Origin of the sequence: Citrobacter meridianamericanus, from assembly GCF_041320245.1 — a bacterium.
In the GTDB taxonomy this organism is placed as follows: Bacteria; Pseudomonadota; Gammaproteobacteria; order Enterobacterales; family Enterobacteriaceae; genus Citrobacter; species Citrobacter meridianamericanus.
Genome location: NZ_CP101036.1, coordinates 2,644,165 through 2,756,431, shown reverse-complemented (window position 1 = coordinate 2,756,431; position 112,267 = coordinate 2,644,165). Strand labels below are relative to the sequence as shown.

Below are 112,267 nucleotides of genomic sequence, written 5' to 3'. Positions count from 1 at the left end.
GGCGAATTTATAATAAGGCTCTGGAACTTGGTCTTGATTTAATCTGGAATCGTTCTGAGGCTGAATTAAAAGATGTTTCTGTTGATATTCTGCTTGATATTCGGGGGTATTTTACGGGGCTTTGTGATTATGCAGCCCAGCTTAATCCGGCTGAACCCCGCAAAATAAATCCGTTCCGTCCGTCGCTGTCTGACACACGTAAGGCTTTGAGTTCCTTTGATTCAGAGGTGAAATGGCTTCGTACTCAGTGTTCAAAAAGCTCGCTGCCGTTCTGCATGTTCTGGGCGGCAACGTGGACGTATTTATCAAAACCGTAATAAGAGGTGAGCATATTGACGATGACAGTATAAGAATGCCGATAAATGAAAGTTATGAATATATAGTCCGTGACCAGTTTTTAAAAAGCAGCCCGATACCGTTCTGATAAAGGCTTAGTGTAAGTGGCTTACTTATTGTTCTGGTCAGTCTGAATTTTATGTAATTAAATTAAAGGTGATTGATATGTCTGATTTTTCTGATGCTATTATTTGTATTGGTGCTGATGTTATTCCCTGGACTGACAAAAAAACGGGTGAATCTCGTTTAATGTGTCGTGTGAATACGCTTACAGATTATGAAAGCAATGACCGTTCCACAGGTTATGGCTTTATTGCTGAAGAGGTTCCGGAGGATGATTGCGGCAAACTGACACTTTATCTTCAAAGTGAATATAAGCTGGCACGCTCTAAGGGCTATGATTTTATTTATATCATCCCCCGATTTAAACGTTCTGCCCGTGGTCGTGGTGATGGTAAAAGTGTTCTTGGCGGTTTTGAACTTGCTGGCTATGGTAATTTCAGCCGTGTTCCGCTTGATGCCAAACCCTCTGCTATTGAAAAGCAGTCTGTTAAATCCTGATTTGTTCGGCCCTTCGGGGCCTCTTCTGACGTGGGGTAATTGTGATGATTAAGTCATATCCCGGTATTTCTGACCCGCTGGATTATGCGCGCTTCTGCGATATTAATTCGTTTGATCCGGATTCGCCGTTTATCCGTAAATATTATAAAAAGTCTGTCGCTGAACTGGCAGGGCATCAGCAGCGGTCTGAACTGCGCCGTTCTGCCTGCCGTCCGGCTCCGGTTTTCGCCATTGGCCTGACGTCTGCCATAGAGCTGGCTGTTAGCCATCTGACGGATAATACGGGTTATTCGCGTCCGGTTAAGTATCGCTGCGTTGCCTGTAATATTGAGTTTTCAGGTCAGCGCATTTGTCCCCGTTGTGGTAATCATGTTTATTGCGTTGGGGTTGACTATGAATCATGAAAATGATTTATTTCGCCAGTTAATTGCTTATGCATCCAGTAATGGATATCAGGTTTTTGTTTATTCTTTCTATGCAAGGATTAATATTGACGCTGGTTTTGTATTTTTATCACCATATTCTATTCATAATAAAGTTTGTATTACTAAACATTCGATATACAGAAATATTAAAGCAGTAGAGATTTCTGTCGATGATTTCAGGGTGATGTTTGTCAAAGGGAAGTAAATTATGGCTAATGAACTGACGGGAACAATTTGTAATGTGGCTGATAAAGTCTGCCAGACCGTATCTGTTGATGTGGCAAGTATTCCTGTCAGTCTGTCATTGTCAGCGCCTGATTATGCTGACTCAGCGCCTTATTTTATTCTTTCCTTTTCCACGGTCATGTCGTTATGGCTTGTCTCCCATTGTGCGGGGGTTATTATTAAATTAATCAAGGAGGGGTAAACTGTAAGTGTTATTGTTCTTTCTGTTTCTTTTAATTTAAGTCAAAGAGGATTTTATTATGTCTAAATATTTTGTTGCGATTTTGTTTTCCATCCTGTCGGCTCAGGCTTTTGCGGCGGGAACCACGGTTGATTTTACGCCTATTTCAGGATCCGTTGATTATGCTTCGGTCATTGCTGCAATTATGGCTGTGGGTGGCGTGGTTGCGGGGCTGTATGTTGTTGTCAATGGTGTTAAAAAACTGATTAGTTTCCTCAAAGCGGCTTAATTATTAACAGGAGCGGGGAAGGGGCAACCTTTCCCCTTTTATTTATGGGTGATATCTGGCACGTGCTTTTTTTCTGTGGGGGCTGTTATGCGCTTACGTCGTTATTATTGGCCTGAAAGGGTAGCGGTTTATTTTCTTATTATCTTTCTGCTGACGTTTTCCTTTCCACGGCCTTCTCATGCCATTTTACCTTTCCTTCTTGCTGCCGTTCCGCTTGCCACATCTTCTGTTGTCGAGGTCATGGCGGTCTCTACTGCGGCGTCGGTTGCAACGGGCGTTATCACCACGGTTGTTCTGGGTGAGACTATTCGCGGAATGAATAACGAATTAGACAGGGTAACTTTTGCGGAAACTGTGGGTAATAACCTGCGTGCTGAGGGGCGTATTCCTGCGGTGGGTGCCACGGCTGTGGCGATGGGGGTTATAAATCCTTCGGCGTTTAATGTGGAAACGTATCAGGGGAAAATTGTGAATGTTACATCTCCGGCAGAACTGGCTGCATTATCCCCGAAAATTTCAGGTGCTGAGGCTCTCTATGGTGCGCCGTCCAGGGTAAATCCTGTTCCTGTCTTAATACCGCCGTTGAGTCCGGCTTACTATCCGACCGTATCCACTGATGCGGTAATGTCTCCGGCTCCCACCGGAGTTTATAATATTTCTTCATCGGGTTTTGATAACAGCTTTAATCCCAATAAATACGGCTATGCCACGGCAAACACGGCTGACAACTTACTTGATTTATACATCGCGGGACGTGCGGAAACCATTAATCAGGTCCATGCGCGGGCGGTCAGTGATTATGCGTATTTTCTTCGCGTGTGTGCACATTGCGTTACGGGTGGTGAACGTTATCCCGCCAGTAATATAAAGGAAATCTACACTCCCTTGCACGTCGATGATTTTTATTTTCCTGATTTGTTTAAGTCTGTTACTCATTCTGACGCGAGAGGTCAGTATAATATTAACGGTTCGATTGTGTCCCTGCCTTATGTTTCATCTCTTTCTGTTTCCATTCCGCCACTTATTTTTAATAATAAATACAGGGTTGATACTTATTATCGTGATAAAAATAATGAATATATTTTACAGTCGTCAGTAATAAAAAATAATAAACAGGAATCACCTGGCTATTTTTTTACGTCGCAGGACGTTTCCCCTTCATCGTCGCTTGCGGTAAAGGAGAACACGACAGGCATGGGGGCGGTGGTGACGTCACCGCTGCATACACAACCCCAGGTCATGGCAGAACTGGCGCGCGCCCCTTTAACGGCGGCTCAGGTGGCCTCAATGCTTAACACTGCATGGGCGGCGGCGTCTTTACGTCCAGGCTATGCCGGACTCCCTTACAGCCCGTCAGTGGCGATTTCATCGGCAACGGTTGCTGAGGTGATGACCGCCAGAAATCTTAATTTATCCGTGGCTGACCTGCTGGAGCCTGTGAGTAAAACGGGTTACTGGGATATGCCTGTCTACAATATTACGCTTAATCAGTATGTGTCTAACACGTATATTGAGCAGGTGCCCGAACTGGATTTCGGGACTGACCCCAATATACAGCCCCCGTTTTACCTGCGCCGCTGCCGATGGATGTTATTCTTGCACCGATAACAAATATCCTCCCGTTTATGCATGATATAAGCCTGCGCTCACGCGCGGCACAGTGTCCGGTTTTTGAGGTTAATATTGAATACCTGGGTAAACGTTTTATTCTGGAAAATCACTGCAAAATAATGAATAACATCGCGCCGCTCATATCCTTATTTTTCATGACAGGATGGTCGATGCTGGCGCTTTTTATTGTCGTCAGGCGAAGGGGGTAAAAGTGGACAGGACATTCATGCCGTTTGTTTTTTCTTTTTCTTTCAGGCAGGGATAAAACACGGGGTAAAAATCATTTCCTTGCCAGGCGGTTTTTTCTTTCCGGCTCCGGTGCTGTCTGGCCTCCTTTTTTAAGGCAATTACGCAACATTAAATTACGCGTGAGAATGCAACGCTCGCCGCAGTTCACGTCCCGAGCGACGCGAGTTAGTGAACGAGGAAGCGTAAGTGTACTGAGGGTGAGAGTGGCACTTACGCGTTTAAGGTCAGTTCTGGCCTGTTCTTTCCGGCCTGACACACGGACGGTAAATAAAATGCTGCCAGCAAATGAAAATGTTCAGGGCGCGGGTGTTGTCCTGGCCTTTATCTTTTGGGGGTTAAAGTGAACAGACTGTATGCGGTTATCCCGCTGTGCCTGACGTTTTCGGCGACAGCAGAGCCATTACTGAATGGAAATATACTGGATTCGTCCGGCGTGATAGATGAATTATTGTCAGTGTCATTTTCCGTTTCCCTTACCCAGGCTGTGAAATATTACCAGGGTAAAGAGGACACTGTGCTCGCGCCTGATGCGTATGCCCAAACGATAAAACGGGCGTCCGAAAAGTTATCCCTGAACCTGAATCCCTCCCGATATTCCCGCCTGAACGGGGTGTCATATGCAAACTTATTCCTGAATGCCAGGGTGGTGAATATAAATATGTTTAATGCGGATGATTTAAGCTCTGAGTATTCAAAATATCCGGCGTCAGTAACATGGGTTTCCTCGCTGCCTGACGGAACGTATTATGAGGGTGAATACGGGGAGGCGTCATCGCTTAATCCTTTACCGTTATTCAGTATGAAAATCGTTTCTGACACGTTTGAAAGTAAGGGCGTGGCCCGCATAGCAGAAAGTGCGGGCGCGGATGTTTATTCCCTCCGTTATAAAAACGGGTATATCGTTGCCGATACGGCACAGGGCGTGGTTGATTTTTATTCCGGCCTGTATGCTGATGCGGCGTATAAGATTATTTATCAGCGCCATGCTGAGTATGAAAACATTATGATGAATACCTATGACAGTGACGGGACGCCGAAATATTCGGGGTGTACGCTGACGCTGGATAACACTAAAACCCTGACGCCGAAAGGAAGATACAGTGATTACAGTGTTAATGGTGAGTCTGTTTATCTGAACAGTTCTTATGAGTTTGAGGCGGGTTATACCGGAAAGAGTGTCTGTACTGTTTCCGGTTCGTCCCTGACTGACGAAAGGTCTTTTGGATTTTCCCCTTATCGGGAAAGCAGACTGTCAGTATTAATGCCCCTTTATATTTTCCTGCTGAGGTGCGTCATGTTGTCCGCTCTCCCTTTGAGGGGGACGCCACGTTATTAATGTCTTACTCTGCGTCAATGCGGCGTACTGCTCTGCTGGCCTCTGCGTTTTCATTACTGCTCAATAACGCATGGGCGGCTGCGGCGGCGGATGAGGGTTACAGCGGCGTACCTTACACATCGTCTTTGTCTGTCACGTCTGCGGTGGTTTCACAGGTGATGAATGAGCGTTCCCTGAACCCGACCGCAGCGGATTTATTCACGCCTGTAAAGGGGATGCCATTCATTTAATGCAGTGGGATGACACGCAGAACGCCTATATCAGTCATGAAATGGCCTCTAAACAGGAATCGGTCAAAGTGGATTTTGGTCCTGATCCTGGCATCCAGTCGCCGGACCTTGATGATGGCGGGACTATCGATAAAATTCTTTCCCCGATTACGTCAGTGATGCCGTTTTTACAGAAATTTGAGTTAACGACTCATGCCGTCCAGTGTCCGGTAATTAATATCCCGTTTTACGATAAAAGTTATTCGATGGATTCATTCTGTATCCTGGCTGAGAACAATAAAAAGTTAATTGCCCTGTTCTTTGTTATTTGCTGGACCATGCTGGGCCTCATTATTCTGGTCCGATAAGGAGTGTTTTATGTACCGTATTCTTGTTTCTGCAATTAATTATCTGCTGGGCTGGGTGTTAAAACAGGCCACCATGAAGGCCATTATCTTTGGAGCGTTAACCTTCCTGATATCTGAAATTATGGGCGTGGTGAGTAAGCTGCTGCCGGAGTCCACAAACCTGATTTCACTCTTTGACCAGTTACCGGATACTGCCTGGTATTTTATCAACCTCTCACAATTACCGTTTGGCTTATCCGTGGTGTTTTCCGCCCTGGTGACACGCTTCATTATTGGGATGATACCCGTTGTCGGGCATTAAGGGGGCGTTATGGCAATTTCTGGTTATATCGGCATACCGGGTTCCGGCAAGTCGTATGAGTGTGTCGCTAACGTGCTGTTGCCTGCCGTTCTGTCGGGGCGGCGGGTCATTACGAACATTATCGGTGTCGTGCCTGACGTTGTGTATGATTATTGCGTGGATGTACTCAGGGCTGACCGTGACGCGCTTGGGATACTGATTGTTGTTGATGATGATGCCATGAAAAAGCGGGATTTTTCCCGTATAAAGGCCGTGATGGTTTAGCTGTGGCTGACACGTTCTGTAAGCCAGGTGATTTAATTATCGCCGATGAAATACACCGTTTATGGGATAAAGATTCGGCTATCTGTAATGAACATCGTTCGTTTTTTGCAGAGCATCGTCATTTTACTGACGCTGAAACGGGGATTTCCTGTGACTTTGTTTTTATGAATCAGTCACTGGCGACGGTGGCTCGTTTTATTAAGGACCGTACATCCAAGACGTTCAGAATGACAAAACTCACGGCGCTGGGGTTATCAAAGCGTTATCGGGTTGATGTGTTTGAAGGGGTCAGGCTGACAAAATCAAGCCGTATTCAGTCCTATCAGTGCAGTTATAAAAAGGAGATATTCCCGCTTTATAAATCCTATGATGGCGTGAACGGTAATGAACAAACGGTTGATAAGCGGGAATCCGTATTACAACCTAAATTTGTTTTTCTCTATATTTTATTACCGCTGGCCTTTATATGCTTTGGTGTTTATTACACCATTAAATTCTTTTCGCTGGCATCTTCACCATCAGAAACGGCTGATGCTGCTGTCACCCAGACAACAGCGGCTGCGGGCGGGGTTTCGCAGGTGCCACCCACGCCGCCACCGCCTCCGCGCCCTGTGGTTTCAGCTGACTGGCGTATCGGCGGGCGGTTAGTGAAAAATAATATTGGCTTTATTGTGCTGATTAATACTGACGGGAGAGTCAGAACGGAACCGCTTACTTCATTCACGTTTAACGGGCTGTTTATGTCCGGTGAAATAGATAACGAAAAAATAACGGTGTGGTCTGGTCAGATAACAAAAGGGGCATCAAAATGAAAGGGATTATATTTTCAGCGCTTTTACTGATTTCCGGTAGTCTGCATGCAGCCGGTGTTTCACTGGAACTTAACAGGGTGGCATTGCCTGAAGCCATTAACCTGATTTACAGCGAAGTATTCAGCCGTCCGTATATGCTCGCGCCGGAACTGGCGAATGATCCGCGTCTTGTTTCGCTTCGCATCACGCCGGAAATTGATGAACGGGCATTTATTGAACGTTATTTTGGCAACCTGAATATTAAAATCCATTCTAAAAACGGGACTGATTATGTTGCGCCAGTGAAAGCGGCTGCGGCGGCTGAACCACGGCGGGAGGTCTTTGTGTATCAGCCCCGTTTTCGCAGTGTGTCTTATTTGTCTGAGATCCTGAGAACGTTTGTGGAGGGGAATTTCAGCGCTAAACAGGGCGTTGGCGACTTTGATATTTCGCCGGATAAGATTAAGCCGGATACCGCCTCGGATAATCTCAACAGAGCAGGGGACGTGCTTGTTTTTTACGGTACGCGGGAAAACATACGCCGTATGGAGCAGGTTTTGCCGTCAATCGATACGGCTGGCGATGAGGTTTATGTTGCGGGCTATGTGTTTGAAGTGCAGACCAATGAGCGGAACGGCTCCGGCCTCGCGCTTGCCGCCAAACTGCTTAACGGGAAAGTGACCATCAGTACCGGTAATCTGACGGGCGGTTATGAAAACTTTATTCGTATCGGTAGTTCGTCGCTTGATGCGCTGTATGAGTTGTTCCGCACTGACAGCCGTTTTCACGTGGTCAGTTCGCCACGGCTGCGGGTGAAGTCCGGCTATTCGGCGCAATTTTCTGTCGGTCAGGAAGTGCCTGTCCTCGGCGGTGTCGATCGCAATCAGAACTCGTCTTATCAGTCGATTGAGTATCGTAATGCGGGTGTGATCCTCGATGTTAAACCGGACGTGCGCGGCGCGGTGACGGATATCAAAATCAGTCAGCAACTGAGCAACTTTGTGAAAACGGATACGGGCGTGAATGATTCACCAACATTGCTCAAGCGCGAAGTGTCCACGTTCGTGTCGGTTAAGTCGGGCGACATTATCGTATTAGGCGGCCTGGCAGAGACAAAAGACAGCGACGCGAAAACGGGTTTTTCGTTCCTGCCGAAAGCGTTTATGTCGTCGTCAGATGAGAAGTCAAAAACCGATATTCTGATTGTGTTGCAGGTTCACACGACAAAAGCGTAAGGGGGTTAATATGATTAAGAAAGCAGAGATTTTAGATTCTCTTTTATGGCTTGGTTTTATTGAGATTCTGGTTCTTTCATTTTGGGGGCTTATCATGCTGATTTTGCAATCATGGTTAGTGGGTGATGTGATGCTGTCCTATTGTTTTGTTGCTATTACACTGGTGTTTCTTCTGACGGTTTGCTATCTGCTTTCTTTCTGGTTTCATTGTCTCCAGTGCGCGGCGTTCGTCGGTGGTGGCCTGTGCGGTTACGTGAAAAAATGACGTAACAGGCGGGATAATACGTAAAAATTTTAACGTAACTCAAGGAGAGTGAATGATGGGGTTCGAAGCGTTTTGTTGGATAGCGTGTATCGTTTTGGTTTTATATATGCTGATACTTATTTTTCGTCCGTGGTGGCTTGAGCCTGGCGCAGATCCTTTGTCGTGCTGGATAAGGCAAAGACGGTTTGAAAGGTACGGAAAGAAATATAAGTGATGTAAAATGAGATTCAGTTTTTTTGTGCAACTGGCGTTAAAAATTTCGTGGACAACTGCGCTGCAGCTGAATCACCGGCGCGGCGCCATTTCATGAATATCATCAACTTAGCGAAAACGGGCTGCAAAATCGTCCGTTGAAAATTTCTGAACAAAAATGAGCGTCGGAACCTGATTTTATTCACGAGGGGTGGATTTGTTGACCAGAATGACCGGCGCTCATTTTTCCCATATCAGGCATACATAAGCCGTGGTGCGCATAATGTGGATGCAGCTTATGTTGAATCTGCGCAGCCGAGCGACCGCGTCGGCTAAGGCGCCCGCGCCGATTTAGCATAGGCTGCATTGTGCGCACCTCGGCTGGCTGTTTTGAAATGTCCGCTTCACCGCTAAATTCAAATGTCCCCTCGATCCATTTAGATCTTCCACCTGCTGATGCCCGTCAGGGCATGGGAGCGCCAGCGATACCCACCGCGCAGTATTGCGCGGGGTTTTGCTGTTCGGCTCGGTGGCACACTGGTGCTGTATTTCCCGTTCAATGATGCTGGCCATGTACGGCAGTTCGCGCCCCTCTCTGCAAAGCGGGTTTTGTCATCGCTGCCGGAATGACAGAAAAGGAGGCGAGCGCGCAGCGCTCCCCCGCAAGTATGAGGAGGGGACGCTGCCGCTTGCTCTCCTGGATAACCCGATAATGACGGCGCGATGAAAACCCCCGCTATGTAATACGGGGGTTAATTCAACGGAACAATGCGGATCCGTCCGCAATTGCTCGTTTTTTGGTCAGGTTTTCAGGGGATAAAACGACTGGATTTAGCTGTGTGCATGAGGCGGGTCATTCATCGTTACTACTCAAACGTATTGTGATGCACTTCACATTATGCGTTTTTTGTTATCTGGTTTTAATACCAGTTGCCCATCTTCATTTATATCTATGTTTTTTAATGTGTTTTCTATTGCAAAGTGAACTATATCTGATTCTGTATGCACAATGTGCTTTCCGCTCATTATTGCCTTTCTGGTTAATGCATAGGCTTTGTCTTTAAGCTCTATAGCTTCTTGTTTTTTAAGTCTAACCGTTGCCTTTATTGATTCACTCATAAGTAAACTCCTGACGTTTCGTTTTAGCGCTTAGTCTAACGGTCAATTCGCTTCCCCGTCTGCTACTGGTTGACATGTTACATATTATTTGTGTATGTTTGCCGCAAATGTTTCATGTTGCATGTTTCATGTTTTGAGGGTGGCTATGAAGAATGAAAAGGATCTCAACATCAGTGCGGTAGCTGTGGATCGTTCTGATGATCGTCCCGTCAATATCGACTGGCTGGCGTTTGTCCTGCATTCCTCGGCGGTAAAAGATTTTGTGACCTTTCCTGATCAGGCAGAATGGCGCAAGTTCGGTATTCTCCCGTCCTACCGTAGTCATGTTCTGGCGCGTGATACTTTTTTACTGACGTTATAGATCCGAAAACCCGTATGTGGTGCCCTCTGAGTAACCGTGACATTGAAGAATCATTTGACGAGTTTGTAGATGGTTATACATTCCCTAATGAAGATTTTGGCGGTGATTTTCGTCAGGCTCGCAAGGCTCTTGATGCCCAACTTCAAAACTATAATCGTATGGTTTTGGATGCCCGGATTGAAATGATTAGGCGCTGGCTGGCTGCTGAGTTCGGTTTACATCTCGGTGTATTTCGTGGATATGGCCTTTATAATTATAAGGATCATGCGCCGTTATATGCCTATAACGACACTAATCGCCAGGAATTAGGATGTCTTTATGTTGGTGGCAATGAAGGGACTGTATTTATACAGATTAACGGGAAGGGGTGTCAGCATGTATTTTCTGGTACATCACCTGAACACCTTCATAAATGGTTTACTCATATTGGTGTGGTGAAGCTGGCTCGTCTTGATTTATGTGTGGATGATTTCGATGGTGTATTCACGGTAGAACATGCTTACAGTGACTTTAAAAATGATGCGTTCTATCGTGGAAGGGGTCGCCGTATAGACAGTAAAAAAGGCTATAAATACACAATAGGTGATGAAGAATCACTAAAGATAGGTAGTCGTAAATCATTGCTTTACTGGCGAATTTATAATAAGGCTCTGGAACTTGGTCTTGATTTAATCTGGAATCGTTCTGAGGCTGAATTAAAAGATGTTTCTGTTGATATTCTGCTTGATATTCGGGGGTATTTTACGGGGCTTTGTGATTATGCAGCCCAGCTTAATCCGGCTGAACCCCGCAAAATAAATCCGTTCCGTCCGTCGCTGTCTGACACACGTAAGGCTTTGAGTTCCTTTGATTCAGAGGTGAAATGGCTTCGTACTCAGTGTTCAAAAAGCTCGCTGCCGTTCTGCATGTTCTGGGCGGCAACGTGGACGTATTTATCAAAACCGTAATAAGAGGTGAGCATATTGACGATGACAGTATAAGAATGCCGATAAATGAAAGTTATGAATATATAGTCCGTGACCAGTTTTTAAAAAGCAGCCCGATACCGTTCTGATAAAGGCTTAGTGTAAGTGGCTTACTTATTGTTCTGGTCAGTCTGAATTTTATGTAATTAAATTAAAGGTGATTGATATGTCTGATTTTTCTGATGCTATTATTTGTATTGGTGCTGATGTTATTCCCTGGACTGACAAAAAAACGGGTGAATCTCGTTTAATGTGTCGTGTGAATACGCTTACAGATTATGAAAGCAATGACCGTTCCACAGGTTATGGCTTTATTGCTGAAGAGGTTCCGGAGGATGATTGCGGCAAACTGACACTTTATCTTCAAAGTGAATATAAGCTGGCACGCTCTAAGGGCTATGATTTTATTTATATCATCCCCCGATTTAAACGTTCTGCCCGTGGTCGTGGTGATGGTAAAAGTGTTCTTGGCGGTTTTGAACTTGCTGGCTATGGTAATTTCAGCCGTGTTCCGCTTGATGCCAAACCCTCTGCTATTGAAAAGCAGTCTGTTAAATCCTGATTTGTTCGGCCCTTCGGGGCCTCTTCTGACGTGGGGTAATTGTGATGATTAAGTCATATCCCGGTATTTCTGACCCGCTGGATTATGCGCGCTTCTGCGATATTAATTCGTTTGATCCGGATTCGCCGTTTATCCGTAAATATTATAAAAAGTCTGTCGCTGAACTGGCAGGGCATCAGCAGCGGTCTGAACTGCGCCGTTCTGCCTGCCGTCCGGCTCCGGTTTTCGCCATTGGCCTGACGTCTGCCATAGAGCTGGCTGTTAGCCATCTGACGGATAATACGGGTTATTCGCGTCCGGTTAAGTATCGCTGCGTTGCCTGTAATATTGAGTTTTCAGGTCAGCGCATTTGTCCCCGTTGTGGTAATCATGTTTATTGCGTTGGGGTTGACTATGAATCATGAAAATGATTTATTTCGCCAGTTAATTGCTTATGCATCCAGTAATGGATATCAGGTTTTTGTTTATTCTTTCTATGCAAGGATTAATATTGACGCTGGTTTTGTATTTTTATCACCATATTCTATTCATAATAAAGTTTGTATTACTAAACATTCGATATACAGAAATATTAAAGCAGTAGAGATTTCTGTCGATGATTTCAGGGTGATGTTTGTCAAAGGGAAGTAAATTATGGCTAATGAACTGACGGGAACAATTTGTAATGTGGCTGATAAAGTCTGCCAGACCGTATCTGTTGATGTGGCAAGTATTCCTGTCAGTCTGTCATTGTCAGCGCCTGATTATGCTGACTCAGCGCCTTATTTTATTCTTTCCTTTTCCACGGTCATGTCGTTATGGCTTGTCTCCCATTGTGCGGGGGTTATTATTAAATTAATCAAGGAGGGGTAAACTGTAAGTGTTATTGTTCTTTCTGTTTCTTTTAATTTAAGTCAAAGAGGATTTTATTATGTCTAAATATTTTGTTGCGATTTTGTTTTCCATCCTGTCGGCTCAGGCTTTTGCGGCGGGAACCACGGTTGATTTTACGCCTATTTCAGGATCCGTTGATTATGCTTCGGTCATTGCTGCAATTATGGCTGTGGGTGGCGTGGTTGCGGGGCTGTATGTTGTTGTCAATGGTGTTAAAAAACTGATTAGTTTCCTCAAAGCGGCTTAATTATTAACAGGAGCGGGGAAGGGGCAACCTTTCCCCTTTTATTTATGGGTGATATCTGGCACGTGCTTTTTTTCTGTGGGGGCTGTTATGCGCTTACGTCGTTATTATTGGCCTGAAAGGGTAGCGGTTTATTTTCTTATTATCTTTCTGCTGACGTTTTCCTTTCCACGGCCTTCTCATGCCATTTTACCTTTCCTTCTTGCTGCCGTTCCGCTTGCCACATCTTCTGTTGTCGAGGTCATGGCGGTCTCTACTGCGGCGTCGGTTGCAACGGGCGTTATCACCACGGTTGTTCTGGGTGAGACTATTCGCGGAATGAATAACGAATTAGACAGGGTAACTTTTGCGGAAACTGTGGGTAATAACCTGCGTGCTGAGGGGCGTATTCCTGCGGTGGGTGCCACGGCTGTGGCGATGGGGGTTATAAATCCTTCGGCGTTTAATGTGGAAACGTATCAGGGGAAAATTGTGAATGTTACATCTCCGGCAGAACTGGCTGCATTATCCCCGAAAATTTCAGGTGCTGAGGCTCTCTATGGTGCGCCGTCCAGGGTAAATCCTGTTCCTGTCTTAATACCGCCGTTGAGTCCGGCTTACTATCCGACCGTATCCACTGATGCGGTAATGTCTCCGGCTCCCACCGGAGTTTATAATATTTCTTCATCGGGTTTTGATAACAGCTTTAATCCCAATAAATACGGCTATGCCACGGCAAACACGGCTGACAACTTACTTGATTTATACATCGCGGGACGTGCGGAAACCATTAATCAGGTCCATGCGCGGGCGGTCAGTGATTATGCGTATTTTCTTCGCGTGTGTGCACATTGCGTTACGGGTGGTGAACGTTATCCCGCCAGTAATATAAAGGAAATCTACACTCCCTTGCACGTCGATGATTTTTATTTTCCTGATTTGTTTAAGTCTGTTACTCATTCTGACGCGAGAGGTCAGTATAATATTAACGGTTCGATTGTGTCCCTGCCTTATGTTTCATCTCTTTCTGTTTCCATTCCGCCACTTATTTTTAATAATAAATACAGGGTTGATACTTATTATCGTGATAAAAATAATGAATATATTTTACAGTCGTCAGTAATAAAAAATAATAAACAGGAATCACCTGGCTATTTTTTTACGTCGCAGGACGTTTCCCCTTCATCGTCGCTTGCGGTAAAGGAGAACACGACAGGCATGGGGGCGGTGGTGACGTCACCGCTGCATACACAACCCCAGGTCATGGCAGAACTGGCGCGCGCCCCTTTAACGGCGGCTCAGGTGGCCTCAATGCTTAACACTGCATGGGCGGCGGCGTCTTTACGTCCAGGCTATGCCGGACTCCCTTACAGCCCGTCAGTGGCGATTTCATCGGCAACGGTTGCTGAGGTGATGACCGCCAGAAATCTTAATTTATCCGTGGCTGACCTGCTGGAGCCTGTGAGTAAAACGGGTTACTGGGATATGCCTGTCTACAATATTACGCTTAATCAGTATGTGTCTAACACGTATATTGAGCAGGTGCCCGAACTGGATTTCGGGACTGACCCCAATATACAGCCCCCGTTTTACCTGCGCCGCTGCCGATGGATGTTATTCTTGCACCGATAACAAATATCCTCCCGTTTATGCATGATATAAGCCTGCGCTCACGCGCGGCACAGTGTCCGGTTTTTGAGGTTAATATTGAATACCTGGGTAAACGTTTTATTCTGGAAAATCACTGCAAAATAATGAATAACATCGCGCCGCTCATATCCTTATTTTTCATGACAGGATGGTCGATGCTGGCGCTTTTTATTGTCGTCAGGCGAAGGGGGTAAAAGTGGACAGGACATTCATGCCGTTTGTTTTTTCTTTTTCTTTCAGGCAGGGATAAAACACGGGGTAAAAATCATTTCCTTGCCAGGCGGTTTTTTCTTTCCGGCTCCGGTGCTGTCTGGCCTCCTTTTTTAAGGCAATTACGCAACATTAAATTACGCGTGAGAATGCAACGCTCGCCGCAGTTCACGTCCCGAGCGACGCGAGTTAGTGAACGAGGAAGCGTAAGTGTACTGAGGGTGAGAGTGGCACTTACGCGTTTAAGGTCAGTTCTGGCCTGTTCTTTCCGGCCTGACACACGGACGGTAAATAAAATGCTGCCAGCAAATGAAAATGTTCAGGGCGCGGGTGTTGTCCTGGCCTTTATCTTTTGGGGGTTAAAGTGAACAGACTGTATGCGGTTATCCCGCTGTGCCTGACGTTTTCGGCGACAGCAGAGCCATTACTGAATGGAAATATACTGGATTCGTCCGGCGTGATAGATGAATTATTGTCAGTGTCATTTTCCGTTTCCCTTACCCAGGCTGTGAAATATTACCAGGGTAAAGAGGACACTGTGCTCGCGCCTGATGCGTATGCCCAAACGATAAAACGGGCGTCCGAAAAGTTATCCCTGAACCTGAATCCCTCCCGATATTCCCGCCTGAACGGGGTGTCATATGCAAACTTATTCCTGAATGCCAGGGTGGTGAATATAAATATGTTTAATGCGGATGATTTAAGCTCTGAGTATTCAAAATATCCGGCGTCAGTAACATGGGTTTCCTCGCTGCCTGACGGAACGTATTATGAGGGTGAATACGGGGAGGCGTCATCGCTTAATCCTTTACCGTTATTCAGTATGAAAATCGTTTCTGACACGTTTGAAAGTAAGGGCGTGGCCCGCATAGCAGAAAGTGCGGGCGCGGATGTTTATTCCCTCCGTTATAAAAACGGGTATATCGTTGCCGATACGGCACAGGGCGTGGTTGATTTTTATTCCGGCCTGTATGCTGATGCGGCGTATAAGATTATTTATCAGCGCCATGCTGAGTATGAAAACATTATGATGAATACCTATGACAGTGACGGGACGCCGAAATATTCGGGGTGTACGCTGACGCTGGATAACACTAAAACCCTGACGCCGAAAGGAAGATACAGTGATTACAGTGTTAATGGTGAGTCTGTTTATCTGAACAGTTCTTATGAGTTTGAGGCGGGTTATACCGGAAAGAGTGTCTGTACTGTTTCCGGTTCGTCCCTGACTGACGAAAGGTCTTTTGGATTTTCCCCTTATCGGGAAAGCAGACTGTCAGTATTAATGCCCCTTTATATTTTCCTGCTGAGGTGCGTCATGTTGTCCGCTCTCCCTTTGAGGGGGACGCCACGTTATTAATGTCTTACTCTGCGTCAATGCGGCGTACTGCTCTGCTGGCCTCTGCGTTTTCATTACTGCTCAATAACGCATGGGCGGCTGCGGCGGCGGATGAGGGTTACAGCGGCGTACCTTACACATCGTCTTTGTCTGTCACGTCTGCGGTGGTTTCACAGGTGATGAATGAGCGTTCCCTGAACCCGACCGCAGCGGATTTATTCACGCCTGTAAAGGGGATGCCATTCATTTAATGCAGTGGGATGACACGCAGAACGCCTATATCAGTCATGAAATGGCCTCTAAACAGGAATCGGTCAAAGTGGATTTTGGTCCTGATCCTGGCATCCAGTCGCCGGACCTTGATGATGGCGGGACTATCGATAAAATTCTTTCCCCGATTACGTCAGTGATGCCGTTTTTACAGAAATTTGAGTTAACGACTCATGCCGTCCAGTGTCCGGTAATTAATATCCCGTTTTACGATAAAAGTTATTCGATGGATTCATTCTGTATCCTGGCTGAGAACAATAAAAAGTTAATTGCCCTGTTCTTTGTTATTTGCTGGACCATGCTGGGCCTCATTATTCTGGTCCGATAAGGAGTGTTTTATGTACCGTATTCTTGTTTCTGCAATTAATTATCTGCTGGGCTGGGTGTTAAAACAGGCCACCATGAAGGCCATTATCTTTGGAGCGTTAACCTTCCTGATATCTGAAATTATGGGCGTGGTGAGTAAGCTGCTGCCGGAGTCCACAAACCTGATTTCACTCTTTGACCAGTTACCGGATACTGCCTGGTATTTTATCAACCTCTCACAATTACCGTTTGGCTTATCCGTGGTGTTTTCCGCCCTGGTGACACGCTTCATTATTGGGATGATACCCGTTGTCGGGCATTAAGGGGGCGTTATGGCAATTTCTGGTTATATCGGCATACCGGGTTCCGGCAAGTCGTATGAGTGTGTCGCTAACGTGCTGTTGCCTGCCGTTCTGTCGGGGCGGCGGGTCATTACGAACATTATCGGTGTCGTGCCTGACGTTGTGTATGATTATTGCGTGGATGTACTCAGGGCTGACCGTGACGCGCTTGGGATACTGATTGTTGTTGATGATGATGCCATGAAAAAGCGGGATTTTTCCCGTATAAAGGCCGTGATGGTTTAGCTGTGGCTGACACGTTCTGTAAGCCAGGTGATTTAATTATCGCCGATGAAATACACCGTTTATGGGATAAAGATTCGGCTATCTGTAATGAACATCGTTCGTTTTTTGCAGAGCATCGTCATTTTACTGACGCTGAAACGGGGATTTCCTGTGACTTTGTTTTTATGAATCAGTCACTGGCGACGGTGGCTCGTTTTATTAAGGACCGTACATCCAAGACGTTCAGAATGACAAAACTCACGGCGCTGGGGTTATCAAAGCGTTATCGGGTTGATGTGTTTGAAGGGGTCAGGCTGACAAAATCAAGCCGTATTCAGTCCTATCAGTGCAGTTATAAAAAGGAGATATTCCCGCTTTATAAATCCTATGATGGCGTGAACGGTAATGAACAAACGGTTGATAAGCGGGAATCCGTATTACAACCTAAATTTGTTTTTCTCTATATTTTATTACCGCTGGCCTTTATATGCTTTGGTGTTTATTACACCATTAAATTCTTTTCGCTGGCATCTTCACCATCAGAAACGGCTGATGCTGCTGTCACCCAGACAACAGCGGCTGCGGGCGGGGTTTCGCAGGTGCCACCCACGCCGCCACCGCCTCCGCGCCCTGTGGTTTCAGCTGACTGGCGTATCGGCGGGCGGTTAGTGAAAAATAATATTGGCTTTATTGTGCTGATTAATACTGACGGGAGAGTCAGAACGGAACCGCTTACTTCATTCACGTTTAACGGGCTGTTTATGTCCGGTGAAATAGATAACGAAAAAATAACGGTGTGGTCTGGTCAGATAACAAAAGGGGCATCAAAATGAAAGGGATTATATTTTCAGCGCTTTTACTGATTTCCGGTAGTCTGCATGCAGCCGGTGTTTCACTGGAACTTAACAGGGTGGCATTGCCTGAAGCCATTAACCTGATTTACAGCGAAGTATTCAGCCGTCCGTATATGCTCGCGCCGGAACTGGCGAATGATCCGCGTCTTGTTTCGCTTCGCATCACGCCGGAAATTGATGAACGGGCATTTATTGAACGTTATTTTGGCAACCTGAATATTAAAATCCATTCTAAAAACGGGACTGATTATGTTGCGCCAGTGAAAGCGGCTGCGGCGGCTGAACCACGGCGGGAGGTCTTTGTGTATCAGCCCCGTTTTCGCAGTGTGTCTTATTTGTCTGAGATCCTGAGAACGTTTGTGGAGGGGAATTTCAGCGCTAAACAGGGCGTTGGCGACTTTGATATTTCGCCGGATAAGATTAAGCCGGATACCGCCTCGGATAATCTCAACAGAGCAGGGGACGTGCTTGTTTTTTACGGTACGCGGGAAAACATACGCCGTATGGAGCAGGTTTTGCCGTCAATCGATACGGCTGGCGATGAGGTTTATGTTGCGGGCTATGTGTTTGAAGTGCAGACCAATGAGCGGAACGGCTCCGGCCTCGCGCTTGCCGCCAAACTGCTTAACGGGAAAGTGACCATCAGTACCGGTAATCTGACGGGCGGTTATGAAAACTTTATTCGTATCGGTAGTTCGTCGCTTGATGCGCTGTATGAGTTGTTCCGCACTGACAGCCGTTTTCACGTGGTCAGTTCGCCACGGCTGCGGGTGAAGTCCGGCTATTCGGCGCAATTTTCTGTCGGTCAGGAAGTGCCTGTCCTCGGCGGTGTCGATCGCAATCAGAACTCGTCTTATCAGTCGATTGAGTATCGTAATGCGGGTGTGATCCTCGATGTTAAACCGGACGTGCGCGGCGCGGTGACGGATATCAAAATCAGTCAGCAACTGAGCAACTTTGTGAAAACGGATACGGGCGTGAATGATTCACCAACATTGCTCAAGCGCGAAGTGTCCACGTTCGTGTCGGTTAAGTCGGGCGACATTATCGTATTAGGCGGCCTGGCAGAGACAAAAGACAGCGACGCGAAAACGGGTTTTTCGTTCCTGCCGAAAGCGTTTATGTCGTCGTCAGATGAGAAGTCAAAAACCGATATTCTGATTGTGTTGCAGGTTCACACGACAAAAGCGTAAGGGGGTTAATATGATTAAGAAAGCAGAGATTTTAGATTCTCTTTTATGGCTTGGTTTTATTGAGATTCTGGTTCTTTCATTTTGGGGGCTTATCATGCTGATTTTGCAATCATGGTTAGTGGGTGATGTGATGCTGTCCTATTGTTTTGTTGCTATTACACTGGTGTTTCTTCTGACGGTTTGCTATCTGCTTTCTTTCTGGTTTCATTGTCTCCAGTGCGCGGCGTTCGTCGGTGGTGGCCTGTGCGGTTACGTGAAAAAATGACGTAACAGGCGGGATAATACGTAAAAATTTTAACGTAACTCAAGGAGAGTGAATGATGGGGTTCGAAGCGTTTTGTTGGATAGCGTGTATCGTTTTGGTTTTATATATGCTGATACTTATTTTTCGTCCGTGGTGGCTTGAGCCTGGCGCAGATCCTTTGTCGTGCTGGATAAGGCAAAGACGGTTTGAAAGGTACGGAAAGAAATATAAGTGATGTAAAATGAGATTCAGTTTTTTGTGCAACTGGCGTTAAAAATTTCGTGGACAACTGCGCTGCAGCTGAATCACCGGCGCGGCGCCATTTCATGAATATCATCAACTTAGCGAAAACGGGCTGCAAAATCGTCCGTTGAAAATTTCTGAACAAAAATGAGCGTCGGAACCTGATTTTATTCACGAGGGGTGGATTTGTTGACCAGAATGACCGGCGCTCATTTTTCCCATATCAGGCATACATAAGCCGTGGTGCGCATAATGTGGATGCAGCTTATGTTGAATCTGCGCAGCCGAGCGACCGCGTCGGCTAAGGCGCCCGCGCCGATTTAGCATAGGCTGCATTGTGCGCACCTCGGCTGGCTGTTTTGAAATGTCCGCTTCACCGCTAAATTCAAATGTCCCCTCGATCCATTTAGATCTTCCACCTGCTGATGCCCGTCAGGGCATGGGAGCGCCAGCGATACCCACCGCGCAGTATTGCGCGGGGTTTTGCTGTTCGGCTCGGTGGCACACTGGTGCTGTATTTCCCGTTCAATGATGCTGGCCATGTACGGCAGTTCGCGCCCCTCTCTGCAAAGCGGGTTTTGTCATCGCTGCCGGAATGACAGAAAAGGAGGCGAGCGCGCAGCGCTCCCCCGCAAGTATGAGGAGGGGACGCTGCCGCTTGCTCTCCTGGATAACCCGATAATGACGGCGCGATGAAAACCCCCGCTATGTAATACGGGGGTTAATTCAACGGAACAATGCGGATCCGTCCGCAATTGCTCGTTTTTTGGTCAGGTTTTCAGGGGGATAAAACGACTGGATTTAGCTGTGTGCATGAGGCGGGTCATTCATCGTTACTACTCAAACGTATTGTGATGCACTTCACATTATGCGTTTTTTTTGTTATCTGGTTTTAATACCAGTTGCCCATCTTCATTTATATCTATGTTTTTTAATGTGTTTTCTATTGCAAAGTGAACTATATCTGATTCTGTATGCACAATGTGCTTTCCGCTCATTATTGCCTTTCTGGTTAATGCATAGGCTTTGTCTTTAAGCTCTATAGCTTCTTGTTTTTTAAGTCTAACCGTTGCCTTTATTGATTCACTCATAAGTAAACTCCTGACGTTTCGTTTTAGCGCTTAGTCTAACGGTCAATTCGCTTCCCCGTCTGCTACTGGTTGACATGTTACATATTATTTGTGTATGTTTGCCGCAAATGTTTCATGTTGCATGTTTCATGTTTTGAGGGTGGCTATGAAGAATGAAAAGGATCTCAACATCAGTGCGGTAGCTGTGGATCGTTCTGATGATCGTCCCGTCAATATCGACTGGCTGGCGTTTGTCCTGCATTCCTCGGCGGTAAAAGATTTTGTGACCTTTCCTGATCAGGCAGAATGGCGCAAGTTCGGTATTCTCCCGTCCTACCGTAGTCATGTTCTGGCGCGTGATACTTTTTTACTGACGTTATAGATCCGAAAACCCGTATGTGGTGCCCTCTGAGTAACCGTGACATTGAAGAATCATTTGACGAGTTTGTAGATGGTTATACATTCCCTAATGAAGATTTTGGCGGTGATTTTCGTCAGGCTCGCAAGGCTCTTGATGCCCAACTTCAAAACTATAATCGTATGGTTTTGGATGCCCGGATTGAAATGATTAGGCGCTGGCTGGCTGCTGAGTTCGGTTTACATCTCGGTGTATTTCGTGGATATGGCCTTTATAATTATAAGGATCATGCGCCGTTATATGCCTATAACGACACTAATCGCCAGGAATTAGGATGTCTTTATGTTGGTGGCAATGAAGGGACTGTATTTATACAGATTAACGGGAAGGGGTGTCAGCATGTATTTTCTGGTACATCACCTGAACACCTTCATAAATGGTTTACTCATATTGGTGTGGTGAAGCTGGCTCGTCTTGATTTATGTGTGGATGATTTCGATGGTGTATTCACGGTAGAACATGCTTACAGTGACTTTAAAAATGATGCGTTCTATCGTGGAAGGGGTCGCCGTATAGACAGTAAAAAAGGCTATAAATACACAATAGGTGATGAAGAATCACTAAAGATAGGTAGTCGTAAATCATTGCTTTACTGGCGAATTTATAATAAGGCTCTGGAACTTGGTCTTGATTTAATCTGGAATCGTTCTGAGGCTGAATTAAAAGATGTTTCTGTTGATATTCTGCTTGATATTCGGGGGTATTTTACGGGGCTTTGTGATTATGCAGCCCAGCTTAATCCGGCTGAACCCCGCAAAATAAATCCGTTCCGTCCGTCGCTGTCTGACACACGTAAGGCTTTGAGTTCCTTTGATTCAGAGGTGAAATGGCTTCGTACTCAGTGTTCAAAAAGCTCGCTGCCGTTCTGCATGTTCTGGGCGGCAACGTGGACGTATTTATCAAAACCGTAATAAGAGGTGAGCATATTGACGATGACAGTATAAGAATGCCGATAAATGAAAGTTATGAATATATAGTCCGTGACCAGTTTTTAAAAAGCAGCCCGATACCGTTCTGATAAAGGCTTAGTGTAAGTGGCTTACTTATTGTTCTGGTCAGTCTGAATTTTATGTAATTAAATTAAAGGTGATTGATATGTCTGATTTTTCTGATGCTATTATTTGTATTGGTGCTGATGTTATTCCCTGGACTGACAAAAAACGGGTGAATCTCGTTTAATGTGTCGTGTGAATACGCTTACAGATTATGAAAGCAATGACCGTTCCACAGGTTATGGCTTTATTGCTGAAGAGGTTCCGGAGGATGATTGCGGCAAACTGACACTTTATCTTCAAAGTGAATATAAGCTGGCACGCTCTAAGGGCTATGATTTTATTTATATCATCCCCCGATTTAAACGTTCTGCCCGTGGTCGTGGTGATGGTAAAAGTGTTCTTGGCGGTTTTGAACTTGCTGGCTATGGTAATTTCAGCCGTGTTCCGCTTGATGCCAAACCCTCTGCTATTGAAAAGCAGTCTGTTAAATCCTGATTTGTTCGGCCCTTCGGGGCCTCTTCTGACGTGGGGTAATTGTGATGATTAAGTCATATCCCGGTATTTCTGACCCGCTGGATTATGCGCGCTTCTGCGATATTAATTCGTTTGATCCGGATTCGCCGTTTATCCGTAAATATTATAAAAAGTCTGTCGCTGAACTGGCAGGGCATCAGCAGCGGTCTGAACTGCGCCGTTCTGCCTGCCGTCCGGCTCCGGTTTTCGCCATTGGCCTGACGTCTGCCATAGAGCTGGCTGTTAGCCATCTGACGGATAATACGGGTTATTCGCGTCCGGTTAAGTATCGCTGCGTTGCCTGTAATATTGAGTTTTCAGGTCAGCGCATTTGTCCCCGTTGTGGTAATCATGTTTATTGCGTTGGGGTTGACTATGAATCATGAAAATGATTTATTTCGCCAGTTAATTGCTTATGCATCCAGTAATGGATATCAGGTTTTTGTTTATTCTTTCTATGCAAGGATTAATATTGACGCTGGTTTTGTATTTTTATCACCATATTCTATTCATAATAAAGTTTGTATTACTAAACATTCGATATACAGAAATATTAAAGCAGTAGAGATTTCTGTCGATGATTTCAGGGTGATGTTTGTCAAAGGGAAGTAAATTATGGCTAATGAACTGACGGGAACAATTTGTAATGTGGCTGATAAAGTCTGCCAGACCGTATCTGTTGATGTGGCAAGTATTCCTGTCAGTCTGTCATTGTCAGCGCCTGATTATGCTGACTCAGCGCCTTATTTTATTCTTTCCTTTTCCACGGTCATGTCGTTATGGCTTGTCTCCCATTGTGCGGGGGTTATTATTAAATTAATCAAGGAGGGGTAAACTGTAAGTGTTATTGTTCTTTCTGTTTCTTTTAATTTAAGTCAAAGAGGATTTTATTATGTCTAAATATTTTGTTGCGATTTTGTTTTCCATCCTGTCGGCTCAGGCTTTTGCGGCGGGAACCACGGTTGATTTTACGCCTATTTCAGGATCCGTTGATTATGCTTCGGTCATTGCTGCAATTATGGCTGTGGGTGGCGTGGTTGCGGGGCTGTATGTTGTTGTCAATGGTGTTAAAAAACTGATTAGTTTCCTCAAAGCGGCTTAATTATTAACAGGAGCGGGGAAGGGGCAACCTTTCCCCTTTTATTTATGGGTGATATCTGGCACGTGCTTTTTTTCTGTGGGGGCTGTTATGCGCTTACGTCGTTATTATTGGCCTGAAAGGGTAGCGGTTTATTTTCTTATTATCTTTCTGCTGACGTTTTCCTTTCCACGGCCTTCTCATGCCATTTTACCTTTCCTTCTTGCTGCCGTTCCGCTTGCCACATCTTCTGTTGTCGAGGTCATGGCGGTCTCTACTGCGGCGTCGGTTGCAACGGGCGTTATCACCACGGTTGTTCTGGGTGAGACTATTCGCGGAATGAATAACGAATTAGACAGGGTAACTTTTGCGGAAACTGTGGGTAATAACCTGCGTGCTGAGGGGCGTATTCCTGCGGTGGGTGCCACGGCTGTGGCGATGGGGGTTATAAATCCTTCGGCGTTTAATGTGGAAACGTATCAGGGGAAAATTGTGAATGTTACATCTCCGGCAGAACTGGCTGCATTATCCCCGAAAATTTCAGGTGCTGAGGCTCTCTATGGTGCGCCGTCCAGGGTAAATCCTGTTCCTGTCTTAATACCGCCGTTGAGTCCGGCTTACTATCCGACCGTATCCACTGATGCGGTAATGTCTCCGGCTCCCACCGGAGTTTATAATATTTCTTCATCGGGTTTTGATAACAGCTTTAATCCCAATAAATACGGCTATGCCACGGCAAACACGGCTGACAACTTACTTGATTTATACATCGCGGGACGTGCGGAAACCATTAATCAGGTCCATGCGCGGGCGGTCAGTGATTATGCGTATTTTCTTCGCGTGTGTGCACATTGCGTTACGGGTGGTGAACGTTATCCCGCCAGTAATATAAAGGAAATCTACACTCCCTTGCACGTCGATGATTTTTATTTTCCTGATTTGTTTAAGTCTGTTACTCATTCTGACGCGAGAGGTCAGTATAATATTAACGGTTCGATTGTGTCCCTGCCTTATGTTTCATCTCTTTCTGTTTCCATTCCGCCACTTATTTTTAATAATAAATACAGGGTTGATACTTATTATCGTGATAAAAATAATGAATATATTTTACAGTCGTCAGTAATAAAAAATAATAAACAGGAATCACCTGGCTATTTTTTTACGTCGCAGGACGTTTCCCCTTCATCGTCGCTTGCGGTAAAGGAGAACACGACAGGCATGGGGGCGGTGGTGACGTCACCGCTGCATACACAACCCCAGGTCATGGCAGAACTGGCGCGCGCCCCTTTAACGGCGGCTCAGGTGGCCTCAATGCTTAACACTGCATGGGCGGCGGCGTCTTTACGTCCAGGCTATGCCGGACTCCCTTACAGCCCGTCAGTGGCGATTTCATCGGCAACGGTTGCTGAGGTGATGACCGCCAGAAATCTTAATTTATCCGTGGCTGACCTGCTGGAGCCTGTGAGTAAAACGGGTTACTGGGATATGCCTGTCTACAATATTACGCTTAATCAGTATGTGTCTAACACGTATATTGAGCAGGTGCCCGAACTGGATTTCGGGACTGACCCCAATATACAGCCCCCGTTTTACCTGCGCCGCTGCCGATGGATGTTATTCTTGCACCGATAACAAATATCCTCCCGTTTATGCATGATATAAGCCTGCGCTCACGCGCGGCACAGTGTCCGGTTTTTGAGGTTAATATTGAATACCTGGGTAAACGTTTTATTCTGGAAAATCACTGCAAAATAATGAATAACATCGCGCCGCTCATATCCTTATTTTTCATGACAGGATGGTCGATGCTGGCGCTTTTTATTGTCGTCAGGCGAAGGGGGTAAAAGTGGACAGGACATTCATGCCGTTTGTTTTTCTTTTTCTTTCAGGCAGGGATAAAACACGGGGTAAAAATCATTTCCTTGCCAGGCGGTTTTTTCTTTCCGGCTCCGGTGCTGTCTGGCCTCCTTTTTTAAGGCAATTACGCAACATTAAATTACGCGTGAGAATGCAACGCTCGCCGCAGTTCACGTCCCGAGCGACGCGAGTTAGTGAACGAGGAAGCGTAAGTGTACTGAGGGTGAGAGTGGCACTTACGCGTTTAAGGTCAGTTCTGGCCTGTTCTTTCCGGCCTGACACACGGACGGTAAATAAAATGCTGCCAGCAAATGAAAATGTTCAGGGCGCGGGTGTTGTCCTGGCCTTTATCTTTGGGGGTTAAAGTGAACAGACTGTATGCGGTTATCCCGCTGTGCCTGACGTTTTCGGCGACAGCAGAGCCATTACTGAATGGAAATATACTGGATTCGTCCGGCGTGATAGATGAATTATTGTCAGTGTCATTTTCCGTTTCCCTTACCCAGGCTGTGAAATATTACCAGGGTAAAGAGGACACTGTGCTCGCGCCTGATGCGTATGCCCAAACGATAAAACGGGCGTCCGAAAAGTTATCCCTGAACCTGAATCCCTCCCGATATTCCCGCCTGAACGGGGTGTCATATGCAAACTTATTCCTGAATGCCAGGGTGGTGAATATAAATATGTTTAATGCGGATGATTTAAGCTCTGAGTATTCAAAATATCCGGCGTCAGTAACATGGGTTTCCTCGCTGCCTGACGGAACGTATTATGAGGGTGAATACGGGGAGGCGTCATCGCTTAATCCTTTACCGTTATTCAGTATGAAAATCGTTTCTGACACGTTTGAAAGTAAGGGCGTGGCCCGCATAGCAGAAAGTGCGGGCGCGGATGTTTATTCCCTCCGTTATAAAAACGGGTATATCGTTGCCGATACGGCACAGGGCGTGGTTGATTTTTATTCCGGCCTGTATGCTGATGCGGCGTATAAGATTATTTATCAGCGCCATGCTGAGTATGAAAACATTATGATGAATACCTATGACAGTGACGGGACGCCGAAATATTCGGGGTGTACGCTGACGCTGGATAACACTAAAACCCTGACGCCGAAAGGAAGATACAGTGATTACAGTGTTAATGGTGAGTCTGTTTATCTGAACAGTTCTTATGAGTTTGAGGCGGGTTATACCGGAAAGAGTGTCTGTACTGTTTCCGGTTCGTCCCTGACTGACGAAAGGTCTTTTGGATTTTCCCCTTATCGGGAAAGCAGACTGTCAGTATTAATGCCCCTTTATATTTTCCTGCTGAGGTGCGTCATGTTGTCCGCTCTCCCTTTGAGGGGGACGCCACGTTATTAATGTCTTACTCTGCGTCAATGCGGCGTACTGCTCTGCTGGCCTCTGCGTTTTCATTACTGCTCAATAACGCATGGGCGGCTGCGGCGGCGGATGAGGGTTACAGCGGCGTACCTTACACATCGTCTTTGTCTGTCACGTCTGCGGTGGTTTCACAGGTGATGAATGAGCGTTCCCTGAACCCGACCGCAGCGGATTTATTCACGCCTGTAAAGGGGATGCCATTCATTTAATGCAGTGGGATGACACGCAGAACGCCTATATCAGTCATGAAATGGCCTCTAAACAGGAATCGGTCAAAGTGGATTTTGGTCCTGATCCTGGCATCCAGTCGCCGGACCTTGATGATGGCGGGACTATCGATAAAATTCTTTCCCCGATTACGTCAGTGATGCCGTTTTTACAGAAATTTGAGTTAACGACTCATGCCGTCCAGTGTCCGGTAATTAATATCCCGTTTTACGATAAAAGTTATTCGATGGATTCATTCTGTATCCTGGCTGAGAACAATAAAAAGTTAATTGCCCTGTTCTTTGTTATTTGCTGGACCATGCTGGGCCTCATTATTCTGGTCCGATAAGGAGTGTTTTATGTACCGTATTCTTGTTTCTGCAATTAATTATCTGCTGGGCTGGGTGTTAAAACAGGCCACCATGAAGGCCATTATCTTTGGAGCGTTAACCTTCCTGATATCTGAAATTATGGGCGTGGTGAGTAAGCTGCTGCCGGAGTCCACAAACCTGATTTCACTCTTTGACCAGTTACCGGATACTGCCTGGTATTTTATCAACCTCTCACAATTACCGTTTGGCTTATCCGTGGTGTTTTCCGCCCTGGTGACACGCTTCATTATTGGGATGATACCCGTTGTCGGGCATTAAGGGGGCGTTATGGCAATTTCTGGTTATATCGGCATACCGGGTTCCGGCAAGTCGTATGAGTGTGTCGCTAACGTGCTGTTGCCTGCCGTTCTGTCGGGGCGGCGGGTCATTACGAACATTATCGGTGTCGTGCCTGACGTTGTGTATGATTATTGCGTGGATGTACTCAGGGCTGACCGTGACGCGCTTGGGATACTGATTGTTGTTGATGATGATGCCATGAAAAAGCGGGATTTTTCCCGTATAAAGGCCGTGATGGTTTAGCTGTGGCTGACACGTTCTGTAAGCCAGGTGATTTAATTATCGCCGATGAAATACACCGTTTATGGGATAAAGATTCGGCTATCTGTAATGAACATCGTTCGTTTTTTGCAGAGCATCGTCATTTTACTGACGCTGAAACGGGGATTTCCTGTGACTTTGTTTTTATGAATCAGTCACTGGCGACGGTGGCTCGTTTTATTAAGGACCGTACATCCAAGACGTTCAGAATGACAAAACTCACGGCGCTGGGGTTATCAAAGCGTTATCGGGTTGATGTGTTTGAAGGGGTCAGGCTGACAAAATCAAGCCGTATTCAGTCCTATCAGTGCAGTTATAAAAAGGAGATATTCCCGCTTTATAAATCCTATGATGGCGTGAACGGTAATGAACAAACGGTTGATAAGCGGGAATCCGTATTACAACCTAAATTTGTTTTTCTCTATATTTTATTACCGCTGGCCTTTATATGCTTTGGTGTTTATTACACCATTAAATTCTTTTCGCTGGCATCTTCACCATCAGAAACGGCTGATGCTGCTGTCACCCAGACAACAGCGGCTGCGGGCGGGGTTTCGCAGGTGCCACCCACGCCGCCACCGCCTCCGCGCCCTGTGGTTTCAGCTGACTGGCGTATCGGCGGGCGGTTAGTGAAAAATAATATTGGCTTTATTGTGCTGATTAATACTGACGGGAGAGTCAGAACGGAACCGCTTACTTCATTCACGTTTAACGGGCTGTTTATGTCCGGTGAAATAGATAACGAAAAAATAACGGTGTGGTCTGGTCAGATAACAAAAGGGGCATCAAAATGAAAGGGATTATATTTTCAGCGCTTTTACTGATTTCCGGTAGTCTGCATGCAGCCGGTGTTTCACTGGAACTTAACAGGGTGGCATTGCCTGAAGCCATTAACCTGATTTACAGCGAAGTATTCAGCCGTCCGTATATGCTCGCGCCGGAACTGGCGAATGATCCGCGTCTTGTTTCGCTTCGCATCACGCCGGAAATTGATGAACGGGCATTTATTGAACGTTATTTTGGCAACCTGAATATTAAAATCCATTCTAAAAACGGGACTGATTATGTTGCGCCAGTGAAAGCGGCTGCGGCGGCTGAACCACGGCGGGAGGTCTTTGTGTATCAGCCCCGTTTTCGCAGTGTGTCTTATTTGTCTGAGATCCTGAGAACGTTTGTGGAGGGGAATTTCAGCGCTAAACAGGGCGTTGGCGACTTTGATATTTCGCCGGATAAGATTAAGCCGGATACCGCCTCGGATAATCTCAACAGAGCAGGGGACGTGCTTGTTTTTTACGGTACGCGGGAAAACATACGCCGTATGGAGCAGGTTTTGCCGTCAATCGATACGGCTGGCGATGAGGTTTATGTTGCGGGCTATGTGTTTGAAGTGCAGACCAATGAGCGGAACGGCTCCGGCCTCGCGCTTGCCGCCAAACTGCTTAACGGGAAAGTGACCATCAGTACCGGTAATCTGACGGGCGGTTATGAAAACTTTATTCGTATCGGTAGTTCGTCGCTTGATGCGCTGTATGAGTTGTTCCGCACTGACAGCCGTTTTCACGTGGTCAGTTCGCCACGGCTGCGGGTGAAGTCCGGCTATTCGGCGCAATTTTCTGTCGGTCAGGAAGTGCCTGTCCTCGGCGGTGTCGATCGCAATCAGAACTCGTCTTATCAGTCGATTGAGTATCGTAATGCGGGTGTGATCCTCGATGTTAAACCGGACGTGCGCGGCGCGGTGACGGATATCAAAATCAGTCAGCAACTGAGCAACTTTGTGAAAACGGATACGGGCGTGAATGATTCACCAACATTGCTCAAGCGCGAAGTGTCCACGTTCGTGTCGGTTAAGTCGGGCGACATTATCGTATTAGGCGGCCTGGCAGAGACAAAAGACAGCGACGCGAAAACGGGTTTTTCGTTCCTGCCGAAAGCGTTTATGTCGTCGTCAGATGAGAAGTCAAAAACCGATATTCTGATTGTGTTGCAGGTTCACACGACAAAAGCGTAAGGGGGTTAATATGATTAAGAAAGCAGAGATTTTAGATTCTCTTTTATGGCTTGGTTTTATTGAGATTCTGGTTCTTTCATTTTGGGGGCTTATCATGCTGATTTTGCAATCATGGTTAGTGGGTGATGTGATGCTGTCCTATTGTTTTGTTGCTATTACACTGGTGTTTCTTCTGACGGTTTGCTATCTGCTTTCTTTCTGGTTTCATTGTCTCCAGTGCGCGGCGTTCGTCGGTGGTGGCCTGTGCGGTTACGTGAAAAAATGACGTAACAGGCGGGATAATACGTAAAAATTTTAACGTAACTCAAGGAGAGTGAATGATGGGGTTCGAAGCGTTTTGTTGGATAGCGTGTATCGTTTTGGTTTTATATATGCTGATACTTATTTTTCGTCCGTGGTGGCTTGAGCCTGGCGCAGATCCTTTGTCGTGCTGGATAAGGCAAAGACGGTTTGAAAGGTACGGAAAGAAATATAAGTGATGTAAAATGAGATTCAGTTTTTTTGTGCAACTGGCGTTAAAAATTTCGTGGACAACTGCGCTGCAGCTGAATCACCGGCGCGGCGCCATTTCATGAATATCATCAACTTAGCGAAAACGGGCTGCAAAATCGTCCGTTGAAAATTTCTGAACAAAAATGAGCGTCGGAACCTGATTTTATTCACGAGGGGTGGATTTGTTGACCAGAATGACCGGCGCTCATTTTTCCCATATCAGGCATACATAAGCCGTGGTGCGCATAATGTGGATGCAGCTTATGTTGAATCTGCGCAGCCGAGCGACCGCGTCGGCTAAGGCGCCCGCGCCGATTTAGCATAGGCTGCATTGTGCGCACCTCGGCTGGCTGTTTTGAAATGTCCGCTTCACCGCTAAATTCAAATGTCCCCTCGATCCATTTAGATCTTCCACCTGCTGATGCCCGTCAGGGCATGGGAGCGCCAGCGATACCCACCGCGCAGTATTGCGCGGGGTTTTGCTGTTCGGCTCGGTGGCACACTGGTGCTGTATTTCCCGTTCAATGATGCTGGCCATGTACGGCAGTTCGCGCCCCTCTCTGCAAAGCGGGTTTTGTCATCGCTGCCGGAATGACAGAAAAGGAGGCGAGCGCGCAGCGCTCCCCCGCAAGTATGAGGAGGGGACGCTGCCGCTTGCTCTCCTGGATAACCCGATAATGACGGCGCGATGAAAACCCCCGCTATGTAATACGGGGGTTAATTCAACGGAACAATGCGGATCCGTCCGCAATTGCTCGTTTTTTGGTCAGGTTTTCAGGGGGATAAAACGACTGGATTTAGCTGTGTGCATGAGGCGGGTCATTCATCGTTACTACTCAAACGTATTGTGATGCACTTCACATTATGCGTTTTTTTTGTTATCTGGTTTTAATACCAGTTGCCCATCTTCATTTATATCTATGTTTTTTAATGTGTTTTCTATTGCAAAGTGAACTATATCTGATTCTGTATGCACAATGTGCTTTCCGCTCATTATTGCCTTTCTGGTTAATGCATAGGCTTTGTCTTTAAGCTCTATAGCTTCTTGTTTTTTAAGTCTAACCGTTGCCTTTATTGATTCACTCATAAGTAAACTCCTGACGTTTCGTTTTAGCGCTTAGTCTAACGGTCAATTCGCTTCCCCGTCTGCTACTGGTTGACATGTTACATATTATTTGTGTATGTTTGCCGCAAATGTTTCATGTTGCATGTTTCATGTTTTGAGGGTGGCTATGAAGAATGAAAAGGATCTCAACATCAGTGCGGTAGCTGTGGATCGTTCTGATGATCGTCCCGTCAATATCGACTGGCTGGCGTTTGTCCTGCATTCCTCGGCGGTAAAAGATTTTGTGACCTTTCCTGATCAGGCAGAATGGCGCAAGTTCGGTATTCTCCCGTCCTACCGTAGTCATGTTCTGGCGCGTGATACTTTTTTACTGACGTTATAGATCCGAAAACCCGTATGTGGTGCCCTCTGAGTAACCGTGACATTGAAGAATCATTTGACGAGTTTGTAGATGGTTATACATTCCCTAATGAAGATTTTGGCGGTGATTTTCGTCAGGCTCGCAAGGCTCTTGATGCCCAACTTCAAAACTATAATCGTATGGTTTTGGATGCCCGGATTGAAATGATTAGGCGCTGGCTGGCTGCTGAGTTCGGTTTACATCTCGGTGTATTTCGTGGATATGGCCTTTATAATTATAAGGATCATGCGCCGTTATATGCCTATAACGACACTAATCGCCAGGAATTAGGATGTCTTTATGTTGGTGGCAATGAAGGGACTGTATTTATACAGATTAACGGGAAGGGGTGTCAGCATGTATTTTCTGGTACATCACCTGAACACCTTCATAAATGGTTTACTCATATTGGTGTGGTGAAGCTGGCTCGTCTTGATTTATGTGTGGATGATTTCGATGGTGTATTCACGGTAGAACATGCTTACAGTGACTTTAAAAATGATGCGTTCTATCGTGGAAGGGGTCGCCGTATAGACAGTAAAAAAGGCTATAAATACACAATAGGTGATGAAGAATCACTAAAGATAGGTAGTCGTAAATCATTGCTTTACTGGCGAATTTATAATAAGGCTCTGGAACTTGGTCTTGATTTAATCTGGAATCGTTCTGAGGCTGAATTAAAAGATGTTTCTGTTGATATTCTGCTTGATATTCGGGGGTATTTTACGGGGCTTTGTGATTATGCAGCCCAGCTTAATCCGGCTGAACCCCGCAAAATAAATCCGTTCCGTCCGTCGCTGTCTGACACACGTAAGGCTTTGAGTTCCTTTGATTCAGAGGTGAAATGGCTTCGTACTCAGTGTTCAAAAAGCTCGCTGCCGTTCTGCATGTTCTGGGCGGCAACGTGGACGTATTTATCAAAACCGTAATAAGAGGTGAGCATATTGACGATGACAGTATAAGAATGCCGATAAATGAAAGTTATGAATATATAGTCCGTGACCAGTTTTTAAAAAGCAGCCCGATACCGTTCTGATAAAGGCTTAGTGTAAGTGGCTTACTTATTGTTCTGGTCAGTCTGAATTTTATGTAATTAAATTAAAGGTGATTGATATGTCTGATTTTTCTGATGCTATTATTTGTATTGGTGCTGATGTTATTCCCTGGACTGACAAAAAAACGGGTGAATCTCGTTTAATGTGTCGTGTGAATACGCTTACAGATTATGAAAGCAATGACCGTTCCACAGGTTATGGCTTTATTGCTGAAGAGGTTCCGGAGGATGATTGCGGCAAACTGACACTTTATCTTCAAAGTGAATATAAGCTGGCACGCTCTAAGGGCTATGATTTTATTTATATCATCCCCCGATTTAAACGTTCTGCCCGTGGTCGTGGTGATGGTAAAAGTGTTCTTGGCGGTTTTGAACTTGCTGGCTATGGTAATTTCAGCCGTGTTCCGCTTGATGCCAAACCCTCTGCTATTGAAAAGCAGTCTGTTAAATCCTGATTTGTTCGGCCCTTCGGGGCCTCTTCTGACGTGGGGTAATTGTGATGATTAAGTCATATCCCGGTATTTCTGACCCGCTGGATTATGCGCGCTTCTGCGATATTAATTCGTTTGATCCGGATTCGCCGTTTATCCGTAAATATTATAAAAAGTCTGTCGCTGAACTGGCAGGGCATCAGCAGCGGTCTGAACTGCGCCGTTCTGCCTGCCGTCCGGCTCCGGTTTTCGCCATTGGCCTGACGTCTGCCATAGAGCTGGCTGTTAGCCATCTGACGGATAATACGGGTTATTCGCGTCCGGTTAAGTATCGCTGCGTTGCCTGTAATATTGAGTTTTCAGGTCAGCGCATTTGTCCCCGTTGTGGTAATCATGTTTATTGCGTTGGGGTTGACTATGAATCATGAAAATGATTTATTTCGCCAGTTAATTGCTTATGCATCCAGTAATGGATATCAGGTTTTTGTTTATTCTTTCTATGCAAGGATTAATATTGACGCTGGTTTTGTATTTTTATCACCATATTCTATTCATAATAAAGTTTGTATTACTAAACATTCGATATACAGAAATATTAAAGCAGTAGAGATTTCTGTCGATGATTTCAGGGTGATGTTTGTCAAAGGGAAGTAAATTATGGCTAATGAACTGACGGGAACAATTTGTAATGTGGCTGATAAAGTCTGCCAGACCGTATCTGTTGATGTGGCAAGTATTCCTGTCAGTCTGTCATTGTCAGCGCCTGATTATGCTGACTCAGCGCCTTATTTTATTCTTTCCTTTTCCACGGTCATGTCGTTATGGCTTGTCTCCCATTGTGCGGGGGTTATTATTAAATTAATCAAGGAGGGGTAAACTGTAAGTGTTATTGTTCTTTCTGTTTCTTTTAATTTAAGTCAAAGAGGATTTTATTATGTCTAAATATTTTGTTGCGATTTTGTTTTCCATCCTGTCGGCTCAGGCTTTTGCGGCGGGAACCACGGTTGATTTTACGCCTATTTCAGGATCCGTTGATTATGCTTCGGTCATTGCTGCAATTATGGCTGTGGGTGGCGTGGTTGCGGGGCTGTATGTTGTTGTCAATGGTGTTAAAAAACTGATTAGTTTCCTCAAAGCGGCTTAATTATTAACAGGAGCGGGGAAGGGGCAACCTTTCCCCTTTTATTTATGGGTGATATCTGGCACGTGCTTTTTTCTGTGGGGGCTGTTATGCGCTTACGTCGTTATTATTGGCCTGAAAGGGTAGCGGTTTATTTTCTTATTATCTTTCTGCTGACGTTTTCCTTTCCACGGCCTTCTCATGCCATTTTACCTTTCCTTCTTGCTGCCGTTCCGCTTGCCACATCTTCTGTTGTCGAGGTCATGGCGGTCTCTACTGCGGCGTCGGTTGCAACGGGCGTTATCACCACGGTTGTTCTGGGTGAGACTATTCGCGGAATGAATAACGAATTAGACAGGGTAACTTTTGCGGAAACTGTGGGTAATAACCTGCGTGCTGAGGGGCGTATTCCTGCGGTGGGTGCCACGGCTGTGGCGATGGGGGTTATAAATCCTTCGGCGTTTAATGTGGAAACGTATCAGGGGAAAATTGTGAATGTTACATCTCCGGCAGAACTGGCTGCATTATCCCCGAAAATTTCAGGTGCTGAGGCTCTCTATGGTGCGCCGTCCAGGGTAAATCCTGTTCCTGTCTTAATACCGCCGTTGAGTCCGGCTTACTATCCGACCGTATCCACTGATGCGGTAATGTCTCCGGCTCCCACCGGAGTTTATAATATTTCTTCATCGGGTTTTGATAACAGCTTTAATCCCAATAAATACGGCTATGCCACGGCAAACACGGCTGACAACTTACTTGATTTATACATCGCGGGACGTGCGGAAACCATTAATCAGGTCCATGCGCGGGCGGTCAGTGATTATGCGTATTTTCTTCGCGTGTGTGCACATTGCGTTACGGGTGGTGAACGTTATCCCGCCAGTAATATAAAGGAAATCTACACTCCCTTGCACGTCGATGATTTTTATTTTCCTGATTTGTTTAAGTCTGTTACTCATTCTGACGCGAGAGGTCAGTATAATATTAACGGTTCGATTGTGTCCCTGCCTTATGTTTCATCTCTTTCTGTTTCCATTCCGCCACTTATTTTTAATAATAAATACAGGGTTGATACTTATTATCGTGATAAAAATAATGAATATATTTTACAGTCGTCAGTAATAAAAAATAATAAACAGGAATCACCTGGCTATTTTTTTACGTCGCAGGACGTTTCCCTTCATCGTCGCTTGCGGTAAAGGAGAACACGACAGGCATGGGGGCGGTGGTGACGTCACCGCTGCATACACAACCCCAGGTCATGGCAGAACTGGCGCGCGCCCCTTTAACGGCGGCTCAGGTGGCCTCAATGCTTAACACTGCATGGGCGGCGGCGTCTTTACGTCCAGGCTATGCCGGACTCCCTTACAGCCCGTCAGTGGCGATTTCATCGGCAACGGTTGCTGAGGTGATGACCGCCAGAAATCTTAATTTATCCGTGGCTGACCTGCTGGAGCCTGTGAGTAAAACGGGTTACTGGGATATGCCTGTCTACAATATTACGCTTAATCAGTATGTGTCTAACACGTATATTGAGCAGGTGCCCGAACTGGATTTCGGGACTGACCCCAATATACAGCCCCCGTTTTACCTGCGCCGCTGCCGATGGATGTTATTCTTGCACCGATAACAAATATCCTCCCGTTTATGCATGATATAAGCCTGCGCTCACGCGCGGCACAGTGTCCGGTTTTTGAGGTTAATATTGAATACCTGGGTAAACGTTTTATTCTGGAAAATCACTGCAAAATAATGAATAACATCGCGCCGCTCATATCCTTATTTTTCATGACAGGATGGTCGATGCTGGCGCTTTTTATTGTCGTCAGGCGAAGGGGGTAAAAGTGGACAGGACATTCATGCCGTTTGTTTTTTCTTTTTCTTTCAGGCAGGGATAAAACACGGGGTAAAAATCATTTCCTTGCCAGGCGGTTTTTTCTTTCCGGCTCCGGTGCTGTCTGGCCTCCTTTTTTAAGGCAATTACGCAACATTAAATTACGCGTGAGAATGCAACGCTCGCCGCAGTTCACGTCCCGAGCGACGCGAGTTAGTGAACGAGGAAGCGTAAGTGTACTGAGGGTGAGAGTGGCACTTACGCGTTTAAGGTCAGTTCTGGCCTGTTCTTTCCGGCCTGACACACGGACGGTAAATAAAATGCTGCCAGCAAATGAAAATGTTCAGGGCGCGGGTGTTGTCCTGGCCTTTATCTTTTGGGGGTTAAAGTGAACAGACTGTATGCGGTTATCCCGCTGTGCCTGACGTTTTCGGCGACAGCAGAGCCATTACTGAATGGAAATATACTGGATTCGTCCGGCGTGATAGATGAATTATTGTCAGTGTCATTTTCCGTTTCCCTTACCCAGGCTGTGAAATATTACCAGGGTAAAGAGGACACTGTGCTCGCGCCTGATGCGTATGCCCAAACGATAAAACGGGCGTCCGAAAAGTTATCCCTGAACCTGAATCCCTCCCGATATTCCCGCCTGAACGGGGTGTCATATGCAAACTTATTCCTGAATGCCAGGGTGGTGAATATAAATATGTTTAATGCGGATGATTTAAGCTCTGAGTATTCAAAATATCCGGCGTCAGTAACATGGGTTTCCTCGCTGCCTGACGGAACGTATTATGAGGGTGAATACGGGGAGGCGTCATCGCTTAATCCTTTACCGTTATTCAGTATGAAAATCGTTTCTGACACGTTTGAAAGTAAGGGCGTGGCCCGCATAGCAGAAAGTGCGGGCGCGGATGTTTATTCCCTCCGTTATAAAAACGGGTATATCGTTGCCGATACGGCACAGGGCGTGGTTGATTTTTATTCCGGCCTGTATGCTGATGCGGCGTATAAGATTATTTATCAGCGCCATGCTGAGTATGAAAACATTATGATGAATACCTATGACAGTGACGGGACGCCGAAATATTCGGGGTGTACGCTGACGCTGGATAACACTAAAACCCTGACGCCGAAAGGAAGATACAGTGATTACAGTGTTAATGGTGAGTCTGTTTATCTGAACAGTTCTTATGAGTTTGAGGCGGGTTATACCGGAAAGAGTGTCTGTACTGTTTCCGGTTCGTCCCTGACTGACGAAAGGTCTTTTGGATTTTCCCCTTATCGGGAAAGCAGACTGTCAGTATTAATGCCCCTTTATATTTTCCTGCTGAGGTGCGTCATGTTGTCCGCTCTCCCTTTGAGGGGGACGCCACGTTATTAATGTCTTACTCTGCGTCAATGCGGCGTACTGCTCTGCTGGCCTCTGCGTTTTCATTACTGCTCAATAACGCATGGGCGGCTGCGGCGGCGGATGAGGGTTACAGCGGCGTACCTTACACATCGTCTTTGTCTGTCACGTCTGCGGTGGTTTCACAGGTGATGAATGAGCGTTCCCTGAACCCGACCGCAGCGGATTTATTCACGCCTGTAAAGGGGATGCCATTCATTTAATGCAGTGGGATGACACGCAGAACGCCTATATCAGTCATGAAATGGCCTCTAAACAGGAATCGGTCAAAGTGGATTTTGGTCCTGATCCTGGCATCCAGTCGCCGGACCTTGATGATGGCGGGACTATCGATAAAATTCTTTCCCCGATTACGTCAGTGATGCCGTTTTTACAGAAATTTGAGTTAACGACTCATGCCGTCCAGTGTCCGGTAATTAATATCCCGTTTTACGATAAAAGTTATTCGATGGATTCATTCTGTATCCTGGCTGAGAACAATAAAAAGTTAATTGCCCTGTTCTTTGTTATTTGCTGGACCATGCTGGGCCTCATTATTCTGGTCCGATAAGGAGTGTTTTATGTACCGTATTCTTGTTTCTGCAATTAATTATCTGCTGGGCTGGGTGTTAAAACAGGCCACCATGAAGGCCATTATCTTTGGAGCGTTAACCTTCCTGATATCTGAAATTATGGGCGTGGTGAGTAAGCTGCTGCCGGAGTCCACAAACCTGATTTCACTCTTTGACCAGTTACCGGATACTGCCTGGTATTTTATCAACCTCTCACAATTACCGTTTGGCTTATCCGTGGTGTTTTCCGCCCTGGTGACACGCTTCATTATTGGGATGATACCCGTTGTCGGGCATTAAGGGGGCGTTATGGCAATTTCTGGTTATATCGGCATACCGGGTTCCGGCAAGTCGTATGAGTGTGTCGCTAACGTGCTGTTGCCTGCCGTTCTGTCGGGGCGGCGGGTCATTACGAACATTATCGGTGTCGTGCCTGACGTTGTGTATGATTATTGCGTGGATGTACTCAGGGCTGACCGTGACGCGCTTGGGATACTGATTGTTGTTGATGATGATGCCATGAAAAAGCGGGATTTTTTCCCGTATAAAGGCCGTGATGGTTTAGCTGTGGCTGACACGTTCTGTAAGCCAGGTGATTTAATTATCGCCGATGAAATACACCGTTTATGGGATAAAGATTCGGCTATCTGTAATGAACATCGTTCGTTTTTTGCAGAGCATCGTCATTTTACTGACGCTGAAACGGGGATTTCCTGTGACTTTGTTTTTATGAATCAGTCACTGGCGACGGTGGCTCGTTTTATTAAGGACCGTACATCCAAGACGTTCAGAATGACAAAACTCACGGCGCTGGGGTTATCAAAGCGTTATCGGGTTGATGTGTTTGAAGGGGTCAGGCTGACAAAATCAAGCCGTATTCAGTCCTATCAGTGCAGTTATAAAAAGGAGATATTCCCGCTTTATAAATCCTATGATGGCGTGAACGGTAATGAACAAACGGTTGATAAGCGGGAATCCGTATTACAACCTAAATTTGTTTTTCTCTATATTTTATTACCGCTGGCCTTTATATGCTTTGGTGTTTATTACACCATTAAATTCTTTTCGCTGGCATCTTCACCATCAGAAACGGCTGATGCTGCTGTCACCCAGACAACAGCGGCTGCGGGCGGGGTTTCGCAGGTGCCACCCACGCCGCCACCGCCTCCGCGCCCTGTGGTTTCAGCTGACTGGCGTATCGGCGGGCGGTTAGTGAAAAATAATATTGGCTTTATTGTGCTGATTAATACTGACGGGAGAGTCAGAACGGAACCGCTTACTTCATTCACGTTTAACGGGCTGTTTATGTCCGGTGAAATAGATAACGAAAAAATAACGGTGTGGTCTGGTCAGATAACAAAAGGGGCATCAAAATGAAAGGGATTATATTTTCAGCGCTTTTACTGATTTCCGGTAGTCTGCATGCAGCCGGTGTTTCACTGGAACTTAACAGGGTGGCATTGCCTGAAGCCATTAACCTGATTTACAGCGAAGTATTCAGCCGTCCGTATATGCTCGCGCCGGAACTGGCGAATGATCCGCGTCTTGTTTCGCTTCGCATCACGCCGGAAATTGATGAACGGGCATTTATTGAACGTTATTTTGGCAACCTGAATATTAAAATCCATTCTAAAAACGGGACTGATTATGTTGCGCCAGTGAAAGCGGCTGCGGCGGCTGAACCACGGCGGGAGGTCTTTGTGTATCAGCCCCGTTTTCGCAGTGTGTCTTATTTGTCTGAGATCCTGAGAACGTTTGTGGAGGGGAATTTCAGCGCTAAACAGGGCGTTGGCGACTTTGATATTTCGCCGGATAAGATTAAGCCGGATACCGCCTCGGATAATCTCAACAGAGCAGGGGACGTGCTTGTTTTTTACGGTACGCGGGAAAACATACGCCGTATGGAGCAGGTTTTGCCGTCAATCGATACGGCTGGCGATGAGGTTTATGTTGCGGGCTATGTGTTTGAAGTGCAGACCAATGAGCGGAACGGCTCCGGCCTCGCGCTTGCCGCCAAACTGCTTAACGGGAAAGTGACCATCAGTACCGGTAATCTGACGGGCGGTTATGAAAACTTTATTCGTATCGGTAGTTCGTCGCTTGATGCGCTGTATGAGTTGTTCCGCACTGACAGCCGTTTTCACGTGGTCAGTTCGCCACGGCTGCGGGTGAAGTCCGGCTATTCGGCGCAATTTTCTGTCGGTCAGGAAGTGCCTGTCCTCGGCGGTGTCGATCGCAATCAGAACTCGTCTTATCAGTCGATTGAGTATCGTAATGCGGGTGTGATCCTCGATGTTAAACCGGACGTGCGCGGCGCGGTGACGGATATCAAAATCAGTCAGCAACTGAGCAACTTTGTGAAAACGGATACGGGCGTGAATGATTCACCAACATTGCTCAAGCGCGAAGTGTCCACGTTCGTGTCGGTTAAGTCGGGCGACATTATCGTATTAGGCGGCCTGGCAGAGACAAAAGACAGCGACGCGAAAACGGGTTTTTCGTTCCTGCCGAAAGCGTTTATGTCGTCGTCAGATGAGAAGTCAAAAACCGATATTCTGATTGTGTTGCAGGTTCACACGACAAAAGCGTAAGGGGGTTAATATGATTAAGAAAGCAGAGATTTTAGATTCTCTTTTATGGCTTGGTTTTATTGAGATTCTGGTTCTTTCATTTTGGGGGCTTATCATGCTGATTTTGCAATCATGGTTAGTGGGTGATGTGATGCTGTCCTATTGTTTTGTTGCTATTACACTGGTGTTTCTTCTGACGGTTTGCTATCTGCTTTCTTTCTGGTTTCATTGTCTCCAGTGCGCGGCGTTCGTCGGTGGTGGCCTGTGCGGTTACGTGAAAAAATGACGTAACAGGCGGGATAATACGTAAAAATTTTAACGTAACTCAAGGAGAGTGAATGATGGGGTTCGAAGCGTTTTGTTGGATAGCGTGTATCGTTTTGGTTTTATATATGCTGATACTTATTTTTCGTCCGTGGTGGCTTGAGCCTGGCGCAGATCCTTTGTCGTGCTGGATAAGGCAAAGACGGTTTGAAAGGTACGGAAAGAAATATAAGTGATGTAAAATGAGATTCAGTTTTTTTGTGCAACTGGCGTTAAAAATTTCGTGGACAACTGCGCTGCAGCTGAATCACCGGCGCGGCGCCATTTCATGAATATCATCAACTTAGCGAAAACGGGCTGCAAAATCGTCCGTTGAAAATTTCTGAACAAAAATGAGCGTCGGAACCTGATTTTATTCACGAGGGGTGGATTTGTTGACCAGAATGACCGGCGCTCATTTTTCCCATATCAGGCATACATAAGCCGTGGTGCGCATAATGTATATTATGTTAAATCATGTTGATTGTTAACTTACTTCATGAACTTAGATGGCTCGCATAAAATCATAGGGTTAAGCCCCCTCTTAATCTTTAGTTTGCTGGCATTATGTTTAAGAGCTATTTTCTTCATATCCACGAACCTCTCTGAGGATGTCTCAGATGTATGTACTTGACCAGTTGAGCGTTGCTCCTAACCGGCGACTTTGGACATTGGTTGACACCACTACTAACTTACCGCTTCTGTTTCCACTTCTCTTTCTCATTGATCGCTTAGCTTCACGTTCCGAATCCACGCAGTCATCTACGCTACAGGCTCTAAAGTTTTTTTATGAGTACTGGTATCAAAAACATAGTGTCACTTTCTGTTTGAGCTTCCAATTGTCTGGATACAATCCTTCGATTGCGGTTAGTGAGCTTGAAGCATTTCTTCATTATCTTGAATCAGGAAAGCTTATGTTGCCTACACTCGGATATGCAGTAATTAGCAAGCACAATACGACTATAAATCATGTACATGCAGTCTGCCGTTTTATAAACTATCTGATCAATACTTACGTTTCTCCTCGTTATATGGATGGCACCCCAAAAGAGCTTTCTCGTTATGCTTTACAATTATCCAAGCGTTTGTCGACCTATCGTTCTGATTTTCGACCCAGCAAGCAAAAGCATTCACACAAACATTTTAATAGCCTTACAGCAGACATGGTCAGGAGATTTTATGAGATTATTAGACCAGAATCGTCTTTCAAGCCAAATCCTCTTAATCCCTTCCCTGCTGGAGAAGTTCAATTCAGAAATTATTTAATCTGTCGTCTTCTTTTGAATTATGGTTTGCGAGTAAGTGAATTGCTCCTGTTAGAAAAACACTCAATTAAACCTAACATCCAAGGCGGACAATTCAGTATCATAGTGACCTCTGTAGATGATGATGTCAGAGATCCAAGAAAACGATTGCCGTCATTAAAAAACTCATGGGCGCATCGAGTTTTAGCGTTAGACATAAATGATTACAACCACTTGAAAATATACATTGATAAAATAAGTAAAAATACCTCTCATAACTTCATATTCACATCAACAAAAAGTAACTTGCCTCCTCTATCATATCACTCTATATATGATATTTTCTCAAAAATTGATTGTGTATTTAAAAAAGAGTACCCGCAATTCAGCGATGAAAAAAGTATTGATTCTGTAGTTAGCATAACCCCACACGTAACTCGCCATACATGGGCTTATTTGATCTTAAAGAGAATTTATGCTGCTAAATATCAGTCTGTTATGAGAAATTGCAAGCTTGCCGGAGTTGATTTCGCTATTGCAGGTCTGATGAGTGAAGCTAAAGATGAGCTTCGTCTTTTAGGTGGATGGAGTCATAATAGCCGCATGCCAGAATTCTATGCCCGGCGTTTTCTTTCTGAGCGAGCTAATTTTTCCAATGTCAGACGTATTGCCGCTGACTCCTCAGAGGATGAATTTTTTTCATTGATACATCAAGCGTTTAGGGAGGTTATCAAATGAATAAAATCCCAGTAATAGAAAGCGAAGATAAGCATGTCTTTTTTTCACGTGAACAAATGATACAAATAAAAAGTCTCTACATCCCTTCAAAAATCCACTTAAGGTCAGCTGATGTTTTTGATGACAAGAATATATTTGCAGAGACTAATGATTGGGTGTTCCATTACTCAGGTAGCCAGTCACACATTAATTTCAAAACGGATGATTACACGACTAAACTAATTAAGTATATATTATACCGTTATGCATCATCAAAATCTCCTGGGACTATTTATCGTGTGCATCGCGCATGGCTAGACGCAATTGAATATGCTTCGAAGCAAGGAATGTTTAACTTTAAATTGTTAAGTTCTTTCCTTGAAAATGAAAACTTATTGCCGACTTATTTTTTTTGTATTGTTTTTGGTCTGAAAATTCTTTGTGTAGATGAATTTCCGGGTTTTACTTTAGATGACTACGAAGACCTTGAATTGATCCCTCGCCCTAATTCAAATGATTGGAATGTATATCAAAACATAGATAATATTCTTGACCCATTTGAAAAGAACATGATCAGCAAAGGCCATTTTTGAAATGGCTGCCGCTATCTCACGAGGCAGAAAATACAATCTGGTGGACCTTCGCAATGCCACTGTTCTGGGGCTAAGTTATGTCACAGGTAGTCGTCCGGTTCAGTTAGCTAAATTGGCTGCTGGTGACTTTCGAATCGATACTTGCAATACGACAACAGGGTTGGTTCGTTATAGCGTACTTTTACCTTATGCTAAACAAAGGCACGTCACTACGGATCGGTTGATTCTGGCGCTCCCGCCAGAAATAGGTGCACTGGTTAAGCATTATATAGATGAAGCCAGATTATTACCTACCGATAAAATGTTTAATATGGGGGGATCAGCGCCTAAATTTGTTTCTCAGTCGATTAGCCAAACGATTCTATCCTTTAGCCCACAAGATTACCAGTTTGCCGTATCGTGCGGTGAAGCCGCCCTACCTTCAATAACATCAACTGATTTGCGCCACAACGTTGGTCACTCACTTGCAATGCAGGGCGCTAGTGCAGAGGAAATTGCTCACATTCTCGGCCATTCATCTCTGGTTGTAGCAAAGCACTACATCCGTGCGACCCCAGCCTTGGCATTGATCCGTGCTAAAGCACTCGGTTCTAACCCTGTGTGGCAAAACATGGTGGCTATGATGCATACTGGGAAACTAGTTCCTTCAAAAGAATGGGAAGGTCGACGCGTGGTTGGTATGGTTGGTGATCGATTACACTATGAGATCGGTGGCTGTGCGAGAACCGATGATGAATGCCCCTTCTGTGAAGTTCGTTGCTGCTATGGTTGCTTATATTACCGCCCTTTCCTTGATGGCCATCACCAGGGCGTATTGAATAGCGTCTCTAAAGAAGTCGATGAGCTGATAGCAGTATCAGATAGTGTTGGTAATGCTCTCAATCCACTAATTTCTATCCACGAGACGACGCAAATAGAAATCAAGTCAGTGATTGCCCGTTGTCATTTGCATAACGTCAGAGGTTGTGGGAAATGAAAAAAAATATAGCGAACTTTGAGACTTTTATCATAGAACAGAAAGCTTGGTTCGAAGAGAATCTGGCAGCAGATTTTGCAGAATCATGGGATAGCTTTGTCTGGATATGTGGGATCAAAGGCTCCGGCTGGTTACGTGGCAATGGGGCTAATTTATTACGTTTTGATGAGGTTAACCGGCTCAAAGGGATCGATGATCGCCATACAGTATCCGAGCCTTATCAGTTATTCATGAAAGCGATGCTGGTACTCGTCTATCGAGGGAGAAATCGCAGTATTTCCTCTGCGGTTGCTGTCGCAACGCTGATTATTTTGAAACGATGGTACTGCGCTCTCATTAAGTTAACTGGGCAAACACATCCCATCTATCTGACTACAGATGTCGTACGTAGCGCAATGGATACTCTGAGTGCAGCATCCCGGCCAGGTGATACCAACCTAGCCAACTACAAGGGGCGTTGTGTTAAGATTCAGAAATTAGTAAACCATCACGCCTTCACATTAGTAACATTGCAATATGTTTCCGATGATTGTTATACCAATCAGACTAATTTGACCCGGAAAGCCCGGGAAACAATCTCACTAAAAGAAAAAGACAAACTGGATGATACTTCCACTGATGGTGAAGATACACTGATTACCATTAAAGGTTTCCTCAATATCGTGTCGTTAATCCAGCGAGTTGAAAGCGGTACTGAAAAGATTGCCCTCAATTGTCTTCTGTTACTGATCGTCACTGGATTCCGTTCTGTTGAGGCATTCAATCTCAGACAGGATGCCTTGGTCAAACGACATATAGATAACTCTGACCTCAGCAAACGTCTGCGGAATAAAGGATTGCCAGATTATTTTCTTGGCATACGCTATGTTGGTGTTAAGGGGGCTGGCGAACGAACGCATTGGGTCGAGCCTTTAGCTGTACCTCTGGTCGAAAATATATTTAAGTCGGTGAGGTTACTAACAGCTGAGTTTCGCAAACATATCGAATATTTACGATCAAAAAAATTTTCTGATTATTTACCAAAGCCAATCAGTGATATTACCAGTGAACTCGTTGAGCTTGATGATATTGTAAAATACATAGTCCAATCCTCATCAGAGCTTCGGGGGCGTGCAGGCTTACGTGATAAAGCTTCGAAAGCATTAGAGAAACGTGGCTTTATACCGGCAAAAGTCATCCTTAAATCAGGTAATGAAAAAGAAAAATATTTTACAAAGTCTGATCTTAGTCATTTTCTTAAAAGTGAATTCGGTGATAACAGTGCAAATACTCCCTGTACTCATGCATGGGCAGAAAATGGCAAAAGATATGAGATTAAATATGAAGAGCTATTGTTCCTTTTCCCCAAAGGATCACTGACTCTCAAGAGAGTATTGCAACTAAAAGCCACGCCACTACCTCTAAATAATAACGGCCTAAACAAATTTCTAGGTAACGTTGCTGGCTATGTATCTGTTTTCAGCAAATACAGGTTGCTTGAAGATGACGGCCGCCCTACTCAGCTCCGAACGCATATCCCTCGACACAATATTAATACTTTTCTCGCAATTGCAGAGATCTCAGACCACTTACAAGCGATGTTGATGGGGCGTGTTGATATTACTCAAAATCAGCATTATCAGCACCTGGCTCTCAAGGAACGGCGAAAAGCAGCTTCTCTAACCCCTTTAGTTCGAACCGTACCGGAGCAGTCAGCATTTACTGCTGTTAACGTTGATTCACCTCTCGATATGGTAAAGCAAAGCGATTTAATGACGTTTAATAGTACCCAAACTCTGGAAACCAACATAAAGGCAAACCTGCATACCTTTGATGATCGTAACGATGTTGCTGGTTTCATTGAAGCGTCGTCAGGGGATGGATTATTCGAAGACATAGCCGCTGCGTTCGAGGAAATCAGTAAAAATGAAGGGCCATTACAAGCGTCAGAGATGGTACAAAGGCATGCGGTATTGCATCCATTAAAACTGGGCTCCTGCATGAGAGACGTTAACTTGTGGGGATGCCCTTATCGAATGAAGTGCCAAGCATTGAAACCCTGTGAGCATTTCACGTTGACAGGTCGTATTGATGAATACTCAACTATTGCAGTAAAAGGTCGGGCATTAAACGAGGCTTCGCTCGCTTTTGAACAGTATATCGCGGCCCTTCCAGACAACCAGTTAATACAAGGCAATATCGAAGAAAATCTAACTCACCTGGATGCCTTAAGCGAGCAATTACGCAGGCGCTCAAACTTGTTACAAGTTCTCTCTGCTCGAGAGATTCTGTCTGGAGAGATAAAAGTGGAAGGTGAAATTCGTACATTAGCTCAATTATTTGCCCTTGAGCACCATAAAAACAAAGAGGAAGAAAACTAATGCGTGGTAAAGAATTGGATACTCAGATAGAGCATGAACTCCAGTTGATGTTGATTGAAGGGTTTGATAAATCGCCTATTTCAGCTAAAAACTTACATGCCAGACTTAAATCAAAAGGAATCATTAATGGTGGCTTAAGTACATTAAGTAACATTGAACGAAGGCGTCTTATTGCAGCCTATGTCGATCAACAACTATCGCCTCTGAATCTTCGTCCCAAAGAAAAACAGCAGTATGTGAACCGTAAGACTCGGCAGGCCTTGCTTGGTCGTAATCAGCAGTTACAGGAAGAGAATAAAGAGCTTCGCGAACAACTAGCTCAGAATACCTTGTCATTGATTGAAATTGTCAAAGCGGTAAAAGTCAATACGGTTATACCGGTAGAAAGCCTTCTTGCTCCGCATTTGATCATGGAATTACACAAAAGGAAAAAAGATCAATGATAGATATAGCGGTATATTCGCACTACGAACTCATGAATAAACACCTTGCTCTATTCGAAAGATGAGCATTGCAACTTTCAACGCCCACTCATTAGAGTCCATTTTCTCAGAGGCGTCTACTACTGTAATGCCCTGCTTGGTTTATTGCACTGCACTTTTGTTACCTTCAAAAAGTTTAGCAGGCGTTTGTACAACATCATTTTTTGTCAGCAGTGTTGTCACCTGAAGACGTTTTGAGTGCTTCGATAAGTTTACTTCGCTCTTCCTCTGTCATTCGGGATATGAGTAATGCAAGTTCTGCTGTCGTCTGATCATCACAAAAAAAGTAGTTCAACGGCACGTTTAACTCTGCCGCCATCCGTCGAAGCGTATCAATGTCGGGGACATGGCGCCCTTTCTCATAGTGATTCATACGACTACTAGCCGATGCGGGATCAAAGCCAATAAGTAGCCCCAGAGAGCGCTGTGATAGTCCCGCCCTGCATCTCGCTTCTTTAAGTCGTTCTGGTATCGGTTTTTTTTCTGACACTGAATCATCTTCATCGGCCTCGGATGCTTAGATTGTCTAAGTATCTGTCATTGTTGTATACTTAGCAATCCTAAGTTAACAGCCTTTTTTTAGTGATATGAATAGTAGAGTAACCAACCCTGAGTCGTACATATTTTCTGCAATCATCTATATTGGCAAAGATAACTTCACCAGTAACGAAGTAGCGAAAATTCTTATCGAGCGATTTTCGCTTCCGAAAAATTATTTAAAGGCAAAAGCTTTTGCTTATAACCAAATTCAAGGTCTGGTTAGAAAGGGATTGTTAAATAAAGTAAGAAAATTAGGTGCGTATCAATATTTATACTCAGCTACATCTGAATTCAATGTCGTAAAAGAAAACGTAGAGTTAATTGAGGCACCCAAAAAAAGCCCCTGTCAATTTATTTCAAGTGCTACCAGTCATGAACATAGCAATGTAAACATTCAAATAAGAACTCTTATTGAAAAATACAGCAGCGAGTTGGAAAAAGTATCAGGAGCAAAGGAGATTTATGAAGAATTGATAATTGCCGTGCCGAGCAGGGAAAATGAATTCAGGAAACTTTCTCTCGAACAAGAGAAAAAGCAAATTAAGATAAATGAAAAAATAAACACATTGATTGGGATTTTTAATAAAACCATTGCAATAAAGCAATGACTTTAAAAAAACATTTAAAGTTAAATAAGTTCATGAAAGAGAGAGGGCGAAGCAGAGTCCGCCCTCTCCCTTCATACCCTGATCAGCCTCATTACAATGAGGTTAACAGCGTACACCACTATATGCTAGTCCTTAATAAATATAATCCCAGCCAGAGCGAGATGCAACCTTTAAAATTCAAGCAGTACTAGTTAAACAACGAGTTCATCCTTACACCTTTTAAACTGTAAAGTAATAAAACACCTTACAGGCTGTTTTTTACGAGGATTGAATTTATTATGAAGACATCGATATGGCCACGTACTTATGGATACTATTTTTCCCGTTAGACTTCTAAGCCAGTTACGTCCACTTTTAATTGGTTTTCGTAAATCAAAAGGATTAACTCAAAGAGAATTATCTGCCATGTTGGGTGTAACTCAGCAGACTTATGCTCGCCTTGAAGCAAATCCTTCAAAAGCAAGTTTTGAGCGTCTATACAAAGTGTTAAATATTTTAGGGGTGGAGATTTCGCTCAGTTCTGCACCTCTTTCAACTTATACAAAGCCTACGAATTTTGTAGAAAAGGAGTTTGATTCACCGGCAAGGCGTGAGGAATGGTGATAGGAGCAAGCCTATTTGATAGGTCTAGACATCAGGCACCGCCTCTAAGCATTTGATCTGTATCCCCATTGATCAACTCAGACTGTTTAGCCACGACCGATTCTGGCTCGGTGCGGATAAATTGACCAGTTTAAATGTCCGCTGTGAGCGAAAAGCGGACTTAATATAACATGAAGGCACGTTGACTATCCTGCGCCTGGTGCCGAGATATGGACATCATCTTTTTACTAAATTTTTAATTTTTCAGCAAAGTTCTGCATATATAACATATGTGTTGATATTTTTAGGGGCGCATTGATATTTGTGAGCTACTCTGTTTTTTAATGCTTGACTTTCAGAAATAAATTTTAACGTAGCCCCTTTTGCGAACAAAACCTCCAACTCATGACCATGCCCGGCTAATTCTTTATCATAGACAAATGCCTTTGTTTTAGTTGCATTCGTTTTTATAACAATGAGATCCAGCCTGTTAGCATCCCATGCTTTTCCCCTCCATTCTCCATTATTTAGAGCAACCTTTGGGCAAAATGATGTAGACAGGACTCTATCAGTTACAAACGTGGAGGAAGGATTACCATGCTTATCACTCGGCCATAGCCCGCCGTGAAATAAGAATTGTCCATCTGGGAGTAATATCCCATATGTCTTGACTGCTTGATCAATAATATTAAAGTCATTTGGCGGGTATGAATCTTGATAATCTAGCAATTCAATAGGCACAAAGGATGGCATTAGGCTTAACCATTTCGAGTACTCATCACTTGTATCAAGAAATTTTGCAACAAACCTATCAAGCCTTGATTCATGTTGGTTTGCAGCTAGAAACTCTGCCGCATCCATTGGATGGCAAATAGTTTTATCAATCTGTACGTTGATACTCACACAAGGTTTCCATATACCTTGCTTTATCATTTCCAAACTTTCTTCATTAGTAGGTTCGCGTGTTTTCCATATGTCATGTGGAACACCGAATGGATTGATACTTTTAATATTCATAACAAACCAAATTTAGCTTAAGGTTAACTACATGAATAGTTGATATTATTGAATAACTTTTCTAGAGTCAAATGTATGTACTTGACCTGCCCCCTGGATTAGATACAACCCTCAGTTAGTAATGTCGGTTGGTTTTTCTTCATATTTCCCGTTTCGCCAGCCCGCTGCAAATTCCGCTGGCGTCTGGTAATTCAGCGATGAATGTGGTCGGCACTCGTTATAATCCTGTCGCCAGTCATTAATCGTTTTCCTGGCATAAGCAATATCGCTGAACCAGTGCTCATTCAGACATTCATCGCGAAATCGTCCGTTAAAGCTCTCAATAAATCCGTTCTGCGTTGGCTTGCCCGGCTGGATTAAGCGTAACTCGACACCATGCTCAAAGGCCCATTGATCGAGTGCGCGGCAGGTAAATTCCGGGCCCTGATCGGTTCTTATTGTCGCCGGATAGCCCCGAAACAGCGCGATACTGTCCAGAATACGCGTAACCTGAACGCCTGAAATACCGAAAGCGGCGGTGATCGTCAGACACTCCTTCGTGAAATCATCCACACAGGTCAGGCACTTGATCCTCCGACCGTTGGCCAGTGCGTCCATAACGAAATCCATCGACCAGGTCAGGTTCGGCGCATCTGGGCGCAGAAGCGGAAACCGTTCGGTCGCCAGCCCTTTACGACGTCGTCTGCGCTTTACGCTCAGTCCATTAAGGCGGTAAATGCGGTATACCCGCTTGTGATTGACGTGATGGCCTTCCCGACGCAGTAGTTGCCAGATCCGCCGATAACCAAAACGTCTGCGTTCAAGCGCCAGCTCAGTGATACGCCCTGATAAATGAGCATCAGCAGATGGACGCTGAGCGTCATAACGGCAGGTCGACAGGGACAAACCGGCCAGTCTGCAGGCACGACGTTGCGACAGACCGGTCGCATCACACATCAACACTACGGCTTCCCGCTTCTGGTCTGTCGTCAGTACTTTCGCCCAAGAGCCACCTGAAGCGCCTCCTTATCCAGCATGGCTTCGGCAAGCAACTTCTTGAGTCGGGCGTTCTCCTCTTCAAGCGATTTAAGCCGCTTCACCTCAGGGACTTCCATGCCGCCAAACTTCTTACGCCAGGAGTAAAAGGTGGCGTCTGAAATGGCGTGCTTACGGCAGAGCTCACGTGCAGAAACTCCGGCTTCCGCTTCACGGAGGATACTGATGATCTGTTCGTCGGAAAAACGCTTCTTCATGGGGATGTCCTCATGTGGCTTATGAAGACATTACTAACATCGGGGTGTGTTAATCAACGGGGAGCAGGTCAGCTCGGCTAGGCGATCCCAACATAGCCAACTACAAGGGGCGTAGCGTTAAGATTCAAAATTTAGTAAACCATCATGCTTTCAGATTAGTAGCACTACTATATGTATCCGATGATCGTTATACCAATCAGACTAATTTGACCCGGAAAGACCGGGAAACAATCGCTTTAAAACAAAAAGATAAGCTGGATGATAAGGCCACTGATGATAAATATGCGCTGATTACCATAAGGAGGTTCCTCAAAATCGTGTCATTAATCCAGCGAGTCGAAAGTAGTACTGAAAAGATTCTGAGCTGTCTTTATCATTTGCGCTTCGCCTTGTCGTAATTGCCGAACAGATCTGCTTGCGAAATTACGTACGGTGAGCTCACCAAACAGAGTCTGGACTTGTATCAAGCCTGCTTTGGAAAGCGTCAGATAGCAACCTTCCCCCCATATATAATCATCATCAATATCAACTGGTCCGGCGTCTCGCCAATTCACTAATCTTGCTACGACTTTTGAATTCTGGTCGGTATAAATATTAGGCATCTCGCTGCATTCATGCCATCCCAGATGCATCTGGATATTAGGGCATAATGCAATGGCATATCCCGGCGAAGACATTGTCCCGATGGAACTGACTACACGTCTGACTATTGTCGGTGCGAGGTCTTCGTCGAGTGGGATCATTTGACCCAGCCAAACGACTGCGGGCAAACTTTGATACCATGCCATGAATTTGGCATCAGAAATATGAATTTGAGGTGCGCTAATTCGATAGACCTGGTATTCAGCTCGCCGGGTATCATGCATTTTGAATTGTGAAACCTCGGCTATTACGAATTCATCGGCACGATCTCTCCAGGGTTTTACATCCTCTTCAACCAAATTTGTCCACATTTCTTCAGCTTCACTCCACGGGGCATCCTTGACTTTCAGCGGTCGCCTAATGCCAGTTGGTCGGATTTGCATTTCAGGGCGAGGTGCTGGCGGAAGTGCTGCATCCAATTGTTCCAGTAGCGATGGTTTATCCCTTGGTGAAAGCAAGCCTGCCAAGCTCAGCTCTCCAGCGACATGACGAAGTGCCAGTATGCCAATGTAAGCATGGGGCTTAAGATAGGAGATTTGCATTGAGAGTGTGCGTAACTGAGATTCGGTCTTTTTTGTTGCTCCAGGGCCAAAGGCTGCCAGCCCTCCCCATTGCTGGATAAACGTTGCGGCACGCTGGCGTATGTTCATTTCCTCACAATCAGCCAGCTCTGCAAGTCTCCTTGCAACGGGACGAAGCATTTGCGTCCATCCTAAGTCGACTTCAATACGCATCGCCCCACTCACAGGATCTAACAGAGCATGTTCATGATCAGGGTCTCCGTCGAGTGCCAATCGATATGTCAACGGCAACGGATGAAAATCAATCGATATAGGTAGCTGCCAATATTGTGCTAGCAAGCACGCAGCTTCAGCAACAGCTATATCACGATGATTCGTAAGGCCAGAGACTAAATCACCAATTTCAGCTGCAAAGTGGTTCTGTTTTAGCAAAAGCAAAACTTGCAATGCCTGGAGTGGTTCATCAAGGGGGCCAGTCAGGAGTCGTGTGATAGTGTGCTCAAATACGATTTGCCCTCCTGTTGAATGTTCCGCCAGAATTAGTGCAGTTTTCTCTGCATGTTGTCGAGCTTCGGTGATAGGCAATCGTAATGAAAAATGGAGCAATTCCGCGAGTAACTCTTCGTCGGTTATATTTTCATTCTCAAATTCGAAAATTTCACCAATACGGTGTTCGCGAGTGAAAGACATCTGCTCTGCTAAGATAGACCAAACGGCGGGCCAGTCTGGCGACTCACAGATCACAGGAAGAATGTCGGCCATATCTGTTAGCAACGACATGGTGCTTTCTTTCCCCGCCACAATTGAACTGATGAAGTCTTCATATGCTTCATGATGAATTGCTGCGCCATCGAGTAGCTTACGCGCGCGGAAGAGACGGAATCGATTTCCTCCTAACCATTGGCTCCATGACATCTCCCGGTCACTACTGGTATCGTAATCATCAACTAATTTTCTGGCTAACGTAGTGTCCCCCGCATTAACTAGCCGCTCTGCAACCAAAAAACGACAACGTGCATCCGACTGCAGGCAATGCCAGCGCTCATACATTTTCACCACCTTGTCTAATGCGGCGGACTTTGCAAGCTCACAAAAACGATAAGGCGCATGATATTCAGGTTCTGAATCATTTGATTCAAATGCCTGTTGAAGTTCGTCAAGGGTTGAAGCCTCGTCGTACTTTTGTGGCGTGTAGGAGCGGCGGGCTTCGGGGGCCTCTGAAGTCCATCGAGTAATGGCATTATCAAGTTGGTTATCGGTATAACCGTGTCTCAATGCCGCCTTGCTCAGGCGATTTAATAGTGTGAGTCGCTCGTGAGCTCGACTATGAACCTGGATTGCCGGTAATAGAATTGATACCAGTTTGGCAATCGATGAAGGCCCCGCTGCATTTGCAGCAACGTCAATATAATTGCCTACATGTGTAGGGTCACGATAATAGGGTTCAATGTAGAATGGAAGGCATAGCCCGCACCAAATTGGTGTACAGAGAAACACCATTTCAGGACGGCGTTCTAGCATACCAATTACCAGTTCATTTACCTGATTTGGCCATGGAATCAGCCCCCAGTTGCTGAGTTTCTGTGCCACGGTATAACCACTGTGCGCATTCATACGCATTGCTTCATTGATTAACACTTCTGTCAAACGATATGCGGCAGATGCTCCCTCGGTTTCCTTCATACCATCAACCTGTCGTATCAACTGACCTATTCGTTGAGCACGGTGTTCTGGGTCTGCCGCATTGGCCAAAATCAATATGTCTTTCCAGACAGAGTATAAAGGGTCCTTACGCGCTGCCAGAGCGTAGCCTAAACAGTGGTCATGTATCGAAGCAAGTAAGTTTAGTGCCCGGTCAACATCACCAATTGCAGCAAAGCTGTTTGCCAGAACTGACAGGGTCTCGAGTTGTTCGCTAGGTGTATTTTCTACCAACTCGTTTACCATATGCTCAAGTCTGGCGGCCGCCCTTTCACGGTCACCGTCAGCCTGATACATTGCCAATGCTATTTCACGCCGGAGTAGTGTATTGCCTTTTAATATTAAAGCAGGCATTACATTATCAATTTCATTTAGTACTGAATTATATTCGACCTTACCACGCAGCGCAGAAATTTTAATTAATGTACAAATCAGTGGTGATGTAGCTGTCAATGCCAATTGAGCCTGATAGGTATCGTTTCCAGAATGGCTATTGAGTTGCATTACATATCTCATCACCATGCGACAGACCATTTGAATATTTCCAGAAGGAATGCATGATGCATTTATTATGGACAGCCCCAACAAGCGTCCCGTTTCTGAAGCATGTGTCTGCAGCGGTCGTAAGATAGCGTGTGTGGAGGTGACTACGTCGGGCAGGGATTTGCCGAGCAAAACGCAAAGTTGCGCATGTTCCATGGCTGCAAGAGTCAGTGCTTTTGTTGATTCTAATTCATTGTCTCCCATCGAAATTGCAGGTGCAAAAAGGTTTTCGAATAATATTGAAGCCAGATCGGTGCAACCCGAGGTGGCATAAAATAATGCAATCGATCTTCGCCCGCCATTAGAAACATCATTAAAATCAGACAATGCCATGGCAGTCTTAAATAATTCCAATGCTAAGATATTATTTCCTCTGTCTCTAGCAGTAAATCCAGCCTGAGTCATCAAAACCGGTATCTCTTGCTCATGAATGCCATACTGATTGCAGGTATCCTGAATATTAACGTCTGCTTGCCAGTTAACAATTGCCTCGACCACTGTCCACTTTAACTGTTCGCGAATAGAGGTAATATTTTCATCTGTTGATACACTTGTGGCGTGTTTTAACCCCTCAACGGTCAAATAGTCTATTGCCTGCTTAATTTGCTCAGAGTCGCGGAAGTGAAAAACTCGTTTTGCCCATTTTTTGAATTCTTGTAGATTATGCGAGTCCCCATAGTGCTCGAATCTGGGGGTATGCAAGTGAGACAATGGCTCAAGGTGCTCAAACAGTTCTTTCGCGCGGTCAAAATCACCCTGTTCCAAAAGCAGGTCAACAACTTCATAGCCCGCATTGGGAAAGTCCTGGACGAAAGAGATCGCCGCATCAATATCGCCAACTTTTAACATCGCGCGCGGAAGTTCATTAGCATACTCCAGTGCTTGAGTTCGTCTGGATATCTCTTCACGGCAAAGTAGCAACCGTGTGGCAATTACACCATCATACGTGGAACGTGCAGCAATCAGAGCCAAGTGGATGTCCGAATCAATCTCTGAACAGGAACGTCCATGTGCAAACTGGTGTCGAAAATATGCTGGCGTTGCGAGCACCAGAAGTTCATCACGCTCTCCTGACCGGGCGAGATAGCGCAGTGTTAGCCAGGACTGTAATGAATGCTCTGGTGCATGACGAGATAGTTCAGCTAATTCACGATAAATATGTTGTGAATAGGTTTCATCTATACTGCCCAGTGTTATCTTTGGTTTGGAGAGCACAAATAGACGGAAGCTGTTATGGAATACAGTCCACCCCTTTGAGGTTTCCTTGAGTAAATGCCGGACGGTCTTTAAGGTACGCTCGGCTTTGTTGAATAAATCGAACTTTTGCTGAGTTGAAGGATCAGATCACGCATCTTCCCGACAACGCAGACCGTTCCGTGGCAAAGCAAAAGTTCAAAATCACCAACTGGCCCACCTACAATAAAGCCCTCATCAACCGTGGCTCCATAACTTTCTGGCTGGATGATGAAGCTATTCAGGCCTGGTATGAGTCAGCAACACCTTCTTCACGAGGCAGACCTCAGCGCTATTCTGACCTTGCCATCACGACTGTGCTGGTCATTAAACGCGTATTCAGGCTGACCCTGCGCGCTGCGCAGGGCTTTATTGATTCCATTTTTTCTCTGATGAACGTTCCGCTACGCTGCCCGGATTACAGCTGTGTCAGCAGGCGGGCAAAGTCGGTTAACGTCAGTTTCAAAACGGCTTTGTTGAATAAATCGAACTTTTGCTGAGTTGAAGGATCAGATCACGTATCTTCCCGACAACGCAGACCGTTCCGTGGCAAAGCAAAAGTTCAAAATCACCAACTGGCCCACCTACAATAAAGCCCTCATCAACCGTGGCTCCATAACTTTCTGGCTGGATGATGAAGCTATTCAGGCCTGGTATGAGTCAGCAACACCTTCTTCACGAGGCAGACCTCAGCGCTATTCTGACCTTGCCATCACGACTGTGCTGGTCATTAAACGCGTGTTCAGGCTGACCCTGCGCGCTGCGCAGGGCTTTATTGATTCCATTTTTTCTCTGATGAACGTTCCGCTACGCTGCCCGGATTACAGCTGTGTCAGCAGGCGGGCAAAGTCGGTTAATGTCAGTTTCAAAACGCCCACCCGGGGTGAAATCGCGCATCTGGTGATTGATTCCACCGGGCTGAAGGTCTTCGGTGAAGGCGAGTGGAAAGTCAAAAAGCATGGCCAGGAACGCCGCCGTATCTGGCGTAAGCTGCATCTCGCCGTTGACAGTAAAACACATGAAATCATCTGTGCAGACCTGTCGCTGAACAATGTGACGGACTCAGAAGCCTTCCCGGGTCTTATCCGGCAGACTCACAGAAAAATCAGGGCAGCATCGGCAGACGGCGCTTACGACACCCGGCTCTGTCACGATGAACTGCGGCGTAAGAAAATCAGCGCGCTTATCCCGCCCCGAAAAGGCGCGGGTTACTGGCCCGGTGAATATGCAGACCGTAACCGTGCAGTGGCTAATCAGCGAATGACCGGGAGTAATGCGCGGTGGAAATGGACAACAGATTACAACCGTCGCTCGATAGCGGAAACGGCGATGTACCGGGTAAAACAGCTGTTCGGGGGTTCACTGACGCTGCGTGACTACGATGGTCAGGTTGCGGAGGCTATGGCCCTGGTACGAGCGCTGAACAAAATGACGAAAGCAGGTATGCCTGAAAGCGTGCGTATTGCCTGAAAACACAACCCGCTACGGGGGAGACTTACCCGAAATCTGATTTATTCAACAAAGCCGCTTGAATGTAAAACCCATTCTTCTTTGTTGGGCACTTTGCGGGTTTTTATTTTTCCATCTGCAAATCGGGAAAGAGCGCGGTAAAAGCCAGCCCTCACACCAATAGAGAACGCTTCAAGAATAAGTGCGTCAATATCATCACCGCCATTTGTCGCTTTGCGTTTCAGTTGAGCAATCAGGCTCTCTAATTTTTCCGTTGGGATCATGCCTTCGGCTTTGACATCAAACTCGCCTTCAAACCGGTTCACAACTTTATTTATGGATTGTGAGTGTGCTTCTATTTTGATCTTGTTGTACATGGATTTTCCGCTAATTAATCGAGTGGTTGCTGTATGTTTGTTTACTTTGGCTGCTTTTAAGAGGAAATTAGATAGAGGTTGAATGACTCATTAAGCCAGATGTTTTTTTGAGACAACGGAGTAACGGGCGAAATAATTTTTTAGAGTCAATTAGCATCTGTTCGCTTTTGGGCTTGAACGATTTCCCAGTATCTCGTATTAACACTGATTTCGCAACGCGAAGGTATGTCAGACGGGGACCTGGAGCGTGTGACAAATGCCTCGATTACATTTCCCCCTTCATCAGACACTTTAGTATCAGGTAATCTGTTAAGAGTCTCGTTTAATATTTTAGTGGCTCCATCTCTCATCTTAACTGATTCAGTTTCTCCGAGAAGTTCATCACACATCCTTGAAACAGCTGTTGCGTGTCCCCAGACAGGTACTGGATCACTTTTTTTATACTGTTTTTCACTGGCATGAACAGGAAATACCAGTGATATTACTCCTGCCAATACGATGTTTTTAATTTTCATATCTTTTTCCGTGACTATCACCAAGTTTAAAACATAAGTTTTATACCACGACATTTTCTGAACAATAAAAAGCTCTTTGTAGCTGGGGTGAATAATTATTTCATCCCGGCGTTCAACTGATACCGGGAACAGAAACCGTCCAGAATTTTAAGGCATAGATAAATTGTTATCACGCCAATATTGATGCATCGCTGCAATACATAGTTTCGAGATTTCCGACAACGTCTATGCTAGATCACACATACGTTCAGGTGTGAATATCCGGACCGACTCCCCCATACCGCCACTCACTGTAATGATGTACTCCAAAATGTTCCCGTGACATAAATTGTGCCGAACCCTCACAATTTTCGCAAAGGGTAGTTTCGGGGCGCCGACCGTCCGTAATCTTAGCTAGAAGATCCTGCTCGTCGGGAAAGACCCTTGTGTCAGCGGCAGCCGTCCTGGCGAGCTCTTCTTAGTAGAGCATTCTGAGTGTGGCTATATCGCTTAAATCCACCAGCAGTGTGGGTGGCTGCGGGTGTGCCTGACACGCCTTCAGTTTCATCGTCACCCTTATCTTGCGGAACTAGCTGTATTATACGCACCGCTCTAAAACTTTTAGGGATATATCCTGAGAATATCGGGTTTGCATCCTTAGCATCCCAGCTAGTTCGCTTCACGCCGATCGGCCAACATAGATCTTAATAGCCCTCTTACCCGACCGATTCTTCTCAGGCAAACCTAGCAAACTTGACAACGCTACCGCCATCAGAATTATCAGTTCTGATTAGGTATTAACGAATCTAAATGTCATTGAAAATCATGATTTTTTCAATAAAACAATAAGATACCACCTAAAATTGGTAGGGGTTTATATGCGATTGTGAAGGGTAAAGGTTTGTGTAGCAGGTTGCCAGGAAATGCCTATAAGAAGCAAATCTTTTGTTAGTTCATGAAGTTCTCCGCAAAGTGAACTGGCCTTTAAATTACAAATAGTAAATTAAATCATACGGATAAAAACAACATGACTCATGAACTGAATTTTCGCTCAACATAAGTTAAATTGAATTTATACCGCATAGGCTTCTAACCCCATGGACCTGTCCACTCTTCGCCCCGTCTGATTTCTCTGTCTATAACCAATCATGAACAAGGTTCGGTCTCCTGCAGTTGAGATGCTTTGAGCAAAGCACTCTGTATGCAAACGCTATACAGAGTGCAATCTCAGTGGTTTAACGCTGACAAAATACCGACGGCGAACGGCTGGTATAGAACTGCCATGTATTGCTATTGAGTCGCAATATGCTGAAATAAAATGGCTCTTTGGGTTTAAGGAAAAAATCTGGCAACGTTCTCGCTAACAATGGATGAATGTTAGTGCCACCGGAACTTGAAGCGACATTTCCGGATTCCATAAAGTAATCATCATCCTTGCGGGTAAAGGTAAACCAGACATTTTGATTTACCGCCAGGTTTTCACCGTTATTATCAGTGATTTTTCCGCGTAAAATAGCCACCCCATTGCTGCCATTAAAAACGTATCTGACTGAAATATCACCACGAATATCTGGATACTCCATTACTAATTCTCCAGAGCAATCGAAATGCGACCGCTGCCAGTTTTGTAACGTCACCGTGGCTGCAATTGTTAACGCTACTGCTAAGATGATGCCTAGGCACCATTTTATATTACGTCCCCACATGTCTGGACTCCGCGAAATAATAATGGGTCACACAATCATTATCCCGCCAGCGACTAAATTGCTTTCGACAAGTTAATGCGGAGATCCGCGGGAAATTGGGATACAGCGTGAGATAAACCCAGGGATAGCTTTGACAATCCAGCGTACTTGTTTTGATAAACTGCTGGTGCTGATCAAATTTAAGCACATCCTGATTGGCGTACCAGTGACATCCCTCCCCTACGCTTAATGGCACATAACGACTGAGTCTGGGATCAAACTGTGCCTCCCAGGTCACTATTGCGGCTAAAACGCAGCACACCACACTCGCCAAAATCCAGCACAGTGTGCGCATACGCAGTGATTTTGTCACTGTGTTTACCGACGTTACCGATGGCGTGACGGGGTGATCGCTGAGCGGCTTTTCTATCTTCTGTTCCAGCACTTCCAGTTGCGGCTCCAGACGGATCCCGACTTTCGGCACGGTTACGATAAGTTCTTCATTCAGGCTAAGTTCTTTAAAAGCGCGACGTAACAAGGAGATATTCTGATAGAACGTATTATTGGTGACCTGCGCACCGTTAATATACCAGACATGCTCAAAAAAATAATCACGGCCAATAACTTGACCCTGTTGTTGAATTAATAATAGTAAACAACGGGTTGCCGGATTGCTTAATGTTATACGTTTGGTCTCATCTGATTTCGCGTAGAGTACGTTCCGCTCTGGCCAGAATACAACGGTACTGTTAAGCAAAAACACGTGTGCCATTATGTTCCCTGAATATGGATTTTTGTCATTTTAGCTGGTGCGAGCACTGCCAGCGTTAATTTACGACAGTTGAAAATCCCCAACGATTTCCTTCATCGTTAATCACAGTGAAGTTTATCTTATTATTCAGCATTTCAGGAGGCGCGGATTTAAAAATTACCTGCTGGGAACGTGGTGAAACCACTATTCCAGTTATGGAATAGTCTCCTGAAGATACATTAGCCAGAGTTATGTTCCAGGAACTCTGATTAACAGCATAAATTTCCCCACTTTCATGGTGAAAACTCAGAAGATTGATGCTTTTTTCAGTCAACACGCCTGTGTTTTTCGGTCTCCATAGGACTTTTAGCTGATTTCTTAACGTTAAGCGCACTTTTTCACCAGTTGAGCTACTTTTCACCTCCGCTGGAACCTGGTACACGTTGAGCCAGAATAATGATTCGCGATCGTTGGCAAGCCCCGCACCGGACGTCATAACCTTTATCTCGCGTTGTTCGCCGGGGAGAATTTTTAGCACCGGGGGAAGCACGATAAAAGGCGAACTGGCCTGTGATGGCCCTTTCTCTGGGGTGCCGTCATCTACCCAACTTTGAACCACCACGGGATATTTACCGTCGTTGACTAACATCACCGAGCGTTGAGTTTCTCCGTGGTTGAAAATGACCCGAGTAGTACTGATGTTAACCGCCGCATGTAGGCCAAATGCCAGCATCCAGAGGCTACTGAATACGCAATAAAACTTGTACATGTGACTGGTAGCTCCCCGCCGTTAACGTATCCGCGCCAAAACTTGCCAGACGAGCTTCGAAGCTTTCGCTGTAGTAATTGATGCCATCCTGGCTGCCATTTTGCTGCGTATTGCTGCCAATGACTGGCATCCAGCCGCCTTCGCTACCGCTACCGACAGTCGACACCGCCATAAAATTCACCGGATTACCCGCACGGTAAACACGCACGCCAACGCCGCGAGCCCGCCCGGGAGCGCCATATTGCGTATCCAATAGCCAGGTTACTGTTTTACCGGTAATCAAATTAAAACCCCATGCGCTGTTGACGCTGCTTTCCGGCGCAAGCAGCCCCATTGCGACATTGCTCTTCCCGGTCGCCACACCGGAAACCACCGTTGATTCGCAGGCAAATCCTATCTGGAAGGGGGCTGAGGAATATTCCCCTTGCTTAAGCTGAGCCACGGAAATTGGCGGCAGATGCACTACCGGCGTAAAATCAGTGACCTGACACATTGCTGCACGTTTGACGAAGATCCCGTTGTTGTACAGGCTGATCACTGATGGCCAGTCATTCGCCCAGCCAGCCCAATTTCCACCACGGTGCGGCTGACCTATCTTGATACCCCACGAAGTTGTACCTGGCCCACGAAAAACCACGTAAGCATTGGGATTCACATAGCTATTATAAGTAGCAGACTGTGCCTGGTTGGCGTAATAGCGTGTATCCAGCGTTTTAATCAACTCGGCACTTATCGTCGAGAAGTTCTTGGCCTTAATCAGGAAGTTGCCATTGGTGTCAAGATCCAGGTTCTCCAGTGGGCGTTGCTGCCAACTGTCGGTAAAGACGCTACCTGTCGCGTCATGCGTCAAGCGTAATGCGACGTTTTTCATTATGGTCAGATACGCGCCAGGTACATCCGTTGCTTCATACCAGCCAGCCACGATGTCATCGCCGTTCGTTGACCAGGCTTCATAAAGTTGCCCGGCAGTGTCCGGTGTACAACGGAAAAATACCTGCTCAGGATCGTAACCACCGCCTTTATGGGCATATGTAGTAAAAGGGATCCCGCCGCTGGAAGTCAGTATCGTCCCTGCTGGCTGAAAGCTGCTATTACTGGTGATATCAACAGACTTACTCAATCCCGGCAATAATCCGTTCCAGGCATCGTTGCCGCCGCCGGAGCGCCAGTCATTGGCGATGCCGTCCGTACTTGCACTGAGTCTGTGGGTGCCTTGTGCACCACTACTCCCTGATTTGTATGGATAAATAATGTATTCACAGGCGGCCTGCGTTTGGCAAGAAAACAGCGCCAGCACCAGAAAAAATAGTCTCATGAGCGCCCTTTTATTACGCAATCCACCGTTAATGCAATTAATGGTTCTGTACGTTGTTGTGGGTTAAGTTTCCACGGCAACGAACAATCACTGCTTTCCAGCATCAATAGTCCCTCTTCGTCTTCAACGCGGGCATATACCTGATTAGCCTGGGCAACCATCCCCACTACCCGGCCTCGACTGTCGGTCACTGCCGCTCCCATCGGTAACGTCACGTCACTCTTCACAGTGATGAGTAACGGATAGCCAGAGAGCGTTGCAAAACGCAGTTTTACTGCGGCCCCTGCCATTGGCGCAATGCGGCGTTGACTCTCCTGAAGCTCTGCGTTGGTGTTCATTCCGCTACCGTCGAGAGTCACGTTGTTATAGCGATAAGGTGTCAACGAGGGGACCAGCGCATAACCCCCACTGTTCACGGTTGCACCCTGTCCACCCCCTACTCTGGCTCCCGCAGCGCCTGGCGCTTCTACCAGAGCAAATGTGTCGCCAACCCACGGGCCGGCAACGATGCCATGGCGATGTACAACGAGTGCCCCGCGAACACCAGCAGCCCATTGTTGATAGTTTTGTGACTGTGAAACGCTGCCGTTTAGCGTGCCGAAAGCAGTATTTTTTTGCAGCGAACCACTCCAGTCGGTCACGCTGTTCGATTCCTCTTGCCCTTGTTGCCAGCCCGTGGACAGCGCGTAATTGAGGGTTTCATCCTGATCAAGCGCACCAGACAATGCCAACTGTGCATTGCGCCCTGCATGTTGAGCCTGACTCGCCGACAGCGCCAGCGTATGCTCACGTTCGCCTATACCGAAAGGCATTGAGACGGTAATCGTTGCCATGTTTTCTTTTTGCACTTGTGACCGATCGCCGTTACGCCACCAGGTATCCTGTCTGCTGAATGACATACCTAACGTCATTCGTCCAAAGGTGGTGTTATAACCAGCCTGCAATTGTGTGCTGTTGCCACGGTCACTGTAGTAATCCATCATTGATCCCGACAGCCATAGGTTCCCGTAGCTGTTCAGTGTTTGGTTCACCGTAACGGAGAACTGGTTTTTTTGACGCAGTGTATCCGAGCGCCACTGCGCATTGCTCCCACTGACGCTTCGCTCACCCAGGACGTCACCGTAGTCACGATACCCTTCTGTGGAATAGCGATACCCCGCCAGCGCGACGTGAGTGCCTGTCGGGTTGAACGTTTTGCTCCAGTTGGTTTGCAACCGCCAGCCACTCATAGTTTGAGAAGAAATCTGGGCCCGCGAACCGGTAATATCGACACCAAAAGCGCCCATCGATGTAGCCAGAACGCCTCCCATCAGCAGTGCCTGATAGTCGTCGCCGATCCGCAAAGCGCCATTAGCGGTCAGGAGATTCGTCATCCCGCGCTCCAGCGTGAAATCGGTAAACAGACCATCGGCAGCGCTGTAATCCCGGGTCTTCCCTGCCACCAGACCGTAGCGCCAGACGCCGGGACGCAGTGATAAAGGTACGCTGGCATATGGCACGGTATAGCTACTCTTTTTGTTATCGGCGCCGGTGATTTCAACTTGTAAATCACCGTCCCAGGCTGTATTCGGCAAATCATCAAGTACAAAGGGGCCTTGTGGTACGCTGGTTTCGTAAAGCGTTCGACCATTCTGCTTGACCACAACGCGTGAAGGTGTCGATGCCGTGCCACGAATTTCTGGGGCGTAGCCGCGTCGCGACTGCGGCCACATCCGTTGATCGGTTTCCAGTTTGACACCTGTAAACGCCATACTGCCAAGCAGATTTCCCGAGGTGTAGCTTTCGCCTACCGTCAGTAAACTCTCCAGTGTTGCAACAGGATGTTGAAGCCAGGTTTGCAGCGCATCCCAGCGTTGGCTTTCACGATCGCCATCGCGCCGCCAGTTGGCAGATGACTGTTGGCGAAATTGCCAACTCCCCATATTGAAGCCGCTGCTCAGACCCAGCCAGCCGTAATCACTTTGCTGACCGTTATTTTTATTGTGATAAGCGTGCAGATTGTAGTTACTGAACAGCACACTCTCGCCACTTTGCCACTGCGACGGCGGTACATAATCCATTGGGGTACGTTTTAATGCGGCCTGAGGCACGCTGAGATTCAGACGCAACAGGCTCTGGTCAAAATCCCACCGTCCACCGCTGATCCGAGCTTCAGGGGCGAAGCATTCCTGCGCTTGTTCCGATGCTGCTGTTACGCCCTGTTCATCCCAAAATTTAGCCGGAAGACAAGGTTCGGTACGCCCTGCGGTATTCTGGCGAAACAACACATCATCCCGCCCTACATATTGTCCATTGAGCCAGATATCCACGCTATAACGTCCCGCAACCACGGCATCCGGATCGTTGAGCATTGCCAGGCCTTTCTCGTAGCCACTTCCAAGCAACAATGTTTCATCAAAGGTGTAATCGCTGGCAAAAACAGGCATCGCAATGGGCAAAAACAGCCACCACCAACGTGGATTAGTCTCGGACATTGCCCTGCTTCTCCAGCGCCACACGCCCGCTTAATGAGGCTCCTTGATCGTTAATCCAGCGCATTTGCGCGTCGTTCAATTGCGAAATTTTTGCAGGCCATGACATCGTCGTCCACGGTGCGATCGTTTCGCTCTGAATGCGCTGTTTTTTTCCCGTGCCGCTGACGTCAAGTGACGAAAGTGCGAGATAGTAACCACTGTTATTGCGGAAATGCAGCTTGCCATTCTGCAGCCAGACCCGGCTGGTGTTCGCCATCTCCAGCGGTGAACCCACCAGCCCTTTCGGTCTGACCAATACTTTTACGCGGCTACGCACCAGCACCAGAAGCTGGTTATCGGTTTGCGCGTCCTTATTTGTGGGCGGGATCTGAATGAAGTTAAACCACCACAGTGATTCCCTGTCCTGTGCGACGGGTTTACCGATGTAACGCAACCGCACAGTTTGCCCCGCGTGGGCCGCCATCCGAAAGACCGGTGGTGTGGTGACAAAAGGAGCGGCCGCAGTTTGTGGTACTGATTGTGCATCGCCATCATCAAGCCAAACCTGAACAACGCCGGGGACGTCGCCGCGATTAGTTAATTGCACGCTGACTTCCCGACTGTCTGCCGGATAGATTATCCGGTTGCCGGTCATCACTATGCTTGCCTGCGCGCAGAAGCACATCATCATTACTGCCAAACTAATAGCCAATCCTTTCATCACGCAGATCTCGCTTACAAATAGGAAATGGCGTATTGCACAGTGCCAACAACTGTCCCGGCGGTTGCCCCACCGTTCGGGCTATAATACTGCACGGCAAAGTCGTGCTCACCGGATGTATTTCCGGCCGCAACGGTAATTCCTGCAACCGGAGTTCCAGTACGTAAATCGATCGGCGTAGTACCCGCGCTATCGGTCAGCAGTTGTAATTCAACATTTTGCGCGGTACCTGTATTAGCCAGGTTACCGCGTTCGGTCATATTATTTGCAACGAAGACGGTTTTAATATCCAACGCGTTAGAATCAACTGTACAGCCGGTCACGCCGAGGGTGAATGTTGTCAGGCCTGCTGAAGATGCTGCTGACGCGAGATCGCTTTTCGCAACAGATGGCAGTAATACTACTGGCCGTGCATTTACACCGTTAACCGTGACTTCGCAAGTTTGTTCGGTCACTTCGCCTTTAAAGGTGATGGTATTTGCTGAATCAGCATACGCTATCTGCGCAAACAATAATGCAAGGCCACCAGCTGCAAATATATAACTGGCATGAGGAATATTGGTTTTCATATTGTCTATCCTTAATTAATAAATACACTGGCATCGTAATAAAATGATGCAATAACCCTTCTCCGCTTAGCGTGGAGTATTTATTCAGGGATGCAGCGACATCAGTAATGTCTTATGACACCGTAAGAGTAACCCTACGATGACGGCTAGTTTAAGAATAATCCCAGAAATTAAAACCTTTGTTTTCTTAAATCATATTAGGTCGATCTTAAATAAGATCTTAATTTCGATATTTTCATTCTAACTAATTGCTTTTATTGAGTTTTAATGATAATAGTAATTTCCATAAGAAAAATTTTCTTAACCTGAATTAAATACAATAATAACGATGTTCATCACAAATTAATGCAGCAACAGTCATCCAGATGACTGAGATGATGTTATATTTCCCTCATGAATTGAAGCTTCAATTAACATTGCCAAATTGAAATCCCCACATAACGAATTAAAAATTAAAGCGGGAATGCCCGCCAGCGTGACGATCAAGACCGGTGAACGAACCTTGATGAGTTACCTGTTTAAACTGTTAATTGCCCGTCTGAAACTGGTCTTTAAAGAGTATTGAACCCTCCATTGCCGGTATGGCGTTCTGCTTGCGCGTCATACCGGTTTCTGCCATTGCTGGCAGCTTTGCTTTCTTGTAACCTTCTTTCCGTCGCACTACTGACAAAATCTGGAACCACTGAACTGGACTTCATATGAATGCTCATATTTCTAAAGACCCTTTACATGGCGTAACGCTTGAAATGCAGGTCAATGCACTGGTTGATCGTTACGGTTGGGCTGAGCTGGCACAACGCATTAGCATCAACTGTTTTAAAAATGAACCGAGCGTTAAATCCAGTCTGAAGTTTCTGCGTCGTACGCCGTGGGCGCGGGCAGAAGTTGAAGCGCTGTACCTTGATTCTCTGGATGACCAGGCCTCAAATAACACCGCCGAACCGGCCATTGATCCCTGGGCTAACAGCCGCAACAAGAAGAAATAAGAGCCAAATCTGATGTCTGCATCCGGTTTTATTTCAGGAAATTATCAAAAAAAATTGGCGAATTTACTCGCCCGTTCCCGAGCCAGACTGCCGCTCACCAACATGAAATGGTTCACGCTGCTGGTAGGTAGTATGTTGCTACTCGGCAGTTGTTCTTCACAGCCGCCAGGTTCCAAAATCACCCCACAGACTCCGGTAAACAAATCACAGCAGAGCAAAGAGCCAGTGCGCGGTATCTGGCTGGCAACGGTTTCGCGTCTGGACTGGCCACCGATTTCATCTGTCAACATCAGTTCGCCTGGCGTTCGCATCAGTCAGCAGCAAAAAGCGCTGACTGACAAGCTGGACAATCTGAAACGTCTTGGTATTAATACCGTTTTTTTCCAGGTAAAGCCTGATGCCACCGCGCTATGGCAATCAAAAATCTTGCCGTGGTCAGATACTCTGACGGGAACGATTGGTCAGGATCCGGGCTACGATCCGCTCCAGTTTATGCTTGATGAAGCGCATAAACGCGGCATGAAAGTCCATGCGTGGTTTAACCCCTACCGCGTATCCGTGAACACCAAACCTTCGACAATCACCGAATTAAACAATACGCTGTCACAGACGCCTTCCAGCGTTTATGTTCTGCATCGGGACTGGATCCGCACCTCGGGCGAGCGTTTTGTGTTAGATCCCGGCATTCCGGAAGTTCGCGACTGGATAACCAGCATCGTGGCTGAAGTGGTTGAGAATTACCCGATTGACGGCGTGCAGTTTGATGATTACTTCTATACCGAGTCTCCCGGTTCTGCGCTCAACGACAGCCAGACTTTCAGACGATACGGCCAGGAATTCGCATCCAAAGCAGACTGGCGGCGTGATAACACGCAACGTCTGATCGCCCAGGTTTCACAAACCATCAAGAAACTCAAACCTGAAGTCGAGTTTGGCGTCAGCCCTGCGGGTGTGTGGCGCAACCGTTCGCACGATCCAGCGGGGTCCGACACGCGCGGCGCGGCAGCGTATGATGAATCATACGCCGATACCCGCCGCTGGGTGCAACTGGGGCTACTGGACTATATCGCCCCGCAACTGTACTGGCCCTTCGCCCGCGATGCGGCACGATACGATGTGCTGGCAAAATGGTGGGCAGATGTCGTGAAATCAACCAACACTCGCCTCTATATAGGGGTGGCGCTTTACAAAGTCGGCGAGCCGTCGCGAAAAGAACCAGACTGGACGGTTAAAGGCGGTGTACCAGAGTTAAAAAAACAGCTCGATCTGAACGAGTCGGAACCGCACATTAACGGCACTATTCTGTTTCGCGAAGATTATCTTAACCAACCGCAAACGCAGGAAGCGGTAACTTATATTCGCAACCGTTGGGGACGTTAATGGTTGTCCTCTGGTCTGTTTAGCGGGGAAATTTTTCCCCGCTCAGGCCGACGTCTTCAGTCCGCGTGGCGACTGTCTCGGCATCACCTGGACATTAACCTGCGGACATTATCATTAATCTGTTTCTGTATCGTATTCAGCGTAGTTTGTGTTATCTGATCGGCGTATTTGTCTTTGGCTGTAACGCTTAGCGCTGTCGCATAGTGGCAGATCTTGTCGATTATGGCGTTCACATGCTCAGCTGATAGCTCGGCTTCCTGTTCGCCAAGCTGCTGCAGGTGCTTTCTTTCGATATCCAGCGCTTCTCCCAGCACGTCCATTTGGTGATATCCGCCTGGCCCTTCGCACCAGGTCACGTCGTAAGCCGGGGCCAAAGTCCAGTTTCCGTCGGCTGACATTAAATAGGCAAAGTTTTTGGGATGATCATCGCGGTTGTTAAATGCCACGTTGAAAACCACGCGTTCGAACGCTTTCGCTTTTTCTCTGACATCATTGGTACAAATCTGTGTGGCGCGCAGAAAATCCCGGTAATCTAACGCACCGGGTATCTGGTAATTTGCACCGGTAAATGCCGCCAGACTCTGCATAGGAATACGGACCGACTGCTCACGGTCGAAACGGCGGGTAGCAAACGCCGCCTGCTCGTCAGGCAGATTGAAATACGCTGTATCTGGCGTGGTAATCCCACATTGCCGCAAACATTCTGCGTATACTGCTTCGATGGCACATACCTCGGCATGCTCGTGCCTGGCAGGAAATTTAATCAACCAGCTTTCGCTCCCCGGGAGGGGCACAGTGGCGAATTTTGACGTGACACTGTCACGATAAAGTAACGCTTTTGGCCTTGCCCCTTGTGGTGAACCTCCCATCTGGAGAAGTTTTTGCAAGAATTCCCCGCCTTCTCCACTCAGGACTTCCTGAACCTCAGATGCCAGTTGTTCAAGAGGAACATCCTCTTTTGAAAGTTTCTCGACATCTGACTGAACGGGCCGGAACGTCATGGCACCCATTGCGTTATTGCCGACCCAGGTTAACCTCTCCAGAGGTCCTATGCGCGCTGCGTTGAGTCCACGGCGTTTAAATAACCGATCCATCAACAGCATCCCCCAGCCATCAGGTAGCGAATCGTACACGGGACCAGGTAATCCCAATTGATGAGCCGGGAAATCCCTGCGTAAACGGGGACCGTTCAGCGGTAACGTTAGCCGGGACAGCTCCAGCCCCTTACGTATGGCGTCTTCACTGTATTCAAAAGCGATCAACGGGCGTCCGGTCAGGGCTGTGGAAGACACCAGTTTTCCCCACAACCATTTTTCACCCCAGCCTTCATAAAAGACATCGACTTGCTCAGGCATCAGTATTTTTCCTTTTCACCCGCTGGCGTGCTGCGCTCTTCTCGTAACGCAAAATATCATCCAGACTGTCAATCCTGGGTTTAAATAAGCCCTCCAGCGCCTCACCATAGCCTAACACCATCGCGACTTTGACCAGATTCTCAAATCCTACATTCTTACCCGCTTCCAGATTTGAAACGGTATTCACACCGACCCCTGAACGCGCGGCAACATCAGCCTGCGTCATTTGCCGCGCGAGTCGTTCCTTACGCAATCTGTCGCAAAGTAGTTTGACGATATCGGCTGCTGTATTGAGCATTAAATCCATAATATTGGCTCTTATAGGGATAAAATAGACTTTACACCCAATATTATAGAGTTAAGCGAGGAATGATTCAAAGTTTTGTAAGACACAATAAAAAGGAGTTAAATCGATAATTCGTGGTTAAGCATCATTATACTGGAGTTATCCGGGCACAACGTTTGCACCCGGATATCGTGTCGTTATCAGGCAACTGAAGGCTCAGGCAATCTGAATGACGAGACCAACAACGCCAACTGTTCCGCCTCCTCTTTCAATGCCTGCGTACGTGCGGCGGCATCATCAATTAACGAGGCGTTTTGCTGAACGGTGCTGTCCATTTCGGTAACGGCCAGCGTAACTTCTGAAACGCCCTTACGCTGTTCTTCACCCGCCACACGAATTTCCCCCATCAGCTGACGTACCTGACGTACATTGCTGACCAGTTCTCCCAGACGTTCGCCCGCATGGTGAATTTGCTGGCTTCCGCTACCAACATGAGAAACGGATTCATCTATCAACGCTTTTATTTCCTGTGCAGCGGTGGCACTTCGCTGGGCCAGCGTGCGCACTTCGGAGGCCACAACGGCAAAGCCTCTGCCTGCATCACCCGCTCTGGCAGCTTCAACCGCAGCGTTGAGGGCGAGGATATTGGTCTGGAACGCAATGCTGTCGATGACTGCAACAATTTCTACCATTCTGCCGGATGACGCGCTGACGTTGTCCATCGTAGAGATAACACCCTGCATCACATCGCCGCAGCGGTTGGCCGTTTGCGCTGTGCTATCGGAGAGTTCATCCGCCAGTTGTGTATTACTGGCATTTTGATGAACGGTTGCGTTTAATTGTTCCATCGCCGCTGAACTCTCTTCCAGCGCCGCGGCCTGCTGCGTTACGCGAGATGAAAGTTCCATATTACTGTCTGCCAGACTGACGGCGTTATTCGCCACTACCACGCTACTGCTTCTGACGGTGATCAGGACGGCTGCGATTTTATCGACGAACAGGTTAAACGCTTCGGCGATGGCTGAAATCTCATCTTTACCACGCACATCCAGGCGACGGGTAAGATCGCCTTCTCCCTGTGCAATGTCATCAAGTGCCTGACGAGTATCATCGAGACGCGAAATCAGTCGGCGAACCACTAGCCAGGATCCAACCAGCAACAGCGTCATAATCGGGATCAACACTTCCAGTACGTCCTGCATCATCACTTTAGCAAGGCCGACGATACGTGATTCAGGCGTCACCAGTCCCACTACCCAACCGGTATCTGCCATCGGGAACAGCATCACCCGGGACGCCGTATTCAGAACGTTGTCGTTTGCAAGCGTAATAGTCTTCACCCCATCTGTCGGGCGGAGAGATTTCAGGCCGTTTTCCACCGGGATAAGCCATTGCGCGCTTTGCGCCAGTTCATTAATGGTTTTATATTTTGCCAAATCGGCCTGCGGGAAGTAGAGAATTTGCCCCTGTTTGTCCACCACAAACGCGTAACCTCCGGTGCTGTTTCCCTGCTGTTGCATAAAGGTGGCGACGTTATCCAGACGAATATCGGTGGTAGCAACCCCGGCAAACTTGCCCGCCAGTTGATATGGCACGCTGCACGTTACCATGTTGACGCCCGAACTGGCGTCCTGATACACATCAGACCATAGGCAGCTGTTTTGTGAATGGTTTTTGGCGTGCTGATACCAGCTTTCATTATGGTATCCGCTTGATCCTTCGACGTTATAGTCGTTGGAATACACCAGTTTACCTTCCGCATTACGCGCCCAGAAAAAGCTGCGCTTCTCCACGCCAGCGGTAAAGGCGCCTGGTTCTGGCCAAATGCCGCCGCCGGTAATAATCGAGTCTTTACTTTCGCCAATCAGATGTGGAACGACGCTTTGGTAGAGGGATTCATCGTTGGGCAATACTTCAGCCAGTCGTGACAGGCTGACGGTCTCGCCTTCAATTCGGGACAACACGGTACTCAGTTGACGGGTTAAACCTTGCCCTGTTTCTTCGATCAGTGCTGTGTTGATTTCAACAACGCGCGGCTGACCACGCCAGAGCATAATCGCCACAATAACAAGCGTCGTGACTGCAAGCAGCAGAATGCCGCCGATGGTTAAACGCGTTGAAATACGAGTGGGATACCAGGCCATACAAACTCCTTGTGCGAAAGGCTAAGTTTTATCCAGTATCGGCACAGGCGTTTATATCTTTATAAAGTTTTCTTAAGTATCACAAAATAAATAAGTGACGTTGTCACGAATAGCAAAACCCAGCACTTGGACTGGGTTTAAATAACAACTTAATCTTATTTTGATAATTCTTTTTTGATTTCGTCTTTTATTTTACTTAATTCACTCTGCGGATGTTTTTTACAAAGTTCAACGGTCAGAGGAACTGCGGTAGTGACGGTTTCGTTATAGTCTACGTAATCACCACCTTTGAAGTCTTCGTCTTCATTGAGCACCCAGAAAGCCACTGGAGCCATAGTTTGCGGGTTCAAATCAATAAACTCCTGGCAGCTCATGCCTTTCGGAGTCACTTCAGTTTTAGCGTTATCAGTTGCTGCATTGACGCTGACACTGGTTAACAGCGCTGCGACCAGAATACCTGCTGTAGAAAGGGAGAATTTATTCATTGTAGTACTCCATTTATAATATAAATAATATCTACACTTGCGCTTCAAACCGTTAATGTAGTTCGCAAAAAATAATACCCCTACCTTCATAAGAATAAAGATCAACACCATGGATATGGCTGAAATTTATATTTCACATTACTGATTCTGATGTTCGAGCGCAAAACGTGGCCACAATGTGATCGTTCCGACGAAATCAGTAGATTCATACTCCATACCCCTGTCACTGCACCAAAACTGAACTACGCTGCACAAATGTTGATCATTGGTTAACGAATTTGAGTTGAATTTTAACAAAAACAGCCAGCATGCCGCTGTTACCAGCCTGGCACGCGTCCTGCATTGTTAATTCGCTAACAGTGAGCCGTAATCTGACAGACAACTAACAGCGAGAAAGTAATGACAGCGAAACCTGAGTTATTTACCCGCATAGAGCAGACCTTTAGCCAGCTGACGCCCAGCGAAAAGCGCGTGGCCGGATGGCTGTTAGCCCATGCTGTACAGATCCCTTTTGAGACGGCGGATGGTATCGCGAAGGCGACCGGAACCAGCGGCATTACCGTTGGACGCTATCTGCGTAAACTGGGCTTTCGCAATCTGGAAGATGCAAAAGCCAGCCTGCGAGAACTACCCGTAGTTCCCTATCAGCCCTGGGGTATGAACGAGCGGTTGGACTCCTGGCACCAGCAACAAAGTCTGCCCGATCGCGCGCAGCAGTCGCTGTTACTGGAAATCGACGCTATTACCCACGTTTATCAGCTTGCTCAGGGCGAGACATTTTTACGCATTGCGCAACAGCTGGCGCATGCGGAAGCCGTGTTTATCCTTGGGATCCAGTCTACCCGCGGGATCGCCAACGCTTTTTTCAGCCATCTGGAATACCTGCGGCCTAAAGTCAGCTACTCCGAAGGGCTTTCAGGCAGTTGGGTGGAATCACTGAATTCGGGTTTCACCCAGCCTTACGTAGTGATCACCGATATGCGCGCCTACTCTGCGGTCTCCAGACAATATTGCCGTATCGCCACAGAGCGCTGCATTCCGCTGGCGCTGGTCACCGATGTGTGGTGCCCGTGGGCCAGAGACTATTCCATTGATTTGCTTCAGGTGAAAACTGACACCGGGCATTTCTGGGATTCACTGGCACCGGTGAGCTGTCTGTTCAACTTATTACTCTCTGCGGTGGTGGCACAACTGGGTGACTCCCTCACAGAACGCCTGCAAACCAATCGCCAGTTACAACAACAATTTGGTCAATTTGAACAATAAACAGGAAACGTGCTATGTCAGAGACCCCAGAACTGGTCGATCTGTCAGTGATATTCCCGTCACTGCATATCGATCTTAAATACGCTACTGCAGATAACATTACCGGTGCGCCAATTTACCGGGAAGCACGTTGTCTGTTGCACACCGAGGCGGTAACCGCGCTGGCTAAAAGCATCAGTATTGCGCAACTGGCGGGCCTGAAGCTTGTTGTGTACGACGCGTATCGCCCGCAGCAGGCACAGGCGGTGCTGTGGAATGCGTGTCCGGATCCTCAGTACGTTGTCGATGTGGCGATTGGTTCTAATCACAGCCGCGGTACGGCTATTGACGTTACGTTAATGGACGATCGCGGCAAGGTCCTTGATATGGGAGCCGGTTTTGATGAAATGCACGACCGTTCCCATGCCTGGCATCCGTCTGTTCCTCCGATTGCACAGCGTAATCGCCTGCTGCTCAATGCCATTATGTTCGGCGGCGGCTTTGTCGGTATCAACAGCGAGTGGTGGCATTTTGAATTACCTGATGCCGCCCGCTATCCGCTGCTTGACGATCAGATGGATTGTTACACTGTCACTCCCACAGCAACACAACATCCCCTTTGATTCTGGAGCCTGGTTATGAAGACTACACCTGCGTTAAACGCGTTTTTTCGCCCCGCTCTGATTGCCGTTGCGCTGGCGTTTGCCCTGCCCGCCGCACAGGCCGCCGTTCCCAAAGATATGTTGGTGATTGGTAAAGCAGCCGATCCACAAACGCTCGATCCCGCCGTGACCATCGATAACAACGACTGGACGGTCACCTACCCCTCTTATCAGCGACTGGTTCAGTACAAAACCGACGGCGGTAAAGGCTCCACGGAAGTTGAAGGTGATTTAGCCAGCGGCTGGAAAGCCTCTGACGACCAGAAAGAGTGGACGTTTACCCTGAAAAACGATGCCAAATTCGCCGACGGGACGCCGGTAACGGCTGATGCGGTAAAGCAATCTTTTGAACGCTTGCTCAAAATTGGCCAGGGCCCTGCAGAAGCATTCCCGAAAGATCTGAAGGTTGAGGCTATCGATAACACGACGGTGAAGTTTACCCTCAGTCAGCCGTTTGCGCCGTTCCTGTATACGCTGGCGAATGACGGAGCCTCAATCATTAACCCGGCCATTTTAAAAGAGCATGCTGCAGACGATGCCCGCGGATTCCTGGCGCAAAACACGGCAGGCTCTGGTCCGTTCATGCTTAAAAGCTGGCAAAAAGGACAGCAGTTGGTGCTGGTTCCTAACCCGTATTATGCCGGTGAAAAACCTTCGTTTAAGCGGGTTTCGGTAAAAATCATCGGTGAAAGCGCCTCCCGCCGACTGCAATTGTCACGTGGCGATATCGACATTGCCGATGCGCTTCCTGTAGACCAGCTTGCGGCCTTAAAACAGGAAGGCAAAGTTAACGTAGCGGATTATCCCTCACTGCGCGTGACCTATCTGTATTTGAACAACAGTAAAGCGCCGCTCAATCAGGTGGATTTACGCCGCGCCATCTCGTGGGCCACCGATTATAAAGGCATGGTAAATGGGATCCTCAGCGGCAACGGGAAGCAAATGCGTGGTCCGATCCCTGAAGGCATGTGGGGTTTTGACGACAAGGCCATGCAGTACAGTTTTGATGAGGCCAAAGCGAAAGCGGCGTGGGACAACGTTGCCAGCAAACCTGAAAGCCTGAGCTTCCTGTACTCTGATAATGACCCTAACTGGGAACCTATCGCGCTCGCCACTCAGGCAAGTCTTGGCAAACTGGGTATTAAGGTGAAGCTGGAGAAACTGGCAAACGCCACCATGCGTGACCGTGTAGGTAAGGGAGATTACGACATTGCCATTGGCAACTGGAGCCCGGATTTTGCCGACCCGTACATGTTTATGAATTACTGGTTTGAGTCAGACAAGAAAGGTTTACCCGGTAACCGCTCCTTCTACGAAAACAGTGAAGTCGATAAGCTGCTGCGTAGCGCCCTGGCGACCACCGATCAGGCGGCCAGAACCAAGGATTACCAGCAGGCGCAAACCATCGTAATTGATGAAGCTGCCTACGTTTATTTATTCCAGAAAAATTATCAGTTGGCGATGAACAAAGACGTTAAAGGATTTGTATTCAACCCCATGCTGGAACAGGTCTTCAATATCTCCACCATGAGTAAATAAGCCACGTTGATGCGGAGCCGCTCGGCTCCGCAAGGGGAAGCTAATGACGTTCTGGAGCATTTTACGCCAGCGATGCTGGGGACTTATTCTGGTGGTGATCGGTGTTTGCGTAATCACCTTTATTATTTCACACCTGATACCTGGCGACCCCGCACGGCTGCTGGCAGGCGATCGCGCCAGTGATGAAATTGTCGAAAATATTCGCCAACAGCTAGGGCTGAACCAGCCGTTGTATGTTCAGTTTTTTCGCTACGTCAGCGATATTTTCCATGGCGATTTAGGCATTTCCATTCGTACCGGCCGTCCGGTACTGGATGAGCTACGCATCTTCTTCCCCGCCACCCTTGAGCTGGCTTTCTGCTCCTTGTTGCTGGCGCTGCTCATCGGTATTCCGTTGGGCATTTTATCTGCGGTCTGGCGCAACCGCTGGCTTGATCACCTCGTTCGCCTGATGGCGATCACCGGCATCTCTACGCCTGCATTCTGGCTGGGGCTGGGGGTTATTGTGCTGTTTTATGGTCATCTGCAAATTTTACCCGGCGGCGGGCGTTTAGACGACTGGCTGGATCCACCCGCTCACGTCACCGGGTTCTACCTGATTGATGCACTGCTGGAAGGCAATGGCGAAGTCTTTTTCAATGCGCTTCAGCATCTGATCCTGCCGTCGCTGACGCTGGCTTTTGTGCATCTCGGAATCGTTGCCCGCCAGATTCGCTCTGCCATGCTGGAGCAACTCAGTGAAGATTACATTCGTACCGCTCGCGCCAGCGGGTTACCGGGCTGGTACATCGTGCTGTGCTATGCATTGCCTAACGCACTCATTCCATCAATCACTGTCCTCGGCCTGGCGCTGGGCGATCTGCTCTACGGTGCGGTGTTGACCGAAACGGTCTTCGCCTGGCCGGGGATGGGTGCCTGGGTAGTGACATCAATTCAGGCGCTCGACTTCCCGGCGGTAATGGGATTTGCCGTGGTGGTCTCCTTCGCCTATGTGCTGGTCAACCTGGTGGTGGACTTGCTCTATTTGTGGGTGGACCCTCGAATTGGACGTGGAGGCGCACAATGATGCTCACACAAGAAACGCCCGCGGCACCGCAGACCGTTCGCCGTCGCACGGACTGGGCCAAACTGTTCTGGATGATGAAAAACAGCCCGCTGACGTTGGTTGGCGGGGTCATCATCGTATTGATACTGCTGTTGATGGTGCTGTCGCCGTGGATAACCCCTCACGACCCAAACGCCATCGATTTAAGTGCGCGCCTGCTGCCCCCGTCAGCAACTCACTGGTTTGGTACCGATGAAGTTGGCCGCGATCTGTTCAGCCGCGTTCTGGTGGGGAGCCAGCAGTCGGTCGTTGCGGGTCTGGTGGTAGTGGGTATTGCCGGAGGAGCGGGTTCACTGCTGGGCTGCCTGTCAGGTGTTATGGGCGGACGTGCAGATGCGATCATTATGCGCATGATGGACATTATGCTGTCTATTCCCTCGCTGGTGCTGACGATGGCGCTGGCTGCCGCGCTGGGTCCAAGCTTGTTTAACGCCATGCTGGCGATTGCGATCGTAAGAATTCCTTTTTATGTGCGCCTCGCCCGCGGTCAAACGTTAGTGGTGCGTCAGTTCACCTATGTACAGGCGGCGCGCACTTACGGGGCTTCACGCTGGCATCTTATTAGCTGGCACATTTTACGTAATTCTCTGCCCCCACTCATCGTGCAGGCTTCGCTGGATATCGGCAGTGCGATCCTGATGGCTGCCACGCTCGGGTTTATTGGTTTGGGCGCACAGCAACCGAGCGCTGAATGGGGCGCGATGGTCGCAATTGGCCGCAATTATGTGCTTGATCAGTGGTGGTATTGCGCTTTCCCCGGCGCGGCCATTCTGATTACCGCCGTGGGCTTTAATCTCTTTGGCGATGGCATTCGCGATCTGCTGGATCCGAAAGCCGGAGGAAAACAGTCATGACACAACCCGTGCTGGAAATCGAAGATTTACATTTGAGTTTCCCCGGCTATAAAGCTGAGGTGCATGCGCTGAACCATGTCTCGTTACACATCAACCGCGGAGAGATCGTTGGCGTGGTGGGTGAATCCGGTTCCGGTAAGTCCGTGACGGCCATGCTCACCATGCGTCTGCTGCCGGAGGGGAGTTATCATATTCACCAGGGACGCGTTTCGCTGCTGGGTGAAGATGTGCTCAATGCCAGCGAGAAGCAAATGCGTCAATGGCGCGGCGCACGCGTCGCGATGATTTTTCAGGAACCCATGACGGCACTGAATCCAACCCGACGTATCGGTCAGCAAATGGTAGAGGTTATCCGTCATCATCAGGCGTTGAGCCGCACGGATGCCCGTCAGAAAGCCATCGCTTTACTCGAAGAGATGCAAATCCCGGACGCGTCGGAAGTCATGAAACGTTTCCCGTTTGAGCTTTCCGGCGGGATGCGCCAGCGTGTCATGATCGCGCTGGCCTTTTCCTGCGAGCCAGAGCTTATTATTGCCGATGAACCAACCACCGCGTTGGACGTCACGGTGCAACTGCAGGTGCTGCGGTTACTGAAATTAAAAGCGCGAGCCAGCGGTACTGCCGTGTTATTTATCAGCCATGATATGGCTGTGGTTTCACAGCTATGCGATCGGTTATACGTCATGTATGCCGGAAGCGTGATTGAGAGTGGCCCGACGCAAACCGTTATTCAACACCCGACGCACCCCTATTCCATCGGCTTGCTGAAATGTGCGCCGGAACACGGCGAACCGCGCGCATTGCTGCCTGCCATTCCCGGCACCGTACCGAATTTAACCTGCTTGCCGGCGGGATGCGCATTTCGCGAGCGCTGTTTTGCGGCTGGCCCTCGCTGTGAAGAAACACCCGCGTTAAGCAGTCAGGGAGGCGCGGAGCAACAATCTGCCTGCTGGTACCCGCAACTGGAGACAACACATGTCTGACTTTTTACTGGATCTGCAGGATGTCCATGTCAACTTCCCTGCGCGTAAAAACTGGCTCGGCAAAGTAACGGAGCGAGTACATGCGCTCAACGGTCTGGATTTACAGATCCGACAAGGGGAAACGCTGGGAATTGTTGGCGAGTCTGGTTGCGGAAAAAGTACGCTGGCGCAACTGCTGATGGGCATGCTGAAACCCAGTAAGGGAAACTATGGCCGCCGTGGTGACAAGCAACATAACGGTATGCAGATGGTATTTCAGGATCCTCTTTCATCGCTGGATCCTCGCTTACCGGTGTGGCGAACTATCACTGAGCCGGTATGGATCCAAAAACGGAATCCGGAACGTGAGCGCCGCATGCTTGCCGAAGATTTGGCCCAACAGGTGGGAATCCGCCCAGAATATCTCGATCGTCTGCCGCATGCGTTTTCCGGTGGACAACGTCAGCGTATTGCCATCGCCCGGGCGCTATCGTCAGAGCCGGATGTTATCGTACTTGATGAACCCACTTCGGCACTGGATATCTCCGTACAGGCGCAAATACTTAACCTGCTGGTGTCACTGCAGGCGCGCAGAAACCTGACCTACGTGCTGATCTCGCACAATGTGTCGGTGGTCCGCCATATGAGCGACCGCGTGGCGGTAATGTACCTCGGGCAAATTGTTGAGCTGGGCGATGCGCAGCAGGTTCTCACTCAACCCGCCCATCCCTACACGCGATTATTGTTGGACTCCGTCCCTAAAACGGGAGCGCCGTTGGCGGAAGATTTAGTGTTGCGGAAAACCGAACTTCCGGGAAATCGAACTCTGCCAGAGGGCTGTTTTTTCCGTGACAGATGCCCGCTTGCGACCAGCGGTTGTGAGAAGAAACAGGCATTATTGAAAAGTGATACCGGATGTGACGTTCGCTGCTGGCGGGCGGTTACATGACCTGAGCCGTTGAGAAAAGTCAGGTGCGATACGCCTTTTTCAGTGAATCCACCAGCACTTCAGAGGCGGTAGATAACTTATGATGTGCCGAACGCAAAACGCCGATCCGACGTTGGATCACCGGCGTATCCAGATCGATACAGATTGCGCCCAGCTCGGTCATTTGCGTACGGCACAATGCTGGCACGGCGCTGCCGCCCAGTCCACTCGCCACCAGGCGACCAACTGTCACCAGTTGATGGCTCTCCAGCGCCACCTCCAGCGTATGCCCGCTTTGTACCAGCTGTTCTTCCAGCATCAGACGCACGGCGGAAGGCCGTTGCAGGGTGATGAAATCCAGCGTCAGCAGTTCGCGCCACGCAATACGATCCCTCCCCGCCAGTCGGCATGTCGGCGGCACAATCGCAATAAAACGATCCACGCCGAGCGGCGTGAAATGCAGATGACCTGAGTAGTCAGGCTCAAAGGCGATACCCATCTCTACCCGCCCTTCGCTGACCATCTCAATCACCTGTTCGTTGATCACATCGTGTACCGTTACGTTGATACCAGAGTAAGAGTCACGAAATGTTTTCAGTACCGATGGCAGGACGTTAGCGGCAAATGAAGGCATGGCGGCAATCGAGATTTTACCGCGCTGCAGCGTAAAGTGTTGGCGCATTGCCTCTTCCGTATTCTCCCAGTCCGCCAGCAGTTGTCGTCCCATGTTCAGCAGCGTTTCTCCCTCCTGCGTCAGGGTCACTTTGCGGGTGGTTCTCAACAGTAACGCCCCGCCCAGGGAATCCTCCAGTCCTTTAATCGCCAGGCTTAATGCGGGTTGCGACATATTCAGTCTTTCACTGGCATGAGCAAAATTCAGAGTGTGAGCTACCGCTAAAAACGCGCGTAACTGTTTGATGCTCATTCCCATTTCGCATTCCTTTAACTTGTTGAATACCTTTAATTAACATTAAATTGATAAAAAAACCCAATGATTGAGTCACAAATTTAAAATTAACAAATCATTTTTCACCCCCAATGATGTCGGCAAGGACAACTGGAGGGGCAAGTGTATGGCTGGACTGGATAAACGGGTTGCCACTTATCAAGAGGCGCTGGAAGGACTGACCGATAACATGACGCTGCTGGCGGGCGGTTTTGGCTTATGTGGGATCCCTGAGAACCTGATTGCCGAAGTACGCCGTCGGAAAGTTCAGGGGCTTACGGTGGTGTCAAACAATTGCGGCGTGGATGGTTTTGGCCTTGGTGTACTGCTGGAAACGCGGCAGGTGCGTAAAGTTGTCGCATCCTATGTGGGTGAGAACGCTCTGTTTGAGCAGCAGGTACTCAACGGCGAACTGGACGCTATCCTGACGCCGCAAGGCACGTTGGCGGAGCAACTTCGGGCAGGCGGCGCGGGGATCCCGGCATTCTTTACCGCAACCGGCTACGGAACCCCGGTCGCACAAGGAAAAGAAGTTCGTGAATTTGCCGGACGCCCGTACATCCTGGAGCAGGCAATTACTGGTGATTTTGCCTTGGTTAAGGGCTGGAAAGCCGACTGGTACGGCAACGTTATTTACCGTCACACCGCACAGAATTTTAATCCACTGATGGCCGCGGCCGGGCGAATCACCGTCGTGGAAGTCGAAGAAATTGTCCCTCCCGGAGAGCTTGACCCCGCCGCTATTCACACCCCAGGAATTTTTGTTAACCGCATTATTCAGGGGCAATTTGAAAAACGTATTGAACAACGCACCCTTCGCCACAAAGGAGCCTGACCATGTTAACGCGTGAACAAATGGCGATGCGTGTCGCCCGCGAGCTGCGCGACGGTTATTACGTCAACCTTGGGATTGGTATTCCCACTCTGGTGGCGAACTACATTCCCGATGGCATGGACGTCATGCTGCAATCAGAAAACGGTTTGCTGGGTATGGGCCCGTTCCCCACGGAAGACGAAATTGATGCAGACATGATCAATGCCGGAAAACAGACCGTTACAGCGCGCAAAGGCGCGGCGATCTTCGACTCGGCGCAATCCTTCGCCATGATCCGCGGTGGCCACGTCGATCTGACGGTACTCGGCGCGTTTGAAGTGGATGTTAACGGCAATATCGCCTCATGGATGATCCCCGGAAAAATGGTGAAAGGCATGGGGGGCGCGATGGATTTGGTTGCTGGTGCTGACAACATCATCGTGGTGATGACGCATGCCTCCAAAAGTGGTGAGTCGAAACTGCTTCCCTCCTGCACCCTGCCGCTGACCGGCGTGGCCTGCATTAAACGCGTGCTTACCGATCTGGCGCTGCTGGAGATCGCCGATGGCGCGTTCATTCTGCGTGAGCGTGCGCCGGGCATCAGCGTGGATGAGATTGTCGCCAGAACAGCCGGCAAGCTGATCGTTCCCGAAAACGTCCCCGAAATGCAATTTAGCTGAGGATCTGACCATGCAGGATGTTGTTATTGTCGCCGCAACGCGTACTCCGATTGGCAGTTTTCATGGCGCGTTGGCGCCACTTTCCGCCGTTGAGTTAGGCTCGGTAGTGATCCGTTCTCTGCTGGAAAAAACCAACCTGGCGCCTGAACAAATTGATGAGGTGATTTTAGGTCAGGTACTAACGGCAGGCTGCGGCCAGAATCCGGCCAGGCAAACGGCGTTACGCGCAGGACTGCCGGCAACCACGCCCGCGTTAACCATTAATCTGGTGTGCGGTTCGGGCCTGAAGGCGGTGCATCAGGCGGTCCAGGCGATTCGCTGCGGCGATGCGCAAATCGTAATAGCCGGTGGTCAGGAGAGCATGAGCAATGCGCCCTATTTTCTCGACGGTGCGCGAGCCGGTCTGCGGTTGGGCCATGCCAGTATGAAAGACAGCGTGGTACATGACGGCTTGTGGGATGCGTTCAACGATTATCACATGGGAATTACCGCGGAAAATCTGGCGGATAAATTCGTTATCAGTCGCGAGCAGCAGGACGCCTTTGCTCTGCGTTCCCAGCAAAAAACGGCTGCCGCCATGGAAGCCGGTCGTTTTATCGCGGAAATCACGCCGGTCATCGTCCCGCAGGGTAAAAAACCGCCGCGCGTTGTGAACCATGACGAACAGCCTCGCCCGGATACCCAGGCTGAGAAGCTGGCGCTGCTCAAACCAGCGTTTCGCCCTGGTAACGGCACAGTGACCGCCGGGAACGCCTCTTCAATCAACGATGGTGCCGCCGCAGTGATGTTGATGAGCGCCGCCAAAGCAGCAGAACTCAATCTGCCGGTTTTTGCCCGGGTGGCGGGCTACGCCGTTTCCGGCGTCGACCCTTCCATTATGGGCATTGGGCCGGTAGAGGCCACACTCCAGTGCCTGAAGCGAGCGGGCTGGACGTTGAATGATGTCGATCTCATTGAAGCCAACGAAGCCTTCGCCGCACAAGCGCTGGCGGTTGGTGAATCCCTGAACTGGGACAGCGACCGGGTGAACGTAAACGGCGGTGCGATTGCGCTGGGCCATCCCATCGGCGCATCAGGTTGCCGAATTCTGGTGACGCTGCTGCACGAAATGGCGCGTAGTAACGCGACCAAAGGGCTGGCTACGCTGTGCGTAGGCGGCGGTCAGGGCGTAGCCCTGGCGGTAGAGCGTTTGCAGGAGGTCCCTCATGCAAAGTAAATATGTCTGCGTATTGGGCGCGGGTTTAATGGGCGTCGGTATTGCCACCCACTTTGCTCGTTATGGTCACGATGTCTGGCTGTATGACACCGATAGCGACCGAATTGCTGAAATTGGCGCCGTTGCCAGCGGTATTCTGGATGAACTGATCACCGCCGAAAAGTTTGCCGCTGACGAAAAAGATCAGGTTGTGAGTCGTCTGCACGGTACGACTTCGCTACCGGAGATTGCTGCGTGCGGATTACTGATTGAAGCCATCCCGGAGCGGCTCGGGCTAAAGCACGCGTTGTATGCGCAACTGGAAAAACTGATCGCGCCGGAGGCCGTCATTGCCAGTAATACCAGCGGCCTGCCGCCGGATGCGCTGGCAGAAAAGCTCGCCCATCCTGAGCGGCTGCTCATCGCCCATTTCTGGCACCCGCCACATTTTATCCCGCTGGTCGAAATTGTCCCCGGCACCGCCACGAAACCGGAATACCTGCGTGAGCTGCAACAGCTGCTGCTCTCGATGCAACTGGAAGCCGTCGTCCTCGACCGCGCAGCACCTGGTTTTGTCGGTAATCGCCTGCAATTTGCGCTGCTGCGTGAAGCATTACATATCGTAAAAAGCGGTATCGCCAGCGCAGAGGTGGTGGATCAGGTCATGCGCGCCTCGCTCGGTCGCCGCTATGCGATGGTTGGCCCGCTGGAGGCGGCAGATATGACCGGACTTTCTACGGTGCAGGACATTTGTCGGCATCTGCTGCCGGAACTGGCCACCGGTAGCGACATGATGTCGCTGGTCGCGGATAAGGTTGCCTCTGGTGATACCGGCTTGCGCAGCGGCCAGGGGTTTTATCGCTGGGATGATTCGCGCAAGGAGTATATCCAGCAACGCCGAGAGCATCAGCTGCGCTTTGCCCTGAAACCGTAACTTCTCTTTCTGTACCCCACTATAACAATGATATTGAGGAGTCATGATGAGTGTATTAATCGCCCTGGCAGCGCTGGGCCTGCTGATGCTGGCAGCCTATCGCGGGTACAGCGTTATCCTGTTTGCCCCCATCGCGGCATTAGGTGCTGTATTGCTGACCGAACCCAGCGCCGTTGGCCCTGCCTTCACCGGCCTGTTTATGGAAAAAATGGTCGGTTTTGTGAAGCTTTACTTCCCGGTATTCTTACTGGGAGCGGTATTTGGCAAGTTAATTGAGTTATCCGGTTTTTCTCGATCGATCGTTGCCGCCGCCATCAACATTCTCGGGCGTCGTCACGCCATTCCGGTGATTGTGTTGGTGTGTGCGCTATTGACCTACGGCGGCGTGTCGCTGTTCGTGGTGGCGTTTGCGGTGTATCCGTTTGCGGCGGAACTGTTCCGCCAGAGCAATATTCCGAAGCGCCTGATCCCGGCAACCGTGGCGCTGGGCGCGTTCTCATTCACCATGGATGCGCTACCTGGCACGCCGCAAATCCAGAACATTATTCCAACCAGCTTCTTCGGGACTAACGCCTGGGCCGCGCCTTGGCTGGGTCTGATCGGTTCCGTGTTTATCATCGTTGTCGGTCTGGTTTATCTCGAACGCCAGCGCCGTAAAGCACAGGCGAAAAACGAAGGCTATGGCACTGAACTGTTAAATGAACCGGAAACGCCGGATAACATTAACCTGCCGAACCCGATAATTGCTATCTCGCCGCTGATCCTGGTCGGGGTATTTAACCTGCTGTTTACCCGCTGGATCCCCCAATGGTATGGTGCCACGCATCAACTGGAACTTCCGGGTCTTGCCAAACCGATTACCACCGAAGTCGGTAAAATCACCGCTATCTGGGCGGTAGAAGCAGCGCTGATCTCTGGGATCTTGCTGGTGGTGGTGTTCGGCTATCGCAACATTAAAGGTCGCCTGGCGGAAGGCAGCCGAACGGCGGTTGGCGGCGCAATCCTCGCGGCCATGAACACTGCGTCAGAATACGGTTTTGGCGCGGTGATCGCCGCCCTGCCCGGATTCCTCGTACTGTCAAAAGCGCTGGCTGCCATTCCCGATCCATTGCTCAATGAGGCAATTAGCATCACCACGCTTGCCGGGATCACCGGTTCAGCATCTGGCGGCATGAGTATTGCGCTCGCCGCCATGTCGGACACCTTTATCGCTGCCGCTCATGCCGCAAATATCCCACTTGAAGTCTTCCACCGCGTCGCCTCTATGGCCAGCGGAGGCATGGATACTCTGCCGCATAACGGGGCGGTGATTACGCTGTTGGCTATTACCGGTCTCAGCCACCGTCAGGCGTATGGTGGGATTTTCGCCATTACCATAATTAAAAGTCTGGCCGTGCTGTTTGTGATCGGCGTTTTCTACACCACCGGAATTGTTTAAGGAGAATCATCATGAACTTAACGGGAAAAGTAGCCCTGGTTACCGGCTCTACCAGCGGTATCGGATTAGGCATCGCGCAGGTGCTGGCGCAAGCAGGCGCTACGCTGATCCTCAACGGATTTGGTGATGTCGATGCCGCCAAAGATGCCGTTGCGCAGTATGGCAAAACACCGGGCTATCATGGCGCAGACTTAAGCGATGAAGCACAAATTGCCGACATGATGCGTTATGCCGAAAGCGAATTCGGTGGTGTGGATATTCTGGTCAACAACGCCGGGATCCAGCATGTTTCACCGGTAGAGACCTTTCCGGTTGATAAGTGGAACGCGATTATCGCTATTAACCTCTCTTCTGTTTTTCACACCACGCGTCTGGCACTTCCCGGCATGCGCACGCGTAACTGGGGGCGCATCATTAATATCGCCTCTGTTCATGGTCTGGTGGCGTCAAAAGACAAATCCGCTTATGTGGCAGCGAAGCATGGCGTGGTGGGTTTAACCAAAACCATTGCGCTGGAAACCGCGCAGACGGGAATCACTTGCAATGCGCTGTGCCCCGGCTGGGTGCTGACCCCGCTGGTCCAGCAGCAGATTGATAAGCGTATTGCCGACGGGGCTGAACCTGATGCGGCGCGTGACGCTCTGCTGGCGGAAAAGCAGCCGTCACGCGAATTCGTTACGCCGGAACAGCTGGGTGAGCTTGCGCTGTTTTTGTGCTCAGACGGTGCGGCGCAGGTACGTGGCGTCGCGTGGAATATGGATGGCGGCTGGGTGGCGCAATAAATTACATTGGCCGGATAAGACCCCGTCGTATCCGGCGCATACTTATTAAGACTTCAGTTGATAATCCAGTGTAATTTCCGCGTTCAGCACCTGGGATACCGGACAACCAGCTTTCGCTTTCTGGATGATGCCGTCAAATGTGGCGGCATCTATCCCCGGGACGCTTACCTGGCTGTGCAACGCCACTTTGGTGATAGCAAACCCGGCATCCACTTTATCCAGAGAAACGTCGGCTGTAGTATCAATGGCATCTGGCGTAAAACCTGCTTCGCCCAGCATGAGCGAGAGCGCCATTGAGAAGCAGGCTGCATGGGCCGCGCCAATCAACTCCTCAGGATTGGTGCCTTTCACTCCTTCAAATCGTGTATTAAACCCATACGGTTGCTGATTCAACACCCCACTTTCGGTCGACACGGTACCTTTCCCGCGCTTGATGTCGCCTTCCCAGTGTGCCTGACCTTTCTTATGGATAGTCATTATCGCTCTCCTGTGTTGTCGTTGGAGTTACAAGTATAGGACGGCTGAGAAAAAGCATGACACATAAGGGATAGTCTCATTTCCTGCTTAAGCATTGACCTTTCAGATAAAATGACCGACCATCCAGAAAGCCGTTATGTTGAACATCGGCTTTCTATCAGGTTGTATTTCGTCCGTTCTTATACGGGCTCGCCCTTGAAACCAGTAACAGGATAAAGGAGTTAGAATGAAATCGAACCGTCAGGCCCGCCATATTCTTGGACTGGACCACAAAATCTCAAATCAACGCAAAGTCGTGACCGAAGGTGACAAAACCAACGTGGTCAATAATCCTACCGGAAGAAAGCGCCGCACTGACGGCAAATAGCCTTTCGCACGTATGACTGAGTAACGAGATAAACACCATTGCAACCGCAGTGGTGTTTTTGCTTATAAAACCCCTTAACCCATTCACAATGCTTTATACTTCGCCTGTTTCCCTGGCGGACAGGCCCGATACGATCATAAGAGTGCCAGGGACGGTTATTCAAAAAAGAGTGAGTGACATGGAAAACGAAACTAAAAAATTGCGTTCCCTTTACATCCCTTACGCTGGCCCGGTACTGCTGGAATTTCCTTTACTGAATAAGGGGAGCGCTTTCAGTGTGGAAGAACGCCGTAACTTCAACCTGCTGGGGTTACTGCCGGAAGTGGTCGAGACGATTGAAGAACAGGCCGAACGTGCCTGGATCCAATATCAGGGATTCAAAACCGAAATCGATAAACATATTTACCTGCGCAACATCCAGGACACTAACGAAACCCTGTTTTACCGACTGGTGCATAATCACCTTGATGAGATGATGCCGGTTATCTATACCCCAACAGTAGGCGCGGCCTGTGAGCGTTTCTCTGAGATCTATCGTCGCGCACGCGGCGTGTTTATCTCTTATCAGAACCGCCACAATATGGACGATATCCTGCAAAATGTTCCTAACCACAATATCAAGGTTATCGTCGTCACCGATGGGGAACGTATTTTGGGTCTTGGCGATCAGGGGATCGGCGGGATGGGTATTCCAATCGGTAAACTGTCGCTGTATACCGCGTGTGGCGGGATTAGCCCGGCTTACACTCTGCCAGTGGTACTGGACGTCGGGACTAACAACCAGCAATTGCTGAACGATCCACTGTATATGGGTTGGCGTAATCCGCGCATCACCGATGATGAATACTACGAATTTGTTGATGAATTTATCCAGGCTGTGAAGCATCGCTGGCCTGACGTGCTGTTGCAGTTTGAAGATTTTGCGCAGAAAAACGCCATGCCGCTGCTGACCCGTTATCGCGACGAAATTTGTTCATTTAACGATGATATTCAGGGCACCGCGGCGGTTACTGTCGGTACGCTGATTGCGGCCAGCCGTGCGGCGGGTAGCCAGCTGAGCGAGCAGAACATCGTTTTCCTCGGTGCGGGTTCCGCCGGTTGCGGGATTGCCGAGCAGATCATCGCGCAAATCCAGCGTGAAGGTTTAAGCGAAGAAGCCGCGCGTCAACGTGTGTTCATGGTCGATCGCTTCGGCCTGTTAACCGATAAAATGCCCAACCTGCTCTCTTTCCAGACCAAACTGGTGCAAAAACGCGAAAATCTGCAGCACTGGGATACGCAAGAAGATGTACTGTCGTTGCTCGACGTGGTCCGTAACGTTAAGCCGGACATCCTGATCGGGGTTTCCGGACAGGTTGGCCTGTTTACCGAAGAGATCATTCGCGAAATGCACAAGCATTGCCCGCGTCCGATCGTCATGCCGCTGTCTAACCCGACTTCCCGCGTAGAAGCCACGCCGCAGGATATTATCGCCTGGACCGAAGGCAACGCACTGGTTGCGACCGGTAGTCCGTTCGCACCGGTAGTGTGGAAAGAGAAAACTTATCCTATCGCCCAGTGTAATAACGCGTACATCTTCCCGGGTATTGGCCTCGGCGTGATTGCTTCTGGCGCTAAGCGCATTACCGATGAAATGCTGATGTCGGCCAGTGAAACGCTGGCACAGTATTCACCGCTGGTGCTCAACGGCGAAGGATTGGTGTTGCCTGAGTTGAAAGACATTCAGACCGTGTCCCGCGCCATTGCGTTTGCCGTCGGTAAAATGGCCCAACAGCAAGGTGTGGCGGTGAAAACGTCCGCTGAAGCGCTGCAACAGGCGATTGACGATAATTTCTGGCAGGCAGAATATCGCGATTACCGTCGAACCTCTATCTGACGCTTTGCCCGGTGGCACGTTGCTGCCGGGCAATTTTTATCATTCAATTAACAAAGGCGTTATATCGACTATTGCTCTGAAAGTTCAAGCTCTGCAATAACCGGCAAGTGATCGCTCGCAGTAGACCACGTGAACTCTGGCGAATTATGTGGGATCTCCAGATTTTTAACGTTCCACTTCTGGCCTTTAAATGTGAAAATATGGTCAATATCAATCGCCGGGTTTACGGCTGGCCAAGTACGAGTATCCATCCCTTCTTTTGTGACTTCATTGAAAAAATAACGTATTTCTTTAAGTGGCTGCTCATCCCGGGTCGAATTGAAGTCCCCTGCCAGGATCTTGATTGAAGATGCAATATCCTGGAAATCAGATGTTGCATCACCAATGCTGATATCTAACAGGTAACGCGCCTGCTCTGTCCGCATTGTGGGATCTTTTTGCCAGTCGAGATGTGTCACCATAATAATAGGCGCGGAATCAAAGCCGGGTACGTCAACCTGCGCCAGGAGCACCACGCGTTGTTCCGCGTTTCCCGAGGGTAGTTTCACGACCTGCGAATGCAGGATTTTATATTTGGAGAGAAGACCTAAGCCGTACTCACCACCATCGAAATCAAGGGCTTTACCGAAGGAATAATGTAGGTTATTGGCCTCAGCGATTTTTTTGAGTTGATCAATCTTTTGGCTACGTCCCGTTTTGTTATCAACCTCTGGAACAGCAATAATATCGGCATCAATTCTTTTAATCGCCGAATTAAGTGCTGTAAAATCCTTTACATCAGCAGAGGTTTCATTTTTACCAATGTTATAGGTGGCAATCTTTAAATGCGGTTTTTGTTGTGAGTAAATTTTGTCAGGCACCCCACCTTTTTGAACTTTAAGTATTTCATTTCCAGCAAGTTTCTCATTTGCCTGAGCATTTGCAAGTAAACATCCCAGCGCAATCATCGTGAATGTAATTGTTTTTTTCATATCATCTATTCTCCAAAAAATAAAATAGTGAGAAGAGGATACTGGAGAATTTCGACTGTTGTTGTGATCGTTAACTCATGCTTTTGACGCGAAGAAAATTAACTTTTGAATAATTATCCTGTGTTCATGGTTTCTGCATTAACGTAACGTCCAACATGCCAGGTTTCACGGCCATACGTTCGAAACTTGCACTACTGCGTAACTTGCGATTACACTTTCACCATCGATTAACATTCGGAAATATAAAAGGAGGATACTTATGCTGTACTGTGAACGTTTCATCGTTTCACATGCTTTTGGCGATCGCCAGTGCTCAAGCGTTATCGGTATCGTGCTGCGATAACTTCTGCTTGAGCGAAGCTAACTTCTAAATCCCCTTCTCTCGGGCTTACCGGGTTATCGTCAGCGATGTTTGACGAGGCGTTTTTACGCCTGTAACTCTTGAGTAAGCAACAATGAGCACATTACTAACCGCACAATCCTTACACGTTGATACGGCATTTGGCACGCTATTCGACGATCTCACATTTACCCTGAAAAAAGGCGACCGCATCGGGCTTATCGGCTATAACGGCTGCGGCAAAAGCACGTTGTTAAAGCTGCTTGATGGCACCATCTCTCCCACCAGTGGCGTAATCGCGCAGGCGAATTACTGTCAACTCGCCCGTGTAGAACAACATTTACCCGACGATGTACTGCCGCTAACGTTGCAGGAGGCGGTTCTTGCTCAACTTCCCGAACATGAGCGCGCCAGCCAGCAGTGGCGAGTTGAAGCGTTACTCGCCGAAATGGGCTTTACGTCGGAGAATTTGCACCTCACTGCACAGACGCTGAGCGGCGGGCAGCACACGCGGCTTTTATTAGCGCGGGCGCTGATGCGAAATCCCGATCTGCTGCTGCTGGATGAACCGGGTAACCATCTGGATTTGCCAACATTACTGTGGCTGGAACAGTTCTTACAGAACTGGTCTGGCAGTTTTGTGGTGGTTTCTCACGACCCGCAATTGCTGGATGCGGTGACGCAGGGAACCTGGATCCTGCGCGATCGTACTCTCCATGCCTTCGATCTACCCTGCAGCGAGGCGCGTCAGGCTCTGGCAGAAAGAGACGCCAGCGATGCTCTGCGCCATAAGGCTGAACAAAAGGAGATAGACCGGGTTACCGCCAGCGCTAAACGGCTGGCAACCTGGGGGCGGGTCTACGACAACGAGGATTTGTCCCGCAAAGCGAAGCAGATGGAAAAGCAGGTGCAACGCCTGAAGGACGTTCAGACGGAAGTGACCGCAGGAAGTCAGTGGACACTAACATTGCATGGCGATGCCCTGCGTGCAGATCGTTTACTGGAGATGACTAATTTGTCGGTGGCCCCTGCTCCCGGCGCAGATACGCTGTTTTCCATTGCCGGAATTCGGTTAAAAAGCGGCGATCGGGTGGCGATTGTCGGACGCAACGGTTGCGGGAAATCTTCGCTGTTAAGGCTTATCTGGCAACAGTTTCAGTCACAGCTGGTATCACCTTCGCTGGTGTTGCACCCGCGCGTTACGTTGGGGTATTACGACCAGACGTTGCATCAGCTTGCCGATAGCGATTCGCTATTTGACGCGCTGGAGCCTTTTGCGCCTCAGCCTGATATCCGCAAAATGGCGCTGATTAGCGCGGGTTTTCCGTGGATCCGCCACGCGCAGAAAGTCAGTGTTTTAAGTGGTGGTGAGCGCTCCCGGCTGCTGTTTGTTGGGCTCTCGCTAGCTCGCTACGGCCTGCTGATGCTCGACGAACCGACCAACCATCTGGATCTGGAAGGTAAAGAGGCGCTGGCAGCAACGCTGCAAAGCTACCACGGCGGCGTGTTGCTGGTCAGTCATGACCGTCAGCTTATCAGCCAAAGCTGCAACCGGTTTTGGTTTATCGACGAGGGTGAGCTTGGCGAATGGCATGACCTGGAGGCAATCAACGCGCGTATTCAGGGCGCCACCAGTGAGTTAATGGTGCATAACAGTGTGGCAAAGGTTGTTCCTGCTCCCCATCGCAGTGGAGATGAAGTACTGGAAAAACTTCTTGAGCTGGAGCAGCGGCTGGCCGACGACCTCGCCCGCAAACCGAAGCATCAGAAACCGCAATTACAGACGCAATGGCGGAAGGAGATTGCGCGTCTGAATTCACAACTGGAGTAAACCCATTGCCGGACAGCGGCGTTGGCCCTGTCCGGCAAATCTTGCGTGACTTGTTTCTTCATGGAAGAACATCTGGCGTTATGGCGAAGCATGTCCGACGATTGCGTGCGACACAGACTCGCTGTTATCGATGTGGCCAGCCATATTACTGATATCAATATGCCCGGTTATAGGTTGCATCCACTGGCGGGCGATCGCGACGGCATATGGGCAATTTCTGTTTCAGGTAACTGGCGCATTACCTTTGAATTTGTCAATGGCGACGCGTACATATTGGACTACGAGGATTATCATTAATGAAGATGGCAAAAAAACGTGGATATTTCACGCCTGCGTAAGCTGGCAGTGCAGTGATAAAAGTGAATGCCGGATACGCTAACGCCATCCGGCATTTCATTTACTGCTTCGGCTGTTTTTCTTTCCAGGCATCCCATGCCTGCTTGATCTCTTGTTTCGCGGTGGCTGCATCGTTAAAGCCATTTAACTCTACTTTTTTACGCCCTTCCGGCAACTCTTTATACACGCGGAAAAACGACTCCAGTCGTTGCACTTCGATCTTTGGCAAATCGCTCAACTCTTTGATGTCGTCATAGGTGGGGTCAATTTTGCTTGCCGGCACGGCGACAATTTTATCGTCCTTTTCCCCGCCATCGATCATCTTCAGCACGCCGATCGCGCGCAACTTGATCAGCGTTCCCGGGGCCAGCGGTGCCCGGGTATAGAAAATCACATCCAGCGGGTCACCGTCACCTGCCAGGGACTGGGTCAATGAACCGTAGTTTGCCGGATAGACAACCGGCATCGACTGGAAGCGATCGGCGACGATAAAGCCGGTTTTCGCATCGGTTTCATATTTTATGATCCCGCCTGCCGGGATTTCAGTCACGGCATAAAACTCTTCCGGGTTATTCTCCGGCTGCGGAAAGTCGAGGATATTCTGCGCCTGAACGGACGCACAGAGAAATACGCTGACTGCGAGTAATGTTTTCACCAGATGCATTGTCTTTTAACTCTTCTCTTAATGGAAAGACAACACCTTACGTTTACCAGATGACAGAAACATGACGTTTTTTTGGCAAAAAAAATGGCGCTACGTCGGTAGCGCCATTTTTATCAGCAGAACGTTAATGGATTATTGTAACCCTTCCTCGTTCTCTTTTTTGGCTTCGGCCTTTTCAACTTCACGATACCAGCGCGGGTGGTGTTTCTTCGCCCAGCGGCGACTCACCTTCCCTTCGACCATGCCCTTAATCGAACCTTTCACCCAAAATGCCATATACATATGGATGAGGATCGCGTGCATCAGAATGATGCCCGCCGCAGCATGGATTAACAGGCTGTAGCGGACAACCTGCATCGGGAAAAACTGCGCAAAGTACGGACGCCAGATAATGATGCCGGTAATCAGCAGCACGAAAATCATGCTCATGATCGACCAGAACATCATTTTTTGTCCGGCGTTGTATTTGCCCACATCCGCCACCTTGTGTTCATTGCCCTTCAGCACTTCGACAATGTTTTTCAGCCACGGAATATCTTTCTTATCCGGGATGTTGTGGTGCACAAAGCGTACAAACATGAACATTAGCGCGACGAAAATCAGCAGACCGAAGAACGGGTGCAAAATGCGCCCCATCTGTGGCGTACCGAAGGTTTGCGTCAGCCATTGCAGCGTCGGGAAGAAAAACGAAATCCCCGACAGTGCCACCAGAAAGAAGCAGATCACCACCGTCCAGTGACAGGCGCGGTCGATAAACTTCGTGCGCACAATCATTTTCGACTTACTCATGATGATCCTCCTCGTCGTCGTCCACTTCCTTATTCGGACCAATACCAATGTAGTGATAAATCAGTCCGGCGAAGGTGGCGATAAATCCGGCAGCGGCCAGCGGTTTCAGCGCTCCTTTCCACAGATTGATAGAAGTATCGATCTTAGGTTCTTTCGGCAGACCGTGATACAGCTCCGGCTGGTTGGCATGATGCAGAACGTACATGACGTGCGTGCCCCCCACACCTTCCGGGTTGTAGAGACCGGCGTGTTCAAAACCACGTGCTTTCAGTTTTTCCACACGCTGCTCGCCCATTTCCAGCATTTCCTGCTTGGTGCCGAAATGTATTGCCCCGGTTGGACAGGTCTTCACGCAGGCAGGTTCCTGCCCAACGCTGACGCGATCCACACACAGCGTACATTTATACACGCGGTTATCCTCTTTATTGAGGCGCGGAATATTAAATGGACACCCGGCAATACAGTAGCCGCAGCCAATGCAGTGCTCTGACTGGAAATCGACAATCCCGTTGGCATACTGAATGATTGCCCCGGCAGATGGGCATGCTTTCAGGCAGCCCGGATCTTCACAGTGCATACAGCCGTCTTTACGAATCAACCATTCCAGCTTGCCGTTCTGTTCGGTTTCGGTGAACCGCATCACCGTCCAGGACTTAGCGCTGAGATCGGCGGGGTTGTCATACACCCCTACGCAGTGGCCGACTTCGTCACGGATATCGTTCCATTCTGAGCATGCCACCTGACAGGCTTTACAGCCTATACAGGTGGAGACGTCGATTAGCTTCGCAACTTCGGCTTTGTAATCACGGCCCTGAGGCGGCGGCGTGATGGAGTTTGTTGCGGACCTTTTGATGATGTCCTGCGTTTCCATAGACATTTGTTCGCCCCCTTACGCCTTCTCGATGTTAACTAAAAACGCTTTGTATTCCGGCGTTTGCGAGTTTGCATCACCGACATTCGGCGTCAGGGTGTTGGCGATAAAGCCTTTACGCGCGACTCCTTCAAAGCCCCAGTGAATTGGGATCCCAACCGTTTCAACCTGCTGACCGTTGACGTTCAGGGTACGCAGACGACGAGTGACGACAGCAACTGCGCGAATAAATCCACGCTTGCTGCTGACTTTCACGTAATCGCCATTGTTAATTCCCTTCGCTGCCGCCAGTGTTTCGCTGATTTCCACAAACTGCTCTGGCTGGGCAATCGCATTCAGTAATGCGTGCTTGGTCCAGGTATGGAAATGTTCGGTCAGACGATAGGTTGTCCCGACGTACGGGAAATCCTGCTTCGTCCCCATGCGTAATTTATCCGCCTCGTACAGACGTGCTGCCGGGTTGGAGATCACGCTCGGGTGCAGCGGGTTAGTACCCAGCGGTGTTTCCATCGGCTCGTAGTGTTCCGGGAACGGCCCTTCCGCCATTTTATCGATAGCGAACAGACGACCCAGCCCTTCCGGCTGCATAATAAACGGATTAGTGCCACTGCCCGGTGCCGCGGTGCTGAAGTCCGGGATATCGTTCCCCGTCCACTTCGTGCCGTTCCACTGGATCAGCATACGTTTTGGATCCCACGGCTTGCCCTGCGGATCCGCCGATGCGCGGTTATACAGGACGCGACGGTTCAACGGCCATGCCCAGGTCCAGCCCAGCGTATTACCAAGACCTGACGGGTCGGCGTTATCGCGGTTGGCCATCTGGTTGCCCTGCTCGGTCCAGCTACCGGTATAAATCCAGCAGGAGGATGAGGTCGTTCCATCATCGCGAAGGAGTGCAAAGCTGCTGAGCAACTGACCTTTCTTCGCAATTAGCACGCCGTTGGCGTCATAGAGATCTTCCAGCGCATAGCCGTTATTCTCTTTCGCCACTTCTTCGGAATGCGGTTCGTCCGGTTGCTTATAGTTCCAGCTCATTTTCAGCACCGGCTCTACGGCCTTACCGCCTTCAGTGCGATACATATCGCGCAGACGGTGGTAAATACCGGCCAGAATTTCGCCGTCGTTGCGGGCTTCACCCGGCGCATCCTGTCCTTTCCAGTGCCACTGCAGCCAACGGCCGGAGTTGGCGATGGAGCCATCTTCTTCCGCAAAGCAAGTGGATGGCAGACGGAAGACTTCGGTCTGAATAGATGCCGGGTCGACATCGTTAGACTCGCCGTGGTTCTGCCAGAACGTTGAGGTTTCAGTCACCAGCGGATCGATTACTACCAGATACTTCAGTTTACTCAGCGACTGCACCACTTTGTTTTTATCCGGGAAGGACGCAACCGGGTTAAAGCCCTGACAGATGTAGCCGGTGACTTTCCCGCTATCCATCATGTTGAAGTATTTAATGACGTCGTAGGACTGATCCCACTTCGGCAGCCAATCAAAGCCCCAGTCGTTCTCTTTTTGCGCCGCATTGCCATAGAAAGACTTCATCAGACTGACGAAGAATTTCGGATAGTTGCCCCAGTAGTTAACCTGATCGGCTAACGTGGCTTTCGGCGTATTCGCGGCCAGATAGGTTTGCAGATCCGCGTGTTTCTCTGACGGCAGCGTCAGGTAGCCCGGCAGACTGGTCGACAGCAGACCTAAATCAGTTAACCCCTGAATGTTGGAGTGACCGCGTAAGGCGTTAACCCCACCACCTGCCATCCCCATGTTGCCGAGCAACAACTGGATCATCGCCATGGTACGGATGTTCTGCGCCCCGACGGTATGTTGAGTCCAGCCCAGCGCATACAGGAAGGTGGTTGTGCGATCGGCTGCGCTGGTGGAAGCCAGCACTTCGCAGACTTTCAGGAAGTCTGCTTTTGGCGTACCGCAGATGTTTTCCACCACATCCGGCGTGTAGCGGGAAACGTGCTGTTTTAACAGATTCCAGACACAGCGAGGATGGCTTAACGTTTCATCGCGTTTCGCGTAGCCGTTTTCATCGAACTGATAGTTCCAGGACGATTTATCGTATTGGCGTTTTTGTGCGTCGTATCCGCTGAACAGACCGTCTTCAAAAGTAAAGTCATCCCGCACCAGCAGGCTGGCGTTGGTGTAATGCTTCACGTATTCAGCATTGATTTTTTTGTTTTCAATCAGGTACAGCAAAACACCGGACAGGAACGTGATGTCCGTGCCGGAACGAATCGGCGCGTAAATATCTGCCACCGAGGCTGTACGGGTGAAACGAGGGTCAACAACAATCAGCGTGGCATCATTGTTGTTTTTGGCTTCCATCGCCCAGCGGAATCCCACCGGATGTGCTTCAGCGGCGTTACCGCCCATCACCATCACGACGTTGGCGTTTTTAATATCTACCCAGTGGTTGGTCATCGCACCGCGACCAAATGTTGGAGCAAGACTTGCTACCGTTGGTCCGTGTCAGACGCGTGCCTGGTTATCAACTGCCAGCATGCCGAGAGAGCGCACAAATTTTTGCGTCAGCATGCCGGTTTCATTACTTGCCGCAGATGCACACAGCATCCCGGTAGAAAGCCAGCGGTTAACCGTTACGCCCTGCTCATTCTTCTCAATAAAATTGGCGTCGCGGTCAGCTTTCATCAGTTTCGCGATGCGGGTAAAGGCATCATCCCAGCTGATACGCTGCCATTTGTCGGAGCCAGGAGCGCGATATTCCGGGTAACGCAGACGGTTTTCGCTGTGTATGTAATCCAATAATCCTGCGCCCTTAGGACATAATGCCCCACGGCTCACCGGATGATCCGGATCCCCTTCAATATGGTAAATCGACTCTTTGGCGTTTTTAGCTCCATCACCCAGGCTATACATTAATAGCCCGCAACCTACGGAACAGTATGTGCATGTGTTTCGGATCTCTTTGGCGCGTAACAACTTATAGTTTCGCGCCTGAGCCAGTGCCATTTTGGGTGCAAAACCCAGAGCGGCTACTGTTGTTCCCGCCATACCGCCCGCGCAGATTTTAAAAAATTGTCTGCGGCTGACGTCCATTGCTTTCCTCTTTTTTGCAGGGGTTCGTACAGGGAATCTCTCAAATTGCGCCAGCGCGGCTGTTTGAAAGATGACATGTACAACTTCGCGACGAAACTATCAGCTATATCCATATTTTTTTTGCGTCAAATCAATAACGAAACGGTTCCGCTACTAAATAGTGCTCTTTGCTTAACCTTTGTACTCATAAGGGAGTAGGTAAAAGGTAATTAATTAGCGTGCTATGGTGCAAAAGTGCTATAAATTTCAGCTTAATTTTTGCCAGTATCATGGACAGACAAATAGCATGACAAAACAAAAAGCAACGTTGATTGGGCTGATTGCCATTGTGCTCTGGAGCACCATGGTGGGTCTCATTCGTGGAGTAAGTGAAGGACTGGGGCCTGCGGGTGGCGCGGCAATGATTTTTTCATTAAGCGGCTTGTTGCTGATATTTACTGTTGGCTTTCCTGATATCAGAAAAATCCCTGTACGTTATTTGATCGCCGGTAGTGTGCTTTTTGTGAGCTATGAAATATGTTTAGCGCTGGCCCTGGGTTATGCCGCAACTCGTCATCAGGCCATTGAGGTCGGCATGGTCAACTATCTCTGGCCAAGCCTGACAATATTATTTGCCATTTTATTTAATGGCCAGAAAACAACCTGGTTGGTGGTTCCCGGATTAATCATCGCATTGACCGGGGTCTGTTGGGTATTGGGGGGTGAAAATGGTCTCAATCCTGGTGAAATTATCAGCAATGTCGCTACCAGCCCGCTTAGCTATTTCCTCGCCTTTCTCGGAGCTTTTATCTGGGCAACGTATTGCACGGTGACCAATAAATATGCAAAAGGTTTTAATGGCATCACCGTCTTCGTTTTACTGACGGCTGCAAGTTTGTGGGTTTACTATTTTATTACTCCTCAGCCGGAAATGGTTTTCAGCACGTCGGTGACGATTAAAATGTTCACCGCTGCATTAACGTTAGGATTTGCCTATGCTGCGTGGAATATCGGTATATTGCACGGTAACGTGACCATCATGGCTGTTGGGTCTTATTTTACCCCGGTGCTTTCCTCCGCATTGGCTGCTGTATTGCTCAGTGCTCCGCTGTCCCTTTCCTTCTGGCAAGGTGCGCTGATGGTCTGCGCTGGCTCGCTGCTTTGCTGGCTGGCAACGCGGCGCGCCTGAAAAAATACGGGTTTTATCACAAATAAATAAAACCCGGCTATACTTTAGACAAATTGATGAATAATAATTGTTCATTCTGTCTGCTCTTTATGTTTATATTTGTTTAATTAAATGTTAAATATATGGTAATCAATTAACGCCTGAAAATATTATGCGGTTATCCATATCCCTTCACATGTATATATTACACCTGCGAAACTAACATCATTTAAATCATAGGGCTGCCAATAGTCCCCTATGTAAATATACCCATTCAGATCTGTCACATATAAAGATTAATGCAATCAGTTATATTATGTAGATCTAGATCACACAACTTCAAATATTTCGCAATATTATGAAACTTATTATTGAACTTATACCACTGCGTCATTTAAAAATAGTTTGCCATTGACGAACCCCTCGTTTAGCAATGGTTTAGGAAACACACCAAGAAATAATTATAAGGATTATTTAGAATGAAACTTAAATTAGTTGCAGTGGCAGTGACTAGCCTGTTGGCGGCAGGTGCAGTAAACGCAGCTGAGGTATATAACAAAGACGGTAACAAACTGGACCTGTACGGTAAAGTTCACGCTCAGCACTACTTCTCTGATGACACCGGCAGTGATGGCGACAAAACTTATGCACGTATGGGTTTCAAAGGCGAAACTCAGATCAATGACCAACTGGTTGGTTTTGGTCAGTGGGAATATGAATTCAAAGGCAACCGTACTGAATCCACCGGTGGTTCCAACAGCGACAAAACTCGTCTGGCATTCGCTGGTCTGAAATTCGCTGAATACGGTTCTTTCGACTACGGTCGTAACTACGGCGTAGCGTACGACATCGGCGCATGGACCGACGTTCTGCCAGAGTTCGGTGGCGATACCTGGACCCAGACTGACGTATTCATGACTGGCCGTACTACCGGCGTTGCAACCTACCGTAACACCGACTTCTTCGGTCTAGTTGAAGGTCTGAACTTTGCTGCTCAGTACCAGGGCAAAAACGACCGTTCTAATGTCAAAGAAGCTAACGGTGACGGCTTCGGTCTGTCTACCACTTATGAGTATGAAGGCTTCGGCGTAGGTGCTACCTATGCGAAATCTGACCGTACCGATTCCCAGACCCGTGCTGGCAGCGCATTCAAAGCTGACGGTAAAAACGCTGAAGTTTGGGCTGCTGGTCTGAAATATGATGCGAACAACATCTATCTGGCAACCACCTACTCCGAAACCCGCAACATGACCACCTATGGTTCTGTAAACGGTATCGCTGAAAAAACTCAGAACTTTGAAGCTGTTGCTCAGTACCAGTTCGACTTCGGTCTGCGTCCGTCCGTTGCTTACCTGAAATCTAAAGGTAAAGACATTGCAGTATACGGCGACCAGGATCTGGTTGAATACGTAGACCTGGGTGCTACTTACTACTTCAACAAAAACATGTCCACCTTCGTTGATTACAAAATCAACCTGCTGGATGACAACAACTTCACCCGCGCTGCCGGTGTAAGCACCGACAACATCGTAGCTGTTGGTCTGAACTACCAGTTCTAATTTTGTTGTAGCCTGAATACAAAGCCAGTCCTTCAGGGGCTGGCTTTTTCTCTTGATGTAGACTCGGTCATAAGGAGTATGCCGTGCAGACATTCACTGGTCGTTGTCTTTGCGGACAGAGTCATTTTACCGTCGACGTCGAAATGCTGGATGTCTATGCCTGCCACTGTACGCTATGCCAAAAGTGGTCTGGAGGCATTGCTATGTATCTGGAATCCAGCACTCACCCGCAGATGTCGCCAGATTCAGCCGAACCCTCACACTTTCCTTCTTCAAATCGTGGGGAACGTTTCTTCTGTTCCGGTTGCGGATGTCCCCTGTGGTTTACCCTAACGGGCAGCGATCGTTATTTTGTGCCGTGGACATTGCTGGAACTGAACGAGGTGGATCGCCGCCGCCTGGTTTTAGCGGCAGAGATCTATACGGAAACACAACCTGCGTTCTGGAGACTGACGGGGCAATACGCTCGACTGAGTGGAAAAGAAGTCGAAGAGATGGATTACCCCTGTCATTTAGCCCATTAGTTAATGACGCTGTACCTTTGCCAGACTGAACCACATTCCTACCGCCAAAACGATAAGCATGCTGCCGGCACTGCTTAAGGCCACGCTGTGCGACCAGGTAAAGGCTACTCTGGCTGCTGACAACAACGCATCACTCAGGGATGCCGGAAGCGAATGCGCCAGTTGTACCGCCTCACCCATTGACGATGAAGCTCGCTCTATTTCCTGTGGATTAAGTCCCGCAGGCGGCAGAATCGAGGCTGAAAAGCTACGGCTCAACAGCAAACCAAAGATAGCAATCCCAAGCCCGGCCCCCAGTTCATAAGCCATTGTTTCGATGGCGCCTGCGGCAGCAGCTTTTTCTGCCGGTGCTGCCGCCATGATAGCCGCCGTTGAGGCCAGGAGCGCGCTGGCGGCGCTAAAACCGAGCAAAGCCATCAATATCCAGGCCTGAATCTGCTGGGTACTAAAGTCCGTCATTGCCAGACCGTAAAAACTGACGGCGCTCAGCGCCATACCCGCCGTTGCCACGCAACGTAATCCCAGACGTGATACCAGCATACCAGCGATCGGTCCGCTGAAGCCGCTGGCCAGCATCACCGGTAGCATAAATAACCCCGCCTGATACGGCGTTAAGCCATGTACAAACTGCAGCTCCTGAGCCATCAGCAACTCAAAACCAACCAGAGTAATCATCGCCGTCATCGCCATAACTACGCCGCTTAAAATAATACGATGCGTGAACAGCCGCATATCAATCATCGGGCGCGCGGCCGCAAGCTGGATACGCACGAACTGCCCCAATAATAACGCACCAATTATCAATGTCAGTACGATGACCACGATCGCTGTATGCCCTTTCAACGCCGTTTTCGCGCTGTAAACCAGCAGCAGAATGGCGACAATCAGCATTATCGCATGACCGAAGTTTAACGATTGATCGCGTCGTCCGGCCTGGCGCGGCACATAACGCGCGGTTAATGCCATAACCACCAGGACAATGGGCACATTGATTAAGAACACGGAACCCCAATAGAAGTTCTCCAGCAGCATGCCGCCCACTAACGGTCCAAATGCGGCACCACCGGAACCCACGGCTGCCCACACGCCCAGCGCCATATTACGATGACGTTGCTCGGCAAAGGTTGCGCGGATACCCGCAAGCGTTGCTGGCACAATCATCGCCGCACCAATCGCCAATACGGCCCGGGTGGCAATCAACCAACTGGCGCTGTGGGCAAAGGCGGCGGCCAGCGATGCCAGACCAAACAAGCCTCCACCTAACAGCAGCAAGCGTTTAAAGCCAATGCGATCGCCCAGCGCCCCCATGGGCAACACCATACCGGCCATTACCAGAGAATAAATATCAATGATCCACAGCAGCTCGTTACCACTGGCACCCAGCGTCATACTCAGCGTGGGCGCGGCAACATGCAGCACCGTTGCATCAATCGCAACAGGGATGTAGACCAGCACAATAATCACTAACGTTAACCACTGACGAAACATAAAATTCCCTTCGAAACTAAAACTGGACACATGTCCAACTTCAGCGATCCTACGGAAAATTGAACATATGTCCAACTTTTTGTTACACTGCGTGCTAAACGGGTATGGGAGGAACGATGAGCTATCTGAATCGGGATGAACGTCGGGAAGTGATTCTGCAGGCGGCAATGCGCGTCGCGCTTGAGGAAGGATTTACCGCCATGACGGTGCGGCGTATTGCCACGGAAGCTCAGGTGTCCACCGGCCAGGTACACCATCACTTTACGTCTGCCGGTGAGTTAAAATCCCTCGCTTTTGTGCAACTGATCCGTACCCTTCTGGATGCCGAACTGGTCAGCGCAAACGCCAGCTTCCGTGAACGGCTTCACGCCATGCTGGGCAGCGAAGACGGCGGGTTTGAACCCTATATTAAACTGTGGCGTGAAGCACAGGTTCTGGCGGATAAAGATCCGGAAATCAAAAGTGCTTACCTGCTGACCATGCGGATGTGGCACGAAGAAACCGCCGCTATCATTGCTCAGGGACAGAAAGCAGGTGAGTTTTCTCCAGACCCGGATGCTACCGATGTGGCCTGGCGTTTGATTGCGTTGGTCTGCGGTCTGGATGGCATCTATGTATTAGGCATTGAAGAAATGGCCGATCCTGCGTTCGAGCGCCATTTGGATCGTATGATTACGTTAGAGTTAGTTAATTGATGTTATAGATGAATTAATAATACATCTTTTATATTTACAATTGGTAACACTTAAGCAACGTGTAATCCCCCCATCACGCCGCGTTATTGCGCTTTTTTATCTATTCTTTCAGTCAATATTCCCAAAACTTTTCAATAGTTTCTAAAAAGAACCCGCGCGGCGCTGTATGCGTTTATTTCTTTTTCATGAACGGCATGTGCATGGAGAATAATATGTCAGCATCAAATGAGAAAAATAATCGTTATCTTTTAACTGACTGGAAACCGGAGAACCCCGCCTTTTGGGAAAATAAAGGTAAGCATATTGCCCGAAGAAATCTCTGGATATCAGTGAGTTGCCTGTTGCTGGCGTTCTGCGTCTGGATGTTGTTCAGCGCCGTGGCCGTCAATCTGAATAAAATTGGTTTTAATTTTACCACCGACCAACTGTTTTTATTAACCGCATTGCCTTCTCTTTCTGGTGCGATATTACGTGTTCCCTACTCCTTTATGGTACCTATATTTGGGGGGCGTCGCTGGACCATTTTTAGCACCATTATTCTGGTCGTTCCCTGCGTCTGGCTCGGATTTGCCGTGCAAAACACCGCTACTCCGTTTGGCGTATTTATTATTATTGCGCTGATGTGTGGTTTTGCTGGTGCTAACTTTGCCTCCAGCATGGGTAATATCAGCTTTTTCTTCCCAAAAGCGAAACAAGGTAGCGCGTTAGGTGTTAACGGCGGTCTCGGCAACCTTGGCGTCAGCGTGATGCAGTTGATCGCACCGTTGGTGATCTTTCTGCCCATCTTTACCTTTTTGGGCGTACAGGGCGTCCCGCAAGCCGACGGCTCGTTACTGTCGCTGGCCAATGCCGCATGGATTTGGGTTCCGTTATTGCTGATAGCCACCGTGGCGGCAAGCACGGGAATGAACGACATTGCCAGTTCGAAGGCCTCCATTGCTTCCCAGTTACCGGTCCTGAAGCGTTTTCATCTGTGGCTATTAAGCCTGCTGTATCTTGCCACCTTTGGTTCATTTATCGGTTTCTCGGCAGGCTTTGCCATGCTGGCGAAAACCCAGTTCCCGGACGTGAATATTCTGCAACTGGCGTTCTTCGGCCCATTCATTGGCGCGCTTGCGCGTTCGGCGGGCGGCGTGATCTCTGACAAGTTCGGCGGTGTACGCGTCACATTAATTAACTTCATCTTTATGGCGCTGTTTAGTGCCCTGCTGTTTCTTACCCTGCCAGGGTCTGGCGAAGGAAACTTTGTCGCCTTCTACCTGGTGTTTATGGGCTTGTTCCTGACCGCAGGTTTGGGTAGCGGTTCGACCTTCCAGATGATTGCGGTGATCTTTCGCAAAATCACCATTTACCGGGTGAAGCTGCACGGTGGTACTGAAGAACAGGCTCAGCGTGAAGCGGTAACCGATACCGCAGCCGCTCTGGGATTTATCTCTGCTATTGGCGCGGTCGGGGGCTTCTTTATTCCGAAAGCGTTCGGTTCATCGCTGGCGCTGACCGGCTCTCCGGTCGGCGCCATGAAAATATTCCTTGTGTTCTACATCGTCTGCGTGCTGGTGACCTGGCTGGTATACGGCCGTAAATCACAAAAAAAATAGTCATCTTTTGGCCAGTGCGGGCAACGTTATTCGAAGCAGGAGTTATGTCATGAGTAAACTGTTAGATCGCTTTCGCTACTTTAAACAAAAGGGTGAGACATTTGCCGATGGGCACGGGCAAGTGATGCACACCAACCGGGACTGGGAAGACAGCTATCGTCAGCGCTGGCAGTTCGATAAAATTGTGCGTTCTACCCACGGCGTTAACTGTACCGGCTCATGCAGCTGGAAAATCTACGTCAAAAACGGGCTGGTAACCTGGGAAACTCAGCAAACCGACTATCCTCGTACCCGACCTGACCTGCCAAATCATGAGCCCCGTGGCTGCCCACGCGGCGCAAGTTATTCCTGGTATCTGTACAGCGCCAACCGCCTGAAATATCCGCTGGTGCGTAAACGTCTAATCGAATTGTGGCGCGACGCCCTGTCCCGCCAGCCCGATCCGGTGCTGGCCTGGGAATCCATTATGAACGACCCGCAAAAATGCCTGAGTTACAAGCAGGTGCGCGGGCGCGGCGGGTTTATCCGTTCCAACTGGAAAGAGCTTAATCAGTTGATTGCCGCCGCCAACGTCTGGACGGTAAAAACCTACGGTCCGGATCGCGTGGCCGGATTCTCCCCCATCCCCGCAATGTCGATGGTCTCTTATGCCGCAGGCACACGCTATCTCTCGCTACTGGGCGGAACTTGTCTGAGCTTCTATGACTGGTACTGCGACTTACCGCCTGCATCACCAATGACCTGGGGCGAGCAGACCGATGTACCGGAATCTGCCGACTGGTATAACTCCAGTTATATCATTGCCTGGGGTTCTAACGTGCCACAGACCCGAACCCCGGACGCGCACTTTTTTACTGAAGTACGTTACAAAGGTACCAAGACGATTGCCATTACGCCGGATTACTCGGAGGTCGCCAAACTCTGCGACCAGTGGCTGGCACCCAAACAAGGGACGGACAGCGCGCTGGCGATGGCAATGGGCCACGTCATCCTGAAAGAGTTCCACCTCGACAATCCCAGCGATTACTTCCTCAATTACTGTCGCCGCTATACCGACATGCCGATGCTGGTGCTGCTGGATGCCCGCGAAGATGGCACCTACGTGCCTGGACGCATGATGCGCGCCTCAGACCTTGTCGATGGTCTGGGCGAAAACAACAATCCAGAGTGGAAAACGGTGGCTTTCAACCGCGAAGGCGAACTGGTTGTCCCGAACGGATCCATCGGTTTTCGCTGGGGCGAGAAAGGCAAATGGAATCTCGAATCGCTGGCGGCAGGGACTGAAACAGAGCTTTCCCTCTCGCTGCTTGGTCAGCATGATGACGTGACCGGCGTGGCGTTTCCCTATTTCGGCGGCAACGAAAACCCACATTTTCGCAGCGTGAAACAGGAGCCGGTGCTGATTCGCCAACTGCCGGTAAAACATCTTACCCTCGCCGATGGCAGCCGTTGCCCGGTGGTGAGCGTCTATGATCTGGTACTGGCGAATTACGGCCTCGACCGTGGTCTGGATGATGTTCATAGCGCGCAAGATTACAGCGAAGTGAAAGCCTACACCCCTGCCTGGGGCGAGCAAATTACCGGCGTGCCACGCCGTCATATCGAGCAAATCGCCCGCGAGTTTGCTGATACCGCGCACAAAACGCATGGCCGCTCGATGATCATCCTCGGGGCGGGCGTTAACCACTGGTATCACATGGACATGAACTATCGTGGGATGATTAACATCCTCGTGTTCTGTGGTTGCGTGGGGCAAAGCGGCGGCGGCTGGGCACACTATGTGGGTCAGGAGAAGCTGCGGCCGCAAACCGGTTGGTTACCGCTGGCCTTTGCGCTGGACTGGAACCGTCCTCCGCGTCAGATGAACAGCACCTCGTTTTTCTACAACCACTCCAGTCAGTGGCGCTATGAAAAACTTACCGCTCAGGAACTCCTCTCTCCGCTGGCCGATGCATCGAAGTTTAGTGGGCATTTAATTGATTTTAACGTGCGCGCAGAAAGGATGGGCTGGCTGCCGTCCGCCCCGCAGCTAAACCTCAACCCACTGACCGTTAAGGCAAAGGCAGATCAAGCGGGAATGTCTCCGGTGGAATATACCGCGCAGGCGCTGAAATCGGGTGATATTCGTTTTGCCTGCGAACAGCCGGATAGCGGCAAGAACCATCCACGCAACCTCTTCGTCTGGCGCTCTAACCTGCTCGGCTCTTCCGGTAAAGGGCATGAATACATGCTCAAATATCTGCTGGGTACCGAAAGCGGGATCCAGGGAGAGGCGCTCGGTTCAAGCAACGGTATTAAACCTGAAGAAGTTGAATGGCAGTCCGCAGCGATTGAGGGCAAGCTCGATCTGCTGGTAACGCTCGATTTCCGTATGTCGAGTACCTGCCTGTTCTCCGATATCGTTTTACCAACCGCCACCTGGTATGAAAAAGACGATATGAACACCTCGGATATGCATCCGTTTATTCATCCCTTGTCAGCGGCAGTCGACCCGGCGTGGGAATCGAAGAGCGACTGGGAAATTTATAAAGGCATCGCCAAAGTCTTCTCCGAGGTTTGTGTCGGGCACCTTGGGCAAGAAACGGATGTTGTATTGCAACCACTGCAACACGACTCCCCGGCAGAACTGGCGCAGCCGTTTGACATTCTGGACTGGCGTAAAGGCGAATGCGATCTCCTGCCGGGGAAAACAGCGCCCAATATTGCCGTTGTGGAGCGTGACTACCCCGCCACCTACGAACGTTTTACTTCGCTCGGCCCACTCATGGATAAGCTCGGCAACGGCGGGAAAGGCATTGCGTGGAATACTCAGACGGAGGTCGATTTCCTCGGCAAGCTGAACTACACCAAACGCGAAGGCCCGGCAAAAGGCCGACCGTTGATTGACACCGCACTGGATGCTTCTGAAGTAATCCTCGCCCTGGCACCGGAAACCAACGGTCAGGTGGCGGTAAAAGCCTGGGAAGCGCTGGGCGCGATGACTGGTCGCGACCATACGCATCTGGCCTTGAACAAAGAAGACGAGAAAATTCGTTTTCGCGATATCCAGGCCCAGCCGCGCAAAATTATCTCCAGTCCTACCTGGTCCGGTCTGGAAAGCGAACATGTCTCCTATAACGCAGGCTATACCAACGTCCACGAACTGATCCCATGGCGTACCCTGTCCGGTCGTCAGCAGTTGTATCAGGATCATGCGTGGATGCGAGCGTTTGGTGAAAGTCTGGTGGCATATCGTCCGCCTATCGATACCCGCAGCGTCAGCGAAATGCGCGAAGTTCCGCCTAACGGCTTCCCGGAAAAAGCGCTCAACTTCCTGACGCCGCATCAGAAATGGGGGATCCACTCCACCTACAGCGAAAACCTGCTGATGCTGACGCTTTCTCGCGGCGGCCCCATTGTCTGGATCAGCGAGACCGATGCCAAAGAGCTGGGCATTGAGGATAACGACTGGATTGAAGCCTTCAACGCCAACGGTGCGCTCACTGCGCGTGCAGTAGTGAGTCAACGCGTACCTCCGGGAATGACCATGATGTATCACGCCCAGGAGCGAATCATGAATATCCCAGGCTCGGAAGTCACCGGGATGCGCGGCGGGATCCATAACTCGGTCACCCGCGTCTGCCCGAAACCCACGCACATGATCGGCGGCTATGCGCAACTGGCATACAGCTTCAATTATTACGGGACGGTCGGCTCTAACCGCGATGAGTTCATCATGATTAGAAAAATGAAAAACATTAACTGGCTGGATGATGAAGGTCGCGATCAGGTACAGGAGGCGAAAAAATGAAAATACGCTCACAGGTAGGCATGGTTCTTAATCTGGATAAGTGCATCGGCTGCCACACCTGCTCCGTCACCTGTAAAAACGTCTGGACCGGGCGTGAAGGGATGGAATATGCATGGTTTAACAACGTCGAGACCAAGCCGGGCATTGGTTATCCGAAAAACTGGGAAGATCAGGAAGAGTGGCAAGGCGGCTGGGTTCGTGATGTCAACGGCAAGATCAGACCGCGTCTGGGCGGCAAGATGGGCGTGATCACCAAAATTTTCGCCAACCCGGTGATCCCGCAAATCGATGATTATTACGAACCGTTTACCTACGATTATCAGCATCTGCATAGCGCGCCGGAGAGCAAGAATCAGCCCACCGCGCGTCCGCGTTCACTGATTGATGGCAAGCGGATGGACAAGATTATCTGGGGTCCTAACTGGGAAGAGCTGCTCGGCGGTGAGTTTTCAAAACGAGCCCGTGACCGTAACTTTGAGAAGATGCAAAAGGAGATGTACGGGCAGTTCGAAAACACCTTCATGATGTATTTACCGCGCCTGTGCGAACACTGTCTGAACCCAAGCTGTGTCGCCACCTGCCCGAGCGGTGCCATCTATAAGCGTGAAGAAGACGGCATCGTGCTGATCGACCAGGACAAATGTCGAGGTTGGCGTTTGTGCATTAGCGGTTGCCCGTATAAAAAAATCTACTTTAACTGGAAGAGTGGCAAATCAGAGAAGTGCATTTTCTGTTATCCACGTATTGAGTCCGGTCAGCCAACGGTGTGTTCAGAAACCTGCGTCGGGCGTATCCGTTATCTCGGCGTATTGCTGTACGATGCCGATCGCATCGAGGAAGCTGCGAGCACCGAGCATGAAACCGATCTCTACGAGCGTCAGTGCGATGTGTTCCTCAACCCGAACGATCCGGCGGTGATTGAAGAAGCGCTGAAACAGGGGATTCCGCACAACGTTATCGAAGCGGCCCAACGTTCACCGGTCTATAAAATGGCGATGGACTGGAAGCTGGCGCTGCCTCTGCATCCCGAATACCGCACTTTGCCGATGGTCTGGTATGTTCCGCCGTTGTCACCGATTCAGTCAATTGCCGACGCCGGTGGCCTGCCGCACAACGGCAACATTTTGCCTGCGGTTGAGTCACTGCGAATTCCGGTTCAATACCTCGCCAACATGCTTAGCGCGGGCGATACCGGCCCGGTACTGCGCGCGCTAAAACGGATGATGGCGATGCGCCACTATATGCGTTCGCAAACCGTCGAAGGTGTTACGGATACTCGCGCGATTGAGGAAGTGGGTCTGAGCGTTGAGCAGGTTGAGGAAATGTATCGCTATCTGGCGATTGCCAACTATGAAGACCGCTTCGTGATCCCGACCAGCCACCGCGAAATGGCGCGCGATGCCTTCCCGGAGAAAAACGGCTGCGGCTTTACCTTTGGTGACGGCTGCCATGGTTCCGACACTAAATTCAACCTGTTCAACAGTAGCCGTATTGACGCTATCGACATCACAGAAGTGCGCGATAAAGCGGAGGGGGAATAATGCAAATCCTGAAGGTTATCGGCCTGCTGATGGAGTACCCCGACGAGCTGCTATGGGAGTGTAAAGACGAGGCACTGGCGCTTGTGGCCTGCGATGCCCCAATGCTTAGCGAATTTAGCCAGGCGCTGCTCAATGCGCCGTTACTGGATAAACAAGCCGAATGGTGCGAAATCTTTGACCGGGGTCGGGCCACCTCTCTGCTGCTGTTTGAACATGTGCACGCCGAGTCTCGTGACCGTGGTCAGGCAATGGTTGATCTGTTGGCGCAGTACGAAAAGGTCGGGCTGCAGCTCGACTGTCGTGAACTGCCGGATCACCTGCCTTTATATCTTGAGTACTTAAGCGTGTTACCGGAAGCGGAGGCTAAAGAAGGACTGCAGAACGTCGCACCGATTCTGGCGTTACTGGGTGGGCGTTTGAAGCAGCGTGATACGCCCTGGTATCAACTGTTTGATGCCCTGCTGCTGCTTGCAGGAAGCTCCCTCTCAAGTGACAGCGTCACTAAACAGGTTGGCACGGAAACTCGCGACGATAC

Annotated in this window: 125 protein-coding genes and 3 pseudogenes (2 of these 128 running past the window's edge); 100 read left to right on the top strand and 28 right to left on the bottom strand. The window is 48.5% G+C overall.

The genetic code is table 11. The features are described 5' to 3' along the window. The 15 genes from NMD08_RS13355 to NMD08_RS13285 all read left to right on the top strand — a co-directional run. Positions 1-317: the 3' end of a replication initiation factor domain-containing protein gene (locus tag NMD08_RS13355; RefSeq protein WP_370618245.1), read on the top strand. It extends 616 nt beyond the left edge of the window; the window shows 317 of its 933 coding nt (coding positions 617-933); its start codon lies beyond the left edge, outside the window; its stop codon occupies positions 315-317. Between the two features lie 184 nt (positions 318-501). Beyond that, a complete protein-coding gene (locus NMD08_RS13350; RefSeq protein WP_370618243.1) occupies positions 502-897 on the top strand; it encodes a hypothetical protein in 396 nt (131 codons plus the stop codon). Positions 898-941: 44 nt separating this feature from the next. Beyond that, a complete protein-coding gene (locus tag NMD08_RS13345; RefSeq protein WP_370618241.1) occupies positions 942-1,301 on the top strand; it encodes a putative zinc ribbon protein in 360 nt (119 codons plus the stop codon). Beyond that, positions 1,291-1,527, top strand: a complete 237-nt coding sequence (locus NMD08_RS13340; protein ID WP_370618239.1) for a hypothetical protein — start codon at positions 1,291-1,293, stop codon at positions 1,525-1,527. The genes NMD08_RS13345 and NMD08_RS13340 overlap by 11 nt, the downstream gene beginning before the upstream one ends. A 3-nt stretch (positions 1,528-1,530) precedes the next feature. Next, complete coding sequence (locus NMD08_RS13335; RefSeq protein ID WP_370618237.1) at positions 1,531-1,749, top strand: hypothetical protein; 219 nt, start codon at positions 1,531-1,533, stop codon at positions 1,747-1,749. Positions 1,750-1,807: 58 nt separating this feature from the next. After that, positions 1,808-2,017 carry a hypothetical protein gene (locus NMD08_RS13330; protein WP_370618235.1) on the top strand — a complete coding sequence of 70 codons (210 nt, stop codon included), beginning with the start codon at positions 1,808-1,810 and terminating at the stop codon, positions 2,015-2,017. Positions 2,018-2,104: 87 nt separating this feature from the next. After that, positions 2,105-3,625: a hypothetical protein gene (locus NMD08_RS13325; protein WP_370618255.1), complete on the top strand. Its 1,521-nt coding sequence runs from the start codon at positions 2,105-2,107 to the stop codon at positions 3,623-3,625. 592 nt (positions 3,626-4,217) lie between these two features. After that, a complete protein-coding gene (locus NMD08_RS13320) occupies positions 4,218-5,213 on the top strand; it encodes a hypothetical protein (protein ID WP_370618229.1) in 996 nt (331 codons plus the stop codon). After that, a complete protein-coding gene (locus tag NMD08_RS13315; protein ID WP_370618227.1) occupies positions 5,213-5,443 on the top strand; it encodes a hypothetical protein in 231 nt (76 codons plus the stop codon). The genes NMD08_RS13320 and NMD08_RS13315 overlap by 1 nt, the downstream gene beginning before the upstream one ends. Then, positions 5,443-5,790 (top strand): hypothetical protein, encoded by a 348-nt coding sequence (locus NMD08_RS13310; RefSeq protein WP_370618225.1) that lies wholly within the window; start codon positions 5,443-5,445, stop codon positions 5,788-5,790. Before NMD08_RS13315 ends, NMD08_RS13310 begins: the two co-directional genes overlap by 1 nt. A gap of 10 nt (positions 5,791-5,800) precedes the next feature. Next, positions 5,801-6,091, top strand: a complete 291-nt coding sequence (locus NMD08_RS13305) for a DUF2523 family protein (RefSeq protein WP_370618223.1) — start codon at positions 5,801-5,803, stop codon at positions 6,089-6,091. A 9-nt stretch (positions 6,092-6,100) separates the two neighbouring features. Beyond that, positions 6,101-6,355: a zonular occludens toxin domain-containing protein gene (locus NMD08_RS13300; protein ID WP_370618253.1), complete on the top strand. Its 255-nt coding sequence runs from the start codon at positions 6,101-6,103 to the stop codon at positions 6,353-6,355. A 2-nt stretch (positions 6,356-6,357) separates the two neighbouring features. Next, the gene (locus NMD08_RS13295; protein WP_370618251.1) at positions 6,358-7,167 is read left to right on the top strand and encodes a zonular occludens toxin domain-containing protein; all 810 of its coding nucleotides are present in this window, start codon (positions 6,358-6,360) and stop codon (positions 7,165-7,167) included. After that, entirely contained in the window at positions 7,164-8,381 is a 1,218-nt protein-coding gene (locus NMD08_RS13290) for a type II secretion system protein GspD (RefSeq protein ID WP_370618219.1), read from the top strand. The genes NMD08_RS13295 and NMD08_RS13290 overlap by 4 nt, the downstream gene beginning before the upstream one ends. A 10-nt stretch (positions 8,382-8,391) precedes the next feature. Then, on the top strand, positions 8,392-8,646 hold the full coding sequence (locus tag NMD08_RS13285) for a hypothetical protein (protein ID WP_370618217.1): 255 nt from the start codon (positions 8,392-8,394) through the stop codon (positions 8,644-8,646). 1,083 nt (positions 8,647-9,729) lie between these two features. Here NMD08_RS13285 and NMD08_RS13280 read toward each other — a convergent pair. Next, positions 9,730-9,957 carry a hypothetical protein gene (locus NMD08_RS13280; RefSeq protein WP_370618259.1) on the bottom strand — a complete coding sequence of 76 codons (228 nt, stop codon included), beginning with the start codon at positions 9,955-9,957 and terminating at the stop codon, positions 9,730-9,732. Positions 9,958-10,102: 145 nt separating this feature from the next. Between NMD08_RS13280 and NMD08_RS13275 the strand changes: the two genes are divergently transcribed. The 16 genes from NMD08_RS13275 to NMD08_RS13200 all read left to right on the top strand — a co-directional run bounded on the left by NMD08_RS13275 (position 10,103) and on the right by NMD08_RS13200 (position 19,594). Continuing rightward, on the top strand, positions 10,103-10,318 hold the full coding sequence (locus tag NMD08_RS13275; RefSeq protein WP_370618247.1) for a hypothetical protein: 216 nt from the start codon (positions 10,103-10,105) through the stop codon (positions 10,316-10,318). A gap of 14 nt (positions 10,319-10,332) precedes the next feature. After that, positions 10,333-11,265, top strand: a complete 933-nt coding sequence (locus NMD08_RS13270; RefSeq protein ID WP_370618245.1) for a replication initiation factor domain-containing protein — start codon at positions 10,333-10,335, stop codon at positions 11,263-11,265. 184 nt (positions 11,266-11,449) lie between these two features. Next, entirely contained in the window at positions 11,450-11,845 is a 396-nt protein-coding gene (locus NMD08_RS13265; protein ID WP_370618243.1) for a hypothetical protein, read from the top strand. Between the two features lie 44 nt (positions 11,846-11,889). After that, the gene (locus NMD08_RS13260; RefSeq protein ID WP_370618241.1) at positions 11,890-12,249 is read left to right on the top strand and encodes a putative zinc ribbon protein; all 360 of its coding nucleotides are present in this window, start codon (positions 11,890-11,892) and stop codon (positions 12,247-12,249) included. Next, a complete protein-coding gene (locus NMD08_RS13255; RefSeq protein WP_370618239.1) occupies positions 12,239-12,475 on the top strand; it encodes a hypothetical protein in 237 nt (78 codons plus the stop codon). The genes NMD08_RS13260 and NMD08_RS13255 overlap by 11 nt, the downstream gene beginning before the upstream one ends. 3 nt (positions 12,476-12,478) lie before the next feature. Beyond that, on the top strand, positions 12,479-12,697 hold the full coding sequence (locus NMD08_RS13250; protein WP_370618237.1) for a hypothetical protein: 219 nt from the start codon (positions 12,479-12,481) through the stop codon (positions 12,695-12,697). Between the two features lie 58 nt (positions 12,698-12,755). Beyond that, positions 12,756-12,965 carry a hypothetical protein gene (locus NMD08_RS13245; protein ID WP_370618235.1) on the top strand — a complete coding sequence of 70 codons (210 nt, stop codon included), beginning with the start codon at positions 12,756-12,758 and terminating at the stop codon, positions 12,963-12,965. 87 nt (positions 12,966-13,052) lie between these two features. Next, positions 13,053-14,573 carry a hypothetical protein gene (locus NMD08_RS13240; protein WP_370618255.1) on the top strand — a complete coding sequence of 507 codons (1,521 nt, stop codon included), beginning with the start codon at positions 13,053-13,055 and terminating at the stop codon, positions 14,571-14,573. Between the two features lie 592 nt (positions 14,574-15,165). Continuing rightward, the gene (locus NMD08_RS13235) at positions 15,166-16,161 is read left to right on the top strand and encodes a hypothetical protein (RefSeq protein WP_370618229.1); all 996 of its coding nucleotides are present in this window, start codon (positions 15,166-15,168) and stop codon (positions 16,159-16,161) included. Then, positions 16,161-16,391 carry a hypothetical protein gene (locus NMD08_RS13230; protein ID WP_370618227.1) on the top strand — a complete coding sequence of 77 codons (231 nt, stop codon included), beginning with the start codon at positions 16,161-16,163 and terminating at the stop codon, positions 16,389-16,391. Before NMD08_RS13235 ends, NMD08_RS13230 begins: the two co-directional genes overlap by 1 nt. Next, positions 16,391-16,738 carry a hypothetical protein gene (locus tag NMD08_RS13225; protein WP_370618225.1) on the top strand — a complete coding sequence of 116 codons (348 nt, stop codon included), beginning with the start codon at positions 16,391-16,393 and terminating at the stop codon, positions 16,736-16,738. Before NMD08_RS13230 ends, NMD08_RS13225 begins: the two co-directional genes overlap by 1 nt. Positions 16,739-16,748: 10 nt before the next feature. Then, positions 16,749-17,039, top strand: a complete 291-nt coding sequence (locus NMD08_RS13220) for a DUF2523 family protein (protein WP_370618223.1) — start codon at positions 16,749-16,751, stop codon at positions 17,037-17,039. A 9-nt stretch (positions 17,040-17,048) separates the two neighbouring features. Next, positions 17,049-17,303, top strand: a complete 255-nt coding sequence (locus NMD08_RS13215) for a zonular occludens toxin domain-containing protein (protein WP_370618253.1) — start codon at positions 17,049-17,051, stop codon at positions 17,301-17,303. Between the two features lie 2 nt (positions 17,304-17,305). Beyond that, the gene (locus NMD08_RS13210) at positions 17,306-18,115 is read left to right on the top strand and encodes a zonular occludens toxin domain-containing protein (protein WP_370618251.1); all 810 of its coding nucleotides are present in this window, start codon (positions 17,306-17,308) and stop codon (positions 18,113-18,115) included. Next, positions 18,112-19,329, top strand: a complete 1,218-nt coding sequence (locus NMD08_RS13205; protein WP_370618219.1) for a type II secretion system protein GspD — start codon at positions 18,112-18,114, stop codon at positions 19,327-19,329. Before NMD08_RS13210 ends, NMD08_RS13205 begins: the two co-directional genes overlap by 4 nt. 10 nt (positions 19,330-19,339) lie before the next feature. Then, complete coding sequence (locus NMD08_RS13200) at positions 19,340-19,594, top strand: hypothetical protein (RefSeq protein WP_370618217.1); 255 nt, start codon at positions 19,340-19,342, stop codon at positions 19,592-19,594. Between the two features lie 1,088 nt (positions 19,595-20,682). On the opposite strand, the gene NMD08_RS13195 is transcribed toward NMD08_RS13200, so the two are convergent. Next, positions 20,683-20,907, bottom strand: a complete 225-nt coding sequence (locus tag NMD08_RS13195; RefSeq protein WP_370618249.1) for a hypothetical protein — start codon at positions 20,905-20,907, stop codon at positions 20,683-20,685. Positions 20,908-21,052: 145 nt separating this feature from the next. Between NMD08_RS13195 and NMD08_RS13190 the strand changes: the two genes are divergently transcribed. The 16 genes from NMD08_RS13190 to NMD08_RS13115 all read left to right on the top strand — a co-directional run bounded on the left by NMD08_RS13190 (position 21,053) and on the right by NMD08_RS13115 (position 30,541). Further along, a complete protein-coding gene (locus tag NMD08_RS13190; RefSeq protein ID WP_370618247.1) occupies positions 21,053-21,268 on the top strand; it encodes a hypothetical protein in 216 nt (71 codons plus the stop codon). A gap of 14 nt (positions 21,269-21,282) precedes the next feature. Next, positions 21,283-22,215, top strand: coding sequence for a replication initiation factor domain-containing protein (locus NMD08_RS13185; protein ID WP_370618245.1), 933 nt, complete (start codon positions 21,283-21,285; stop codon positions 22,213-22,215). Positions 22,216-22,491: 276 nt separating this feature from the next. Then, positions 22,492-22,794, top strand: coding sequence for a hypothetical protein (locus NMD08_RS13180; protein ID WP_370618257.1), 303 nt, complete (start codon positions 22,492-22,494; stop codon positions 22,792-22,794). A gap of 44 nt (positions 22,795-22,838) precedes the next feature. Continuing rightward, positions 22,839-23,198, top strand: coding sequence for a putative zinc ribbon protein (locus NMD08_RS13175; RefSeq protein WP_370618241.1), 360 nt, complete (start codon positions 22,839-22,841; stop codon positions 23,196-23,198). After that, on the top strand, positions 23,188-23,424 hold the full coding sequence (locus tag NMD08_RS13170; protein WP_370618239.1) for a hypothetical protein: 237 nt from the start codon (positions 23,188-23,190) through the stop codon (positions 23,422-23,424). The genes NMD08_RS13175 and NMD08_RS13170 overlap by 11 nt, the downstream gene beginning before the upstream one ends. Positions 23,425-23,427: 3 nt before the next feature. Further along, on the top strand, positions 23,428-23,646 hold the full coding sequence (locus NMD08_RS13165) for a hypothetical protein (RefSeq protein WP_370618237.1): 219 nt from the start codon (positions 23,428-23,430) through the stop codon (positions 23,644-23,646). A gap of 58 nt (positions 23,647-23,704) precedes the next feature. Further along, on the top strand, positions 23,705-23,914 hold the full coding sequence (locus NMD08_RS13160) for a hypothetical protein (protein WP_370618235.1): 210 nt from the start codon (positions 23,705-23,707) through the stop codon (positions 23,912-23,914). A gap of 87 nt (positions 23,915-24,001) precedes the next feature. Continuing rightward, complete coding sequence (locus NMD08_RS13155) at positions 24,002-25,522, top strand: hypothetical protein (protein ID WP_370618255.1); 1,521 nt, start codon at positions 24,002-24,004, stop codon at positions 25,520-25,522. Positions 25,523-26,112: 590 nt separating this feature from the next. Beyond that, positions 26,113-27,108, top strand: coding sequence for a hypothetical protein (locus NMD08_RS13150; protein WP_370618229.1), 996 nt, complete (start codon positions 26,113-26,115; stop codon positions 27,106-27,108). Further along, positions 27,108-27,338 (top strand): hypothetical protein, encoded by a 231-nt coding sequence (locus tag NMD08_RS13145; protein WP_370618227.1) that lies wholly within the window; start codon positions 27,108-27,110, stop codon positions 27,336-27,338. The genes NMD08_RS13150 and NMD08_RS13145 overlap by 1 nt, the downstream gene beginning before the upstream one ends. After that, positions 27,338-27,685, top strand: coding sequence for a hypothetical protein (locus NMD08_RS13140; protein ID WP_370618225.1), 348 nt, complete (start codon positions 27,338-27,340; stop codon positions 27,683-27,685). Before NMD08_RS13145 ends, NMD08_RS13140 begins: the two co-directional genes overlap by 1 nt. A gap of 10 nt (positions 27,686-27,695) precedes the next feature. Then, positions 27,696-27,986 carry a DUF2523 family protein gene (locus NMD08_RS13135; protein ID WP_370618223.1) on the top strand — a complete coding sequence of 97 codons (291 nt, stop codon included), beginning with the start codon at positions 27,696-27,698 and terminating at the stop codon, positions 27,984-27,986. A 9-nt stretch (positions 27,987-27,995) separates the two neighbouring features. After that, positions 27,996-28,250: a zonular occludens toxin domain-containing protein gene (locus NMD08_RS13130; RefSeq protein WP_370618253.1), complete on the top strand. Its 255-nt coding sequence runs from the start codon at positions 27,996-27,998 to the stop codon at positions 28,248-28,250. Positions 28,251-28,252: 2 nt separating this feature from the next. Then, positions 28,253-29,062: a zonular occludens toxin domain-containing protein gene (locus NMD08_RS13125; RefSeq protein ID WP_370618251.1), complete on the top strand. Its 810-nt coding sequence runs from the start codon at positions 28,253-28,255 to the stop codon at positions 29,060-29,062. Beyond that, positions 29,059-30,276, top strand: coding sequence for a type II secretion system protein GspD (locus NMD08_RS13120; protein WP_370618219.1), 1,218 nt, complete (start codon positions 29,059-29,061; stop codon positions 30,274-30,276). The genes NMD08_RS13125 and NMD08_RS13120 overlap by 4 nt, the downstream gene beginning before the upstream one ends. A 10-nt stretch (positions 30,277-30,286) precedes the next feature. Further along, positions 30,287-30,541, top strand: a complete 255-nt coding sequence (locus NMD08_RS13115; RefSeq protein ID WP_370618217.1) for a hypothetical protein — start codon at positions 30,287-30,289, stop codon at positions 30,539-30,541. A 1,089-nt stretch (positions 30,542-31,630) separates the two neighbouring features. On the opposite strand, the gene NMD08_RS13110 is transcribed toward NMD08_RS13115, so the two are convergent. Then, on the bottom strand, positions 31,631-31,855 hold the full coding sequence (locus NMD08_RS13110; RefSeq protein WP_370618249.1) for a hypothetical protein: 225 nt from the start codon (positions 31,853-31,855) through the stop codon (positions 31,631-31,633). A gap of 145 nt (positions 31,856-32,000) precedes the next feature. Between NMD08_RS13110 and NMD08_RS13105 the strand changes: the two genes are divergently transcribed. From NMD08_RS13105 to NMD08_RS13005, 21 genes are all read left to right on the top strand, one after another. Next, entirely contained in the window at positions 32,001-32,216 is a 216-nt protein-coding gene (locus NMD08_RS13105) for a hypothetical protein (protein WP_370618247.1), read from the top strand. Positions 32,217-32,230: 14 nt separating this feature from the next. Continuing rightward, the gene (locus NMD08_RS13100) at positions 32,231-33,163 is read left to right on the top strand and encodes a replication initiation factor domain-containing protein (RefSeq protein ID WP_370618245.1); all 933 of its coding nucleotides are present in this window, start codon (positions 32,231-32,233) and stop codon (positions 33,161-33,163) included. 184 nt (positions 33,164-33,347) lie between these two features. Further along, a complete protein-coding gene (locus NMD08_RS13095) occupies positions 33,348-33,743 on the top strand; it encodes a hypothetical protein (RefSeq protein ID WP_370618243.1) in 396 nt (131 codons plus the stop codon). A gap of 44 nt (positions 33,744-33,787) precedes the next feature. Continuing rightward, positions 33,788-34,147 carry a putative zinc ribbon protein gene (locus NMD08_RS13090; protein WP_370618241.1) on the top strand — a complete coding sequence of 120 codons (360 nt, stop codon included), beginning with the start codon at positions 33,788-33,790 and terminating at the stop codon, positions 34,145-34,147. After that, the gene (locus tag NMD08_RS13085; protein ID WP_370618239.1) at positions 34,137-34,373 is read left to right on the top strand and encodes a hypothetical protein; all 237 of its coding nucleotides are present in this window, start codon (positions 34,137-34,139) and stop codon (positions 34,371-34,373) included. Before NMD08_RS13090 ends, NMD08_RS13085 begins: the two co-directional genes overlap by 11 nt. A gap of 3 nt (positions 34,374-34,376) precedes the next feature. After that, positions 34,377-34,595: a hypothetical protein gene (locus NMD08_RS13080; RefSeq protein WP_370618237.1), complete on the top strand. Its 219-nt coding sequence runs from the start codon at positions 34,377-34,379 to the stop codon at positions 34,593-34,595. A 58-nt stretch (positions 34,596-34,653) separates the two neighbouring features. Then, positions 34,654-34,863, top strand: coding sequence for a hypothetical protein (locus NMD08_RS13075; RefSeq protein WP_370618235.1), 210 nt, complete (start codon positions 34,654-34,656; stop codon positions 34,861-34,863). Between the two features lie 86 nt (positions 34,864-34,949). Continuing rightward, positions 34,950-36,038, top strand: coding sequence for a hypothetical protein (locus NMD08_RS13070; RefSeq protein ID WP_370618233.1), 1,089 nt, complete (start codon positions 34,950-34,952; stop codon positions 36,036-36,038). A gap of 29 nt (positions 36,039-36,067) precedes the next feature. Next, a complete protein-coding gene (locus NMD08_RS13065) occupies positions 36,068-36,469 on the top strand; it encodes a hypothetical protein (RefSeq protein WP_370618231.1) in 402 nt (133 codons plus the stop codon). A 592-nt stretch (positions 36,470-37,061) separates the two neighbouring features. Then, positions 37,062-38,057, top strand: a complete 996-nt coding sequence (locus tag NMD08_RS13060; RefSeq protein WP_370618229.1) for a hypothetical protein — start codon at positions 37,062-37,064, stop codon at positions 38,055-38,057. Next, the gene (locus NMD08_RS13055) at positions 38,057-38,287 is read left to right on the top strand and encodes a hypothetical protein (protein ID WP_370618227.1); all 231 of its coding nucleotides are present in this window, start codon (positions 38,057-38,059) and stop codon (positions 38,285-38,287) included. Before NMD08_RS13060 ends, NMD08_RS13055 begins: the two co-directional genes overlap by 1 nt. Further along, entirely contained in the window at positions 38,287-38,634 is a 348-nt protein-coding gene (locus tag NMD08_RS13050) for a hypothetical protein (protein WP_370618225.1), read from the top strand. Before NMD08_RS13055 ends, NMD08_RS13050 begins: the two co-directional genes overlap by 1 nt. Positions 38,635-38,644: 10 nt before the next feature. After that, positions 38,645-38,935 carry a DUF2523 family protein gene (locus NMD08_RS13045; RefSeq protein WP_370618223.1) on the top strand — a complete coding sequence of 97 codons (291 nt, stop codon included), beginning with the start codon at positions 38,645-38,647 and terminating at the stop codon, positions 38,933-38,935. Between the two features lie 9 nt (positions 38,936-38,944). After that, the gene (locus NMD08_RS13040) at positions 38,945-40,012 is read left to right on the top strand and encodes a zonular occludens toxin domain-containing protein (RefSeq protein ID WP_370618221.1); all 1,068 of its coding nucleotides are present in this window, start codon (positions 38,945-38,947) and stop codon (positions 40,010-40,012) included. Continuing rightward, a complete protein-coding gene (locus tag NMD08_RS13035; protein WP_370618219.1) occupies positions 40,009-41,226 on the top strand; it encodes a type II secretion system protein GspD in 1,218 nt (405 codons plus the stop codon). The genes NMD08_RS13040 and NMD08_RS13035 overlap by 4 nt, the downstream gene beginning before the upstream one ends. A 10-nt stretch (positions 41,227-41,236) precedes the next feature. Beyond that, entirely contained in the window at positions 41,237-41,491 is a 255-nt protein-coding gene (locus NMD08_RS13030) for a hypothetical protein (protein WP_370618217.1), read from the top strand. 637 nt (positions 41,492-42,128) lie between these two features. Then, positions 42,129-43,490, top strand: coding sequence for a site-specific integrase (locus NMD08_RS13025; RefSeq protein ID WP_174329290.1), 1,362 nt, complete (start codon positions 42,129-42,131; stop codon positions 43,488-43,490). Continuing rightward, the gene (locus NMD08_RS13020) at positions 43,487-44,062 is read left to right on the top strand and encodes a hypothetical protein (protein ID WP_370618214.1); all 576 of its coding nucleotides are present in this window, start codon (positions 43,487-43,489) and stop codon (positions 44,060-44,062) included. The genes NMD08_RS13025 and NMD08_RS13020 overlap by 4 nt, the downstream gene beginning before the upstream one ends. A gap of 1 nt (position 44,063) precedes the next feature. Beyond that, complete coding sequence (locus NMD08_RS13015) at positions 44,064-45,038, top strand: site-specific integrase (protein WP_370618212.1); 975 nt, start codon at positions 44,064-44,066, stop codon at positions 45,036-45,038. Then, complete coding sequence (locus tag NMD08_RS13010; RefSeq protein ID WP_370618210.1) at positions 45,035-47,398, top strand: hypothetical protein; 2,364 nt, start codon at positions 45,035-45,037, stop codon at positions 47,396-47,398. Before NMD08_RS13015 ends, NMD08_RS13010 begins: the two co-directional genes overlap by 4 nt. Beyond that, positions 47,398-47,841 (top strand): hypothetical protein, encoded by a 444-nt coding sequence (locus tag NMD08_RS13005; protein WP_042718069.1) that lies wholly within the window; start codon positions 47,398-47,400, stop codon positions 47,839-47,841. Before NMD08_RS13010 ends, NMD08_RS13005 begins: the two co-directional genes overlap by 1 nt. Before the next feature lie 196 nt (positions 47,842-48,037). Here NMD08_RS13005 and NMD08_RS13000 read toward each other — a convergent pair whose 3' ends face one another. After that, positions 48,038-48,370 (bottom strand): helix-turn-helix domain-containing protein, encoded by a 333-nt coding sequence (locus NMD08_RS13000; RefSeq protein ID WP_072643677.1) that lies wholly within the window; start codon positions 48,368-48,370, stop codon positions 48,038-48,040. 97 nt (positions 48,371-48,467) lie between these two features. Between NMD08_RS13000 and NMD08_RS12995 the strand changes: the two genes are divergently transcribed. After that, on the top strand, positions 48,468-49,028 hold the full coding sequence (locus NMD08_RS12995; protein ID WP_042718066.1) for a hypothetical protein: 561 nt from the start codon (positions 48,468-48,470) through the stop codon (positions 49,026-49,028). 306 nt (positions 49,029-49,334) lie between these two features. Then, entirely contained in the window at positions 49,335-49,631 is a 297-nt protein-coding gene (locus tag NMD08_RS12990; RefSeq protein ID WP_047668715.1) for a helix-turn-helix domain-containing protein, read from the top strand. Between the two features lie 243 nt (positions 49,632-49,874). Here NMD08_RS12990 and NMD08_RS12985 read toward each other — a convergent pair whose 3' ends face one another. Continuing rightward, positions 49,875-50,627, bottom strand: a complete 753-nt coding sequence (locus tag NMD08_RS12985) for a hypothetical protein (protein ID WP_126296796.1) — start codon at positions 50,625-50,627, stop codon at positions 49,875-49,877. A gap of 111 nt (positions 50,628-50,738) precedes the next feature. After that, a protein-coding gene (locus NMD08_RS12980) for an IS3 family transposase (RefSeq protein WP_174329286.1) occupies positions 50,739-51,859 on the bottom strand; the annotation gives its coding sequence in 2 pieces (ribosomal slippage) (positions 50,739-51,601 and positions 51,601-51,859; 1,122 coding nt in all). A gap of 62 nt (positions 51,860-51,921) precedes the next feature. Here NMD08_RS12980 and NMD08_RS12975 point away from each other — a divergent pair. Further along, positions 51,922-52,230 (top strand): annotated as a pseudogene (locus NMD08_RS12975) (hypothetical protein); the annotation flags it as partial. Here the strand turns inward: NMD08_RS12975 and NMD08_RS12970 are convergent. After that, entirely contained in the window at positions 52,183-56,481 is a 4,299-nt protein-coding gene (locus NMD08_RS12970) for a hypothetical protein (protein ID WP_370618206.1), read from the bottom strand. The pseudogene NMD08_RS12975 and the gene NMD08_RS12970 overlap by 48 nt on opposite strands. A gap of 116 nt (positions 56,482-56,597) precedes the next feature. Here NMD08_RS12970 and NMD08_RS12965 point away from each other — a divergent pair. Then, positions 56,598-56,969 (top strand): annotated as a pseudogene (locus tag NMD08_RS12965) (IS5/IS1182 family transposase); the annotation flags it as partial. 31 nt (positions 56,970-57,000) lie between these two features. Beyond that, positions 57,001-57,969: an IS5-like element IS903B family transposase gene (locus NMD08_RS12960; protein WP_013815099.1), complete on the top strand. Its 969-nt coding sequence runs from the start codon at positions 57,001-57,003 to the stop codon at positions 57,967-57,969. 41 nt (positions 57,970-58,010) lie between these two features. Here NMD08_RS12960 and NMD08_RS12955 read toward each other — a convergent pair whose 3' ends face one another. From NMD08_RS12955 to NMD08_RS12915, 9 genes are all read right to left on the bottom strand, one after another. After that, a complete protein-coding gene (locus tag NMD08_RS12955; protein ID WP_370618204.1) occupies positions 58,011-58,325 on the bottom strand; it encodes a hypothetical protein in 315 nt (104 codons plus the stop codon). Between the two features lie 146 nt (positions 58,326-58,471). Beyond that, complete coding sequence (locus tag NMD08_RS12950) at positions 58,472-58,840, bottom strand: hypothetical protein (protein ID WP_061549796.1); 369 nt, start codon at positions 58,838-58,840, stop codon at positions 58,472-58,474. A gap of 1,214 nt (positions 58,841-60,054) precedes the next feature. After that, on the bottom strand, positions 60,055-60,525 hold the full coding sequence (locus tag NMD08_RS12945; RefSeq protein WP_252838774.1) for a hypothetical protein: 471 nt from the start codon (positions 60,523-60,525) through the stop codon (positions 60,055-60,057). Beyond that, complete coding sequence (locus NMD08_RS12940; protein WP_252838775.1) at positions 60,512-61,276, bottom strand: winged helix-turn-helix domain-containing protein; 765 nt, start codon at positions 61,274-61,276, stop codon at positions 60,512-60,514. Before NMD08_RS12940 ends, NMD08_RS12945 begins: the two co-directional genes overlap by 14 nt. Positions 61,277-61,331: 55 nt before the next feature. Continuing rightward, positions 61,332-62,024: a molecular chaperone gene (locus tag NMD08_RS12935; RefSeq protein WP_370618201.1), complete on the bottom strand. Its 693-nt coding sequence runs from the start codon at positions 62,022-62,024 to the stop codon at positions 61,332-61,334. Next, positions 61,996-63,339: a fimbrial protein gene (locus tag NMD08_RS12930; RefSeq protein WP_151219226.1), complete on the bottom strand. Its 1,344-nt coding sequence runs from the start codon at positions 63,337-63,339 to the stop codon at positions 61,996-61,998. The genes NMD08_RS12935 and NMD08_RS12930 overlap by 29 nt, the downstream gene beginning before the upstream one ends. Beyond that, complete coding sequence (locus NMD08_RS12925) at positions 63,336-65,813, bottom strand: fimbria/pilus outer membrane usher protein (protein WP_370618199.1); 2,478 nt, start codon at positions 65,811-65,813, stop codon at positions 63,336-63,338. The genes NMD08_RS12930 and NMD08_RS12925 overlap by 4 nt, the downstream gene beginning before the upstream one ends. Then, positions 65,800-66,513 (bottom strand): molecular chaperone, encoded by a 714-nt coding sequence (locus tag NMD08_RS12920; RefSeq protein WP_370620209.1) that lies wholly within the window; start codon positions 66,511-66,513, stop codon positions 65,800-65,802. The genes NMD08_RS12925 and NMD08_RS12920 overlap by 14 nt, the downstream gene beginning before the upstream one ends. A gap of 14 nt (positions 66,514-66,527) precedes the next feature. Next, the gene (locus tag NMD08_RS12915) at positions 66,528-67,082 is read right to left on the bottom strand and encodes a fimbrial protein (RefSeq protein WP_151219228.1); all 555 of its coding nucleotides are present in this window, start codon (positions 67,080-67,082) and stop codon (positions 66,528-66,530) included. 698 nt (positions 67,083-67,780) lie between these two features. Between NMD08_RS12915 and NMD08_RS12910 the strand changes: the two genes are divergently transcribed. Then, complete coding sequence (locus NMD08_RS12910; RefSeq protein ID WP_370618197.1) at positions 67,781-68,068, top strand: VF530 family DNA-binding protein; 288 nt, start codon at positions 67,781-67,783, stop codon at positions 68,066-68,068. Between the two features lie 12 nt (positions 68,069-68,080). Then, positions 68,081-69,448 carry a glycoside hydrolase family 10 protein gene (locus tag NMD08_RS12905; RefSeq protein WP_187259659.1) on the top strand — a complete coding sequence of 456 codons (1,368 nt, stop codon included), beginning with the start codon at positions 68,081-68,083 and terminating at the stop codon, positions 69,446-69,448. Positions 69,449-69,531: 83 nt separating this feature from the next. Here the strand turns inward: NMD08_RS12905 and NMD08_RS12900 are convergent, their stop codons facing one another. The 4 genes from NMD08_RS12900 to hdeB form a co-directional block, all read right to left on the bottom strand. Continuing rightward, the gene (locus tag NMD08_RS12900; protein WP_370618195.1) at positions 69,532-70,803 is read right to left on the bottom strand and encodes a type II toxin-antitoxin system HipA family toxin; all 1,272 of its coding nucleotides are present in this window, start codon (positions 70,801-70,803) and stop codon (positions 69,532-69,534) included. Beyond that, positions 70,796-71,110 (bottom strand): helix-turn-helix domain-containing protein, encoded by a 315-nt coding sequence (locus NMD08_RS12895; RefSeq protein ID WP_151219231.1) that lies wholly within the window; start codon positions 71,108-71,110, stop codon positions 70,796-70,798. Before NMD08_RS12895 ends, NMD08_RS12900 begins: the two co-directional genes overlap by 8 nt. Positions 71,111-71,289: 179 nt before the next feature. Next, positions 71,290-73,233, bottom strand: coding sequence for a methyl-accepting chemotaxis protein (locus NMD08_RS12890; RefSeq protein WP_151219232.1), 1,944 nt, complete (start codon positions 73,231-73,233; stop codon positions 71,290-71,292). A gap of 155 nt (positions 73,234-73,388) precedes the next feature. Then, positions 73,389-73,718: an acid-activated periplasmic chaperone HdeB gene (gene hdeB / locus NMD08_RS12885; protein ID WP_043016321.1), complete on the bottom strand. Its 330-nt coding sequence runs from the start codon at positions 73,716-73,718 to the stop codon at positions 73,389-73,391. A gap of 399 nt (positions 73,719-74,117) precedes the next feature. Here hdeB and NMD08_RS12880 point away from each other — a divergent pair, with 399 nt between their 5' ends. From NMD08_RS12880 to NMD08_RS12850, 7 genes are read left to right on the top strand one after another with little or no spacing between them, the layout of a single operon-like run. Then, positions 74,118-74,984 carry a MurR/RpiR family transcriptional regulator gene (locus NMD08_RS12880; RefSeq protein ID WP_151219233.1) on the top strand — a complete coding sequence of 289 codons (867 nt, stop codon included), beginning with the start codon at positions 74,118-74,120 and terminating at the stop codon, positions 74,982-74,984. A 14-nt stretch (positions 74,985-74,998) separates the two neighbouring features. Continuing rightward, the gene (ddpX, locus tag NMD08_RS12875; RefSeq protein WP_286540622.1) at positions 74,999-75,586 is read left to right on the top strand and encodes a D-alanyl-D-alanine dipeptidase; all 588 of its coding nucleotides are present in this window, start codon (positions 74,999-75,001) and stop codon (positions 75,584-75,586) included. Between the two features lie 15 nt (positions 75,587-75,601). Next, on the top strand, positions 75,602-77,164 hold the full coding sequence (locus tag NMD08_RS12870) for an ABC transporter substrate-binding protein (protein ID WP_151219235.1): 1,563 nt from the start codon (positions 75,602-75,604) through the stop codon (positions 77,162-77,164). A 43-nt stretch (positions 77,165-77,207) separates the two neighbouring features. After that, positions 77,208-78,230 carry an ABC transporter permease gene (locus tag NMD08_RS12865; RefSeq protein ID WP_187259655.1) on the top strand — a complete coding sequence of 341 codons (1,023 nt, stop codon included), beginning with the start codon at positions 77,208-77,210 and terminating at the stop codon, positions 78,228-78,230. Then, positions 78,227-79,123, top strand: a complete 897-nt coding sequence (ddpC, locus tag NMD08_RS12860; RefSeq protein ID WP_151219237.1) for a D,D-dipeptide ABC transporter permease — start codon at positions 78,227-78,229, stop codon at positions 79,121-79,123. Before NMD08_RS12865 ends, ddpC begins: the two co-directional genes overlap by 4 nt. Continuing rightward, entirely contained in the window at positions 79,120-80,106 is a 987-nt protein-coding gene (locus NMD08_RS12855; RefSeq protein WP_151219238.1) for an ABC transporter ATP-binding protein, read from the top strand. Before ddpC ends, NMD08_RS12855 begins: the two co-directional genes overlap by 4 nt. Next, positions 80,099-81,034 carry an ABC transporter ATP-binding protein gene (locus NMD08_RS12850; protein WP_151219239.1) on the top strand — a complete coding sequence of 312 codons (936 nt, stop codon included), beginning with the start codon at positions 80,099-80,101 and terminating at the stop codon, positions 81,032-81,034. Before NMD08_RS12855 ends, NMD08_RS12850 begins: the two co-directional genes overlap by 8 nt. A gap of 19 nt (positions 81,035-81,053) precedes the next feature. Here NMD08_RS12850 and NMD08_RS12845 read toward each other — a convergent pair whose 3' ends face one another. Further along, entirely contained in the window at positions 81,054-81,944 is an 891-nt protein-coding gene (locus NMD08_RS12845; RefSeq protein WP_210905091.1) for a LysR family transcriptional regulator, read from the bottom strand. 142 nt (positions 81,945-82,086) lie between these two features. Between NMD08_RS12845 and NMD08_RS12840 the strand changes: the two genes are divergently transcribed. From NMD08_RS12840 to NMD08_RS12815, 6 genes are read left to right on the top strand one after another with little or no spacing between them, the layout of a single operon-like run. Beyond that, the gene (locus tag NMD08_RS12840; RefSeq protein WP_187259651.1) at positions 82,087-82,794 is read left to right on the top strand and encodes a CoA transferase subunit A; all 708 of its coding nucleotides are present in this window, start codon (positions 82,087-82,089) and stop codon (positions 82,792-82,794) included. Between the two features lie 2 nt (positions 82,795-82,796). Then, the gene (locus NMD08_RS12835) at positions 82,797-83,453 is read left to right on the top strand and encodes a CoA transferase subunit B (RefSeq protein ID WP_151219240.1); all 657 of its coding nucleotides are present in this window, start codon (positions 82,797-82,799) and stop codon (positions 83,451-83,453) included. Positions 83,454-83,463: 10 nt separating this feature from the next. Further along, complete coding sequence (locus tag NMD08_RS12830) at positions 83,464-84,669, top strand: acetyl-CoA C-acetyltransferase (protein WP_151219241.1); 1,206 nt, start codon at positions 83,464-83,466, stop codon at positions 84,667-84,669. Continuing rightward, on the top strand, positions 84,659-85,582 hold the full coding sequence (locus tag NMD08_RS12825; protein ID WP_151219242.1) for a 3-hydroxyacyl-CoA dehydrogenase family protein: 924 nt from the start codon (positions 84,659-84,661) through the stop codon (positions 85,580-85,582). Before NMD08_RS12830 ends, NMD08_RS12825 begins: the two co-directional genes overlap by 11 nt. A 43-nt stretch (positions 85,583-85,625) precedes the next feature. After that, positions 85,626-87,020, top strand: coding sequence for a GntP family permease (locus NMD08_RS12820; protein WP_210905093.1), 1,395 nt, complete (start codon positions 85,626-85,628; stop codon positions 87,018-87,020). An 11-nt stretch (positions 87,021-87,031) separates the two neighbouring features. Beyond that, positions 87,032-87,802 (top strand): 3-hydroxybutyrate dehydrogenase, encoded by a 771-nt coding sequence (locus tag NMD08_RS12815; protein ID WP_137376625.1) that lies wholly within the window; start codon positions 87,032-87,034, stop codon positions 87,800-87,802. Positions 87,803-87,847: 45 nt separating this feature from the next. On the opposite strand, the gene NMD08_RS12810 is transcribed toward NMD08_RS12815, so the two are convergent. Further along, positions 87,848-88,279 carry an OsmC family protein gene (locus tag NMD08_RS12810; RefSeq protein WP_005126807.1) on the bottom strand — a complete coding sequence of 144 codons (432 nt, stop codon included), beginning with the start codon at positions 88,277-88,279 and terminating at the stop codon, positions 87,848-87,850. Positions 88,280-88,505: 226 nt separating this feature from the next. Here NMD08_RS12810 and sra point away from each other — a divergent pair, with 226 nt between their 5' ends. Continuing rightward, a complete protein-coding gene (gene sra / locus NMD08_RS12805; protein WP_079937903.1) occupies positions 88,506-88,646 on the top strand; it encodes a stationary-phase-induced ribosome-associated protein in 141 nt (46 codons plus the stop codon). 178 nt (positions 88,647-88,824) lie between these two features. After that, positions 88,825-90,522, top strand: a complete 1,698-nt coding sequence (gene maeA, locus NMD08_RS12800; RefSeq protein WP_151219245.1) for a malate dehydrogenase — start codon at positions 88,825-88,827, stop codon at positions 90,520-90,522. Between the two features lie 68 nt (positions 90,523-90,590). Here the strand turns inward: maeA and NMD08_RS12795 are convergent, their stop codons facing one another. Then, positions 90,591-91,493: an endonuclease/exonuclease/phosphatase family protein gene (locus NMD08_RS12795; protein WP_151219246.1), complete on the bottom strand. Its 903-nt coding sequence runs from the start codon at positions 91,491-91,493 to the stop codon at positions 90,591-90,593. A gap of 455 nt (positions 91,494-91,948) precedes the next feature. Here NMD08_RS12795 and NMD08_RS12790 point away from each other — a divergent pair, with 455 nt between their 5' ends. Further along, positions 91,949-93,664, top strand: coding sequence for an ABC-F family ATP-binding cassette domain-containing protein (locus NMD08_RS12790; RefSeq protein WP_210905096.1), 1,716 nt, complete (start codon positions 91,949-91,951; stop codon positions 93,662-93,664). Positions 93,665-93,744: 80 nt separating this feature from the next. Next, a pseudogene (locus NMD08_RS12785) lies at positions 93,745-93,961 on the top strand (type II toxin-antitoxin system RelE/ParE family toxin). 100 nt (positions 93,962-94,061) lie between these two features. Here the strand turns inward: NMD08_RS12785 and NMD08_RS12780 are convergent. From NMD08_RS12780 to fdnG, 4 genes are all read right to left on the bottom strand, one after another. Continuing rightward, positions 94,062-94,664, bottom strand: coding sequence for an inorganic diphosphatase (locus NMD08_RS12780; protein ID WP_151219248.1), 603 nt, complete (start codon positions 94,662-94,664; stop codon positions 94,062-94,064). A gap of 132 nt (positions 94,665-94,796) precedes the next feature. Further along, positions 94,797-95,453 (bottom strand): formate dehydrogenase-N subunit gamma, encoded by a 657-nt coding sequence (fdnI, locus tag NMD08_RS12775; protein WP_151219249.1) that lies wholly within the window; start codon positions 95,451-95,453, stop codon positions 94,797-94,799. After that, positions 95,446-96,330, bottom strand: a complete 885-nt coding sequence (gene fdnH, locus NMD08_RS12770) for a formate dehydrogenase N subunit beta (protein ID WP_151225463.1) — start codon at positions 96,328-96,330, stop codon at positions 95,446-95,448. The genes fdnI and fdnH overlap by 8 nt, the downstream gene beginning before the upstream one ends. 12 nt (positions 96,331-96,342) lie before the next feature. Further along, positions 96,343-99,390 carry a formate dehydrogenase-N subunit alpha gene (fdnG, locus tag NMD08_RS12765; protein ID WP_370620196.1) on the bottom strand — a complete coding sequence of 1,016 codons (3,048 nt, stop codon included), beginning with the start codon at positions 99,388-99,390 and terminating at the stop codon, positions 96,343-96,345. 286 nt (positions 99,391-99,676) lie between these two features. Here fdnG and yddG point away from each other — a divergent pair, with 286 nt between their 5' ends. The 3 genes from yddG (at position 99,677) to NMD08_RS12750 (ending at position 102,620) form a co-directional block, all read left to right on the top strand. Beyond that, positions 99,677-100,558, top strand: coding sequence for an aromatic amino acid efflux DMT transporter YddG (yddG, locus tag NMD08_RS12760; protein ID WP_151219251.1), 882 nt, complete (start codon positions 99,677-99,679; stop codon positions 100,556-100,558). A gap of 458 nt (positions 100,559-101,016) precedes the next feature. Then, complete coding sequence (gene ompD / locus NMD08_RS12755) at positions 101,017-102,096, top strand: porin OmpD (protein WP_252838789.1); 1,080 nt, start codon at positions 101,017-101,019, stop codon at positions 102,094-102,096. Positions 102,097-102,239: 143 nt separating this feature from the next. Further along, positions 102,240-102,620: a GFA family protein gene (locus tag NMD08_RS12750; protein ID WP_151219502.1), complete on the top strand. Its 381-nt coding sequence runs from the start codon at positions 102,240-102,242 to the stop codon at positions 102,618-102,620. On the opposite strand, the gene NMD08_RS12745 is transcribed toward NMD08_RS12750, so the two are convergent. Then, the gene (locus NMD08_RS12745) at positions 102,621-104,108 is read right to left on the bottom strand and encodes an MFS transporter (protein ID WP_370620195.1); all 1,488 of its coding nucleotides are present in this window, start codon (positions 104,106-104,108) and stop codon (positions 102,621-102,623) included. Between the two features lie 116 nt (positions 104,109-104,224). On the opposite strand from NMD08_RS12745, the gene NMD08_RS12740 reads away from it, so the two are divergent. The 5 genes from NMD08_RS12740 to narW all read left to right on the top strand — a co-directional run. Beyond that, entirely contained in the window at positions 104,225-104,803 is a 579-nt protein-coding gene (locus NMD08_RS12740) for a TetR family transcriptional regulator (protein ID WP_151225465.1), read from the top strand. A gap of 212 nt (positions 104,804-105,015) precedes the next feature. Further along, positions 105,016-106,401 carry a NarK family nitrate/nitrite MFS transporter gene (locus NMD08_RS12735; RefSeq protein ID WP_151219255.1) on the top strand — a complete coding sequence of 462 codons (1,386 nt, stop codon included), beginning with the start codon at positions 105,016-105,018 and terminating at the stop codon, positions 106,399-106,401. A 49-nt stretch (positions 106,402-106,450) separates the two neighbouring features. Beyond that, complete coding sequence (locus NMD08_RS12730) at positions 106,451-110,191, top strand: nitrate reductase subunit alpha (protein WP_252838792.1); 3,741 nt, start codon at positions 106,451-106,453, stop codon at positions 110,189-110,191. Then, entirely contained in the window at positions 110,188-111,732 is a 1,545-nt protein-coding gene (narH, locus tag NMD08_RS12725; RefSeq protein WP_151219257.1) for a nitrate reductase subunit beta, read from the top strand. Before NMD08_RS12730 ends, narH begins: the two co-directional genes overlap by 4 nt. Continuing rightward, on the top strand, positions 111,732-112,267 hold the 5' portion of the coding sequence (gene narW / locus NMD08_RS12720) for a nitrate reductase molybdenum cofactor assembly chaperone (protein ID WP_370620194.1). Its footprint extends 160 nt past the window's final position; only the first 536 of its 696 coding nucleotides appear in the window; the start codon lies at positions 111,732-111,734; its stop codon lies off the right edge, out of view. The genes narH and narW overlap by 1 nt, the downstream gene beginning before the upstream one ends.

What these genes read in the sequence shown, in the direction of transcription:
- NMD08_RS13350 (WP_370618243.1), top strand. Translation starts at nt 502, where the DNA reads ATGTCTGATTTTTCTGATGCTATTATTTGTATTGGTGCTGATGTTATT.
- NMD08_RS13345 (WP_370618241.1), top strand. Translation starts at nt 942, where the DNA reads ATGATTAAGTCATATCCCGGTATTTCTGACCCGCTGGATTATGCGCGC.
- NMD08_RS13340 (WP_370618239.1), top strand. Translation starts at nt 1,291, where the DNA reads ATGAATCATGAAAATGATTTATTTCGCCAGTTAATTGCTTATGCATCC.
- NMD08_RS13335 (WP_370618237.1), top strand. Translation starts at nt 1,531, where the DNA reads ATGGCTAATGAACTGACGGGAACAATTTGTAATGTGGCTGATAAAGTC.
- NMD08_RS13330 (WP_370618235.1), top strand. Translation starts at nt 1,808, where the DNA reads ATGTCTAAATATTTTGTTGCGATTTTGTTTTCCATCCTGTCGGCTCAG.
- NMD08_RS13325 (WP_370618255.1), top strand. Translation starts at nt 2,105, where the DNA reads ATGCGCTTACGTCGTTATTATTGGCCTGAAAGGGTAGCGGTTTATTTT.
- NMD08_RS13315 (WP_370618227.1), top strand. Translation starts at nt 5,213, where the DNA reads ATGTCTTACTCTGCGTCAATGCGGCGTACTGCTCTGCTGGCCTCTGCG.
- NMD08_RS13310 (WP_370618225.1), top strand. Translation starts at nt 5,443, where the DNA reads ATGCAGTGGGATGACACGCAGAACGCCTATATCAGTCATGAAATGGCC.
- NMD08_RS13305 (WP_370618223.1), top strand. Translation starts at nt 5,801, where the DNA reads ATGTACCGTATTCTTGTTTCTGCAATTAATTATCTGCTGGGCTGGGTG.
- NMD08_RS13300 (WP_370618253.1), top strand. Translation starts at nt 6,101, where the DNA reads ATGGCAATTTCTGGTTATATCGGCATACCGGGTTCCGGCAAGTCGTAT.
- NMD08_RS13290 (WP_370618219.1), top strand. Translation starts at nt 7,164, where the DNA reads ATGAAAGGGATTATATTTTCAGCGCTTTTACTGATTTCCGGTAGTCTG.
- NMD08_RS13285 (WP_370618217.1), top strand. Translation starts at nt 8,392, where the DNA reads ATGATTAAGAAAGCAGAGATTTTAGATTCTCTTTTATGGCTTGGTTTT.
- NMD08_RS13280 (WP_370618259.1), bottom strand. Translation starts at nt 9,957, where the DNA reads ATGAGTGAATCAATAAAGGCAACGGTTAGACTTAAAAAACAAGAAGCT.
- NMD08_RS13275 (WP_370618247.1), top strand. Translation starts at nt 10,103, where the DNA reads ATGAAGAATGAAAAGGATCTCAACATCAGTGCGGTAGCTGTGGATCGT.
- NMD08_RS13270 (WP_370618245.1), top strand. Translation starts at nt 10,333, where the DNA reads ATGTGGTGCCCTCTGAGTAACCGTGACATTGAAGAATCATTTGACGAG.
- NMD08_RS13265 (WP_370618243.1), top strand. Translation starts at nt 11,450, where the DNA reads ATGTCTGATTTTTCTGATGCTATTATTTGTATTGGTGCTGATGTTATT.
- NMD08_RS13260 (WP_370618241.1), top strand. Translation starts at nt 11,890, where the DNA reads ATGATTAAGTCATATCCCGGTATTTCTGACCCGCTGGATTATGCGCGC.
- NMD08_RS13255 (WP_370618239.1), top strand. Translation starts at nt 12,239, where the DNA reads ATGAATCATGAAAATGATTTATTTCGCCAGTTAATTGCTTATGCATCC.
- NMD08_RS13250 (WP_370618237.1), top strand. Translation starts at nt 12,479, where the DNA reads ATGGCTAATGAACTGACGGGAACAATTTGTAATGTGGCTGATAAAGTC.
- NMD08_RS13245 (WP_370618235.1), top strand. Translation starts at nt 12,756, where the DNA reads ATGTCTAAATATTTTGTTGCGATTTTGTTTTCCATCCTGTCGGCTCAG.
- NMD08_RS13240 (WP_370618255.1), top strand. Translation starts at nt 13,053, where the DNA reads ATGCGCTTACGTCGTTATTATTGGCCTGAAAGGGTAGCGGTTTATTTT.
- NMD08_RS13230 (WP_370618227.1), top strand. Translation starts at nt 16,161, where the DNA reads ATGTCTTACTCTGCGTCAATGCGGCGTACTGCTCTGCTGGCCTCTGCG.
- NMD08_RS13225 (WP_370618225.1), top strand. Translation starts at nt 16,391, where the DNA reads ATGCAGTGGGATGACACGCAGAACGCCTATATCAGTCATGAAATGGCC.
- NMD08_RS13220 (WP_370618223.1), top strand. Translation starts at nt 16,749, where the DNA reads ATGTACCGTATTCTTGTTTCTGCAATTAATTATCTGCTGGGCTGGGTG.
- NMD08_RS13215 (WP_370618253.1), top strand. Translation starts at nt 17,049, where the DNA reads ATGGCAATTTCTGGTTATATCGGCATACCGGGTTCCGGCAAGTCGTAT.
- NMD08_RS13205 (WP_370618219.1), top strand. Translation starts at nt 18,112, where the DNA reads ATGAAAGGGATTATATTTTCAGCGCTTTTACTGATTTCCGGTAGTCTG.
- NMD08_RS13200 (WP_370618217.1), top strand. Translation starts at nt 19,340, where the DNA reads ATGATTAAGAAAGCAGAGATTTTAGATTCTCTTTTATGGCTTGGTTTT.
- NMD08_RS13195 (WP_370618249.1), bottom strand. Translation starts at nt 20,907, where the DNA reads ATGAGTGAATCAATAAAGGCAACGGTTAGACTTAAAAAACAAGAAGCT.
- NMD08_RS13190 (WP_370618247.1), top strand. Translation starts at nt 21,053, where the DNA reads ATGAAGAATGAAAAGGATCTCAACATCAGTGCGGTAGCTGTGGATCGT.
- NMD08_RS13185 (WP_370618245.1), top strand. Translation starts at nt 21,283, where the DNA reads ATGTGGTGCCCTCTGAGTAACCGTGACATTGAAGAATCATTTGACGAG.
- NMD08_RS13175 (WP_370618241.1), top strand. Translation starts at nt 22,839, where the DNA reads ATGATTAAGTCATATCCCGGTATTTCTGACCCGCTGGATTATGCGCGC.
- NMD08_RS13170 (WP_370618239.1), top strand. Translation starts at nt 23,188, where the DNA reads ATGAATCATGAAAATGATTTATTTCGCCAGTTAATTGCTTATGCATCC.
- NMD08_RS13165 (WP_370618237.1), top strand. Translation starts at nt 23,428, where the DNA reads ATGGCTAATGAACTGACGGGAACAATTTGTAATGTGGCTGATAAAGTC.
- NMD08_RS13160 (WP_370618235.1), top strand. Translation starts at nt 23,705, where the DNA reads ATGTCTAAATATTTTGTTGCGATTTTGTTTTCCATCCTGTCGGCTCAG.
- NMD08_RS13155 (WP_370618255.1), top strand. Translation starts at nt 24,002, where the DNA reads ATGCGCTTACGTCGTTATTATTGGCCTGAAAGGGTAGCGGTTTATTTT.
- NMD08_RS13145 (WP_370618227.1), top strand. Translation starts at nt 27,108, where the DNA reads ATGTCTTACTCTGCGTCAATGCGGCGTACTGCTCTGCTGGCCTCTGCG.
- NMD08_RS13140 (WP_370618225.1), top strand. Translation starts at nt 27,338, where the DNA reads ATGCAGTGGGATGACACGCAGAACGCCTATATCAGTCATGAAATGGCC.
- NMD08_RS13135 (WP_370618223.1), top strand. Translation starts at nt 27,696, where the DNA reads ATGTACCGTATTCTTGTTTCTGCAATTAATTATCTGCTGGGCTGGGTG.
- NMD08_RS13130 (WP_370618253.1), top strand. Translation starts at nt 27,996, where the DNA reads ATGGCAATTTCTGGTTATATCGGCATACCGGGTTCCGGCAAGTCGTAT.
- NMD08_RS13120 (WP_370618219.1), top strand. Translation starts at nt 29,059, where the DNA reads ATGAAAGGGATTATATTTTCAGCGCTTTTACTGATTTCCGGTAGTCTG.
- NMD08_RS13115 (WP_370618217.1), top strand. Translation starts at nt 30,287, where the DNA reads ATGATTAAGAAAGCAGAGATTTTAGATTCTCTTTTATGGCTTGGTTTT.
- NMD08_RS13110 (WP_370618249.1), bottom strand. Translation starts at nt 31,855, where the DNA reads ATGAGTGAATCAATAAAGGCAACGGTTAGACTTAAAAAACAAGAAGCT.
- NMD08_RS13105 (WP_370618247.1), top strand. Translation starts at nt 32,001, where the DNA reads ATGAAGAATGAAAAGGATCTCAACATCAGTGCGGTAGCTGTGGATCGT.
- NMD08_RS13100 (WP_370618245.1), top strand. Translation starts at nt 32,231, where the DNA reads ATGTGGTGCCCTCTGAGTAACCGTGACATTGAAGAATCATTTGACGAG.
- NMD08_RS13095 (WP_370618243.1), top strand. Translation starts at nt 33,348, where the DNA reads ATGTCTGATTTTTCTGATGCTATTATTTGTATTGGTGCTGATGTTATT.
- NMD08_RS13090 (WP_370618241.1), top strand. Translation starts at nt 33,788, where the DNA reads ATGATTAAGTCATATCCCGGTATTTCTGACCCGCTGGATTATGCGCGC.
- NMD08_RS13085 (WP_370618239.1), top strand. Translation starts at nt 34,137, where the DNA reads ATGAATCATGAAAATGATTTATTTCGCCAGTTAATTGCTTATGCATCC.
- NMD08_RS13080 (WP_370618237.1), top strand. Translation starts at nt 34,377, where the DNA reads ATGGCTAATGAACTGACGGGAACAATTTGTAATGTGGCTGATAAAGTC.
- NMD08_RS13075 (WP_370618235.1), top strand. Translation starts at nt 34,654, where the DNA reads ATGTCTAAATATTTTGTTGCGATTTTGTTTTCCATCCTGTCGGCTCAG.
- NMD08_RS13070 (WP_370618233.1), top strand. Translation starts at nt 34,950, where the DNA reads ATGCGCTTACGTCGTTATTATTGGCCTGAAAGGGTAGCGGTTTATTTT.
- NMD08_RS13055 (WP_370618227.1), top strand. Translation starts at nt 38,057, where the DNA reads ATGTCTTACTCTGCGTCAATGCGGCGTACTGCTCTGCTGGCCTCTGCG.
- NMD08_RS13050 (WP_370618225.1), top strand. Translation starts at nt 38,287, where the DNA reads ATGCAGTGGGATGACACGCAGAACGCCTATATCAGTCATGAAATGGCC.
- NMD08_RS13045 (WP_370618223.1), top strand. Translation starts at nt 38,645, where the DNA reads ATGTACCGTATTCTTGTTTCTGCAATTAATTATCTGCTGGGCTGGGTG.
- NMD08_RS13040 (WP_370618221.1), top strand. Translation starts at nt 38,945, where the DNA reads ATGGCAATTTCTGGTTATATCGGCATACCGGGTTCCGGCAAGTCGTAT.
- NMD08_RS13035 (WP_370618219.1), top strand. Translation starts at nt 40,009, where the DNA reads ATGAAAGGGATTATATTTTCAGCGCTTTTACTGATTTCCGGTAGTCTG.
- NMD08_RS13030 (WP_370618217.1), top strand. Translation starts at nt 41,237, where the DNA reads ATGATTAAGAAAGCAGAGATTTTAGATTCTCTTTTATGGCTTGGTTTT.
- NMD08_RS13025 (WP_174329290.1), top strand. Translation starts at nt 42,129, where the DNA reads ATGTATGTACTTGACCAGTTGAGCGTTGCTCCTAACCGGCGACTTTGG.
- NMD08_RS13020 (WP_370618214.1), top strand. Translation starts at nt 43,487, where the DNA reads ATGAATAAAATCCCAGTAATAGAAAGCGAAGATAAGCATGTCTTTTTT.
- NMD08_RS13015 (WP_370618212.1), top strand. Translation starts at nt 44,064, where the DNA reads ATGGCTGCCGCTATCTCACGAGGCAGAAAATACAATCTGGTGGACCTT.
- NMD08_RS13010 (WP_370618210.1), top strand. Translation starts at nt 45,035, where the DNA reads ATGAAAAAAAATATAGCGAACTTTGAGACTTTTATCATAGAACAGAAA.
- NMD08_RS13005 (WP_042718069.1), top strand. Translation starts at nt 47,398, where the DNA reads ATGCGTGGTAAAGAATTGGATACTCAGATAGAGCATGAACTCCAGTTG.
- NMD08_RS12995 (WP_042718066.1), top strand. Translation starts at nt 48,468, where the DNA reads ATGAATAGTAGAGTAACCAACCCTGAGTCGTACATATTTTCTGCAATC.
- NMD08_RS12990 (WP_047668715.1), top strand. Translation starts at nt 49,335, where the DNA reads ATGGATACTATTTTTCCCGTTAGACTTCTAAGCCAGTTACGTCCACTT.
- NMD08_RS12985 (WP_126296796.1), bottom strand. Translation starts at nt 50,627, where the DNA reads ATGAATATTAAAAGTATCAATCCATTCGGTGTTCCACATGACATATGG.
- NMD08_RS12955 (WP_370618204.1), bottom strand. Translation starts at nt 58,325, where the DNA reads ATGTACAACAAGATCAAAATAGAAGCACACTCACAATCCATAAATAAA.
- NMD08_RS12950 (WP_061549796.1), bottom strand. Translation starts at nt 58,840, where the DNA reads ATGAAAATTAAAAACATCGTATTGGCAGGAGTAATATCACTGGTATTT.
- NMD08_RS12945 (WP_252838774.1), bottom strand. Translation starts at nt 60,525, where the DNA reads ATGTGGGGACGTAATATAAAATGGTGCCTAGGCATCATCTTAGCAGTA.
- NMD08_RS12940 (WP_252838775.1), bottom strand. Translation starts at nt 61,276, where the DNA reads ATGGCACACGTGTTTTTGCTTAACAGTACCGTTGTATTCTGGCCAGAG.
- NMD08_RS12935 (WP_370618201.1), bottom strand. Translation starts at nt 62,024, where the DNA reads ATGTACAAGTTTTATTGCGTATTCAGTAGCCTCTGGATGCTGGCATTT.
- NMD08_RS12930 (WP_151219226.1), bottom strand. Translation starts at nt 63,339, where the DNA reads ATGAGACTATTTTTTCTGGTGCTGGCGCTGTTTTCTTGCCAAACGCAG.
- NMD08_RS12925 (WP_370618199.1), bottom strand. Translation starts at nt 65,813, where the DNA reads ATGTCCGAGACTAATCCACGTTGGTGGTGGCTGTTTTTGCCCATTGCG.
- NMD08_RS12920 (WP_370620209.1), bottom strand. Translation starts at nt 66,513, where the DNA reads ATGAAAGGATTGGCTATTAGTTTGGCAGTAATGATGATGTGCTTCTGC.
- NMD08_RS12915 (WP_151219228.1), bottom strand. Translation starts at nt 67,082, where the DNA reads ATGAAAACCAATATTCCTCATGCCAGTTATATATTTGCAGCTGGTGGC.
- NMD08_RS12910 (WP_370618197.1), top strand. Translation starts at nt 67,781, where the DNA reads ATGAATGCTCATATTTCTAAAGACCCTTTACATGGCGTAACGCTTGAA.
- NMD08_RS12905 (WP_187259659.1), top strand. Translation starts at nt 68,081, where the DNA reads ATGTCTGCATCCGGTTTTATTTCAGGAAATTATCAAAAAAAATTGGCG.
- NMD08_RS12900 (WP_370618195.1), bottom strand. Translation starts at nt 70,803, where the DNA reads ATGCCTGAGCAAGTCGATGTCTTTTATGAAGGCTGGGGTGAAAAATGG.
- NMD08_RS12895 (WP_151219231.1), bottom strand. Translation starts at nt 71,110, where the DNA reads ATGGATTTAATGCTCAATACAGCAGCCGATATCGTCAAACTACTTTGC.
- NMD08_RS12890 (WP_151219232.1), bottom strand. Translation starts at nt 73,233, where the DNA reads ATGGCCTGGTATCCCACTCGTATTTCAACGCGTTTAACCATCGGCGGC.
- hdeB (WP_043016321.1), bottom strand. Translation starts at nt 73,718, where the DNA reads ATGAATAAATTCTCCCTTTCTACAGCAGGTATTCTGGTCGCAGCGCTG.
- NMD08_RS12880 (WP_151219233.1), top strand. Translation starts at nt 74,118, where the DNA reads ATGACAGCGAAACCTGAGTTATTTACCCGCATAGAGCAGACCTTTAGC.
- ddpX (WP_286540622.1), top strand. Translation starts at nt 74,999, where the DNA reads ATGTCAGAGACCCCAGAACTGGTCGATCTGTCAGTGATATTCCCGTCA.
- NMD08_RS12870 (WP_151219235.1), top strand. Translation starts at nt 75,602, where the DNA reads ATGAAGACTACACCTGCGTTAAACGCGTTTTTTCGCCCCGCTCTGATT.
- NMD08_RS12865 (WP_187259655.1), top strand. Translation starts at nt 77,208, where the DNA reads ATGACGTTCTGGAGCATTTTACGCCAGCGATGCTGGGGACTTATTCTG.
- ddpC (WP_151219237.1), top strand. Translation starts at nt 78,227, where the DNA reads ATGATGCTCACACAAGAAACGCCCGCGGCACCGCAGACCGTTCGCCGT.
- NMD08_RS12855 (WP_151219238.1), top strand. Translation starts at nt 79,120, where the DNA reads ATGACACAACCCGTGCTGGAAATCGAAGATTTACATTTGAGTTTCCCC.
- NMD08_RS12850 (WP_151219239.1), top strand. Translation starts at nt 80,099, where the DNA reads ATGTCTGACTTTTTACTGGATCTGCAGGATGTCCATGTCAACTTCCCT.
- NMD08_RS12845 (WP_210905091.1), bottom strand. Translation starts at nt 81,944, where the DNA reads ATGGGAATGAGCATCAAACAGTTACGCGCGTTTTTAGCGGTAGCTCAC.
- NMD08_RS12840 (WP_187259651.1), top strand. Translation starts at nt 82,087, where the DNA reads ATGGCTGGACTGGATAAACGGGTTGCCACTTATCAAGAGGCGCTGGAA.
- NMD08_RS12835 (WP_151219240.1), top strand. Translation starts at nt 82,797, where the DNA reads ATGTTAACGCGTGAACAAATGGCGATGCGTGTCGCCCGCGAGCTGCGC.
- NMD08_RS12830 (WP_151219241.1), top strand. Translation starts at nt 83,464, where the DNA reads ATGCAGGATGTTGTTATTGTCGCCGCAACGCGTACTCCGATTGGCAGT.
- NMD08_RS12825 (WP_151219242.1), top strand. Translation starts at nt 84,659, where the DNA reads ATGCAAAGTAAATATGTCTGCGTATTGGGCGCGGGTTTAATGGGCGTC.
- NMD08_RS12820 (WP_210905093.1), top strand. Translation starts at nt 85,626, where the DNA reads ATGATGAGTGTATTAATCGCCCTGGCAGCGCTGGGCCTGCTGATGCTG.
- NMD08_RS12815 (WP_137376625.1), top strand. Translation starts at nt 87,032, where the DNA reads ATGAACTTAACGGGAAAAGTAGCCCTGGTTACCGGCTCTACCAGCGGT.
- NMD08_RS12810 (WP_005126807.1), bottom strand. Translation starts at nt 88,279, where the DNA reads ATGACTATCCATAAGAAAGGTCAGGCACACTGGGAAGGCGACATCAAG.
- sra (WP_079937903.1), top strand. Translation starts at nt 88,506, where the DNA reads ATGAAATCGAACCGTCAGGCCCGCCATATTCTTGGACTGGACCACAAA.
- maeA (WP_151219245.1), top strand. Translation starts at nt 88,825, where the DNA reads ATGGAAAACGAAACTAAAAAATTGCGTTCCCTTTACATCCCTTACGCT.
- NMD08_RS12795 (WP_151219246.1), bottom strand. Translation starts at nt 91,493, where the DNA reads ATGAAAAAAACAATTACATTCACGATGATTGCGCTGGGATGTTTACTT.
- NMD08_RS12790 (WP_210905096.1), top strand. Translation starts at nt 91,949, where the DNA reads ATGAGCACATTACTAACCGCACAATCCTTACACGTTGATACGGCATTT.
- NMD08_RS12780 (WP_151219248.1), bottom strand. Translation starts at nt 94,664, where the DNA reads ATGCATCTGGTGAAAACATTACTCGCAGTCAGCGTATTTCTCTGTGCG.
- fdnI (WP_151219249.1), bottom strand. Translation starts at nt 95,453, where the DNA reads ATGAGTAAGTCGAAAATGATTGTGCGCACGAAGTTTATCGACCGCGCC.
- fdnH (WP_151225463.1), bottom strand. Translation starts at nt 96,330, where the DNA reads ATGTCTATGGAAACGCAGGACATCATCAAAAGGTCCGCAACAAACTCC.
- yddG (WP_151219251.1), top strand. Translation starts at nt 99,677, where the DNA reads ATGACAAAACAAAAAGCAACGTTGATTGGGCTGATTGCCATTGTGCTC.
- ompD (WP_252838789.1), top strand. Translation starts at nt 101,017, where the DNA reads ATGAAACTTAAATTAGTTGCAGTGGCAGTGACTAGCCTGTTGGCGGCA.
- NMD08_RS12750 (WP_151219502.1), top strand. Translation starts at nt 102,240, where the DNA reads ATGCTGGATGTCTATGCCTGCCACTGTACGCTATGCCAAAAGTGGTCT.
- NMD08_RS12745 (WP_370620195.1), bottom strand. Translation starts at nt 104,108, where the DNA reads ATGTTTCGTCAGTGGTTAACGTTAGTGATTATTGTGCTGGTCTACATC.
- NMD08_RS12740 (WP_151225465.1), top strand. Translation starts at nt 104,225, where the DNA reads ATGAGCTATCTGAATCGGGATGAACGTCGGGAAGTGATTCTGCAGGCG.
- NMD08_RS12735 (WP_151219255.1), top strand. Translation starts at nt 105,016, where the DNA reads ATGTCAGCATCAAATGAGAAAAATAATCGTTATCTTTTAACTGACTGG.
- NMD08_RS12730 (WP_252838792.1), top strand. Translation starts at nt 106,451, where the DNA reads ATGAGTAAACTGTTAGATCGCTTTCGCTACTTTAAACAAAAGGGTGAG.
- narH (WP_151219257.1), top strand. Translation starts at nt 110,188, where the DNA reads ATGAAAATACGCTCACAGGTAGGCATGGTTCTTAATCTGGATAAGTGC.